The sequence below is a fragment of the Bacillus sp. XB1 genome (assembly GCF_053557995.1).
This window is the reverse complement of record NZ_JBNRIL010000006.1, coordinates 17774-133116: the sequence shown is the minus strand read 5'-3', so window position 1 is coordinate 133116 and position 115343 is coordinate 17774. Positions and strand designations below refer to the sequence as shown.

General features: G+C 34.9%; 96 protein-coding genes and 4 pseudogenes (1 of these 100 cut by a window edge). 28 read left to right on the top strand and 72 right to left on the bottom strand.

The features are described 5' to 3' along the window. Together ACK1U5_RS25805 and ACK1U5_RS25800 are read right to left on the bottom strand one after the other, a co-directional pair. On the bottom strand, positions 1-1370 hold the 5' portion of the coding sequence (locus tag ACK1U5_RS25805) for a SulP family inorganic anion transporter (protein ID WP_000487871.1). The gene continues 82 nt to the left of window position 1, outside the view; the window shows 1370 of its 1452 coding nt (coding positions 1-1370); its start codon is at positions 1368-1370; the stop codon falls past the left edge of the window. A gap of 155 nt (positions 1371-1525) precedes the next feature. After that, complete coding sequence (locus ACK1U5_RS25800) at positions 1526-2773, bottom strand: hypothetical protein (protein WP_000738867.1); 1248 nt, start codon at positions 2771-2773, stop codon at positions 1526-1528. 175 nt (positions 2774-2948) lie between these two features. On the opposite strand from ACK1U5_RS25800, the gene ACK1U5_RS25795 reads away from it, so the two are divergent. After that, positions 2949-3626 carry a response regulator transcription factor gene (locus ACK1U5_RS25795; RefSeq protein ID WP_000565484.1) on the top strand — a complete coding sequence of 226 codons (678 nt, stop codon included), beginning with the start codon at positions 2949-2951 and terminating at the stop codon, positions 3624-3626. 11 nt (positions 3627-3637) lie between these two features. Continuing rightward, the gene (locus tag ACK1U5_RS25790) at positions 3638-5029 is read left to right on the top strand and encodes a sensor histidine kinase (RefSeq protein WP_044584134.1); all 1392 of its coding nucleotides are present in this window, start codon (positions 3638-3640) and stop codon (positions 5027-5029) included. A gap of 12 nt (positions 5030-5041) precedes the next feature. On the opposite strand, the gene ACK1U5_RS25785 is transcribed toward ACK1U5_RS25790, so the two are convergent. Then, complete coding sequence (locus tag ACK1U5_RS25785; RefSeq protein WP_000085764.1) at positions 5042-5563, bottom strand: dihydrofolate reductase family protein; 522 nt, start codon at positions 5561-5563, stop codon at positions 5042-5044. A 75-nt stretch (positions 5564-5638) separates the two neighbouring features. Between ACK1U5_RS25785 and ACK1U5_RS25780 the strand changes: the two genes are divergently transcribed. Further along, positions 5639-6613, top strand: coding sequence for a helix-turn-helix transcriptional regulator (locus tag ACK1U5_RS25780; protein ID WP_113710808.1), 975 nt, complete (start codon positions 5639-5641; stop codon positions 6611-6613). Positions 6614-6634: 21 nt separating this feature from the next. Here the strand turns inward: ACK1U5_RS25780 and ACK1U5_RS25775 are convergent, their stop codons facing one another. The 9 genes from ACK1U5_RS25775 to ACK1U5_RS25735 all read right to left on the bottom strand — a co-directional run bounded on the left by ACK1U5_RS25775 (position 6635) and on the right by ACK1U5_RS25735 (position 14779). After that, positions 6635-7072, bottom strand: coding sequence for an HIT family protein (locus ACK1U5_RS25775; RefSeq protein ID WP_100619831.1), 438 nt, complete (start codon positions 7070-7072; stop codon positions 6635-6637). A 60-nt stretch (positions 7073-7132) separates the two neighbouring features. Further along, positions 7133-7510, bottom strand: a complete 378-nt coding sequence (locus ACK1U5_RS25770) for an OsmC family protein (RefSeq protein WP_000778818.1) — start codon at positions 7508-7510, stop codon at positions 7133-7135. Beyond that, a complete protein-coding gene (locus ACK1U5_RS25765) occupies positions 7485-8912 on the bottom strand; it encodes an amino acid permease (RefSeq protein ID WP_001187097.1) in 1428 nt (475 codons plus the stop codon). Before ACK1U5_RS25765 ends, ACK1U5_RS25770 begins: the two co-directional genes overlap by 26 nt. Positions 8913-9116: 204 nt before the next feature. Then, a complete protein-coding gene (locus ACK1U5_RS25760; protein ID WP_000345955.1) occupies positions 9117-9761 on the bottom strand; it encodes an amino acid ABC transporter permease in 645 nt (214 codons plus the stop codon). Then, entirely contained in the window at positions 9762-10418 is a 657-nt protein-coding gene (locus ACK1U5_RS25755; protein WP_069605037.1) for an amino acid ABC transporter permease, read from the bottom strand. It lies immediately after the preceding gene. 62 nt (positions 10419-10480) lie between these two features. Further along, on the bottom strand, positions 10481-11311 hold the full coding sequence (glnH, locus tag ACK1U5_RS25750) for a glutamine ABC transporter substrate-binding protein GlnH (protein WP_000916491.1): 831 nt from the start codon (positions 11309-11311) through the stop codon (positions 10481-10483). Positions 11312-11323: 12 nt separating this feature from the next. After that, positions 11324-12055, bottom strand: coding sequence for an amino acid ABC transporter ATP-binding protein (locus tag ACK1U5_RS25745; RefSeq protein ID WP_044584131.1), 732 nt, complete (start codon positions 12053-12055; stop codon positions 11324-11326). 132 nt (positions 12056-12187) lie between these two features. Then, complete coding sequence (locus ACK1U5_RS25740) at positions 12188-13648, bottom strand: alanine/glycine:cation symporter family protein (RefSeq protein WP_000447396.1); 1461 nt, start codon at positions 13646-13648, stop codon at positions 12188-12190. Between the two features lie 159 nt (positions 13649-13807). After that, positions 13808-14779: a phosphotransferase enzyme family protein gene (locus ACK1U5_RS25735; protein WP_000401641.1), complete on the bottom strand. Its 972-nt coding sequence runs from the start codon at positions 14777-14779 to the stop codon at positions 13808-13810. Positions 14780-14967: 188 nt separating this feature from the next. On the opposite strand from ACK1U5_RS25735, the gene gerKA reads away from it, so the two are divergent. Genes gerKA through ACK1U5_RS25720 form a run of 3 tightly spaced genes read left to right on the top strand, consistent with a single transcriptional unit; the run spans position 14968 to position 18662 of the window. Beyond that, positions 14968-16470 carry a spore germination protein GerKA gene (gene gerKA, locus ACK1U5_RS25730; protein WP_000139248.1) on the top strand — a complete coding sequence of 501 codons (1503 nt, stop codon included), beginning with the start codon at positions 14968-14970 and terminating at the stop codon, positions 16468-16470. Next, a complete protein-coding gene (locus ACK1U5_RS25725) occupies positions 16451-17557 on the top strand; it encodes a GerAB/ArcD/ProY family transporter (RefSeq protein ID WP_000185796.1) in 1107 nt (368 codons plus the stop codon). Before gerKA ends, ACK1U5_RS25725 begins: the two co-directional genes overlap by 20 nt. After that, complete coding sequence (locus ACK1U5_RS25720) at positions 17538-18662, top strand: Ger(x)C family spore germination protein (RefSeq protein WP_000484124.1); 1125 nt, start codon at positions 17538-17540, stop codon at positions 18660-18662. The genes ACK1U5_RS25725 and ACK1U5_RS25720 overlap by 20 nt, the downstream gene beginning before the upstream one ends. Positions 18663-18695: 33 nt before the next feature. On the opposite strand, the gene treC is transcribed toward ACK1U5_RS25720, so the two are convergent. The 3 genes from treC to treR all read right to left on the bottom strand — a co-directional run bounded on the left by treC (position 18696) and on the right by treR (position 22650). Then, complete coding sequence (treC, locus tag ACK1U5_RS25715; RefSeq protein WP_069605036.1) at positions 18696-20357, bottom strand: alpha,alpha-phosphotrehalase; 1662 nt, start codon at positions 20355-20357, stop codon at positions 18696-18698. Between the two features lie 13 nt (positions 20358-20370). Next, positions 20371-21798, bottom strand: a complete 1428-nt coding sequence (gene treP, locus ACK1U5_RS25710; protein ID WP_044584129.1) for a PTS system trehalose-specific EIIBC component — start codon at positions 21796-21798, stop codon at positions 20371-20373. A 141-nt stretch (positions 21799-21939) separates the two neighbouring features. Next, positions 21940-22650 (bottom strand): trehalose operon repressor, encoded by a 711-nt coding sequence (treR, locus tag ACK1U5_RS25705; protein ID WP_000987244.1) that lies wholly within the window; start codon positions 22648-22650, stop codon positions 21940-21942. Positions 22651-23105: 455 nt separating this feature from the next. On the opposite strand from treR, the gene ACK1U5_RS25700 reads away from it, so the two are divergent. Continuing rightward, on the top strand, positions 23106-24503 hold the full coding sequence (locus tag ACK1U5_RS25700) for an amino acid permease (protein WP_000448444.1): 1398 nt from the start codon (positions 23106-23108) through the stop codon (positions 24501-24503). 31 nt (positions 24504-24534) lie between these two features. On the opposite strand, the gene ACK1U5_RS25695 is transcribed toward ACK1U5_RS25700, so the two are convergent. Then, positions 24535-26238 carry a putative bifunctional diguanylate cyclase/phosphodiesterase gene (locus ACK1U5_RS25695; protein WP_000893350.1) on the bottom strand — a complete coding sequence of 568 codons (1704 nt, stop codon included), beginning with the start codon at positions 26236-26238 and terminating at the stop codon, positions 24535-24537. A 480-nt stretch (positions 26239-26718) separates the two neighbouring features. Then, the gene (locus ACK1U5_RS25690; RefSeq protein WP_001106403.1) at positions 26719-27057 is read right to left on the bottom strand and encodes a hypothetical protein; all 339 of its coding nucleotides are present in this window, start codon (positions 27055-27057) and stop codon (positions 26719-26721) included. 214 nt (positions 27058-27271) lie between these two features. Between ACK1U5_RS25690 and ACK1U5_RS25685 the strand changes: the two genes are divergently transcribed. The 3 genes from ACK1U5_RS25685 (at position 27272) to ACK1U5_RS25675 (ending at position 31709) form a co-directional block, all read left to right on the top strand. Next, positions 27272-28801 carry a cardiolipin synthase gene (locus ACK1U5_RS25685; RefSeq protein ID WP_000743031.1) on the top strand — a complete coding sequence of 510 codons (1530 nt, stop codon included), beginning with the start codon at positions 27272-27274 and terminating at the stop codon, positions 28799-28801. Positions 28802-28928: 127 nt separating this feature from the next. Continuing rightward, complete coding sequence (locus ACK1U5_RS25680; RefSeq protein WP_000892973.1) at positions 28929-29822, top strand: ATP-binding protein; 894 nt, start codon at positions 28929-28931, stop codon at positions 29820-29822. Between the two features lie 3 nt (positions 29823-29825). After that, positions 29826-31709 carry a vWA domain-containing protein gene (locus ACK1U5_RS25675; protein WP_001248851.1) on the top strand — a complete coding sequence of 628 codons (1884 nt, stop codon included), beginning with the start codon at positions 29826-29828 and terminating at the stop codon, positions 31707-31709. 37 nt (positions 31710-31746) lie between these two features. On the opposite strand, the gene ACK1U5_RS25670 is transcribed toward ACK1U5_RS25675, so the two are convergent. From ACK1U5_RS25670 to ACK1U5_RS25660, 3 genes are read right to left on the bottom strand one after another with little or no spacing between them, the layout of a single operon-like run. After that, a complete protein-coding gene (locus ACK1U5_RS25670) occupies positions 31747-32169 on the bottom strand; it encodes an NUDIX hydrolase (RefSeq protein WP_001189940.1) in 423 nt (140 codons plus the stop codon). A gap of 59 nt (positions 32170-32228) precedes the next feature. Further along, positions 32229-33194, bottom strand: coding sequence for an L-threonine 3-dehydrogenase (locus ACK1U5_RS25665; protein WP_000723129.1), 966 nt, complete (start codon positions 33192-33194; stop codon positions 32229-32231). 44 nt (positions 33195-33238) lie between these two features. After that, positions 33239-34429: a glycine C-acetyltransferase gene (locus tag ACK1U5_RS25660; RefSeq protein ID WP_000095905.1), complete on the bottom strand. Its 1191-nt coding sequence runs from the start codon at positions 34427-34429 to the stop codon at positions 33239-33241. A 213-nt stretch (positions 34430-34642) separates the two neighbouring features. Between ACK1U5_RS25660 and ACK1U5_RS25655 the strand changes: the two genes are divergently transcribed. Beyond that, positions 34643-35374 carry a class I SAM-dependent DNA methyltransferase gene (locus tag ACK1U5_RS25655; protein WP_113710809.1) on the top strand — a complete coding sequence of 244 codons (732 nt, stop codon included), beginning with the start codon at positions 34643-34645 and terminating at the stop codon, positions 35372-35374. 27 nt (positions 35375-35401) lie between these two features. On the opposite strand, the gene ACK1U5_RS25650 is transcribed toward ACK1U5_RS25655, so the two are convergent. From ACK1U5_RS25650 to ACK1U5_RS25640, 3 genes are read right to left on the bottom strand one after another with little or no spacing between them, the layout of a single operon-like run. Continuing rightward, positions 35402-36223: an ABC transporter ATP-binding protein gene (locus ACK1U5_RS25650; protein WP_069605034.1), complete on the bottom strand. Its 822-nt coding sequence runs from the start codon at positions 36221-36223 to the stop codon at positions 35402-35404. A gap of 12 nt (positions 36224-36235) precedes the next feature. Beyond that, positions 36236-37294: a FecCD family ABC transporter permease gene (locus ACK1U5_RS25645; RefSeq protein WP_000760054.1), complete on the bottom strand. Its 1059-nt coding sequence runs from the start codon at positions 37292-37294 to the stop codon at positions 36236-36238. Further along, complete coding sequence (locus ACK1U5_RS25640) at positions 37291-38295, bottom strand: FecCD family ABC transporter permease (protein ID WP_000925232.1); 1005 nt, start codon at positions 38293-38295, stop codon at positions 37291-37293. The genes ACK1U5_RS25645 and ACK1U5_RS25640 overlap by 4 nt, the downstream gene beginning before the upstream one ends. A gap of 172 nt (positions 38296-38467) precedes the next feature. Between ACK1U5_RS25640 and ACK1U5_RS25635 the strand changes: the two genes are divergently transcribed. Together ACK1U5_RS25635 and ACK1U5_RS25630 are read left to right on the top strand one after the other, a co-directional pair. Further along, the gene (locus ACK1U5_RS25635; RefSeq protein ID WP_069605033.1) at positions 38468-39436 is read left to right on the top strand and encodes an ABC transporter substrate-binding protein; all 969 of its coding nucleotides are present in this window, start codon (positions 38468-38470) and stop codon (positions 39434-39436) included. Between the two features lie 380 nt (positions 39437-39816). Beyond that, complete coding sequence (locus ACK1U5_RS25630) at positions 39817-41166, top strand: peptide MFS transporter (protein ID WP_044584126.1); 1350 nt, start codon at positions 39817-39819, stop codon at positions 41164-41166. A gap of 37 nt (positions 41167-41203) precedes the next feature. Here ACK1U5_RS25630 and ACK1U5_RS25625 read toward each other — a convergent pair whose 3' ends face one another. Next, a complete protein-coding gene (locus tag ACK1U5_RS25625; RefSeq protein WP_000382679.1) occupies positions 41204-41383 on the bottom strand; it encodes an acid-soluble spore protein H in 180 nt (59 codons plus the stop codon). Between the two features lie 191 nt (positions 41384-41574). Continuing rightward, positions 41575-41862 (bottom strand): ArsR/SmtB family transcription factor, encoded by a 288-nt coding sequence (locus ACK1U5_RS25620; RefSeq protein WP_000081428.1) that lies wholly within the window; start codon positions 41860-41862, stop codon positions 41575-41577. Between the two features lie 817 nt (positions 41863-42679). On the opposite strand from ACK1U5_RS25620, the gene ACK1U5_RS25615 reads away from it, so the two are divergent. Then, positions 42680-44299 (top strand): L-lactate permease, encoded by a 1620-nt coding sequence (locus ACK1U5_RS25615; protein ID WP_030023043.1) that lies wholly within the window; start codon positions 42680-42682, stop codon positions 44297-44299. Between the two features lie 39 nt (positions 44300-44338). Here the strand turns inward: ACK1U5_RS25615 and aspA are convergent, their stop codons facing one another. The 3 genes from aspA to gloA2 all read right to left on the bottom strand — a co-directional run bounded on the left by aspA (position 44339) and on the right by gloA2 (position 47739). Continuing rightward, positions 44339-45772, bottom strand: coding sequence for an aspartate ammonia-lyase (gene aspA, locus ACK1U5_RS25610; RefSeq protein WP_069605032.1), 1434 nt, complete (start codon positions 45770-45772; stop codon positions 44339-44341). Positions 45773-45945: 173 nt separating this feature from the next. Continuing rightward, the gene (locus ACK1U5_RS25605; protein WP_000353322.1) at positions 45946-47244 is read right to left on the bottom strand and encodes a hemolysin family protein; all 1299 of its coding nucleotides are present in this window, start codon (positions 47242-47244) and stop codon (positions 45946-45948) included. Positions 47245-47352: 108 nt separating this feature from the next. Further along, positions 47353-47739: an SMU1112c/YaeR family gloxylase I-like metalloprotein gene (gene gloA2 / locus ACK1U5_RS25600; protein ID WP_001017685.1), complete on the bottom strand. Its 387-nt coding sequence runs from the start codon at positions 47737-47739 to the stop codon at positions 47353-47355. Positions 47740-47830: 91 nt separating this feature from the next. Here gloA2 and ACK1U5_RS25595 point away from each other — a divergent pair, with 91 nt between their 5' ends. The 3 genes from ACK1U5_RS25595 to ACK1U5_RS25585 all read left to right on the top strand — a co-directional run bounded on the left by ACK1U5_RS25595 (position 47831) and on the right by ACK1U5_RS25585 (position 51857). Then, on the top strand, positions 47831-49009 hold the full coding sequence (locus tag ACK1U5_RS25595; RefSeq protein ID WP_000668870.1) for a NupC/NupG family nucleoside CNT transporter: 1179 nt from the start codon (positions 47831-47833) through the stop codon (positions 49007-49009). A gap of 334 nt (positions 49010-49343) precedes the next feature. Next, positions 49344-50360 (top strand): LCP family protein, encoded by a 1017-nt coding sequence (locus tag ACK1U5_RS25590; RefSeq protein ID WP_001986019.1) that lies wholly within the window; start codon positions 49344-49346, stop codon positions 50358-50360. A 234-nt stretch (positions 50361-50594) separates the two neighbouring features. Further along, positions 50595-51857 carry a VanW family protein gene (locus ACK1U5_RS25585; protein ID WP_000777362.1) on the top strand — a complete coding sequence of 421 codons (1263 nt, stop codon included), beginning with the start codon at positions 50595-50597 and terminating at the stop codon, positions 51855-51857. Between the two features lie 42 nt (positions 51858-51899). Here ACK1U5_RS25585 and ACK1U5_RS25580 read toward each other — a convergent pair whose 3' ends face one another. Both ACK1U5_RS25580 and ACK1U5_RS25575 read right to left on the bottom strand, forming a co-directional pair. Next, positions 51900-52172, bottom strand: coding sequence for a hypothetical protein (locus tag ACK1U5_RS25580; RefSeq protein WP_069605031.1), 273 nt, complete (start codon positions 52170-52172; stop codon positions 51900-51902). 16 nt (positions 52173-52188) lie between these two features. Beyond that, positions 52189-52707: an RNase A-like domain-containing lipoprotein gene (locus ACK1U5_RS25575; protein WP_000822699.1), complete on the bottom strand. Its 519-nt coding sequence runs from the start codon at positions 52705-52707 to the stop codon at positions 52189-52191. A gap of 398 nt (positions 52708-53105) precedes the next feature. Between ACK1U5_RS25575 and ACK1U5_RS25570 the strand changes: the two genes are divergently transcribed. After that, the gene (locus tag ACK1U5_RS25570; RefSeq protein ID WP_000852232.1) at positions 53106-53654 is read left to right on the top strand and encodes a TVP38/TMEM64 family protein; all 549 of its coding nucleotides are present in this window, start codon (positions 53106-53108) and stop codon (positions 53652-53654) included. A gap of 63 nt (positions 53655-53717) precedes the next feature. On the opposite strand, the gene ACK1U5_RS25565 is transcribed toward ACK1U5_RS25570, so the two are convergent. From ACK1U5_RS25565 to ACK1U5_RS25555, 3 genes are all read right to left on the bottom strand, one after another. Continuing rightward, positions 53718-55418 carry a M4 family metallopeptidase gene (locus ACK1U5_RS25565; protein WP_000730369.1) on the bottom strand — a complete coding sequence of 567 codons (1701 nt, stop codon included), beginning with the start codon at positions 55416-55418 and terminating at the stop codon, positions 53718-53720. A 166-nt stretch (positions 55419-55584) separates the two neighbouring features. Further along, positions 55585-55716, bottom strand: a complete 132-nt coding sequence (gene nprX / locus ACK1U5_RS25560) for a quorum-signaling peptide NprX (protein ID WP_080481882.1) — start codon at positions 55714-55716, stop codon at positions 55585-55587. A gap of 2 nt (positions 55717-55718) precedes the next feature. Then, on the bottom strand, positions 55719-56990 hold the full coding sequence (locus ACK1U5_RS25555) for a helix-turn-helix transcriptional regulator (RefSeq protein ID WP_001187938.1): 1272 nt from the start codon (positions 56988-56990) through the stop codon (positions 55719-55721). Between the two features lie 199 nt (positions 56991-57189). On the opposite strand from ACK1U5_RS25555, the gene ACK1U5_RS25550 reads away from it, so the two are divergent. After that, positions 57190-58653 carry a nicotinate phosphoribosyltransferase gene (locus ACK1U5_RS25550; protein ID WP_000150184.1) on the top strand — a complete coding sequence of 488 codons (1464 nt, stop codon included), beginning with the start codon at positions 57190-57192 and terminating at the stop codon, positions 58651-58653. Between the two features lie 203 nt (positions 58654-58856). On the opposite strand, the gene ACK1U5_RS25545 is transcribed toward ACK1U5_RS25550, so the two are convergent. The 8 genes from ACK1U5_RS25545 to fdhF all read right to left on the bottom strand — a co-directional run bounded on the left by ACK1U5_RS25545 (position 58857) and on the right by fdhF (position 70995). Continuing rightward, positions 58857-61223 carry a heavy metal translocating P-type ATPase gene (locus ACK1U5_RS25545; RefSeq protein ID WP_000796558.1) on the bottom strand — a complete coding sequence of 789 codons (2367 nt, stop codon included), beginning with the start codon at positions 61221-61223 and terminating at the stop codon, positions 58857-58859. 22 nt (positions 61224-61245) lie between these two features. Further along, a complete protein-coding gene (locus ACK1U5_RS25540) occupies positions 61246-61623 on the bottom strand; it encodes an ArsR/SmtB family transcription factor (RefSeq protein ID WP_000918378.1) in 378 nt (125 codons plus the stop codon). Positions 61624-61830: 207 nt separating this feature from the next. Continuing rightward, positions 61831-62385 carry a class I SAM-dependent methyltransferase gene (locus tag ACK1U5_RS25535; RefSeq protein WP_061140049.1) on the bottom strand — a complete coding sequence of 185 codons (555 nt, stop codon included), beginning with the start codon at positions 62383-62385 and terminating at the stop codon, positions 61831-61833. Positions 62386-62515: 130 nt separating this feature from the next. Next, positions 62516-63931 carry an amino acid permease gene (locus ACK1U5_RS25530; RefSeq protein WP_001284887.1) on the bottom strand — a complete coding sequence of 472 codons (1416 nt, stop codon included), beginning with the start codon at positions 63929-63931 and terminating at the stop codon, positions 62516-62518. A 103-nt stretch (positions 63932-64034) separates the two neighbouring features. After that, complete coding sequence (gene ald, locus ACK1U5_RS25525; protein WP_001219744.1) at positions 64035-65168, bottom strand: alanine dehydrogenase; 1134 nt, start codon at positions 65166-65168, stop codon at positions 64035-64037. Positions 65169-65536: 368 nt separating this feature from the next. After that, positions 65537-67408 (bottom strand): glycerophosphodiester phosphodiesterase, encoded by a 1872-nt coding sequence (locus tag ACK1U5_RS25520; protein ID WP_001164705.1) that lies wholly within the window; start codon positions 67406-67408, stop codon positions 65537-65539. 155 nt (positions 67409-67563) lie between these two features. Continuing rightward, the gene (locus ACK1U5_RS25515; RefSeq protein ID WP_001040540.1) at positions 67564-68046 is read right to left on the bottom strand and encodes a DUF1641 domain-containing protein; all 483 of its coding nucleotides are present in this window, start codon (positions 68044-68046) and stop codon (positions 67564-67566) included. Between the two features lie 12 nt (positions 68047-68058). Then, entirely contained in the window at positions 68059-70995 is a 2937-nt protein-coding gene (gene fdhF, locus ACK1U5_RS25510; protein WP_000840682.1) for a formate dehydrogenase subunit alpha, read from the bottom strand. 300 nt (positions 70996-71295) lie between these two features. Between fdhF and fdhD the strand changes: the two genes are divergently transcribed. Beyond that, positions 71296-72102: a formate dehydrogenase accessory sulfurtransferase FdhD gene (gene fdhD / locus ACK1U5_RS25505; protein ID WP_069605030.1), complete on the top strand. Its 807-nt coding sequence runs from the start codon at positions 71296-71298 to the stop codon at positions 72100-72102. A gap of 227 nt (positions 72103-72329) precedes the next feature. After that, on the top strand, positions 72330-72836 hold the full coding sequence (locus ACK1U5_RS25500; protein WP_000405884.1) for a GNAT family N-acetyltransferase: 507 nt from the start codon (positions 72330-72332) through the stop codon (positions 72834-72836). A 504-nt stretch (positions 72837-73340) separates the two neighbouring features. Here the strand turns inward: ACK1U5_RS25500 and ACK1U5_RS25495 are convergent. Then, positions 73341-73463 carry a hypothetical protein gene (locus ACK1U5_RS25495; protein ID WP_001085006.1) on the bottom strand — a complete coding sequence of 41 codons (123 nt, stop codon included), beginning with the start codon at positions 73461-73463 and terminating at the stop codon, positions 73341-73343. Positions 73464-73792: 329 nt separating this feature from the next. On the opposite strand from ACK1U5_RS25495, the gene ACK1U5_RS25490 reads away from it, so the two are divergent. From ACK1U5_RS25490 to ACK1U5_RS25480, 3 genes are all read left to right on the top strand, one after another. Then, positions 73793-74464 carry a response regulator transcription factor gene (locus tag ACK1U5_RS25490; protein WP_000238959.1) on the top strand — a complete coding sequence of 224 codons (672 nt, stop codon included), beginning with the start codon at positions 73793-73795 and terminating at the stop codon, positions 74462-74464. 65 nt (positions 74465-74529) lie between these two features. After that, complete coding sequence (locus ACK1U5_RS25485; protein WP_000041027.1) at positions 74530-75984, top strand: HAMP domain-containing sensor histidine kinase; 1455 nt, start codon at positions 74530-74532, stop codon at positions 75982-75984. 145 nt (positions 75985-76129) lie between these two features. Continuing rightward, complete coding sequence (locus tag ACK1U5_RS25480) at positions 76130-76642, top strand: GNAT family N-acetyltransferase (protein WP_000351212.1); 513 nt, start codon at positions 76130-76132, stop codon at positions 76640-76642. A gap of 32 nt (positions 76643-76674) precedes the next feature. Here the strand turns inward: ACK1U5_RS25480 and pdxR are convergent, their stop codons facing one another. Then, positions 76675-78075, bottom strand: a complete 1401-nt coding sequence (gene pdxR / locus ACK1U5_RS25475; protein WP_000891927.1) for a MocR-like pyridoxine biosynthesis transcription factor PdxR — start codon at positions 78073-78075, stop codon at positions 76675-76677. A 120-nt stretch (positions 78076-78195) separates the two neighbouring features. Here pdxR and ACK1U5_RS25470 point away from each other — a divergent pair, with 120 nt between their 5' ends. Further along, positions 78196-79122, top strand: coding sequence for a DMT family transporter (locus tag ACK1U5_RS25470; RefSeq protein ID WP_001059051.1), 927 nt, complete (start codon positions 78196-78198; stop codon positions 79120-79122). Positions 79123-79309: 187 nt separating this feature from the next. Then, positions 79310-79831, top strand: a complete 522-nt coding sequence (locus ACK1U5_RS25465) for a DUF4871 domain-containing protein (RefSeq protein ID WP_000719682.1) — start codon at positions 79310-79312, stop codon at positions 79829-79831. 291 nt (positions 79832-80122) lie between these two features. Here the strand turns inward: ACK1U5_RS25465 and ACK1U5_RS25460 are convergent, their stop codons facing one another. The 20 genes and pseudogenes from ACK1U5_RS25460 to ACK1U5_RS25365 form a co-directional block, all read right to left on the bottom strand. After that, positions 80123-81322: an NAD(P)-dependent malic enzyme gene (locus ACK1U5_RS25460; protein WP_000880782.1), complete on the bottom strand. Its 1200-nt coding sequence runs from the start codon at positions 81320-81322 to the stop codon at positions 80123-80125. Positions 81323-81381: 59 nt separating this feature from the next. Beyond that, positions 81382-82728, bottom strand: a complete 1347-nt coding sequence (locus tag ACK1U5_RS25455) for a 2-hydroxycarboxylate transporter family protein (protein ID WP_000512722.1) — start codon at positions 82726-82728, stop codon at positions 81382-81384. A gap of 122 nt (positions 82729-82850) precedes the next feature. After that, complete coding sequence (locus ACK1U5_RS25450; RefSeq protein ID WP_000598689.1) at positions 82851-83558, bottom strand: response regulator; 708 nt, start codon at positions 83556-83558, stop codon at positions 82851-82853. Beyond that, positions 83555-85159 (bottom strand): sensor histidine kinase, encoded by a 1605-nt coding sequence (locus ACK1U5_RS25445; RefSeq protein WP_069605048.1) that lies wholly within the window; start codon positions 85157-85159, stop codon positions 83555-83557. The genes ACK1U5_RS25450 and ACK1U5_RS25445 overlap by 4 nt, the downstream gene beginning before the upstream one ends. Positions 85160-85237: 78 nt before the next feature. After that, complete coding sequence (locus ACK1U5_RS25440) at positions 85238-86056, bottom strand: methyl-accepting chemotaxis protein (protein WP_432804035.1); 819 nt, start codon at positions 86054-86056, stop codon at positions 85238-85240. A 120-nt stretch (positions 86057-86176) separates the two neighbouring features. Beyond that, positions 86177-87079 (bottom strand): annotated as a pseudogene (locus tag ACK1U5_RS25435) (HAMP domain-containing protein); the annotation flags it as partial. 394 nt (positions 87080-87473) lie between these two features. Beyond that, positions 87474-88223, bottom strand: a complete 750-nt coding sequence (locus tag ACK1U5_RS25430; RefSeq protein ID WP_002004381.1) for a C39 family peptidase — start codon at positions 88221-88223, stop codon at positions 87474-87476. Between the two features lie 13 nt (positions 88224-88236). Then, positions 88237-89058, bottom strand: a complete 822-nt coding sequence (locus tag ACK1U5_RS25425) for a hypothetical protein (protein ID WP_061140046.1) — start codon at positions 89056-89058, stop codon at positions 88237-88239. A gap of 233 nt (positions 89059-89291) precedes the next feature. Beyond that, positions 89292-90542 carry a sensor histidine kinase gene (locus tag ACK1U5_RS25420; protein WP_000715829.1) on the bottom strand — a complete coding sequence of 417 codons (1251 nt, stop codon included), beginning with the start codon at positions 90540-90542 and terminating at the stop codon, positions 89292-89294. Beyond that, on the bottom strand, positions 90539-91210 hold the full coding sequence (locus tag ACK1U5_RS25415) for a response regulator transcription factor (protein WP_001238623.1): 672 nt from the start codon (positions 91208-91210) through the stop codon (positions 90539-90541). The genes ACK1U5_RS25420 and ACK1U5_RS25415 overlap by 4 nt, the downstream gene beginning before the upstream one ends. A 192-nt stretch (positions 91211-91402) precedes the next feature. Next, positions 91403-92107: a metallophosphoesterase family protein gene (locus ACK1U5_RS25410; protein WP_113710811.1), complete on the bottom strand. Its 705-nt coding sequence runs from the start codon at positions 92105-92107 to the stop codon at positions 91403-91405. Between the two features lie 453 nt (positions 92108-92560). Continuing rightward, on the bottom strand, positions 92561-93937 hold the full coding sequence (locus tag ACK1U5_RS25405; RefSeq protein WP_000060602.1) for an ABC transporter substrate-binding protein: 1377 nt from the start codon (positions 93935-93937) through the stop codon (positions 92561-92563). A gap of 21 nt (positions 93938-93958) precedes the next feature. Further along, positions 93959-94780, bottom strand: coding sequence for a carbohydrate ABC transporter permease (locus tag ACK1U5_RS25400; RefSeq protein WP_000635946.1), 822 nt, complete (start codon positions 94778-94780; stop codon positions 93959-93961). Then, on the bottom strand, positions 94777-95709 hold the full coding sequence (locus tag ACK1U5_RS25395; RefSeq protein WP_030022966.1) for a carbohydrate ABC transporter permease: 933 nt from the start codon (positions 95707-95709) through the stop codon (positions 94777-94779). The genes ACK1U5_RS25400 and ACK1U5_RS25395 overlap by 4 nt, the downstream gene beginning before the upstream one ends. Further along, positions 95709-96806: an ABC transporter ATP-binding protein gene (locus tag ACK1U5_RS25390; protein WP_000571387.1), complete on the bottom strand. Its 1098-nt coding sequence runs from the start codon at positions 96804-96806 to the stop codon at positions 95709-95711. Before ACK1U5_RS25390 ends, ACK1U5_RS25395 begins: the two co-directional genes overlap by 1 nt. Then, positions 96803-97369 (bottom strand): glycerol-3-phosphate responsive antiterminator, encoded by a 567-nt coding sequence (locus ACK1U5_RS25385; protein ID WP_000472003.1) that lies wholly within the window; start codon positions 97367-97369, stop codon positions 96803-96805. Before ACK1U5_RS25385 ends, ACK1U5_RS25390 begins: the two co-directional genes overlap by 4 nt. 307 nt (positions 97370-97676) lie before the next feature. Then, a pseudogene (locus ACK1U5_RS25380) lies at positions 97677-97952 on the bottom strand (GNAT family N-acetyltransferase); the annotation flags it as partial. Between the two features lie 142 nt (positions 97953-98094). Next, positions 98095-98964 carry an ankyrin repeat domain-containing protein gene (locus ACK1U5_RS25375; RefSeq protein ID WP_000287337.1) on the bottom strand — a complete coding sequence of 290 codons (870 nt, stop codon included), beginning with the start codon at positions 98962-98964 and terminating at the stop codon, positions 98095-98097. A gap of 441 nt (positions 98965-99405) precedes the next feature. After that, positions 99406-99909 (bottom strand): nitrous oxide reductase accessory protein NosL, encoded by a 504-nt coding sequence (locus tag ACK1U5_RS25370; protein WP_000865667.1) that lies wholly within the window; start codon positions 99907-99909, stop codon positions 99406-99408. Positions 99910-100044: 135 nt separating this feature from the next. After that, positions 100045-100299 carry a hypothetical protein gene (locus ACK1U5_RS25365; protein ID WP_000857376.1) on the bottom strand — a complete coding sequence of 85 codons (255 nt, stop codon included), beginning with the start codon at positions 100297-100299 and terminating at the stop codon, positions 100045-100047. Positions 100300-100553: 254 nt separating this feature from the next. Here ACK1U5_RS25365 and ACK1U5_RS25360 point away from each other — a divergent pair, with 254 nt between their 5' ends. Further along, positions 100554-101858 (top strand): CitMHS family transporter, encoded by a 1305-nt coding sequence (locus tag ACK1U5_RS25360; RefSeq protein WP_000880474.1) that lies wholly within the window; start codon positions 100554-100556, stop codon positions 101856-101858. A gap of 44 nt (positions 101859-101902) precedes the next feature. Here the strand turns inward: ACK1U5_RS25360 and ACK1U5_RS25355 are convergent, their stop codons facing one another. From ACK1U5_RS25355 to colA, 7 genes and pseudogenes are all read right to left on the bottom strand, one after another. After that, positions 101903-102595, bottom strand: a complete 693-nt coding sequence (locus ACK1U5_RS25355; RefSeq protein ID WP_000503463.1) for a response regulator — start codon at positions 102593-102595, stop codon at positions 101903-101905. A 2-nt stretch (positions 102596-102597) separates the two neighbouring features. Further along, the gene (locus ACK1U5_RS25350) at positions 102598-104205 is read right to left on the bottom strand and encodes an ATP-binding protein (RefSeq protein WP_080481826.1); all 1608 of its coding nucleotides are present in this window, start codon (positions 104203-104205) and stop codon (positions 102598-102600) included. A gap of 151 nt (positions 104206-104356) precedes the next feature. Further along, positions 104357-105217, bottom strand: a complete 861-nt coding sequence (locus ACK1U5_RS25345) for a methyl-accepting chemotaxis protein (RefSeq protein ID WP_374221872.1) — start codon at positions 105215-105217, stop codon at positions 104357-104359. A gap of 81 nt (positions 105218-105298) precedes the next feature. Next, a pseudogene (locus ACK1U5_RS25340) lies at positions 105299-106333 on the bottom strand (HAMP domain-containing protein); the annotation flags it as partial. Positions 106334-106581: 248 nt separating this feature from the next. After that, positions 106582-108150, bottom strand: a complete 1569-nt coding sequence (locus ACK1U5_RS25335; RefSeq protein ID WP_000155016.1) for a flotillin family protein — start codon at positions 108148-108150, stop codon at positions 106582-106584. Between the two features lie 12 nt (positions 108151-108162). Further along, positions 108163-108711: an NfeD family protein gene (locus ACK1U5_RS25330; protein WP_000242438.1), complete on the bottom strand. Its 549-nt coding sequence runs from the start codon at positions 108709-108711 to the stop codon at positions 108163-108165. Positions 108712-108957: 246 nt separating this feature from the next. Then, positions 108958-111855 (bottom strand): collagenase ColA, encoded by a 2898-nt coding sequence (gene colA / locus ACK1U5_RS25325; RefSeq protein WP_069604962.1) that lies wholly within the window; start codon positions 111853-111855, stop codon positions 108958-108960. A 246-nt stretch (positions 111856-112101) separates the two neighbouring features. Between colA and opuD the strand changes: the two genes are divergently transcribed. After that, positions 112102-113652: a glycine betaine transporter OpuD gene (opuD, locus tag ACK1U5_RS25320; protein WP_000591575.1), complete on the top strand. Its 1551-nt coding sequence runs from the start codon at positions 112102-112104 to the stop codon at positions 113650-113652. Between the two features lie 61 nt (positions 113653-113713). Here opuD and ACK1U5_RS25315 read toward each other — a convergent pair. Further along, a pseudogene (locus ACK1U5_RS25315) lies at positions 113714-114583 on the bottom strand (GNAT family N-acetyltransferase). A 161-nt stretch (positions 114584-114744) separates the two neighbouring features. Beyond that, on the bottom strand, positions 114745-115343 hold a 599-nt coding region (locus tag ACK1U5_RS25310), incomplete at its 5' end, for an LPXTG cell wall anchor domain-containing protein (protein ID WP_448814844.1).

The following is a 115343-nucleotide window of genomic DNA, read 5'->3' as shown; positions in this document are numbered from 1 at the left end:
TTCACACCACTTTGTTCATACTTCATGATAACTTTATCAATTGATGCCACTGCCGAATCATCCCATACGTGCGCATGAGTAAAGTTCATTTCGATTTCTTTTACATCTTCATTAAATGAAAAATTATTTATAAAGTCGGCTGTAGATGCAAAAAAAAGTTGACCGTGAATTTCGTATATTTTCTTATTTTCAATATATAAATGTTTCACGTGAATCTTTGCCATATTGAATGCAAATAAAACCGCACTAATTACTGTTCCGATAATTACACCTAATGCTAAATTATGTGTAATTAGGACAATCACAACTGTTACGATCATAACAAATGCGTTTCCTTTTGGTACTTTATGAATTGTTGTTACAGAGTTCCAATCAAACGTTCCGATTGAAACCATAATCATAACTGCAACTAAAGCTGCCATCGGAATATGAACGACATAATCTCCTAAAACAAATAGTAATACGATTAAAAATCCGCCCGCTACAAATGTTGATAGGCGACCTCGTCCACCTGATTTAATATTAATAACAGATTGACCGATCATTGCACAACCTGCCATTCCTCCGAAGAAACCAGCAACAATGTTTGCGATCCCTTGACCGCGTGCCTCTTTATGCTTATTACTTTCCGTATGCGTCATATCATCTAAAACTGAAGCTGTTAATAATGATTCTAGTAAACCGATAATTGCAAGCATAACTGCATACGGTAAAATAATCCCTAATGTCTCAACTGTAAAAGGCACGTCAGGAATGCTAAAGAATGGTAATTCTTTCGGCAAGCTTCCCATATCCCCTACTGTTTTCAACTGTAATCCGCTCATAAGTGCAATACTCGTCACAATAATAATGGAAATCAGTGTAGACGGGACAGCCGTCGTAACACGTGGAAATACATATATAATTACAAGACCTAATGCGACAAGTGCATACATTTTCCAATTTGCATTTTTAAAATGCGGTAATTGCGCTGTAAAAACTAAAATTCCAAGGGCATTTAAAAAACCACTCATAACTGACTTAGGGACAAACTTCATAAATGAACTCAGTTTGAACACGCCAAAAATAATTTGGACAATACCTGTTAATATTGTTGTAGCAAATAAATATTGCAAACCATGATCTTTAACGAGCGTCACCATTAATAATGCCATTGCACCTGTTGCAGCTGAAATCATCCCAGTTCTTCCGCCAACAAATGAAATGGTAACTGCAATACAAAAGGCTGCGTATAGTCCAACGGTCGGATCCACACCAGCGATAACAGAGAAGGCTATCGCTTCAGGAATTAATGCTAAAGCAACGACAATTCCTGATAACACGTCCCCTCTCAAATTAGAAAACCAATCATTTTTTATCGTTTGAAACAAAATACCACTCCTCTACTCCTTTATCATTTGATTTTCTCCATAAGAAAATCAGCCGACTGCACGAAAGCTATTATATAACGAGTAGAAGATTTTTTACTATGTAAAAGTTTCCTAAAGAAAAAGACGCTATATCAGTAGCGTCTTTGCTCATTTCATTAATGTCCACCGTGTCCTTGACCACTTTCCTGAACAATTTCTAACCTCTCATCTAGTATTCCTTGTGTTTCAAATGAAATATCACTCGTACTTCCTAATAAGAAGCCATGATTATATGGTCCAAGTGTTGGATCATCTTTAAACTTCGGCTGAATGCTTGCAAGGAAGTCATACACTGGTTGTGAAGCTTTCCCTTCTTCTAACAAGACAACAGGTGCGTGTTTACCCATATGTGAAAAAGGTGCCCCAGCAACTGCTAAATCTGGTGTTTTGCTTGAAACAAATGATAAACCGTGACCAGGTTTTGTGAATCCCCAGCCAAATTTTGTTTTTTCATCTTTAAATTTCGCAAACGCAACCGAATTTTCTGTTGGAGTCTCTCCACTAATACGCGTTACTTTCCCGTATTTGCTCAGCTCTTTTTCCACTTCTTTTGAAACAATTTTTTCTGGCCCTAATACATATATATTTGCTTTGTCTTTTCTCATTTTTAATGCCTCTATTGTCGCTTCTGGCACTTTATTCTTTTCTGTATAGAGTAGTGGTTCCGGCATATGAGAAATCCAATTTACAGCGGGTGTTGTATATAAACGGCCTTCTTCTGCAGACGAACCAATAATAACACTATTTGGGTAGCTTCCTGTTATATCGGCATACTCCTTATCAACATCCTTCGCAAATATAGCTGGGTCCGTTTCTTTTATTTGTTTTACTTTATAACCTTTTAATTGTTCAAGCGCGCTAGTACCTACATCTCCCATCACCATAATTTGTGTTCCGTCTTTCGTTCCGATTGGATTTAATCGTTTTATTTCTTTTAACGTCATTTCCGGTATCTTTTCTTTTTCTATAAATAAAATCGGCCCGTTATTCGGATGATGAATAAGGTCTGCACTCGCAATACCTAATTGCCACTCGCTTGCTGGTACTAAAATAACAGCACCTGGCTGGTTCTCCTTATGAGTTGCTGGCCATATCGTTTGCGAAGTTAATACTGCCATTTTTAGGGGGTCATTTGTATTTAACCTCGTCACATTTTTTAGACTTGTCGTTAATAAATCATTAGATGCACCTTCGTTCATTTCTTTTGGCGCCGTTACCTCCTGATTCATTTTCATTTCCTTTTGCTCTGTTTTCTTCTCTTTTGTAGATTCATGGTTTTTATGGTCTGTATTCGTTTGTCCGCATGCAGCAAGACCAACTGCTGTAATTATTGTTATCCCAAAAATTCGGGTCATTTTTTTCACTATACCGCCTCCGTATTAATCATTTTTGAGCCAATATGATTACCTAAAATGTAATTTCAACTCCACAATAACAAGCAATTCTGAAGAAATTATGCAGACGCATCATAATCTGCACCATTTCTTCATGATTTTGCATTACACTTTAAGTAACGATTATAAATATGGAGGGCTCTCTATGATTGATATACTGCTCGTAGACGATGAACCGAGAATGCTTGAATTATTAACGCTTTATCTTACCCCAATTGGATATAACTGCGTATGTGCGACTTCAGGAGAAGAAGCTATTTTACATATAGAAAATCGAAACTTTAAATTTGTTTTACTCGATATTATGATGCCAAAGATGGACGGATGGGAAACGTGCAAAAAAATCCGATCTTTTAGTAACATTCCTATTATTATGGTTACAGCTCGTGATCAAACAGTAGATGTCGTTCAAGGATTAAAACTTGGAGCCGATGATTACGTAACGAAACCTTTCCATGAAGAAGAACTTTTCGCAAGAATTGAAGCCGTTTTAAGACGTACAAATGAACATAAACAAATCCAATATCACGGTATTGTATGGGATGAAACAAAACACTTCGTTTCTGTCCATAGTGAAGAACTCCTTCTCACACCAATTGAATTTTCTTTACTCGGATTATTTTTACGCCATGTGAACTACGTACTAAACCGTGATCAGCTCATCGAACGAATTTGGGGATTAAACACAAATACAGAAGATCGCACAGTCGATTCGCATATTCGTAATTTACGTGATAAATTGCGAAAAGCAAATTTCCCTATTGATCATCATTTAAAAACCGTGTATGGAGTAGGTTATCGATGGGTTGATACTGAACAGTAAGGGGCAAAACGATGAAACGAATTTCAATTCAATTCGGATTTTATTTTTTAATTGTTACACTTTTAATTGAAAGTGTTCTCTTTATTTTGCTCTATTATAGTCTCGTAAACACTAGAGTAAATGAAGAAATGACAGCTTTATTAAAGCGAGGAAATAGTCATCGAGATGTACTTGAAAAATATTACGATGAGCAAACCATCTCTCACGTAGCATTAATGGAATCTGAAGCTGAAACAACTGTCGTTATTACAAATACAAATAAAGAAGTGCTAGCTAAATCTAACGAAATAAACACGACTATAAAAAATCACATTAGTAGCATGCAGACTCGAACAGACCATAACGGAGCGATTATAGAAAATCATTGGAAAACATCTAATTATATATGTACAGTTAGTCCTATCATAGTAGCTGGAAAACATGAAGGGTATGTGTATATGTTTCTTGGAACAAAATCCATTGAAAAGTTGGTAAATGGATTAACGAAACAATTCATTATTGCTGGCGCCATCACGTTTCTACTCACAGTCATCACAATTTTCCTATTATCACGTTTATTAACAAAACCATTGTTACACATGAAACATGCAACTGAAAAAATGAGTAAAGGCGATTTGTCCGTTTCATTAACGACTACTCGAAATGATGAAATTGGTGAACTAGCATCATCTATTCAAACGCTCGCAAATGATTTACATTATATGAGAACAGAGCGAAGTGAATTTCTAGCAAGTGTTGCTCACGAATTACGAACACCATTAACATACGTAAGAGGTTACGCTGACATTGCTTTAAAAGAGACCACATCTCCTGAGCAACGTTTGCGATATTTATCTATTATAAAAGATGAGTCTGATTACATTACAAACTTAGTTCAAGATTTATTTTCACTTGCACAAATGGAACAACATAACTTTTCTATTCAAGTAAAGGAAGTACATTTACACACCTTCCTTACTCGCATAGCCGAAAAAGTTAACGCTATGTATAAAGAAAGGTACATTAAAGTTTCTTTCTCTTGTCCTCCTACACTGGTAGTAAACTTAGATGAACAGCGATTTGAACAAGTTATAATAAACATTTTAAATAACGCTTATAGGCATTCAAAAGAACATTCTCATATAAACATTTCTGTTACAGAAGAACATAGACGTATTTTCATTACAATTGAAGATGAAGGCGAAGGTATTCCGCCTGAAGACCTCCCTCACATTTTCGATCGTTTTTATCGAGTTGATAAAGCGAGAACACGAGCTACAGGCGGAACTGGTTTAGGACTATCTATCGTAAAAGAAATTGTAGAACTACACGGCGGAAATATTACTGTAACGAGCGAAGTCGATTATGGGTCTTGCTTTATAATTTCATTACCATCCATAAAGAAACACGACTATCATCAATAGTCGTGTTTTTTATCACTTTACTTTATAATATAAATTTACAAATTGCCCAAAACGTTTCGTATCCGTTAAAGTTAAATTAATTTCCGGGTTCTTGTCTTGAAATAACGGAACTCCAGAACCTAATATGTGAGGTGTAATCGTAACAACATATTCATCAATTAGATTATTCTTAAAGAACTCTCTTAAGAGACTCCCTCCACCGACCATCCATATTTTAGATCCTTCTTGTGCTTTTAACCTTTTTGTAAACTCCACTACATCTTCATTTACAAACTCCACGTGTTCGTTTGAACCTTTTTCTGAGTTAGAAAAAACATAACATTTTTTATCTAAATACGGGAATGGTTCTATATGCTCTACTACATAATCATACGTTCTTTTTCCCATAATTATTGTATCAATAGTTTCGTACATTTCTGTATAACCGTTATCTCCCTCTCCTTCGGTTTCCATTAACCACTGTAAATCATCATCTTCTTTCGCAATATATCCATCTAAGCTCGCCGCAATAAATAAAACTATTTCACGTGACATATTTTTTCCTCCTTATACCTCATCTTGATAACATTATGATGTAAACAATATACTAACAATAAAACACGACAATTTATGTCATGTTTAAAAAGAAAAAAGGTGATACATTTGTCAAAAGCTAAACGCTTATTAGATATTCTTATATTTGCTTCTGCGAAAAAAGCATTTACAGCTCAAGAAATAGCCGATGAATTTAATATTTCTGTTCGTACTGTCCATAGATACATTTTAGATTTAAGTGATATGGGATTACCCATTTACGCTGAACAAGGTCGCAACGGAGGATATAAAGTATTAACGAATAGAGTAATTCCACCTATTTTATTTACCGAAGAAGAAGCAGTCTCTATCTTTTTTGCCTTTCAATCTTTAAGCTACTACAGAGACTTGCCTTTTAACACAGAAATAAATTCCGTTACACATAAACTATATAGCTCCCTACAACATGATGCGAAAGCTAAAGTTGACAAAATACGTTCTTATATCGCCTTTTGGAATCCGAAAAGAACAATTGAGACACCACTTTTAAACGAAGTGTTAACAGCGGCTATTGAAAATAAAAATTTACACTTTCAATACGAATCTAAATCAAGGATCAAAACAAAACACGTTCATCCTATCGGTGTATATGCGCATGATGGTTTATGGTATTTACCTGCTTATGATTTTAATGTAGAAAAAACATTACTGTATCGCGTCGATCGTATTCTTTCTATATTATCAACGGAAGAAAATGAAGATACATTCATGAATTTAGAAGAGTGGTTTGCCTCTAACTCTCACGTAGTACATAATCCTACTCAGTTACATGTTTTACTGTCAACAGAAGGCGTACGCCAATGTAAAAGCGTGCCTTACCTTGAAGAATTCGTTGTAACAAACGAAAACGGGACAGGATATATACATTCAACAATTGATAAAGGAGAAATCAATTTTATTACCCCTTTATTTTATAGACTCGGAAAAGATGCAAAAGTTTTAGAACCGATAGAATTGATAGATGGTTTACGTATGCGTGCGAAAGAAGTTTTACATATGTATGAAGACTAAAAAGGCGTAAGAGAAATTCTCTTACGCCTTTTTAGTGTGCAGTATTTTCTCTATCTCTTCTTTTAACAACGTCTTTATTTCTTCCAAATTATGATTCTTCTTTTGTCCCGGTTGTACCATATAAAACTCAGCAAACGAACGCTCTTTATATCTTGGTACGACATGCATATGATAATGTGTTAACTCGTTAAATACTCCACCATTTTGACAAACTGTAACTCCGTCAGGTTTATATACTATCTTAATCGCTTTTGCAATAAGCTTAGAAGCATCCATAACGGATTTTGCTACAACATCATTTAATTCATCTACTTCTACAACATGTTGCTTTGGCACAATTAAAGTATGTCCTGGGTAGAAAGGCGCATGATCTAAAAAGCAAGTTACATAGTCATCTTTATATATTTTATATATTTTTTCCTCTTCGTTTGCTAATTTACAACCTAAACATTCCATCATACTTTCTTCCTTTATTAAAAACATAAAAACGTGAGAGCCGTATTCTCACGTTTTTATGTTTCATTTTATTAGTTCAATTGTTTCCGTAACCTTTATACTATCTTTTACAGATTGAACAATCGTACAATTTTTCACTGCAAGTTGCAGCGCCTTGTCCAGCTGCTCTTCTGTAATATTTTGCGCTTTAATTTTATAGTGCAAATGAACACTTTCAACTGGCTTCGATAACGCTTCACTTCTACCAATTTCAGTTTCGATTGTAAACGTATCGTATGGAATACGTTTCTTTTCTAAAATCGTTCGAAAGACAATTGCACTACACCCTGCGATAGAAGAAACGAGTAATTGTAACGGTGAATAACCGTTTTCTTTTCCAATCGCTAATTGACCATACAATAAATCTGCTTCTATATCATCGTGTTTGATTGTTAGTTTCATTTGTTTTTTCCATCTCCACTTTCATCGGTTTCTGCCGTTTCTTACTAATATAATAATATATATAGCAGAAAATGATAAATGGAATACCACAGTATAACGCCATTCTTTGTTCAGGAATAAACGCTAAACTAATAACAACGATGCTATTTGTAATTAAAGCTAAAATTGGAACAATCGGGTATAGTGGTGTTCTATACTTTAAGTCCTCTAACTTTCCCCCGCCTTTTATATACTGACTTCTAAAGCGAAGTTGCGATAGAGCAATAATGATCCAACTTGAAACAGCCGATAAACCAGCTATCGATAATAAATACATGTATACTGTATCTTCTGCAAGGAAACTTGTGAATAGAGATAATCCAGCTACCGCAATCGTTACGACTAGCGCTGTAATTGGAATACCACGCTTATTTACTTTCTGGAAGGAAGTTGGTGCCATTCCCTCATTTGCAAGTGACCATAGTATACGCGTCGCTGCATATAATCCAGAGTTCGCTACAGATAATAACGCAGTAATAATAACGAAGTTCATAATATCAGCTGCGTATGGAATACCAATTTTATCAAATACGACTACGAATGGACTTTCAATTACACCTGCTTCTTTCCAAGAAATTAATCCTACTAAAATTGTCATTGTTAAAATGAAGAATAACATAATGCGCCATACTGTATTACGGATCGCACGTGGAATTGTTTTTTCTGGATTTTCACTTTCTCCCGCTGCAATTCCGATTAACTCTGTTCCTTGAAATGAGAAGTTAACTGTAATCATTGTAAGTAGTACGGCAGCTAGTCCATTCGGGAAAAGTCCACCATCGCTTACAAAGTTAGAGAAAAGAGGTGCTGCTTCTTTTCCGTCATATGATATAAATCCTAATAATGCACTACCACCAAGAACAACAAATGCAAGGATTGTAATTACTTTAATACTAGAAAACCAAAATTCTAATTCAGCATAACTTTTTGCCGAAATTGCGTTTGAAGCATATAAAATAACACCGAATACAAGGCACCATACCCAAACATCAACATTTGGAAACCATCTTTTCATCATTAAACCGATTGACGTTAATTCTAGCCCCACTGTTACTGCCCAGCCAAGCCAGTATAACCAGCCAATCATAAAGCCCGTTCCTGGTCCAATAAACTTCGTTGCATACTTTTGGAAAGATCCTGAAACCGGCATAGCTACCGTTAACTCTCCAAGACAAAGCATTGTTAAATACATAATAAATCCGCCTACTAAATATGAAAGGATGGCTCCCCCTGGTCCAGCCTGATTAATAGTGTAACCTGAACCTAAGAAAAAACCAGTTCCGATTACACCACCAAGTGCGATCATAAATAAATGTCTACTCTTCATCGTGCGATGTAATTTCTCATTCGTTGGTTGCTGCATCTAAATCCTCCCCCTACCAATACCCCTATATCTTGTTAAAATTTTCTGATAATAAAAATATACACGAAAGCGATTACATTTTCTATATAAAATTAAAACTTTTCTGATAAAATAATATAAAAATCGAATTATTGCAAGATTTAGATTCTATTTAGAGGAAAATAAGGAGAAACAAGGAAAAAACTCTTACATATATTGTAAGAGTCAACGAAGTTCTAATCTTCTCGATAAAATTGATAAACTATAATTTACGATAAAGTACATACAAGCTACTAATATAAATGTTGGAATCATGTAATTCACATTTTGCCCGCTAATAATTTGAGCATTATGCATAAGCTCAGGGAGTGATATAACAACCGCTAGCGACGTATCCTTCAGCAATGAAATAAATTGACTGACAAGCGGCGGAACCATTCTCCTTAATGCTTGTGGCAAAATAATATGCCAAAGCGCTTGCACATAAGTTAATCCCGAAGATCTTGCGGCTTCAACCTGCCCTTTTTCAATAGACAATAAACCACTTCTAACAATTTCAGATATCATTGCTGCCTCAAATATTGTTAAAGCAACAATTGCAGCTGTTATAATTTCTAATTTCAAGCCTGCTTCTGGAAGTGCAAAATACGTGAAAAATATAATTAACAGTAGTGGTAAGTTTCGAATCACTTCAACTATAACTCCTAATATTTGTGAGACGACAGGTATTTTCGTGTAGCGCAATATACCGATTACACTTCCAATAATAAAACTAAGTACAATTGCTATGAGCGCTACCTCTAATGTTATAAGTAATCCTTTTAATAAAAATAGAATATGATCTCCTGTAATTGCTCCCTTGAAATCCATTTACACCGCCTCCTTTGCCAAGCGTTTTTCTAAATAACGCACTAGCATACTGAGCGGAATTGTTAATATTAAATAAAACATCCCGACAAATATATAAACATCAAACGTAACAAACGTCTTCGTTGAAATTAAATCTCCTTGATACATTAAATCAGCACCAGCAATGATTCCAAGTATTGAGGAGTTTTTAACTAAATTGAGAAACTGGTTTCCTAAAGGGGGAATTACAATTTTCACAGCTTGTGGTAAGACAACATAATACATCGCCTGCACATACGTTAGCCCTGAAGAGCGAGCAGCTTCCATTTGCCCTTTCGCAACTGATAAAATACCAGCGCGAATTACTTCTGCAATAAAAGCTGCCGTATATACCGTAAGCGTAACTGTTCCTGCTACAAAACCATTTAAAGTAATTCCTATTACAGGTAAAGCAAAATAGAATATAAATGCAATTAATACGAGTGGAATATTTCTTACAAACTCCACAAAAGCTGATCCTATCCAATTTAAAATACGAATAGGTGCAATACGCATTACTGCCAAAATTACTCCTAAAATAAAACTACCTATCAATGCAATTACACTAGATATAACTGTATATTTAAATCCTTCTAAATACATATCAATGTTATTCGTTAATATAGAAAAATCAGGCACATATTCTCCCCTCTTTCTTTACAAGAAGAGGATGAGTACTCTCATCCTCTCACTTTTACTATCTACTTTTCTGGTTTTTGTCCAATCCATTTCTCATATAATTTGTCATACTCTCCGCTTGCTTTCATGTCTTTAATTAAAGTATTAATCTCTTTCGTTAAATCATCTGCCCCTTTTTGCACTGCAATTCCATACGGTTCATCTGTGAAAATTTTTCCTACTACTTCATAATTAGAATCTTGTTTTGCCATTCCGTAAAGGATCGCATTATCTGTCGTTAACACATCACCTTTACCTGCCTTTAACGCTGTAAATGCCTCACTATAATTTTCAAACTCTAATACAGTCGCTTCTGGTGACTTTTGACGAATGTTATTTGTAGATGTTGATCCTTTTACAGCTAATACTTTAACGCCTTGTTTTATATCATCGACACTCTTAATATTGCTTCCTTTTTTCACAAGTAACGATTGTCCTGCTTTAAAATATACATCTGAAAAATCCACTTCTTTTTTGCGTTCTTCCGTAATTGTCATTGTTGCAATAATTGCATCAATATCACCATTTTTCAGCATTGGAATACGTGTTTTAGACGTTACTTCTTTCAGCTCTAGCTTCTTTTCATCTCCAAGAATCTTTTTCGCAAGTGCCTTCGCGACATCAACATCGAATCCTTCTACCTGCCCTGTTGAAGGATTTTTTAATCCAAATAAATTCGTATCATTCTTCACCCCAACTACTAATTTCCCTCGTTTCTTAATTTGCTCAACAGCCCCGCCTTGCTTCGTATTTGTTTCCTTTGCCTCATCTTTCTTACTTCCGCAACCAGCAACAACAAGCACGAATAAACATGAAAATACGATTAAAGTAAATAATTTTTTCATTTTAAGCATGGAATTCCTCCTCTAATGATTTAGCACCCGACTTAAAAATAAACGAGCTCTTTCTTGTTCAGGGTTTGCAAAAAAGTGCGCCGGTGTTGTATCTTCAATAATTTGACCATCATCCATAAATAAGATCCTATCTGCTACCTCTCTAGCAAATCCCATTTCATGTGTAACGACAACCATTGTCATCCCTTCTTTAGCCAGGGCCTTCATAACATCAAGTACCTCTCCAATCATCTCTGGATCAAGAGCAGACGTAGGCTCATCAAACAGCATAATTTCCGGCTGCATCGCAAGTCCTCTAGCAATTGCTACCCTTTGTTGTTGTCCTCCGGATAATTGATGCGGATATACATTAGCCTTCTCTGGGATTCCTACTTTCTCTAAATAAAGCATTGCTGTTTTCTCTGCTTCTTCTTTGGAAACTTTATTTACTTTAATCGGTGCTAATGTAATATTTTGCAGAACTGTTTTATGTGGGTATAAATAAAAATGTTGAAAGACCATCCCAATATTTCGCCGCAATTCATTCATGTCCGTTTTTTTATTGTGTACCTCTGTATTTTGTACAATTAATTCTCCATCTGTAATTGCCTCTAATTGATTTATACATCGAAGCAATGTACTTTTTCCTGATCCTGAAGGCCCGACAACTACCACCACTTCACCTTTTTTCACTTGCACATTAATATTTTTCAAAACTTGAAAGTTACCATAATATTTATTTACATTACGAAATTCTATCAACATACTCCCCCTTCCCCTAACAATGCATGTACATTCTTTTTATATTCAAAAATAGTCCCAAAAATAACTTTTAGCTTCAATTTGTCCATAAAAAAAAGCAAAGAGTTTCCCCTTTGCTTCTTCATTTCTATTCTGTTAAGATACTTCTTCTTTCTTATCTTTCCCGTATTCATGCTCCCAAAAATCAGCATTTTTAATTCCTAATGGCCCTGGATCGAATACTGGATCTTTTCCTTCTTTTTTCTGTTTTTCATAATCCTTTAATGCGACTAATGCAGGTTTTTGTAATAGTAAAATCGCAATGATATTTACCCATGCCATAATTCCTACCCCAATGTCGCCTAAAGCCCAAGCCGTTGCTGCTGTTTTTATACATCCATAGAATACAGCTCCTAAAAATACAAACTTTAGTACCATAGACATCCAAGGACGGTCTTTATCACGATTTAAGTACGCAATATTCGTTTCTGCAATGTAGTAATACGCCATAATTGTTGTAAACGCGAAGAATAATAACGAGATTGCAACGAAACCGTTTCCAAATCCAGGGAAAACAGATTCTACCGCCGCCTGTGTATATCCTGGTCCTGGCTGAGCACCATTTAGTTTATTAACGATAAAGTTTTTTCCGCTTGCATCAAATACGTTATACATGCCTGTAATAATCATCATAAATGCTGTTGCTGAACAAACAAATAATGTATCAATGTAAACGGAAAATGCTTGCACTAAACCTTGCTTAGCTGGATGTGATACTTCGGCTGCTGCTGCTGCGTGTGGTCCAGTCCCTTGTCCTGCTTCATTGGAATAAATACCACGTTTTACCCCCCAAGAGATTGCTAAACCGATAATACCACCGAAAGCAGCTTCTAATGCAAATGCACTTCTTATAATTAACATAAATGCTTCTGGCAATTTTTCAATATTCATAGCAACAATGACGCAAGCTACTAAAATATAGCCTATTGCCATAAAAGGTACGACAACTTGCGCTACGTTAACAATTCGCTTTACTCCACCGAAAATGATAAGAGCTAATACAACAACTAATATAGCCCCTGATGCGGTAGTATTAATACCAAAAGCCGTTTCTAAACTTACAGCAATACTATTTGCTTGTACGCCTGGTAGTAAAAGTCCTGTTGCAAGAATTGTCGCTGCAACGAATACTAAAGCATACCATTTAACTCCTAGACCTTTTTCGATGTAATAAGCAGGTCCACCACGAAACTGCCCTTGATGTTTCGTCTTATATATTTGCGCGAGTGTTGATTCTACATAAGCTGATCCTGCCCCTAAAAAGGCTACTGCCCACATCCAAAATACAGCTCCTGGTCCACCGAATGCAACCGCTGTTGCTACCCCAGCGATATTCCCTGTCCCAACACGTCCTGATAACGAAAGTGCTAACGCTTGGAATGAAGAAACACCAGCCTCTGATTTTTCTCCTTGAAATGTCAGCTTCACCATTTCTCCTACGTGCCTTACTTGTAAAAACTTCGTTCGAATAGAAAAATATAAACCTACTCCTAAACATAAATAAACAAGTGCTGGACTCCAAACAATATTATTTAACCAATTTACGAAAGTTTCCAACATTCCCCCTCCTTCTTTATAAAGAATATTCAGAATATATATAAAATTATAAGTGCATACCGAATCTAGGACAATATTATTTTAATAAAGTAAACATATTTTTGTATAAAAAAACAAAGTATATATTTGTTTTATATACTTTGTTTTGAACTAAATGTATTATATATTCACAATTGCTTCTCTTTTAATAATTCTTTCGTATAGCTCTTCTGATAATTTCAAGAAGTTATCAGGCATATCTTTCCCTTTAAACTTCTTCTGAAGCGTTCCATATAAACCTATATCACGTAAACGTAAAAATAGTGGCAACGATTCATACCAACTATCCGCCAGCCTGTGCTCATACTCATATCCTTTTCGTAACACTTGTAACTGTTTACGAGCAAAATCTGTCTTCTCTTCTGCTGTCCACGGTGTAAATAGAACAGAGTAATAAAGAACCATCGCTAAATCATGTATAAAGTAATTATAAGCTGCATCATCAAAATCAAAGATTGTTAACTCTTTACCATCATAATGAAAATTACCTGGATGAATATCCCCGTGCATAAGGCCGAACGTTTCTCTTTCAATTGAAAGAGCCTTTATCTCATCCATTAATACCGCAGCGATTTTTTTCACTTGATCATCTTCTAGTTCATTAACAATCCCACTCTCGTCTTCTTCCCACGTATCACGATAGTCTGTTTTAGGATATTCCATTGTAAGGCGATGCAGTTGCCCAATCGCTTTTCCCCATGCTTCAAAGAGAGGCTCGCCCCAATAAGGCGATTCCTCTCCTTTTACTTGCTCACCTTTTGCATATGTAAATAAGGAAGCGAAAAAGAAAGTTTCATCCTCTGCTACGATTTCTTCTACGAGATTTCGAGACGTTGAATAAAGAGGTCCTGCTACCTTTGCCCCATTCTCCGCAACATATCGTAAAAAATCTAGTTCGGCCTCTACCTCTTGTTTAGAACGATGAGAAGAATGTGTTAAACGTAATACGTAATCTTCATCATTATCACCCTTCGCCTTAAAAATATAATTCTCAAAATCTCCAAGTGGCTTTTCTTCCACTGTTACATGAAACAAATTCGCTGCTCTTTTTAAAATCTCTTTTGTAAAAACACGTTCTACAGCTATTTCCATATATATCCCTCCTATATATCTTCTTAATTCGACACAAATGTTAGAAGTACTGCTATGAAATTGAATAATGCACAAAAGACAATGTAACGTAACCTTCAATCCTCTTTTTTTAAAATAATTCAAGCATAAATTTCTCACAAACGACAAAAATTAACAGAAACAATTGCACTTTAAGAGAGGTGGAAATTATGACAGAGCAAAAAGAACAACAAGAGAGTAAAAACCAAAAGCATATGTTTCCATCACTTCCGGAGAACATTAATTACATTGAAAATAAACTTTCTCATTCTGATGATATAAAAAAATTAGATCTCCCTTTTCAAAACGGAAAAGGAGCAATCTTATATATCGAATCTTTAGCAGATCCAAATCTAATTCATCAGTTAGTCCTTGAGCCATTATTAACGCGATCAGATTTATCTTTAGATAAAGCTTTTTCTACGTTAAATATGAAAAAAGAAACGAATTTAAATTATGGGATACAACTTTTATTACAAGGTAAATCCTTATATTTTCATGAACACGTCGACAGTTTTTGTATTTTCGAAACAACCTTATCTTTAAAGAGAGATATAGCAGAGCCTGATAATGAAGGAGTTGTGCGCGGTCCACATACTGGTTTTGTAGAGGATCTAGCAACTAATTTAACCTCTATTCGTAAACTCATTAAGAGTCCAAATTTAGTTGTTAAGTATTTTACACTCGGTGAAGAAATGCACACGAAAGTGGCAATTACTTATATGCAAAATATAGCGAATGACGATTTAGTTATAGAAGTGAAAAGAAGATTGGAAACCATTAAAACGGATGCACTTATGCCACCAGGATACATACAAGAATTTATAGAGGATACGTCTTTCTCCCCATTTCCGCAGCAATTAAATACAGAGCGTCCAGATAGAACTGTTGCTAATTTAATGGAAGGGCGTGTTGCTATTTTATCTGATGGAGATCCAACAGCACTCATCGTTCCTGTTACGTTATTTGCTTTCTATCAATCACCAGATGATTATAATAACCGTTGGATTGTCGGTTCTTTCGTCCGAATGATTCGCTTAGTAAGTTTTTTAATTGCCTTTCTCTTACCAGCTTTATATATTGCAACTGTTGCTTTTCATCCTGATGTGTTACCGCTCGAACTTGTGTATACGATTAAAGCTTCATTAGAGAAAGTACCGCTTCCTCCTATTTTTGAAGCTCTCTTAATGGAGTTAATTTTCGAGTTATTACGAGAAGCTGGTATTCGCTTGCCGAGCCGCGTTGGACAAACAATCGGTATTGTAGGTGGTTTAGTAATTGGGGATGCAATTGTAAAAGCTGGACTCGTTTCTTACACAATGATCATCGTTGTAGCTTTAACTGCAATCTCATCTTTTCTCGTTCCATCAAACGATATGAGTTCAGCAGTTCGGATTCTTCGTTTTCCATTAATGCTCCTTGCTGCCATATTCGGATATGTAGGAATATCATTCGGTCTCATTATAACTTTCGTTCACTTATGTCAGCTTCATTCATTTCATACACCATATCTTTCTCCTGTTGCCCCGATGCGGATTAAAGATATGAAAGATTCTTTCATAAGACTACCAATTTGGTCATTTTGGGAAAGACCACATGATCCAAAACCGAAAAAAATGCAGCGCCAACATGTAACGAGAGAGGATGAGGACGGTGACAAACACGCAAAGTAAAATTTCACTTGTTCAATTTACCTTTTTCGTTATTCAATGCCAAATTGGGGTCGGTATACTATCTCTACCTAACCGGCTTCATCCGATAGCAAAAGGTGGTGGTTGGATTTCTGCGCTCATTGCGGGGCTTGCCATTCAACTTATTATTTTACTTATGTGGCTTTTCTTAAAACGATTTCCTGATGCAGATATGTATAAAAGTGTTTGTATGCTATTTGGTAATAAGTTAGGAAAACTATTGGGCTTTTCTTATGTTTTTTATTTTACCCTTATCGGTATGACGGTTATGTTGAATGCTTGTAACGTCATTAAAGTATGGGTTTTACACGCAACTCCGTGGTCTGCAATTCTCATATTATGTACAGTAGCTTGTTGTTATGTAGCTTATAACACATTTAAAGTCATCGTACGATTTTATGTCATGGCCTCTATTCTCATTATTCCAATGGCCCTTTTAATTGCCCTAGGGCTTTCACGAGCTGATTTCTCTTATATTTTTCCTATTACAGAAGCCGGATGGTGGAATATAATTCAAGCATCCAAGGAAACAATTACAGCCATGTATGGTTTTGAAATTATTCTTATCGCTTTTCCAAAAGTAAATGGGAGTTCTATTGCAAAACTGAAGGCCATTTCTATCGCCAATGGATTTGTAACTCTTTTTTATACTTTTACCGTTTGGATTTGCTTTATCGTATTTAGTCCAAAGCAAATTGAGCTTATTCCAGAGCCAGTTGCTTACTTATTACGCTCCTTGCATATTGGAATTATAGATCGAACGGACCTAATCTTCATCCCAATTTGGATGATAACAGTTGTCGCTTCTATTGCTAGTTATTACTGCGCTGCTTCAATCGGAATTGGACATATATTCAACCTTGCTAATCATAAAAAGGCTGTTCCAATCGTTGGTATTATTGCTTTTAGTGTAGCCTTATTTATAGATACACCTGAAGAATTAAAAGTAATTTCAACTTTCACTGATAAGTTCACCTATATTTTCATCGTTGTTCTCCCTCTTTTATTTCTACTTTATTCAATAATAAGAAAGAAGAAAGGAGAACAGTATGTTCCCAAAAAGAGTTAAATTACTTTTAATATTATGTGCTAGTTCCCTCCTTTCTGGCTGTTGGGATCAAGAACCATTAAGGGAGGCAAGTTTAGCTTATAGCGTTGGAGCTGATATTACGGAAGAGAATAAACTCCAGCAAACAATCGAGCTCGTAAAAAGTTCAAGCGGAGAGCAATCTTCATTTGAGAATGAAATATATTCAGCAACCGGGCATAACATAATGGATACAGGCGATGCCCTAAAAAAAAATGTGACTGGGAATATTCGCTATTTTAAATATGGTGTTCAATTACTCGGAACCAAAATTCTAAAAAAGGGTATACTCCCCTATTTAGATGTCAGCTTTCGAGATCCAACAAACCCAACTGCTTTAGTAAAACTTATTGCAGTAGATGGTGAATCATCGGAGATACTCGAAAAAAAGAAAATAGGAAATTTACTAATTGGAGATTTTCTAAAGAAAAAAGTGAAAAGCTTAGAAGATATGAGTGTATTTCCAAAAGAAACTTTAGAAACAGCTGCTACAAAAATGTTAGATCCCGGTAAAGACTTTACCCTTCCTTCTATAAAAATAAAAGGAAAAGAAGTAGTTACAAACGGGTTAGCTTTATTTAACAATGATAAATTAACTGGGCATTTACCTTTGCAACAATCTGTTTTATTCGTATTATTAACCGGAAAAATGGGAACAAGTGCCCGTATAACCCAAAAACTGACTAGTGATGAATCTGAGAAGACATCTGATTATTTAACAATGGAAATTAGTAATCGAAAATTAAAACGCGACTTAAAAATAACAACAGATAAAAAAGGAAATGTTTATGCTCACATTAAGCTCCAATTAAAAGTTATAGCACTTGAATCTCCGAGAGATAATATGTATACAATGGACGATAGAGAAAAACTAAATAAAGAACTTTCTAAACAACTCACGAAAGAAGCGAAAAAAATAACACGAAAACTACAAAAAGCAAATTGTGATGCTTTCGGTATTGGAAGACATCTTATCGCTTATCATCCTAACTTATGGAAGAAAAAAAATTGGAATAAAGATTATGCAAAAGTAAAATTCAAACCTGAAGTAGAAGTAAGCATTTTGTATAGTGGTGTCTTAAAATAAAAAGGTTGTATGCCGCTCGGGCATACAACCTTTTTATTTCGTATATCGATACACAATTGATTCATATGGTCTTAAGTTAAGTTTTGCAATATCCTTGCTGGCATCTTTATAATTCGACAGTAGTACTTCTTGTTTCATTCCATCTAACTGAACGTGCGCTGGTACTGAATACGTTATTTCTTCTCCATAGAAGTTATTTATAACAAGTAGTACTTCACTTTCTGTAGTACGAGTATATGCCCAAATTTTAGGATCATTTTTATCCAAAATAGCATATTCTCCTTCTGTAATTACATCATACGTTTTTCTAAGCTCTATTAACTTTTTATAATGATAAAATACGGACTCTTTATCTTCTAATGCCTTCTCTACGTTTATTTCTTTAAAATTTTCAGCCGCTGAAATCCAAGGTGTACTTGTTGTAAAACCACTGTTCATCTCTTCATTCCACTGCATCGGAGTGCGAGAGTTGTCACGAGATTTTTGCTTTAAAATCCCTATAATCTCTTCTTTTGATAGCCCTTCTTTTAGCTTTATATCGTATATATTTAACGATTCTACATCACGATATTGCTCGATGGACTCAAATTTAGGATTCGTCATACCGATTTCTTCCCCTTGATAAATATAAGGCGTTCCTTGCAGCATGTGCATGGCTGTCGCTAACATTTTTGCAGATTTGTTTCGGTACTTTCCATCATCACCAAAGCGTGACACGATGCGAGGCTGGTCATGATTACACCAAAATAACGCATTCCATCCTCCGCCCTTTTGCATTTCAATTTGCCAGTTAGACATAATCTCTTTTAATTTAATAAAATCAAACTCTGCTTTCGTCCACTTATCACCATTCGGATAATCTACTTTTAAATGATGGAAACTAAACGTCATGCTTAATTCATTACGCTCAGGATTAGAATATTTAATACAATTATCAATTGTCGTAGATGACATTTCTCCAACTGTAATGACATCTTTTCCTGCAAAAACATTTCGGTTCATCTCTTGTAAATATTCATGAACACGCGGGCCATCTGTATAATACTTGCGTCCATCACTTGTCGCAGTACTACCTTCATCGTTTAAAAAGCATTGGTCTTTTGAAATTAAGTTAATGACATCTAATCGGAATCCCGTTACCCCTTTATCCAGCCAAAAGCGCATCATATCATATACTTCTTCACGCAGTTTTTCATTTTCCCAATTTAAATCAGCTTGTGTTTCATCAAATAGATGTAAATAATATTGCTCCGTCTTCTCATCATATTTCCAAGCAGATCCACCAAACTTAGACTGCCAATTATTTTTTTCATCACGCCAAATATAGTAATTACGATATGGACTATTTTTATCTTCCTTCGCTTCTTTAAACCACTTATGTTCAGTCGAACTATGATTTACAACAATATCAAGCATAATTTCAATGTTACGTACTTTCGCTTCTGCTAAAAGTTCTTCAAACTCTTCCATCGTTCCGTAAGATGGATCAATGCTGTAATAATCACTTACATCATATCCATTATCATTTTGTGGTGATTGGTATATCGGTGTTAACCAAATATAATCCACTCCGAGTTCTTTTAAATAATCTAGTTTCTCTGTAACCCCTTTTATATCACCGGTTTCTCTATTGTAATAACTATTAAAGCTCTTCGGATAAATTTGATATACTACACTTTTATGCCAATCCTTCATGTTTAACTTCCTCCTACTTCTGTTTCACTCTTTTTGCAAATAACCATGTTAAAGTAAATGGGATTACAACTGCAATAATCATTCCGACAATAAACATCGGAATCGATTTCGGAATGATAGAAATAAATGCTGGCAATCCCCCAATTCCGATAGCAGGTGCTAATACACCATTTAATGTAATGAATATCGCTGCCACAGCAGACCCTATAATCGCTGCATAAAACGGGAACTTATTTCGTAAATTCACACCAAACATCGCTGGTTCTGTAATACCGAAGTATGCTGAAATGGCTGATGTTGATGCCATACTTCTATCATTTTGATTTTTAGAAATCCAGAACATCGCAAGTGCCGCACTACCTTGCGCAATGTTAGAAAGAGCAATCATCGGCCAAATAAATGTACCGCCATGTTGTGCAATCAATTGTAAATCAATTGCAATAAACATATGATGCATACCTGTAATTACAAGTGGTGCATATAACGCTCCAAATAATACTGCTCCAACTACTGGTACTGTTTCATATACACCTACTAATCCTACTGTTAATAAATCTCCAATATGACGTGTAACCGGACCAATAATTCCTAATGCTAACACACCTGTCACAACGATTGTTGTAATTGGTACAACTAATAATTGAATTGCATTTGGTACATGTTTCTTTAAGAAAATTTCTACTTTACTTAACACAAATGCAGCTACTAAAACCGGCAAGATTTGACCTTGATACCCTACCTTTTCAATTTGGAACAGTCCTAAAATATCGAAGTACTCAATCTTTTGTCCGTCTAAACCAGTCGCTGCTTTTCCATAGTCCCAAGCGTTTAATAAGGCCGGGTGCACAAGCATTAATCCCATAACAATCCCTAGTATTGGACTACCACCAAAACGCTTCGTTGCTGACCACCCGACAAGTGCTGGTAAGAATACGAATGCTGTATTGGCCATCATATTAATTAAATCCCAAAGCCCGCCTAAGTTCGGATAAACATCTAATAAATTTTTCCCATCAAAAAATAAGTCCTTTGCGCCTAATAGATTGTTAATACCCATTAGTAAACCAGCCGTTACGATCGCTGGTAATATCGGCATAAATACATCTGAAAATATTTTTACAAACTTTTGAGCTGGATTTAACTTCTGATTTCCAGAGTCTTTTACGTCAGCTACAGTCGATTCTTTCATACCCGCAAGCGTTATCAATTCAGCGTAAACACGATCTACATCTCCTGGACCAATTACAACTTGAAATATACCAGCGTTATGAAACGCTCCTTTCACTAATGAAACAGACTGTAATTTATCATTATCTATTTTACTTTCATCTTTTAAAGCGATACGGAGCCTCGTCACACAATGTGCAGCTTGTTCAATATTGTCTTTCCCACCAATATACTGCAACACTTCCTCTGCTGTTTTACGATAGTCTTTCCCCATATTCCCGTCCCTCTTTTCTTTTTTTGATACCGTTTACAATTACATATTAACTCGTATATACAAGTTAGTCAACACTCGTATATACGAGTTTGTGTTTTTTTTATAAAAAAAAGAGATGAAACAATATTTTGTTCCACCTCTTTACTTCCTGCGTGCCACATCCGAAAAGTGAAAAATATCTAAACGGTGGCGTGATTCTGTATATTCAAACTGACTTCCATCATACAAATGTGTAAAGTTTTTCACAACGACAACATAGTCTGTTCCATTTAAATCTAAATACTTTCTGTCATCCTCTGTACATGGCTGTACTTCAATTACCCTCTGCGAATAACTAATATGTAGCCCAAGCTCTTTCTCGATGTATTTATAAATCGATGCAGTTGCAATTTCTTTCGTTAATCCTGGAACAAACTCAGATACAAAATGATTTATATCTAAAATTACTTTTTCTCCATCAATATTTCGTACACGTTTAATATGGTCAATCTCTGTTTTTTCTTTTACATTTAATAATTTTGCAATTTCTTTTGTGGCTTTTTCTTTGTCCATTTCCACAACTTCTGTAATACAATGACGTCCTAAACGTTCATTTTCTTCTTGAAAACTTACAATACCGCCAAAATTAAATTCAATATTTTTTCGCTTTAAAACAAAAACACCTTTTCCATGAATTTTTTGCACATATCCACGCTCTTGCAGTAAATCTACAGCTTTTCTCACCGTGCCTCGGCTTGCCTCATACTGCTTCATTAATTCTGTTTCTGATGGGATTTTGCATCCCTCTTTTAATTGTTTATTATCAATAGATTTACTGATTTCTGTATAAATTTGTTCATACTTACTCATCATCTACAATAGCCCCTTGTCACCTTCTAATTCTATATGTATTATAACATGCTTCACTCTTCTGCCAATCTCTCACTTATTTTCCAGTACAAGAAAAATATAGGTAAATATTTAATCTTTAAAACGTATTTTTATAAAAATTTTTATATTTTTCTTTTCATTCAAAAAAACATGTAGTATACTAACTTCAAAATCAGAGGAGAAAGGGAGCAAAGAACTATGCTTACTTATACAACAACTGTAGTTACATTTGCACAAAAACATCATCATCATCATACGTAACCCTTGAAACCTAGCGGAAAAATTACGCGTAGGTACAAGGGTTATTCCCGTTGTACCTACGCTTTGGCAAAAGAGCCATGTAGGTATTTTTTTATCTACATGGCTCTTTTTTTATTGTCAAAAAGCTAGTAAAAAATGATGTTTAAGCAAAACTTACTACAAAGGAGTTAACAAAAATGGAAACGAAAAAATGGGGATTATGGGTTTTAACAGCATTTGTTATCGGGAATATGGTTGGCGGTGGCGTATTTATGCTTCCAGCAAATTTAGCACAAGTATCAGGTCCAATGGGTTCTACACTCGCATGGAGTATTACAGGCCTTGGCGTATTTATGATTGCACTTGTATTTGGAAATTTAGCGATTCGTAAACCAGAATTAAAAGCTGGACCACAAAGCTATGCTCAAGCGATGTTTCCTTCAAAAAAAGCTGGTAAAGTTGCAGGATATAGTATGGCATGGGGATATTGGGCTGCTAACTGGGCTGCAACAGCATCTGTTATTATTTCCTTTGCTGGATATTTATCAACATTCTTTCCAGTTTTACAAAGTAAGCAAATTCTTTTTTCAATAAACGGATTTTCACTAGAACTCGGAAAAGGGTTAACTTTCCTTGTATGTAGCCTTATGCTATGGGGAATTCAATATATTCTTTCTCAAAATATTGATCGAGCTGGAAATATGAATCTACTTGCTACTATTGCAAAAATTATCGGATTTACAATGTTTATTGTAATTACATTATTCATTTTCAATGCTTCTAATTTCGGAGACGGTCAAACCTTTATGAATGAAGCAGGACAATCTATCTCGTTAGGTGGCCAAATCAATTCAGCTGCTATTGCAACACTCTGGGCATTTATCGGTATTGAATCAGCAGTTATGCTTTCTAATCGTGCAAAATCACAGCGCGATGTAAAAAAAGCTACGATTTTCGGATTAATTATCGCTCTTCTTATTTACATGTCAATTACTTTACTTACAATGGGAGCTCTTCCGCAAGATGCTTTAAAAGAGTCTCAAAAACCATTAGTAGACGCATTAAATTTAGCAATTGGAAATAAAGGTGCATATATAATGGCTTTACTCGCTCTTATATCTTTATTTGGATCTACAGTTGGCTGGATTGTTGTTAGTTCAGAAGTACCTTACCAGGCAGCAAAAAATGGACTTTTCCCTAAGTTTTTCGGGAAAACAAATAAAAAAGGTAGTCCTTCAAAATCACTATTGATTACAAATATAATGACGCAAATTTTCTTATTTTCAACGATTTCTGGTACTGTTTCAGAAGCGTATAGTTTCGCTATCGTCGTAGCAACATTAGCCTATTTAATTCCATACCTTGTTTCTACCTTGTACCAATTAAAATTAGTTATTACAGGAGAAACGTATGATATACTGCCCGGATCTCGAGTAAAAGATGGAATCATTACGACATTAGCGTTGGTATACTCTATTTGGGTTATCAAAACGGGAACTGCTGATTTAAAAACATTCTTCTTAGGAATTGGATTGTTCGTATTAGGTCTTATTCTTTATCCAGTACTAATGAAAGACTCACAAAAAACGGATTAAATAAAGAGAAGCTGCTGGCTTCTCTTTTTTATTAAAAATCTGTAATTAACTTTTCTTTTAGCTCTCCTACAGATAAAGGTTTCGCATAATAAAATCCCTGTACATAATCACAGCTCATTGATTGTAACAAACTCTCTTGCTCTACTGTTTCTACTCCTTCAGCAACTACTGCTAAATTTAAACTATGAGCAATTTCAATAACGGATTTTACAATCGTTCGTTCTGGTTGTGCGTGATCATAATGAAATTCACGAATAAAATTACGATCAATTTTTACAATATCCAGTGGTAGTTGTTTTAAATAATATAAGGAAGAATAGCCAGTTCCGAAATCATCCAAAGCAATTAAAACACCCATATTTCTTAATTCTTGTAATGTAGCAATAATATAATCAAAATGGCGGACTGCTATGCTTTCCGTTATTTCTAATATTAAACGGTTCGGAGGAAAACCAGTTCTCTTTAAAATGCTACGTACAGAGAAAATAAAACGTTTCTGCATTAATTGTTGTATAGATAAATTCACTGATAACTTTAGTCCTTCTTGATAATTGGGCAATGTTTTAAACAATCGGCACGATTTTTCTAATACCCAGTCTCCTAGCTTTATAATAAGTCCAGACTCTTCAGCTACCGGGATAAATTCGTTTGGTGAAATAGGTCCGTCTTCTGTCATACAGCGTACTAGAGCTTCTATACCAGAATATCTCTTCGTTTTCAAATCAATAATAGGCTGCAATACTACATCTAACTCTTCATCACGAATTGCCTTTTGCAAAGCAAACTCAACTTTCATTCTACGATTTATTTTCGCGCGTAGCTCATCTGTAAAGAAACATGCAGCATTTCTCCCCTGTTCTTTTGCACTATACATAGCTAAGTCGGAGTTTTTCAATAATGTTTCCACGTCTTGTCCGTCTTGTGGATAAGAACAAAGTCCTAGACTAGCTGAAATATATACTTCATGGCCTTCAAGAATAAATGGTGCCTGGAAACATGACAACACAGATGTCGCTAACTGCCTCATATCATCTTGTCTATGATTTTTTGTTAACAGCACAAATTCGTCGCCACCTAGCCTAGCCAGAACATCTTTCTCTCCTAGTACATAATGCAACCTTGAAGCGACTTCGCTTAAAAGTAAGTCCCCTATCATATGACCTAACGTATCATTTACTAATTTAAAACGGTCCAAATCAAAGTAAATCATACCAAATTCTTTTTTATCTGCAATCAATTTATTAACGGTCGTTATTAATTGCAAACGGTTCGGCAAACTCGTTAAAGCATCATGATAGGCAAGTTCCCTATAACGACTTTCACTTAGCCGCAACCTCTGTTCCGCTTCTTTTCTACTACTAATATCATTTCGTATTGCGATAAACTGGTAAGGCTCTCCTTTTTCATTTAAAAATGGAACAATTGTTGTTTTGACCCAATAATATGTACCATCTTTTGCTCGATTCCGAATCTCACCTGTCCATACTTTCCCATTCAAAATACGTTTCCATAAGTTTTGAAAAAAGGTTTTCGGATGATGACCTGAATTTAAAATACGGTGATCTTTTCCAATTAATTCTTCTCTTTTGTATTTAGAGATTTCACAAAATTTATCATTTACATATGTAATAAGACCTTTTCGATCTGTAATTGCAACAATTGAAGACTCATCTAATGCTAACTTTAAATCTCGCAACGAAGAGTCATATAATGCATGACCTCTCTGTTCTAGCATGCGCATCTCTCCTTGCTTCTATCTGACTAAAACACAACCTGTTTCTCTTCATAGAAATAGAGATATTTCATTTTCTAATACTAGCCCTTTACATAAATTATCTTTTTAAATAAACCGATTAAAATAACATAATATTATTTGTAATAAAAAGCAATATTATACCGTTTCAATTATAACTGGTAGCTTCCCATATCTCTAATTACTTCGCGCCTTATTATACCGCAATCCTTTTAAGTAGCTCTATGCAAGCCTTGTTTCCAACTAATACCACTCATATCTGATCTCTTTGTTTTTAATAACGAAATAGAAATTAGATCATACTACATAACTATTCACAAATAATAATATGAAAATCTACATTAATGTGCATGTTTTTGAATTACAATAACAAAATATTAACATATTTCCACCTTAACTTTGGAATTATTTTATAAATAAATACTGTATTAAACTAAAAAAGAGGATAGCCTCTTTTTTAGTTTAATACGAATATGGTATTTGCTGATAACCTGGGTATGGCATTGGATACGTTACAGGGTATGGTGATGGATAAGCTACTGGATATGGAGCCGGATAATATCCTCCACTTGTTGCACCTGTTAATGCACCAGCTGTCAGTCCGCCTAACACTCCTCCTGCAAAGCTTCCAGGGAAAAATCCGCCTCCCCATGAACTACCACCACCCCAGCCCCATCCGCCTCCGTGATGATGATGGTGATCATAGTGATTGTGTCCTCCATGGTGATGATGTCCACCATGATTGTGTCCTCCATGATGATGATTTCGATAGTACAATCCATTATTTTCTATATAATTCATGTTTCTCCGCTCCTTTTCGATTTTTTCATTTTCATATGCGTTAAGAGTGGGATAAAAAATGGGATAGTACACTGTATGTAGGACAAATGCGGAAAGTATAGGTGATATGTCTATATTTTGTAAAAAAAGCAAAACACCTTATAATAAAGATGTCATATTACATCTTCTATTTAAGAAGTCTATATTGAAAAAAGATTAGGGGAATTATATAGAAATGAAGAAGCCTATCGTTCAATTACTATTAATATTTACAATTGTATCTATCGTTCTGTTCCTATTAAATACATCGTATATTTCGTTATATACATTTGTCGGTGCTCTATGGTCCATCACAATTGTCGGAATTTCATTCGTTATTTTTATAGAAAATAGATCTCCACAAAGTACGTTAGCATGGTTTTTAGTATTAGCACTTCTTCCTATTATAGGTGTGCTTTTATACGCTATTTTCGGACGCAGCCGCTGGAGAAGAAAAAAACATCTCCATCGTTCAGAAGAACAAAGAAAATTATTCCGTGAAATATTAGAAGGAAGAAGACTAGAGTTATTACTCACAGTCCCACTAAATGAACGTTCCATACATTTAACAGAAGTCATACAAAAATTTGGAGGTGGTCCTGCCGCAGATAAAACAACTACAAAACTTTTAACAAACGGAGATCAAACATTTTCAGAAATTTTGCGAGCTATAGAGCAGGCAAAGCATCATATACATATTCAATACTACATTTATAAATCTGATGAAATTGGTACAAAAGTTCGAGATGCTTTAATACAAAAAGCAAAAGATGGTGTTATTGTACGCTTCCTTTATGATGGCCTTGGAAGTAATACGTTACGACGACGATTTTTGCAACCTATGAAAGAAGCTGGGATTGAAATTGTAGAATTTGACCCTATTTTTTCAGCTTGGTTACTTGAAACTGTCAATTATCGTAACCATCGAAAAATTGTTATTGTAGATGGAAAAATTGGTTTTACCGGAGGACTCAATGTCGGTGATGAATATCTTGGCCGTTCCAAGAAATTTCCTGTTTGGCGTGATAGTCATTTAAAAATAGAAGGAAAAGCATTATATAAATTACAAGCAATCTTTCTAGAAGACTGGCTCTATGCCTCTAGTGGTTTAAATACTTATTCCTGGGATCAATTCATGAATAGACAATACTTCCCAGGTAAAGAGATTTCAAATGCAGAAGGTGCTGTTCAAATCGTAGCAAGCGGACCAAGCTCCGATGATAAAAGTATTCGTAATACATTATTAGCTGTTATGGGCTCTGCAAAAAAATCCATTTGGATCGCTACACCCTACTTTATTCCAGATCAAGAAACTTTAACATTATTACGCTTAAGTGCAATTGCCGGAATAGATGTACGGATTTTATATCCAGGTAAAAGTGATAGCATCATTAGTGATCAAGCATCTCAATCCTATTTCACTCCGCTTTTAAAAGCTGGTGCTTCTATTTACAGTTATAAAGATGGTTTTATGCATGCAAAAATTGTACTCGTTGATGATACAATTGCAACTATTGGAACAGCGAACATGGATGTACGTAGCTTTGAATTGAATTACGAAATTATTAGCGTGCTTTATGAATCAAAAACAGTTCACGACATTAAACGTGATTTTGAAGAAGATTTTAAACATTCAACTGAAATTAAATGGAACTCTTTCCAAAAAAGAAGTATAAAAAAACGCATATTGGAGTCTTTCATGAGGCTCATTTCTCCTTTACTGTAGGCAATCAACTTCATCTTGATTGCTTTTTCTTTTCCCTTTATCCTCCTTCCTTTTCTTTGCATACCATATTAAAACAAGTTATCATAAGATGTATTACTTTATGAAAATAATGTTAGGTGGGAAATACATGTTAGAACAATTTCATATACATGCTGATTTAAAACAACAGCTTTCTACGATTCATGAAAAGAATAAACAAGAAGCTGGTGAAAATGCACATTTAATCGGAACGAAAATATATAAAGCGTCTGATAATAGCATTATTGAAGATGCGATTACAGCACTTCTTCTTGGCAAGAATATTCTATTAAAAGGACCGACTGGTAGTGGTAAAACAGTACTAGCGGAAACTCTTTCTTCTTTATTCCAAAAACCAATGCATAGCATTAACTGCTCTGTCGACTTAGATGTAGAGGGTATTTTAGGATACAACACACTACAAACGAAAGATGGTGCATCTGAAGTTTCATTCGTTAACGGTCCTCTTATGAAAGCAATGAAGAACGGTCACTTCCTATATATTGACGAAATCAATATGGCAAAACCTGAAACGTTACCACTTCTTCACGGCGCATTAGATTACCGTAAAATGATTACAAACCCATTTACACAAGAAGTTGTATACGGTGATGACGAATACCGTGTAATTGCTGCGATTAACGAAGGTTACGTTGGAACAAGTGAACTAAATGAAGCGTTAAAAAACCGTTTCGTTATTATTGAAGTTCCTTACATTCAAGGTGATACATTAAAAGAACTATTATTAGCAGAATCAAAATTAAATGATGTTGCAACAATTGAAAAGTTTGTTGCATTTGCAAGCGACCTTATGCCTTTAGCTCGCGATGGACGTGTAAGTGAAGAAGCAGCAAGTATTCGTGGTATTATCGACGCATGTGATTTAGGTGTATATATTCCTGTTATGCGAGCGATTGAACGAAGCATAATTGCAAAACTTAATGATGAAACAGAACAAATGACTGTCCGTGAATTAGCAGAAAGTTATTTCTTTGAGGGATAATTTATGAGACAAATTTTTAGTGACAAAAAAATTGATGCGTCGCTGTTTCTACAAATGGAAAACTTAATGTATGCCCTTCTAAAAGAAGACGATGCCTATCTTGAATATGGCTATAAAGCATACTACGACGAAATTGAAAAGAAAGTTGTCATTAGTCACTTTTGGGATGATCGAAAAGAAGAAGATACAGTAATCGGATTAAAAAGCGAAGTGTTCTTAAAAGCACTTGGTAATAAACATTACTCGGACATGACTTTAATTCGTTCTTATGCGATTGAATTGCAAGAATCGCCCCTAAAAAAGTTTTTAACACAATTATTTGTTCTATTAGAAGATTTACGCGTTGAGGAAATCGTAAAGAACTTACGTCCTGGCACGAAGCATGTTTTTAAACGTCGAAAAGAAATGTACCGCAATTATTTCGGCTCTCAAAATGAAATAAACCGTGTTCGTAATTATCACGGTGATCGTCTATTTTGCCTATGCTATCTTTCATTAACTAGCGATAAATACGAAATGTTTAATAATGAATATTTTGAGCAAATTGAAGCGATTTTACATGAAACATTCCAAGCACGTAATACAGAAGATATTATGTATATCGTTGAGAAAATTCGCTATCGCTTAGAGGCGCTTCTTGAAAGCGATATGCTTAACAACTATTTCGGACATGCTCCACTTTACTTATCTGTCCTTGCAGACGAAAAGAACTGTCGCGTCGAAGATTTAGCAAATGATGATACGCAGCTTATAGATGACGATGAAAATAAAAACAAAATGGATGAAAGTTTCTCCACATGGCATCGTGAAAATAAAAATAACGAAAACGAGAACTTTTTACGCTTTGAATTAGAAAGCGGAACAAAAACTAATATGATGGGTGATACTGCCCGTGAATCAGAAGATGGCGACCAAGCACTTGGTTCTGTACAAGGTACCTCACAAAAAAGTACACAATCCAACTTTGATGGCGCTGATACAGAAGAAGCAAGGGCTTCACACGCTTCTAGCCAGCACGACGGTGCATACGGTAAGTATAATGTAGGTGCTTCTCATACATTTAAAGAAGCTCGCAAACCAAACTCAGATGAGAAAAAAGATTACCAAGCTATCAAATCAGTCGTCAATAAAGATGTAAAAGAATTAAAGAAAATTATCGAAAAAACAATTGAAAATAAAACGAATGCGAATAGTGATAAATATTACGGAAGACTTCGTAAGAAATTCCTTCGTATTTATACCGAAAAACAACCGCGTATGTTTTATAAAAAAGGACAAGAGTCACAAGAACTCGATGTTGCATTCCAACTATTAGTTGACTGTTCTGGTTCTATGTATAACAAAATGGAAGAAACGAAGAAGAGTGTTGTACTATTCCATGAAGCTTTAAAGTCTTTAAAAATCCCGCACGCTATTAGCGGATTTTGGGAAGATGCCTCTAGCGCTAAACCTGAAGATAAGCCGAACGTTATCCATGAAGTTGTAAATTATAAAAACTCAACGTTGCCAAACGTTGGTCCAGAAATTATGCAACTTCGTGAAGAAGAAGATAACCGCGACGGATATATTATTCGTATCGTTTCTGAAAAACTTGCCAAAAGACCTGAGAAACATAAATTCTTACTAGTCTTCACAGACGGTGAGCCTTCTGCGCTAGACTATCAACAAGACGGAATTTTAGATACGCATGAAGCTGTTAAACTCGCGCGTAAAAGTGGTATGGAAGTAATCGGTATCTTCATCGAAGAAGGCGAAGCGAAAGAAGCAACTTATCAATTGATGAAAAACATTTATAACCATCACTTCTTAGTTGCAAATCATGCTGAAGATTTACGATTGAAGATTAAACCATTGCTGAAAAAACTATTACTGAAGACGATTGAATAGAAAATAGGAGCCTTGTGGCTCCTGTTTTTTCGTTCAATTACTTTGTTTCTGGTTGAAACTTGTATGGAATGGCTACTTCTAATAAAGATTCAAATCCTCCGTCATAGTATGGGAAACGCTCATTCGCAATTGTTCGATCTACCCACTCTATTGCAGAAATTTCACCTTCATCTTCCGCAATAAGTTCCCCTTTTACTACATTCGCTCGGAATGTAAAAAATAGTGCATGATTCCCTGATTCTTCAAAGAATTTTTCATTGATCGCAACAAGCCCCCCAGCCAAGGCGGTTAAACCTGTCTCTTCTTTCACTTCTCTTATTAGTGCTTCCTCTAATATTTCACCTTTTTCCACAGCCCCACCTGGCAATGACCAAACGTTTTGTTCTACATTATGTACCATTAATATTTTATCTGTTTCTTCGTCATGTATTAGTGCGTATACGACATCAACTCTTTGCATAAGACTTCTCTCCTCCCAAAAATAATGAAGAGCCGATTCCTAAGAATCGACTCTTCCTATTAATTCATCACTAACTCAGCTGTGAGCTTTTTTTTTAACTTAGCCAGCATGTCAGTTGTCATTTTGTCTAAATCGTATTCTGCTTTAAAGCCCCACTCTTTCATTGCTGCAGTTGCGTCAATAGAGTTTGGCCAGCTATCAGCGATTGTTTGACGAGCTGAATCTACTGCATAATCCATTGTAAACGTCGGAATGTGTTTACGAATTGACGCTGCAATTTGCTCTGGCTCGAAGCTCATTGCTGTAATGTTAAATGCATTTCTATGCACTAGCTTACTTGGATCAGCTTCCATTAATGAAATGATCGCTTGTAAAGCATCAGGCATATACATCATGTCCATGTACGTTCCTTCAGCAATGTATGAGGTGTATGCACCTTTTTTAATCGCCTCATAATAAATTTCAACTGCATAATCAGTCGTTCCGCCTCCTGGAGGAGCTACGTAAGAAATTAAACCTGGGAAACGGACACCGCGCGTATCTACGCCAAATTTTTGATGATAATAATCACATAGTAATTCTCCTGCCACTTTGTTTACCCCATACATCGTAGTAGGACGCTGAATTGTATCTTGCGGTGTATTATCTTTTGGCGTCGATGGACCGAATGCACCGATAGAACTTGGCGTGAAGAACTTACAGTTTAATTCACGAGCTGCTTCTAATGCATTTACAAGTCCGCCCATATTTAAGTTCCATGCGAATAACGGATTTTTTTCTGCTGTTGCTGAAAGTAAAGCTGCTAAATGAATAATTGTATCTACTTCATTACGCTTTGCGATATCATGTAGTTTTTGTCCATCTGTTACATCTAACGTTTCAAATGGACCAGACGTTACTACTTCACTATCTGTTTCACGAATATCTGTTGCAATAACATTTGATGCGCCGTATACATCACGAAGTTTCATTACTAGTTCAGAACCAATTTGCCCTAAAGAACCGGTTACTAGAATTTTTTTCATTTTCCCCACTCCTCATTTGCAAGCTATTCAAAAGATGTCGTTACTTAAATGATGCCCATTTCTTTTCCTACTTTTTCATACTTAAGAATTGCTTCATCTAACATTTCTTTCGTATGAGCTGCTGTAGGCATATTACGAACGCGCCCTGTTCCTTTTGCTACAGTTGGGAACACGATAGATTTTGCGTATACACCTTCTTCATTTAGACGTTTACTAAATTCTTGTGTTAATACTTCGTCCCCAATGATACAAGGTGTAATTGGCGTTTCACTTTCCCCAATGTTAAAGCCAAGTTCTTTTAATCCTTGTTTTAAGTAGCGACCATTTTCCCATAAGCGATCGTGTAACTCTGTGCTTTCCATTAAGATTTCAATTGATCTCATGCAAGCTGCTGCATCAGCTGGTGTTAATGCTGTAGAGAATAAGAATGGACGTGAACGAACTTTTAACCAGTCAATTAAATTTTGTTTCCCTGCTACATATCCACCAATTACCCCAATTGCTTTTGATAATGTACCAATTTGGAAATCAACTTTATCAGAAAGACCGAAGTGCTTTACAGTTCCTGCACCTTTTCCAAGTACACCTGAACCGTGTGCATCATCTACGTATGTCATTAAATCTAACTCTTCTGCAATCTCAACAATTTCTGGTAGTTTTGCAACATCTCCATCCATTGAAAAGACACCGTCTGTAATTACCATTAATTTATTGTAAAGACCTGATTCTTTCGCCGCAATTGCTTTTTGGCGTAAATCTTCCATATCCGAATGTTTATAAACAATAATTTTTGCTTTTGATAGACGACTACCATCAATAATAGAAGCATGGTTTAATTCGTCTGAAAGAATTGCATCATTTTTATCCATAACGGCTGAAATCGCTGCCATATTACAGTTAAATCCTGATTGATAAGCAATTGCTGCTTCTGTATGTTTAAACTTTGCAATTGTTTCTTCTAACTTAATATGCAAATCTAAAGTACCGTTAATTGTACGAACAGCCCCTGCTCCAACACCGTACTTATGAATAGCACCAATTGCTGCTTCTTGCAAACGACTATCTGTTGCTAATCCAAGATAGTTGTTTGAAGATAAGTTAATATATTCTTTTCCGCCAATTGTAATGATCGGTCCATTTGAACTCTCAAGCGGATCAATTACGTTATAAAGCCCCTTTGATTTTAAATCCTCTAAATTTTCTTCTAAAAATTTCGCAAGTGTTTTACTAGACATCGTGAAGCCTCCCATCGTTCATGTAAGCGGATTATTGTCTTAATAGTTCTAATAATCCCTCTACTAGCTTAACACGTTTTCAGAATTTATTATAGAAAAATAGTTTAAAGTAACCGCTTACAATTTTAGATTATATATGATTCATTACAATAAATCTATTATTTACTTTTCATATTTGATAGAATTAAAAAAATATTTCGGGAGGTTTCAAACATGGCATTTACAGAATCTGATGTATACAATAACACAGCATTTTTCGAACAATATATGAAACGAAGATACCGAGAAAATAGCCCAAATGAATCCATTGAAAAACCAATATTCTTTCAGCTCATTGGTCATGTACGAGGAAAACAAATTCTCGATTTAGGCTGTGGTGATGCTAAGTTTGGCGCGGAATTATTAGAAAAGGGATGCTACTCTTACACCGGCATTGAAGGCTCCGAACTTATGTATGAAAAAGCTAAAAAACAAATAGAAAATAAAAATGGAACTGTTCATTTTTTAAACCTCAAAGATTATACCTACCCCTCTTCCACTTTTGATTTAGTAACATCTAGACTCGCCTTACATTATATTGAACATCTTGATACCATTTTTCAAAATGTGTTTCAAACTTTAAAAACAAATGGCACCTTTACCTTTAGCGTTCAACATCCCGTTATTACTTCTTCGTTTGAAAGCTTACAAACAAGTGGTAAAAGAACGAGTTGGCTCGTCGATGATTACTTTAAACTAGGCAAACGGGTTGAACCATGGATTGACCAAGAAGTTATTAAATATCATCGTACAACGGAAGATTATTTTACATTATTACAGCAAGCCGGATTTACCATTACATCATTAAAAGAAGCTACACCAAATCCAACCTATTTTCAAGATGAAGAAGAGTATAAACGTCGCTTACGTATTCCTCTCTTCCTCTTATTTTCTTGTACCAAATAAAAAAACGATGAATCACTCATCGTTTTTTTATCTCATTGCCTGAGCAACTTCTTTAACTACACGTCTTCCTCTTCCGTGAGGTATACAAAGCGGTGTTCCAAATAACGGATCCGTACTAATTTGACACTCCATTCGGAATACATCACGTACTAGTTTCTCATCTACCACTTCTTCAGGTTTACCTTGTGCATATATTTTTTTATCTTGAATGGCTACAATGTTATCTGCATAGCGACATGCTAAATTTAAATCGTGTAATACCATAACAATTGTTCTTTGTTCTGTTTCATTTAATTCGAATAATAAATCTAGCACTTCAATTTGGTGAGTCATATCTAAATATGTAGTAGGCTCATCCAGTAAAATAATATCTGTATCTTGTGCAAGCGTCATTGCAATCCAAGCACGTTGTCGTTGTCCACCTGAAAGAGCATGCACATCACGCTCAGCAAATTCTGTCATACCTGTTGCTGCAAGTGCCTTCTGTACCATTTCCTCATCTTTTTCTGACCACTGTTTCAGCCATGTTTGATATGGATAGCGTCCTTGTTTTACAAGTTGCAATACTGTAAGCCCTTCAGGTGCTTGCGGTCCTTGCGGTAAAATTGCCATTTGACGAGCAATTTGCTTCGTTTGCATACTTTGAATAGCTTGATTATCTAACAAAATGTCACCAGTTGTTGGCTTTAATAATCTAGCTAGTGAACGTAATAAAGTTGATTTCCCGCAACCGTTGGAACCGATAAAGATTGTAATTTCACCTTTTGGAATTTCTAAATTCAACTCATCGATAATAATTGTTTCACCATAAGACAGCGTCAAACGTTTCGTCTCCAATGCTTTTTGCATATTCATCTCCCTTTATGAATTCCGACTTTTATAAAGTAAATAAATAAAATAAGGTGCACCAATTGCTGATGTAAATACCCCTGCTGGAATTTCAAGTGGTGTGAAAACTGTACGCCCAATTAAATCTGCAGCAAGTACTAGAATTGCACCAACAATAGCTGCAACTGGGAGTAATGCACCGTATAAAGAACCAACTAGCCTTCGTGAAATATGAGGTGCCATTAAACCGACAAATCCAATTCCTCCGGCGAAGGCAACTGCTCCCCCAATTAAAGCCGTACTAAGTAATAACATGAATACGCGTGACTTCGTTAAAGGAACACCAAGTCCTACCGCAATATCATCCCCTAGCTCTTGCGCATTTAAATGTCTAGCAGCTATAAATGATATTACCGTTAAAATGAGAACCCACGGTGCAAGCACCATAACGTTTTGCCATGAAGAACCATAAACAGTACCTGTAATCCATACATTCGCTTGACTCGCTTGATAAATTGGTGCTAACAACATAAACAAAGTCGTTGCCGCTTTCGTTAATGCCCAAAACCCCACACCAATTAAAACAAGACTAATCGGCGATAACCCGTCATTTCTCCATGCAAATAAATATACAAAAAGCGCCACAATCGTTGCCCCAACAAAGGCTGCTAACGGCATATAATGAATACTTACAGTTAGCGCATTATTTTTATCACTAAATATAGCTAAAAACAATACAACTGCAACACTTGCCCCGCCCGTAATCCCGATGATATCCGGAGAAGCAAGTGGATTTCGAACGAGACCTTGTAAAATACATCCTGCTACAGCAAGCGCAATTCCTACGAGGATGGCAATTAAAATACGTGGCATACGAAACTTATTCACAACCATATTTGACATCGCATCGCCATTTCCAGTAATTGCTTGCCATACGTCATAAGGAGCAATTTTCATGTCTCCCATACCTGCACTCGCAAAGAATAATCCTATTAAAACAACTAGTAAACTTAACAAGACGAGACAAGCTCGTTTATACATTAAAAACGAGAGCTCACCTTTTCCTATACGAAACGGAATATACTTCTTCATTTGCTAAGCCCTCTCTTACGTGCAATATAAATAAAGAATGGAGCTCCAATAAATGCTGTCATAACTCCTACTGGTACTTCTTGTGGCATAATGACATATCTTGCTGCTATATCAGCCAATATTAGTAGTATTGCACCTAACAATCCGCTATAAGGCACTCTCCATCTGTGGTCAACTCCAACAAGAAATCTAGCAAAATGCGGAGTAATAATTCCAATAAATCCAATTGGGCCAGCAACCGCAACCGAACCACCAGACAACAGTACAATAATAAGTAACACGAATGATTTCATTAAAATTGTTCGTTGTCCAAGTCCTTTCGCGACGTCTTCTCCCATCATCAATGTATTTACTTTCCCTGCCATCATAAGAGATGCAATCCATCCTATTAATAAATATGGGAATACAGATTGTAAAATTTCTAACTTTCTCCCTTGCACAGATCCAGCAAGCCAAAATAATACCTCTTCAAGTGCTTTTTCATTTAACACAAGTAATCCTTGTGTTAATGATGAAAATAACGCACTAATTGCGACCCCTGCTAACGTTAACTTAAGAGGAGTAGTTCCTTCTTTTCCTAAAGAACTAGAAGCAAATACAAGTACAGCTGCAACCGCCGCTCCTAAAAAGGCAATCCATGTGAAAGCTGATAATGATGTTACTGAAAAGATTACAATTGCTACAACTATGAAGAACGCAGCACCTGAATTTAATCCAATAAAATCTGGAGAAGCAAGTGGATTCTTAGTTAACGTTTGCATAAGACAACCAGCAATGGCTAAACTAGCACCAACACTAGCTGCAATTAACGCCCTAGGCAGACGTACATTTTGAATAATAATATGTTCATTGGAACCGTTAAAATGGAAAAAAGCATCCAATGCTAGTTTCCAACTCGTATTTGTATACCCGAAAATAATACTTCCCCAAATACAAATAACGACTGCAATGATTCCAACAAATAATCCAATCCATTTTGCTCGATTTGTTTTTAATAACATGCAGCGTTTCCCCTTCAATGTATAATGATACGTTGTTAGTGTATTTCAACTTAATTCTCATTGTCAACGGAAATGAGAATTATTTTCACCCATATGTATTGACAATCAAAAGATAAAGGCTTAATATCATGCTTGCTATTGAAAAATATTCTCAACATGTAGGGGGTACATAATGAATTTCATGCGGAAGAAATCGTTTACAGTATTTGTATTTTTACTAGCATTTTCAATACTTTTAAGCGCTTGTGGAAAATCAAATAACAAAGAAGAATCTACAAAAGAAGATAATAAAAAAGAAGTGGTTACTGTAGAACATGCAATGGGTAAAACAGAAGTTCCTGCTAATCCAAAACGTGTAGTTATCTTAACAAATGAAGGAACTGAAGCTTTACTTGAATTAGGTGTGAAACCAGTTGGTGCTGTAAAGTCTTGGACTGGTGACCCATGGTATCCACATATTAAGGATAAAATGAAAGATGTAAAAGTTGTTGGTGATGAAGGACAAGTTAACGTTGAAACAATTGCTTCTTTAAAACCAGACTTAATTATCGGTAATAAAATGCGCCACGAAAAAGTGTACGAACAACTAAAAGCAATTGCACCTACTGTGTTCTCAGAAACATTACGTGGTGAATGGAAAGATAACTTCAAATTTTATGCAAAAGCATTAAATAAAGAAAAAGAAGGTCAAAAAGTTGTAGCTGATTACGAATCACGTATAAAAGATTTAAAAGGCAAACTTGGCGATAAAGTAAACCAAGAAATCTCTATGGTTCGTTTCATGCCTGGTGATGTTCGTATTTATCATGGCGATACATTCTCTGGTGTTATTTTAAAAGAACTTGGATTTAAACGTCCTGGAGATCAAAATAAAGATGATTTTGCAGAGCGTAACGTATCTAAAGAGCGTATTTCTGCTATGGATGGTGACGTATTATTCTACTTCACATTCGATAAAGGAAATGAGAAAAAAGGATCTGAACTAGAAAAAGAGTATATAAACGATCCTCTATTTAAAAATTTAAATGCAGTAAAAAATGGTAAAGCATACAAAGTTGATGACGTTATTTGGAATACAGCTGGTGGCGTAATGGCCGCTAACCTACTATTAGATGACATCGAAAAACGCTTTGTTAAATAATATTTCCTTAACCAGCTCCCTTCTGTGGAGCTGGTTATTTTTCAATTCACTTAAATGTCACATTATTTCGTTTTGTATTTTTATTCCCAATATGTTATATTGAGAAAGTAAATAGAATATATTTTCTTTATATCAGAATAAATGTTTTAATCTAAATTTTCTGATTAATCACTATTTTATTTTCTTTTAGAATTCAATTATTACATTTGAAAACGCTTATCATCTCGTTTTCAGGGCAAAATACAGTAACGGTCGAAGAAAAATAGAACTTTTTTAGAAATTTTCTTTCTATTTCCATATAATTCTATTGACTTCTAAATATTTTGTAAATTAAAATGATTACATAAATATCCGTTATACAGGATTAGGGGGAAACAAAAATGGATGCAGCTTTAAAATTAGACAAAGCTGGAGAGCAACAATCACCAAAAAAACATCCACCAGGGTTATACTTGTTGTTCTTTACAGAAGCATGGGAAAGATTTAGTTATTACGGAATGCGTGGCTTATTAGTTCTTTATTTAACAACGAGCTTAGTAAGCGGCGGTTTAGGATTTGATAAAGCAGTTGCAGTTCAAATTTACGGTATTTTCACAATGTTAGTATACTTCACACCTATTATTGGTGGTTGGTTAACTGACCATTTCATTACGAAGCGACATGCCATTACTATTGGTGGTATCATCATGGCAATTGGTAACTTTGTATTATTCTCAATGAACACAAAAACTGGACTTTTCTTAGGATTAGGATTATTAGTTATTGGTAACGGATTCTTCAAACCAAACATTTCGACTTTATTAGGTCAATTATATAGCGACAACGATTCTCGTCGTGATAGTGCCTTCACTATCTTCTACATGGGGATTAACTTAGGAGCTCTTATCGCTCCATTCATTTGCGGTTACTTCGCAGATTATAGATACGGTTTCTTAACAGCTTGTATCGGTATGATTATTGGGCAGCTTGCCTTTAATTTCTTAGCACCTCGTTACTTAGGGTCTATCGGAACAACTGTTGTAGGTAAACAATCTAAAGAAAAAAATGCAAAAGCAATTGAGAAAAAACCTTTAACAACACAAGAGAAAAAACGTACTGCTGCAATTTTAATTTTAACTTGTTTCGTAGTATTCTTCTGGGCAGGATTTGAGCAAGCTGGTAGTTCTTTAACACTTTACACAGATAAGTTCGTAGATCGTACAATTGGTGGATTTACAATTCCAACACCTTGGTTCCAATCTGTAAACCCACTATTCATTATCTTACTAGCATTACCTGTTTCTGCGTTATGGATTAAGCTTTCAAAAACAAAAAATGGCGATTTGAAAATCCCAACAAAAATGGCATTAGGCATGATTTTACTAGGGATTGGATATTTAGTTCTAACTTTAGCTGTTTTAAAAACTGGTAGCGATGAAGGTAACATTACAATGAAAGCAAACTTACTATTCATTGTATTCACTTACATGTTCCACACAATCGGTGAGTTATTCTTATCACCAATCGGATTATCTATGGTAAGTGCAATTGCTCCTGTTAAATTAGCATCATTATTAATGGGTGTATGGTTAGCTGGTACTGGCTTCGCAAACTTATTAGCAGGACAATTAGCCGCTTTCACTCAATCTTTAGGATATTTAGAAGTATTCGCAAGCATCGGTATTATCGTAATTGTACTGGGATTAGTACTTCTTATGTTCTCTAAGAAAATTGCACATATGATGGAATAACAAAAAGACGCTTCTAAAATTAGAAGCGTCTTTTTTATTACTTCTCCTCTAAAGCTGTCACGTCCACATGAACGCTCTCACCAGGATTAGATACATCATACACTTGAGCACTCCCCTTCTGCTCATCACAGCTCTCAATCCATACTGGTACGCCCTCATATGTAACGTCAATTCTACTTGAAGAAGATAAGATTTGTTTCACACGTTTCACATCCATACTACTATCCCTCCTTTTGCTTACTACACTCCTTTTTATTTTTTCTTTTCCTTTTAGAATATATTCCGTCAGGCAGCATGTTGATTGATAGTCATTTCTTCCTAACATGCTAATATTTACTCTCTCGCTACCTTTCTGACAAATAAAAAAAGACGTATATTCTACACGTCTTTTTCCATAATATTCAAATTTTAAGAAAATAATGTTTTTACTACCGCACTTACTTTATCATTATGGATTTGATAATACACTTCTAATCCTCGTCTTTCAAAGCGTACTACTTTATTTTGCTTTAACTTCGTTAAATGTTGTGAAACAGTTGATTGTGGAATTTCTAATACTTCCTGTAGCTGTGTTACATTACATGTTCCTCTTTGCATAAGTTCCATTACTAGACGTAGACGAAGTGGGTGAGCTAACGCTCTTAACATTTGTACATCTTCTTCTGAAATACGACATTCGAATTGATTTTGGCTCATAAAGTTCCCCTCATTTTCGTTTTTATTTGCGTTTTTATGTTCTTTTTATTTATTTATATATCTGTTCTTATATTTCCTGTTACGACATAACTTTATCAACCTATAAAGCCGAAAATTTTTTCCATCTTTATCAGCAAAAATTCAGGAAAAAATCCTTGCTGATTTTGAATATTATACTATATGATATAACGAAAAAGCAAAATAATGGCCTACGAATACTTTGCTTGCAAACGTTGTTTTATCAGGCTTTTTGTTATATTTTCACCTCATTGAAATGCACAGTAACGGTATTGTAAAATACCGTCTATAATTGATAACCTATCGTAATGTAGTTGAACTATAATTAACCTCTTTGTTACGCTAAAAGGAATTTTCAGTAAAAAGAGATGATGTGATATTAAAAATTTGTTTCTTATTTTTTATTCGTATTGCAAGCGGTTGGATTGTTGTGCAAAACTTCCTATTAAATCCACTCACCGTTCCCCCCACTAGATCAAACAGGACAGATAATTGCATATATCAAACTTTATACTTAATATAAAAGACTTCATCTAATATACACCTATAAAGAACATGCCATCTGAATAAGCAAAATAATATGCACATAGTTTATACAGCGCACTTAAATTCATTTGAGTGTGTTTTTTGTCTACTTTATGAACAAAGCTTTTCTTTTAACACTATTATGGAATAATTATACTTTTTTACGTTGACAATAGTGTTGAAGGAGAATATACTAAGCATGTAAGTTGATTGTGAATTGTTTCACAAATAATGTGAATTTCTTCACATATAATAGATAGGAGTTGTCATTATTATGAGTACTTGGACACAAATTTATGACCCGTTAAACAATATTTGGTTATCTGCACTAATCGCAGCACTTCCAATCTTTTGTTTCATCATTTGTTTAATGGGATTCAAAATGAAAAGTTACATGGCTGGTCTTTATAGTGTGATTGTCGCTATTATCCTTGCAATATTTGTTTATAAAATGCCAGCAACAGTAGCTGTAGCATCTGCCGGATTCGGTGTTTTATCTGGATTTTATCCAATTTGTACTATCGTTATCGCCGCAATTTTCCTTTACAAATTAACTGTTAAAACAGAGCAATTCAATATTATTCGCGATAGTATTTCAAGCATTACAAATGATCAACGTTTACAAGTATTATTAATCGCTTATTCTTTCGGTGCTTTCTTAGAAGGCGCAGCTGGTCTAGGGGTTCCAGTTGCTATTACAGCTGCACTACTTGTAGGTATGGGCTTTAATCCATTAAAAGCAGCAGGTATTTGTTTAGTAGCTAATATTGCTGGTGGTGCTATGGGTGCTATGGGTATTCCAGTTACAGTACCAGCACAATTAACTCAACTTGACGCATTAACTATTGGTCGTCAAACTGTTCTTATTTTACCTTTCATTAGTGTTATCTTACCTTTCTTACTTGTTTCAATGGTCGATGGAATTAAAGGTATTAAAGAAACTTGGCAAGGTATTCTTGTAAGTGGTGTTTCTTTCGCTATTACTCAATTCGCTGTAACTTACTTCTTAGGCGCAGAACTTACTAATATTTTTGCAGCCGTTGTAAGTATGATTGCTCTTGCATTATTCTTACGTGTTTGGCAACCAAAATCTTCTACTAAAGAAGAAAAACAAGAAACTAAAGTATCACATACATTCAATCAAATTTTATATGCTTGGTCTCCATTCGTATTCTTAACTGCATTTGTAACAATCTTTAACTTAAAACCGATTAAAGCTTTATTTGCTCCAGATGGTGCGTTAGCAAACTTAGTATTTAACATTCAGTTCCCTGGTCTTCATAATGCTGTTATGAAAACTACACCAATTACAAAAGCTGATACACCTTTCGCAGCTGTTTTCAAATTTGATGTATTCTCTTCTACAACTACTGCGATTGTACTAGCAATTATCGTTTCACTTATCGTTTACCGCGTAAAAGGTAAAATGGTTAAAGAATTAATGATTGAAACAATGAAAGAATTAAAAGCCCCAGTATATACAATTTGTAGCGTTATCGCATTAGCTTACGTAGAGAACTACTCTGGTATGTCATCTACACTTGGACTTGCATTCTCTTCTACTGGTAATGCATTCCCAATTCTTTCTCCAATCTTAGGATGGATTGGCGTATTCATTACAGGTTCAGTAGTTTCAAGTGGTTCTTTATTCGCACCACTTCAAGCAGTAACAGCAGACCAGTTAAACATCGTCCCTTCTACACTCGTTGCCTTAAACGTAGTAGGTGGTACAATGGCAAAAATGGTTTCACCACAATCTGTAGCAGTTGCTTGTGCCGCAGTTGGACTAGTTGGTAAAGAATCTGCTCTATTTAAAACAGCAATGAAATACAGTTTAATCTTCTTAGCTGTTATTAGCTTACTTCAATTAAACGCTGTATTTAATATCTTTTAAAAATAAAACACCGATCCAAATGGATCGGTGTTTTTCACATTACATTTTTTTATTTTTTAATAAAGAAGCTCCAGCAATTTCAGGGTGAGTCATTTCGAATGGATCTAAAATAATATCCAATTCCTCTTCTGTCAGTACACCATGCTCTAAACATAACTCCCTAACAGATTTTCCTGTTTCAATCGCTTCACGTGCAATACGAGATGCTGCTTCATAACCAATATGAGGATTAACTGCTGTAATAATTCCAACACTTTTCTCAACATATTGCTTCAGCAATTCTTCATTTGCTGTAATTCCTTCAATACAATATTCACGGAATACACGGAATCCATTATTCATAATACTTATAGATTGAATTAAATTAAATACAAGCACAGGCTCCATTACGTTTAACTCTAATTGTCCTGCTTCTGATGCTAAGCAAATTGTATGATCGTTTCCGATTACTTGGAATGCGACTTGGTTAATCACTTCTGCCATAACTGGATTTACTTTACCTGGCATAATCGATGAACCCGGCTGACGTGCTGGCAATTGAATTTCAGCCAACCCAACACGTGGCCCAGACGCCATAATACGAAGATCGTTTGCAATTTTAGACATGTTCATCATACATACTTTAAGTGCTGCAGATACTTCTGTGTATGCATCTGTATTTTGCGTTGCATCAACTAAATGCTCTGCACCAACAAGTGGGAACCCACTAAACGTTCTTAAATGTTTTACCACCTGTTCAATATACGTAGGATTTGCATTTAATCCTGTACCAACAGCTGTCGCCCCCATATTCACTTCATATAAATGTTGACGAGACTGTTTAATTCTTTTTATATCACGCGCAAGCACTCGGCTATACGCTTCAAATTCTTGTCCAAGGCGAATTGGAACTGCATCTTGTAAATGTGTGCGTCCCATTTTAATAACGTGATCAAACTCTTTTGCTTTTTTACGAAAAGCAGAATGAAGTTCTTCCATTGTAATAAGAAGCTTTTCTAACATCATAAGAGTTGCAATATGAATTCCTGTCGGAAACGCATCGTTCGTTGATTGGGCCATGTTCACATGAGTGTTTGGGCTAATTTTCGCATACGCCCCTTTTTCATATCCCATACGTTCTAACGCTCTATTCGCAATTACTTCATTTGTATTCATATTAATAGAAGTTCCGGCTCCGCCTTGAATAGGGTCTACGATAAATTGATCCTGAAACTTTCCATCAACAATTTCTTGCGCTGCTTCTGCAATTTCATGTCCAATGTCTTTAGCTAAGTAACCAGTATCTATATTCGCAAGCGCCGCCGCTTTTTTCACAATTGCCATTGCTGTAATGAGTGATGGATGAATGCGATATCCTGTAATTGGGAAGTTTTCTACGGCACGTAATGTTTGTACACCATAATAAGCTGCACTTGGTACTTCTTTTTCACCTAAAAAATCTTTTTCTATACGTATATCCTTCGTTGCTATCATTTTTATCACCTATACTTTTTCATTCTAAATCCTTATCCAAAAAATCCGCCCTCGAAAAACACGAGTATCATTCAGAAGAATTTTTCAGTATCCACCTTCACTATATAGTACCTTTTTTGAAAGCGCAAACATTTATTTTTCTGTATATCCTTTTTATTAAAGTTTATAGAAAATCATTCTCCTACTTTCCTTATTTCCACTCGTTTAATTTGATGCATATCCTTTTCAAGGACTTTAAAATAAAAACCGTGTTTCTCAATAATATCTCCTTCAGCAACGATTTGTTTTTGTACCATAATCCAGCCACCAATTGTATCTACATCATCAGCAATTAAATGTATGCCAAGCAAATCATTTACTTCACTAATAAGCACTTTTCCCTCTACGATTTTATAGCCTTCACTTACATGCTCTATAGGTGGATTCTCATCTTCATCGTATTCATCTCGAATTTCTCCAACAATTTCTTCTAAAATATCTTCTAGTGTAACAATCCCTGCTGTACCACCATATTCATCATACAATACAGCTAATGGAATGTGTTTTCTTTGCATTTGTAATAGTAAATCATGAATTGGAATATTTTCTAGCACTTCAATAACTGGCCTTGTATATGGCATAATCGAGCACTCCTCGTCCCGACTACCATCCATATAACGAATAAATAAATCTTTTACATTAACCATCCCAATAATTTCATCTTTATCTTCACCAAATACAGGATATCTCGTGTACTTTTCTTGCGCGATTACTTTAATATGTGTTTCAAATGGTTCGTCCTCATATAAGCCTACAACTTCCGTACGAGGTACCATAATTTCTTTTGCTACTCTATTATCAAATTCAAAAATATTATTTACATATTTAAATTCCCTTTGGTTAATCTCTCCGCTCTCATAGCTCTCAGATAAGATTAACCTTAATTCTTCTTCTGAATGAGCTACTTCATGTTCAGAAGCTGGATTTAATCCAAATAAACCAGTTACAACCCTCGCTGAACCATTCAAAGCCCAAATAAACGGATACATAACTCGGTAAAAATAAATAAGTGGCTTCGATAACAATAAGCTAACTTGTTCTGCTTTTTGTATAGCAAAGGTCTTTGGAGCAAGTTCCCCAATGACAACATGTAAAAATGTAATTACTGCAAAGGCAATAATAAATGAAACTGTACTGGAAATTGCAGGTGAGAATTGCAATTTTAAAAACAACGGCTCGAGTAAATGTTTAATGGTTGGTTCCCCTAACCACCCGAGCCCTAAAGCAGTAATTGTAATACCTAGCTGACAGGCCGATAAATATTCATCTAAATTTGTAGTTACCTTTTTAGCGGCCAGTGCACCTCGTCTTTTTTCGCTAACGAGTTGATCAATACGACTGCTACGTACCTTAATAATTGCAAATTCAACAGCCACAAAAAATGCTGTTAACCCAATAAGAATGACTACCATCAATAATTTTAAAATATCCACATATGCTCTTTAGCTTTCTTAGCTAAAGTTACACCTCCTTTTAAAAAGAAGTTTCACTTTAGTTTCTTCAATTATTGGAAAGCAACTCTATATAAAATCCACCAATTTTCAAACCTCATACAATTCTAAAGGTAAACCATCAGGGTCTTGGAAAAAGACGAATTTCTTCCCCGTTATTTCATCAATACGGATCGGTTCGGTCTCAACACCACATTGATTTAAATGCTTCACTGCTTCTTCTATATTTGTAACAGCAAATGCTAAATGTCTAAGACCGGCTGCTTCTGGAAAACTTTTGCGCTCAGGTGGATTTGGAAATGAAAATAATTCGATTTGATACTCTTCTCCTACACATAAATCTAATTTATAAGAATCTCGTTCCTTTCTATATACTTCATTCATTTCTTTAAACCCTAATATTCTAGTATAAAAATACTTTGACGTCTCATAATTCGAACAAATAATTGCAACGTGATGCACTCTACATATATTCATACTCTCTCTATTCCTTTCTTTACCAAAGATGCATATTCTCCCTTGAAATGAAAAACATATATAGCAGAATATCTCTTTTAGGGGGCTTACCATGAAATTCATTACTTTTTTCGTCGGATTAATTGTTGTTTTCTTGCTCGCTTATATTGCTAGCAATAATAAGAAGCATATTAAATTTAAACCAATTTTTATCATGCTTATTATACAGTTAATTTTAACCTATTTACTATTAAATACAGAAATCGGCCTCATACTTATTAGAATCATTTCCAGTTTGTTTACAAAGCTACTCGAGTATGCTGCTAATGGAATAAATTTCGTATTTGGTGGTCTTGCAAATAAAGGTGAAATGCCATTTTTCCTTACTGTATTATTACCAATCGTCTTTATTTCTGTTTTAATTGGTATATTACAACATTTCAAAATACTACCATTTTTCATTCGTTGGATCGGGTACTTTCTTAGTAAAATAAATGGTCTTGGGAAATTAGAATCTTACAACGCTATCGCTTCTGCCATTGTCGGCCAATCAGAAGTTTTTATTACAGTGAAAAAGCAATTAGCTCAAATTCCAAAACACCGTCTTTATACACTTTGTGCCTCCGCTATGTCAACCGTATCTATGTCTATCGTAGGTGCCTATATGACAATGATTGAACCTAAGTATGTAGTAACTGCACTCGTTCTCAATTTATTTAGCGGTTTTATTATCGTACTCATCATTAACCCTTACGACGTTAAAGATGACGAAGATATTTTAGAAATCAAAGGTGAAAAACAAAGCTTTTTTGAAATGCTTGGAGAATATATTCTTGATGGTTTTCGTGTAGCCATTGTTGTCGGCGCTATGCTCATCGGATTTGTCGCATTAATTAGTTGTATTAATGACTTGTTCCTCATTATATTCGGTATTACGTTCCAACAATTAATTGGCTACGTATTTGCACCTATCGCATTCCTTATCGGTGTACCAAGCTCTGAAATTGTAGCAGCTGGTAGCATTATGGCAACGAAGCTTGTAACGAATGAATTTGTCGCAATGATGGACCTTAGTAAAATTTCTAATAGCCTTTCTCCCCGTACAGTTGGTATTATTTCTGTTTTCCTTGTATCTTTTGCCAATTTTTCTTCCATTGGTATTATTTCAGGTGCGGTAAAAGGACTAAACGAAGAACAAGGAAACGTTGTTGCGAGGTTTGGCCTTAAATTACTATATGGAGCTACTCTCGTTAGTATTTTATCTGCAATTATCGTAAGCATTATGTTGTAATTAGGTAAAATTTTATCATTTTCTTATCCCTATCTTTTGTATACAATAACGAATAGGTGTCTTATAAAGTGAAACTTTAATCAGAGTGGGGCTATCCCCACTCTGATTATTAGCCTTCATCAATCGGGTATTTACGGGCAGTTATCTCCCACCTAACTTCATTGTATTCACTGGACTTTGAGGTGGGCGTTTTACTGCTCGTTAATACCGGATAAATAATCAAGACATCTATTTTTTATACATGTACAATCGCTTTTATTTAGCGTAAAATATTTTTTATGTGTTTGAATACACTTCTAAATGTATACACTTTGATAGTTTTAAAGGAGAAAAAATGATGAAATCCGACACGAACAACGATACGCGAGCCAAAAAAGGACGCTCAAAGAAAAAACGCCTACTTTGGTTCCTTCTTATTCCATTACTAATTGTAGCACTTGGAGCAGGAGGCTACTCCTTCCATATATACAGTAAAGCAAAGTCCGTCTTAAATAATGCTTATGCTGAACTAGGTCGAGGAGAAAAGTCCAGTAAACGTGAAAAAGCTGTTAAACCTATGACCGACAACATTTCCGTACTAATTATGGGTGTTGATGAAAGTGATATTAGGGAAAAAGATTATGGAAAAGCAACTCGAACAGATGCGTTATTACTTGCAACAATTAATAAAAACGATAAATCCGTTAAACTTGTAAGCATTCCACGTGACTCACGCGTCTACATTAAATCACGTGATAAATACGATAAAATCACACATGCGCACGTATTCGGTGGTGTAGACAGCACAATTGATACGGTAGAGAACTTTTTAGATGTTCCAGTTGATTATTATGTAAAATTCAATTTTAAATCCTTTATTAAAATTGTTGATTCTCTTGGTGGCATTACTGTGGACGTTCCAGTTGAATTCACAGAGCAAAATAGTAAAGATGAAGCAGATGCAATTCATCTAAAAAAAGGACGTCAACATTTAAATGGAGAAGAGGCACTGGCACTAGCTAGAACTCGTCACATCGATAGTGATTATATGCGTGGCCAACGACAACAGCTTGTATTAGAGGCCATTGCTGAAAAGGCACTATCTCTTAATTCCATTAATAAAATCGGTGGCCTACTAGACGCTGTCGATAAAGACTTAAAAACCAATTTAACTTTTGATGATATGATGACAATTACAAAAAATTCAATGGATTCAAATTTAAAGATGGAAAAAATGCAAGTAGAAGGTACAGATAAATATATAGGTGGTATTTATTATTACGTGCCAAATGAAAAAAGCGTCGATACTATTTCAACTACCCTTCAAAAACATCTCGGTGTTACGAATAAAAATGAACATAAAAAATTATAATAAAAAGGCTGCTAGATCATTCTAGACAGCCTTTTTATTATATTTTTCAACATATTTTTCATACACATTGTGACAAGAAGTGACAATTATTACAGCGATGTAACATTTTTTATGAAAACATTACACACACAGTGAAAATAATAGTATACTAGTACGTACATAATGTTATTTTCATCATTTTTATACAAAAAATGTAATACATATATTTATACATAAATTTCTGGGGGGAAATAAATGAAGCTAAGTAAAATACTGATTGGTTCTGCAATTGCTGGGGGCATATTACTTTGTGTAGGCGGTGTTGGGGGATATCAATATGTATCCAAATTAAATAATCAATTAGATACTACTGCATTACCAAATACTACATTTGAAGGTATTTCTCTCGATGGAAAAAATAAGAAAGATATTCAAGCAATTATTAATCAAAGGGTAACTGAATTAGATCAAAAATCCCTTACCTACATATTCCAAAACGATAAACAAACTTACACATGGAAAGATTTAGGGGTAAATTATAAAGAGAAAGATATTATTGACAAAATCTTCAAAGAACAAGAAGGAAACGTAATGAATCGTTACAAAATGCGCAAGCAAGCTGAAAACGGTGAATTAAAACGTGACTATAAATTAACACCACAATTAAATGCAACAGCTTATGAAACCTTTATAAAAGATAAATATAATGAAACATTAAAAAATCCTGTTAATGCAGAATTAAGCATTGAAGGCTCAACAGTAAATGTTAGTCAAAGCCAAAACGGAGAAAAAATTGATAAAGGAAAACTAAACAGTTTAACAAACGAAGCTATTACTACTGGTAAATCAGATGTTACATTACCAGTTACATTCATAAAACCAGAACGTTCTACAGAAGATATACAGAAAATGGGTATTAAAGAAGTCATTGCTGAATATTCTACTCCAATGGCTGGCCGTAACGGAAATCAATCATTTAACGTAAATAAGTCAGCTAATACTTTAAGTGGGGTTATTGTCGCACCTGATGAAACATTTAGTTTTAACGGCCGCGTTGGCGTAACTGATGCTGCACATGGTTACAAATCTGCAGCAGTATATTCACAAGGTAAAGTAATACAAAGTGCAGGCGGAGGAGTTTGCCAAGTCAGTAGTACTTTATACAGCGCAGCTTTAAGGGCTGATTTAGGAATTGTTTCTCGAAGCAATCATTCTATGCCAGTAAATTATTTACCACTTGGGCAAGATGCAGCAGTAGCAGATTATGGTCCAGATTTAAAATTTAAAAATAATACAGGCAATCATATTTATATTCAAGCATTTTCAAATGGAGGTAGTATTACTACACGCATTTTCGGTACAAATACTGGTAAAAATGTTGAAGTTTCTTCTCAAGTAATTAGTAGGACTAGTGATAAAATCACAGCGGTTACGTATAAAAAAGTAACACAAAACGGGGAAGTAATATCAAATGGACAAATTTCAAAAAGCGTATATAAAAGCGCTCCAAAAGAATAGATAATATCAACCAAATAGCATAAAGAAAAAGGCGTGAGTAAATCACACCTTTTTCTTTTGCAGTAATAGTAAAAAAGTTTCAAGATGATCTTTCGTTTCTTCTAAAGACCACATACGGTTTCCTTGCTTCGCAGCTAATACACACGCCTCTTCCCACGCGTTCTTTTTCTTCATATTTATTAATTCATCACGTAATTTCAAAACAATTTCTTCGTCTTCTTGTTCAATAAACTCTTCCATCACGCTTACTATTTCATCCTCATGAATACTTAACGTACAGTACGATTTAAGAAAGTATTGTAATGTCGTATACATAATGTACTCCCCCTTCTTATTTATCAGATGGATAAGAAGTAATAATCTTAAACCCTAATTCCCCTGACTTATCTCTTGCTAAAACAGTAACAGTTTTTACCAATTTGTCTTTTACACTCATATTTTTCTTTATTACCGTTTTTCCAACAGGGAATGAATGAGTTGTATTTATTACGAGACGAGCCTCTTTAGAATTTTTTAACCAATCTTGAATTTCCTTGTCATGTTGCTTCAAGCTATCTTTTACAGCTTTCGTCGCTGTTTCTTTATCATAGTATGTACTTGCGGCTGACACTTTATCTGTCTTCAAGCGATTCTTCAAATCCTCTTCTGACTTGCCTACATGTCTTTCAATCGTATGACCATTTTTAGGTGGTCCTTCCATTTCATCTAAAATATTATCACTAATTTTTTCTACCGATGTAGCTTGATTACCTGTCTGTTTCTCTGTTTTTTGTTCTTTTCCTGCACATCCACTTAAGATTAGCACTAATGCCAATAAACTACTGAAGAAAAGACTGCTTATTCGTTTCATCATATCACCTCTTCCATGATTATTATCGCAACTTCACTAAAAGTCAATTTCACAACGAAAAAATCTATCAGTTTTCATTTTTTTCATCTATTTTTCCATATTTACCCGCGCAATTTCATCAACCCTCTATTTTTCGTCTTTCATAATATATACCCCCTATATTTTATAATTATTTCCCGAATAAAATCACCAATAATATAATTATAAAACTCTTTTACACAAAGGTTTTTATACTGTTTTTCAAAACGATTTAAAATACCCCTGTTTTTATATACCTAATACCCATATAAGGTATCAATACCCCTTCTTATCAACGTTTTTCTACATTATGTAAATTTTCCCTTGCCTATACAATCGAAATATGGTGTAATGCAAAAAAAGATAAAGGATTTTAAACAATGGCTGAAACGATTCAAAATTTCTTAACAGAATACTATTCAATCGCAATTCCACTTAGTATCTTAATTAACATCATCATTAGTCTTTTAGGTGTTATTCCTAGCATCTTTTTAACCGCCATTAATATACAGCTCTTCGGTGTAACAAATGGCACAATCATTTCGATCGCAGGTGAGGCCTTAGGGGCTATTATCTCGTTTTATATTTACCGCCTGGGCCTTCAAAAGTTCACTCACGATAAAGTAAATAAGTACCCAAAGGTAGAGCGTCTTCTTTATGTAGAAGGTAGAGAGGCCTTTCTACTCGTTCTATCGTTTCGATTGATACCTTTCATCCCATCAAGTATCGTGACTTTATTTGCAGCTCTAGGGAAAATGTCATTACTCTCCTTCAGTATTGCCAGTACAATAGGTAAAATACCGGCCTTATTGATTGAAGTATATTCGGCATACCAAGTCATGAACGGAACAAATGAAGCGAAGTGGGTTGTAACAATCGCAGGCGTTATTGGATTGTTTTATTTGTGGAAAAAATGGAGAAAAAAATAAAGAAGGAGCCTATGCTCCTTCTTTATTTTTGAGGTATTTTATTACTAGCTCTTCCTTAAAGCCTTAGTTTACACCAACAGCACTAAATGATTGCTTAACTGCTGCTACTTCAGCAGAATTTGCACCATATAAGTCTGCAGCAGCTTGTACTGCACCAGCACGAGCTTGACTAAATGTAGTAGATTGCGTGAAATACTGTGTATTTGCACGGTAGTAAATCGCACCTAATTTATCTTTACCGATACCAGTTACAGTTACACCATAATGCGTACCACCATTTGCTAATAAATAAGCTTGTTTATTAATAATGCCGCTGTTTGTATGAACACCACCGTTATCACTTGAACCAGTGTAACGCTTAGAATAATGGTCTGGATCACCATACTTCGTAGGATCACTCATAGAGCGAAGTGCGTCTCCTGCTTTACCAGGTGTGTAAATATCTTCACCAATCTCCCAATCCGGGTTACGGTTATCATAGAATTCTACTAAAGTACCAAAGATATCAGAAATCGCTTCATTTAAAGCCCCAGATTCATTTTGATAAATTAGATTTGAACTATTTTCCGTAACAGCATGCGTTAACTCGTGACCAATTACATCAATTCCACCAGATAATGAAGTAAACGTTACACCATCACCATCTCCGTATACCATCTGTGATCCGTTCCAGAATGCATTGTTATAATTACTTCCGTAATGAACTGTCGATTTTAACGGTGCTCCTGCATCATTAATAGAATTTCTATTAAACGTAGCTTTATAGTAATCATATGTTTTACCTGCATAGTAATGAGCATCTACTGCTGCTGCATCATACGCTGCATTGAAAACATTATCTGCATCTGCCCATAATGTTCCTGGTAATGTTGAACGGTTTTTCGCATCATATGTGAAAATCGTTGCCCCGCGTGTATTATCTTGTAAGTAGTAAGATGATCCAGATAACGTTGTATTAAGCGACTTCGTATCTCCTAATACACCTTTACCAGTTCCTACTTTATTCGTTCCTGTTACAGGCTTTACAACAGCTTTCGCATCCTGTTTAGGAGCCTCTTGCTTAACTGGTGACTTATCATCATTCGTCACATGATCAATTGTATTAAACTTATTTAATACTTTACCGCTGTCTGCCTCAATGAAATAGTAGTAGTTTCCTGGGCTTGGATCTAAGAAGTTTAGATTTACAACATATGCATATGTTGTTTCCTCACCGTTTTGATATACATATAAGTCCGCTTTTGGTTCTACTTCATATTTCGGTGTTACCCCTAAATCTTGCTGCGCGATTTCAATTGCTTTTGCGCCTTCAATCTTATTTTTATTTTTCAACTTTTCCTTTTTATCTAAATCAGGTGCAACTGTTCCAGACAATACTTTTAAAGAACCGTCTTTACTTACGTGAGCTACTTGAGTAGAACCCCATACAGGCACTCCTTCGTAAACTTGTTGCATACGTACTACTGTTGAATCAGTTACAGCATCTTTCTTCACTTGTTTCACTTTGAAAGAATCTTGTGCACTCTTTTCCCCTAGCTTGTAATCACCTTTTGCTGCGTTTAAGTAATCAAACACAACAGATTCTGCTTTCTTGCCAGTTGCTTCAGTTAGATCACCAGAAATAAACTCAGGTGACTGCACCGTCTCATTGTACTTCTTCGTAGAGAGCACATTTTTAGAATCCGCAAATGCAGAGCCTGTCCCTCCAAACGTTGTAACTGCCATTCCTGTCGCTAACACTAACGCTAAACTTTTCTTTTTCATGAACCTTCCCCCTAATAAAAATTTTTTTGAAAAAGAGTAGTTTCATATTAGCATTATGTTTCCACTATTAATATACTAAAAATTCAAATAATTTTTTTCTCAAGTTTTGTAGAATTTTGAGGAACAAATATTGAAAAACCCTTTCCGATTGGAAAGGGGGGGGAGATTATAAATTAACTTGTTCAACAGTTTTAGCTTGTTGACCAACAATATCAGGTTTACTGCTATATTGTTGTATTCCTCCAGCAACTGTAAGAGTCACTATAAACGCCAATACTCCAAATACCATCTTTTTCATTTTTATTCCTCCTTATTATCATTCATTAAATCAATAACTAACCTATAGTATCGATTACTTTCTTCAAATCTAGATAAACTCGAAAAATGTTCTGCTAGTTCAACGTATACTTTCTTTAATTCTATTTTATTTCCTGCAGATTTATACAACGGGATAGCCTCATTTTCCAAAAATGCTTTATAATCTTTTGCTTCTTCAAAATATTTATATCTAAGCATTAAAAGCAAATATAATTTTGCATTAAATCTCTCTTCCTGTTTTGCTGCATCAATTCCCTTATCAATTAATGTCCTTGCCTCTTCCAACTCTTCTAATTTAATGCATACTAATGCCATTTCGTATATTGTATCTAAATAGTTTAAATCTATTTGTTTTTGAAGTTGTAGACTATCTAAATAATATTTTTTCGCTTGCTGATATTTGCCTTTTTTATAATAGATACTTCCCATATTACTTAAAGTAATAGCTAATAGTACATCCTTATCAGCAAAAGATGTGGCCTCTCTCAATATACTCTCATACATTTTTAAAGCTTCTTCATACTGACCTTTTTCTGTATAACTTACCGCAATAAGGATTTGGCAATTAATTATGTTTCTAAACTTATATTCACTACGAAATCCTTCTAATGCCATATTTACAAAATGAATTGCAAGATGATGAATATCTAAATGAGTATATGCAAGCGCTATATTATAATACAAGCCTGTTTCATGATACCCTTGTTCTTTGGCCATTACTTCTGTTTTTAATAAGTAATCTAGCCCATCCTTCCATCTATACTGTAAACAGCACAATAATCCTCTACTATACATGTATAACAACTTCTGAAATGGAGAATATTTTTTATATACCTTCTTCAACTTATCTAATTCTTCTTCGAGTGCAGAAATATCCCTTTTCATAATTAAATAACGTGTATACAGCAGTTTATAATAATTTATAATTTCAAAATCCAACACATGCTTCATTTCACCTTGCAACTCTTCATATATACGTTCTACTTGTTGCTTGTCTAAATGAACTAGTGCATTCAACCATTCATCCAGCTTCCCCTTCACATCTTCTTCTACATCCCTCAAATCCGTCACGGCAATTTCTAATCTTGCGCAGAGCAATTGTAGAATTTCTTCTGATGCTTCAATCTTTCCATTTTCAATCTTACTTAAGTATGAGACAGAACAAATGCCCTGACATAATTCTTCTTGTGTCATTTTTTGCTGTAGCCGTTTATAAAAGACTTGTTTGCCTATTTTTTCTAATGTTTGTTGCATTGTCCTCCTCCATTCTCATTACCCCCATTACTCTAATAATACATAAAATCTGGAGAAATATAAATTGATAAATATAAATTTTCTAAAAAATATGCATAATTTCATTTTTTTCTCTCTTGACTTCACATCAATATCTCTTCTTTGCTACGAATGGTGAAAAATTGGTATACTATAACCAAATTATGGAGGTGTTCTCGCGATGACTCATTATAAAGACGATAGTTATGCCTTACATACAGACCTATATCAAATCAACATGGCTTATACATATTGGAAAGATGGTATTCATAATCGCCGTTCTGTTTTTGATTTATATTTTCGAAAGCTTCCATTTGAGAACGGCTACGCTGTTTTTGCTGGCCTTGAGAAAATTGTAGAGTACATAGAAAATTTCAGTTTTACTGAAAGCGATATCGCTTATTTAGCAGAATTACAATTTGAAGAAGAATTCCTTCATTATTTACAAAATATGAAATTCACTGGGACGATTCGCAGTATGCAAGAGGGCGAAGTTGTATTTAATAACGAACCTTTATTACGTGTTGATGCACCACTTGGTGAAGCACAAATTATTGAGACTGCCCTCTTAAATATTGTGAATTACCAAACATTAATTGCCACAAAAGCAGCACGTATGAAACATGCTGCAAGTAATGATGAGCTTTTAGAGTTCGGCACAAGACGTGCCCATGAGTTCGATGCTGCCCTTTGGGGGACGCGTGCTGCCTTTATTGGTGGTTTCTCCTCTACAAGCAACGTTCGTGCTGGGAAACGCTTTGGGATTCCTGTAGCTGGCACACACGCTCACTCTTTCGTTCAAGCATATCGCGATGAATACGTCGCGTTTAAAAAATACGCTGAAACTCATAAAAAGTGCGTCTTTCTCGTTGATACATATGACACATTGAAATCTGGTGTTCCAAATGCGATTCGTGTTGCAAAAGAATTTGGGGATCGTATTGATTTCTATGGCATACGTCTTGATAGTGGTGATATGGCTTATTTATCGAAAAAGGCACGAAAACTATTAGATGAAGCAGGGTTTACAAATACAAAAATTATCGCTTCTAGCGATTTAGATGAATACACAATTATGCACCTTAAATCTCAAGGAGCAAAAATTGACGTATGGGGCGTTGGGACAAAATTAATTACGTCCTTTGAGCAACCTGCATTGGGGGCTGTTTACAAACTAGTTGCGATTGAAGATACTGACGGAAAATTAAATGATACGATTAAAATTTCATCTAACCCTGAAAAAATTACCACTCCAGGACTGAAACGAATTTATCGTATTATCAATCGGGTAAACGATCATGCAGAAGGCGATTATATTGCATTAGATTCTGAAGAACCTGGAAAAGAAGAGCGCTTAAAAATGTTCCATCCAGTTCACACATATATAAGTAAATTCGTAACAAACTTTGAAGCCCGTGAACTGCATAAAGATATTTTCGTTAACGGTGAAAGAACATATGAACTACCAAGTATATTAGATATTCAAAAATATAATGAACAGAGTCTCTCTCTATTTTGGGAAGAATATATGCGAACTTTAAATCCTGAAGAATACCCTGTCGATTTAAGCCAAGAGTGCTGGGATCATAAAATGAATTACATTCAAACAGTTCGAGAACAAGTCGAAAAAAACATACAAAAGTAAACAGAGAAGTTTCCCCTTCTCTGTTTTTTCAATACTATATGGATATTTGTAAAAAATATATTAAAAGAATAAGACGAATGTATTTTATTTTTAAATTTTAATATAACGCTATTTAAAAGCAAAATAATATTTGGTATTATTTTATTGAGTCAATTTCAACAAAATCACCAATAAAAAAGAGGACGCGGGTCGCGTCCTCTTTTTTATAAATCTTTCACTCTTAATACACGCATTGCATTTAACACTGCAAGTAGTGTCACACCAACATCTGAGAAAACAGCTTCCCACATTGTTGCAATACCAAAAGCACCAAGTAATAAAACGATCCCTTTTACACCTAGAGCAAAGATGATATTTTGCCACACTATACTTCTTGTACGTTTTGCAATTTTTACAGCTGTCGCAATTTTTGAAGGCTCATCAGTCATAATAACGATGTCTGCCGCTTCAATTGCTGCATCTGATCCTAAACCACCCATCGCAATACCAACGTCTGCACGGGCTAATACTGGTGTATCGTTAATACCGTCACCAACGAAGGCAATTTTTTCTTTTCCATGCTTCGCTGCATCAATTTTTTCAATCTCTTCTACTTTTTGTTGTGGTAGTAATTCCGCATGAACTTCATCTAAGCCTAATTCTTTACCGACAGCTTCACCAACTGGTTTTGCATCACCAGTTAACATTACTGTCTTTTTAATACCTAGTTCTTTTAACTTTTGAATCGCTTGTTTCGAATCCTCTTTTACCTCATCAGAGATAACAATATAACCTGCATATCTTCCATCTACAGCAACGTGAACTAATGTACCTACTGTTTCTGGTTGCTTAAATTCAATATTTTCTTTTCTCATTAATTTTGCATTACCTGCAAAAATTTCTTTTCCTTGTACTTTTACGACTGTACCGTGACCAGAAATTTCGTTATAATCATCGATTATTTTTTCATCAATTGATTTTCCATATGCCTTTCGAATAGATTGGGCAATTGGATGGTTAGAATATACTTCAGCAAATGCCGCATACTCTAATAACTCTTCACTTGTAGTACCTTCGCTCGGTTCCATTTTTGTAACTTTGAAAACACCTTTTGTTAATGTTCCTGTTTTGTCAAAAACAATATATTTTACATCATTTAAAGCTTCTAAATAGTTACTACCTTTTACTAACACACCACTTTTAGATGCACCACCGATACCTCCAAAGAATCCAAGAGGAATGGATACAACTAACGCACATGGACAAGAGATTACTAAGAACACTAAAGCTCTATAAATCCACTCAGAGAATGTAGCTCCTTCTAAAATAAGTGGTGGAATAAACGCCATGATCGCCGCTGTAATAACTACAACTGGAGTGTAGTAACGTGCAAACTTCGTAATAAAGTTTTCCGTTGGTGCTTTTTTACTGCTTGCATTTTGAACTAAATCTAAAATTTTTGATACAGTGGATTCACCGAATTCTTTTGTAACTTCAATTGTTAACACACCATTTTGGTTCACAAAGCCACTTAATACATCATTTCCAACTTCTACTTCACGTGGTACAGATTCACCTGTTAATGCTGAAGTATCTACCATTGATGTTCCTTCAATTACTTTTCCGTCTAACGGCACTTTCTCACCTGGCTTAACGATAATATAATCGCCAATTTTTACATCTTCTGGTGATACTTGCTTCGTTTCATTTCCAATCTTTACATTCGCATAATCAGGACGAATATCCATTAATGAAGTAATTGATTTTCGGGAGCGGTTTACCGCAATACTTTGGAATAGTTCTCCTACTTGATAAAATAGCATTACTGCTACAGCTTCAGAATATTGTTGAATTGCAAAAGCTCCTACAGTTGCAATTGCCATTAAGAAGTTTTCATCAAATACTTGGCCACGAGTTATGTTTCTTATCGCTCTCCAAACGATATCTCCACCTATTAATAAATAAGCAAGGACGAATAACGGAATTGTTACCATTTGTGGTAAGCCCGCTAATGCAGCAATTGCTGTCAAAATTCCGCCGACCACTAATCTCCCTACCATCTTTTTCACATTTGCTTCACCATGATCGTGACTATGTCCGTGGTCATGACCGTTCTTCTCTTCACGAACAACTTTCACATCTGGTTCTAACTTTTGAACGACATTTGTTATATTTGCTACAGTCGCTTCTAGTTCTCTTTTATTCGCAACTTCTACTCGTAATTTCTTCGATACGAAATCAACAGTTGCTTCTGAGACAGCTGGCATTTCCTTCACTTTATTTTCAATTTTCATTGCACAGTTCGCGCAATCTAAACCTTCTAATATAAATACTTCTTTAGCAATTTTATTTTTTTGTTCTTCTTGAACTTTAATATGCGGTTCTAATTTTGTAACGAGTTGTTTTGCTTCCGTAACAACTTCGTTTTCTTTATTTTGTGCTGTTTCTAAGATCATTGTCTTTGTTGCGAAGTTTACAGAACAAGAATTTACTCCTTCTATATTCCCAACACCTTTTTCAATTTTCATTGCACAGTTCGCACAATCTAAACCTTCTAACATCAGTTTCTTTTTCACCAATGCTTCAGCCATCGTTCTCCCTCCTCGCGTTCTTTTATTCTTCTTCGTTTACGTGTTCAAACGCTTGCTCGAAGATATGAATTACGTGCTGGTCAGCTAACGAATAATAAACAACCTTTCCTTCTTTACGATTCTTCACAAGTTTCGCTTGCTTTAACACACGAAGCTGATGCGAAATAGATGATTGTGTCATTCCTAATAAATAAGCTAAATCACAAACGCACATTTCAGCTTCAAATAGCGCATGTAATATTCTCGTACGTGTACGGTCACCTAATACTTTAAATAGTTCTGCTACTTTACTTAAACTTTCATCAGTTGGAATTGTTTGTTTTACTTGCTCTACAACTTCTTCATGAATTATCGTTTGAGAACATGTCTCTTGTGGTGTTTCTACTTTATTTCCAGCCATTATAGCTCACCTCTTTAATTGAACATATGAACAATCATTCATATATCTTATACTCTTATTATATGAGCGCCCACTCATATGTGTCAATGAAATCTGAATTTTTTTTATGAACATTCCGTTCACATTTTAATAAGTCGTATACATATTTTCCGCACTCTCTATATTCTCATACAAAAAAGGATGCACAATTCGCACACCCCTTTTTACTTACTTTTCATTTTTCACCGCATCCACAATTAAAGAAACAAACCCTAAATGATTATCCCGATTTCTATGGTCAAAACGTTTCGAACGATAAATAAATCCATCTTTCTCATTCCAATCATTATAGTGAAACTTACCATTCTCATCACAGTATTCTAAGAGCCTTACTTGAAAACCTGCTGATTCAAACATGGACGTGATTGTTTTATAGCTATGAACAATTTTATGACTTGCTGCAGGATGATCTAATGGACCAGGTCCACCTACTTGTACCCCTTGCTGATATTCTTCATCTGGAAAAAATGCATCTGGTACTGCACAACGAATATATCCATTCTCCATTAAAAACTCATAACAAATTTTTGCAGCTTCAATTCCTTCTTCATATGATAAATGCTCCCATACATGTTCTGCCAAAATTGCTGATAAAGAATTAGGTTGAAATTTATAAAGCCAAGTTTCTCTCCTTAATAAATTTAATTCTTCTTCATTCGTATGTAACCAACCAGGGTTATTATTATAACCCTCTGCTCCAACAACAACTTTTGTTTCTTCCATTTCGCTCCCACCCTTTTTTCATATTCCGACAGAAAAATTCGACAAAATAATATACATTCCCTTTATTTCAACAAAAGAAAAAGCCTTGTGCGCTCCCTAGACGCACAAGGCTTACTGTGTTTATATCCCTTTAATTAGCTTGTTCTAAATTATCCTGCGAACTTCCATCGTCTTTTAAATGACTATGTTTTTTCGAATAAACAAAGTATACAACTACTCCGATTGCTAACCAAGCACCGAAGTACATCCATGTTTTTAATGGTAGGTTTACCATTAAGAATAGACAACATGCAATTGAAATAATCGGCAAGATCGGTACAAGTGGTACCATAAATCCACGTTGTAATTTTGGATGTGTTTTACGAAGAATAATAACTGACACACCAACCATCGCAAATGTTAACAACGCTCCAATATTCGCTAAATTCGACAATTCTTTCAAATCGATAAATCCAGCAATTAAAGCACTACCAATTCCTGTTAACCAAACTGTAAATGTTGGTGCTTCTGTCTTTTTATTAATTTTCGCGAAAGATTCTGGCAATAAACCGTCACGGCTCATAGCGAAGAATACACGTGTCGTTGCATAAATGTAAGCAAAAATTACTGCCATAATACCAATTACAGCTCCAATTGCGATTATACCAGCTACTTTATCTTGTCCTACAACTTCTAACACATACGCCATCGCTTCCGGTACATCTAGCTCTTTATATGAAACCATACCCGTCATAACGAGACAAACTACAACATAAATGATTGTACAAATGACTAACGAAGCGATAATACCAATCGGTAGATCACGTTGCGGATTTTTTACTTCTTCAGCAGAAGTTGCTAATGCATCAAATCCTAAGAAAGCAAAGAATACTGCTGCTCCCCCCGCGAAAACTCCACTTAAACCATACGGTGCAAATGGTATCCAGTTTTCTGGTTTCACGTAGAATACACCAACTGCAATGAATAAAACAACGATACCAATTTTAATTAATACCATTATGTTATTCACTCGTTTACTTTCTTTCGTACCTCTTGATAATAACCAAGTTATAACTAATGTAACGATAACTGCTGGTAAATTCACTATACCACCTTGAGACGGAATCGTTAGCAGTGCTTTTGGAATTTCAAGCCCTAATCCACTCACTAAGTTATGGAAGTAACCAGTCCATCCGCCAGCTACTGCGGCAGTCGTTACAACATATACGGATAGTAATGTCCATCCCATTAAATGAGCTACAAACTCGCCAATTGTTGCATATGAGTATGTGTACACACTACCTGAAACAGGAAGTGTAGAAGCAACCTCTGCGTAACATAATGCTGCAAATCCACAAACGATGGCTGCAATCATGAATGAAAAAATAACTGCTGGACCAGCATCTCTTGCTGCTACTAATCCAGTTAATACTAGAACTCCTGTACCAATTATCGCACCAATCCCTAGCATTGTTAGGTCAAATGCCCCTAGCGTTTTCGTCAAAGTTTTACTTTTACTTTCCCCTAACAATTGCGTAACGGATTTCTTTTTAAATAGGTTGGCCACGATGTATGCCCCCTTTTGCCAAGAAGAGCTAAGAGATCTTCACTCTTAGCTCTTATCATGTTGTTTTATATATTGTTCGATTTTGTTTTGTATAATGCTTCTATTAGCAAGATACTGTTTCTGCTTCTAATAATTCTTTAGCACCTTTGTACTCTACACCGTGAGCTTCTGCAACTGCTTCAAATGTTACATAGCCATCTAATGTGTTAATACCTTTTAGTAATGCAGTGTTGCCTAGGCAAGCTTCTTTGTAGCCTTTGTTAGCAATTTGTACTGCATATGGTACTGTTACGTTTGTTAATGCAAGAGTTGATGTACGTGGAACCGCACCTGGCATGTTTGCAACTGCATAATGAACAACGCCGTGTTTTTCATAAGTTGGGTTATCATGAGTTGTAATACGATCAGTTGTTTCGAAAATACCACCTTGGTCAATCGCGATATCTACAACAACAGAACCTGGTTCCATTGATTTAATCATTTCTTCTGTTACAAGTTTTGGAGCTTTTGCACCTGGGATTAATACTGCACCGATTACAAGATCAGACTCTTTAACAGCTTCTGCAATATTGTAAGGATTAGACATTAAAGTTTTTACTTGGTTTCCGAAAATGTCATCTAATTGACGAAGACGTTCTGCGCTTAAGTCGATGATTGTTACATCCGCACCTAGTCCAACTGCAATTTTAGCAGCATTTGTACCAGCTTGTCCACCACCGATGATTGTTACTTTACCACGTTTAACCCCTGGAACACCTGCAAGTAAGATACCTTTACCGCCTTTGTTCTTCTCAAGGAATTGTGCACCAATTTGTGCAGCCATACGACCAGCTACTTCACTCATAGGTGCAAGTAATGGTAATGAACGATTTTCTAATTGTACTGTTTCATATGCAATAGAAACAACTTTTTTCTCGATTAAAGCTTTTGTTAATTCTGGCTCTGGAGCTAAGTGTAAGTATGTGAATAAGATTAAGCCTTCACTGAAGTGTTTGTATTCGCTTTCAATTGGTTCTTTAACTTTCATAACCATTTCCATGTTCCAAGCTTCTTCAGCTGTATCAACAATTTTTGCTCCCGCTTCCACATACTGAGCGTCTGTGAAACCAGATCCTAAACCTGCACCCTTTTGAATGAATACTTCGTGATTGTTACGAATTAAATGTACAACACCTGCTGGTGTCATTGCCACACGGTTTTCGTTGTTTTTAATTTCTGCTGGTACCCCAATACGCATAATGAAATGCCCCCTTATAATTAACAGAAAAAAGAGATTCTTTTTTCTTTTTGTAATAATTAATAACTTATGTCCTTATTCTAGCATAACTTAAAAGTTATGAAAACGCTAACATACCATTTTTATAAAGTTTATATATTTAGAATAGTGTAAATATATAAAACATTGATTCTATTGGGGGTTTCGTGACATTTCATTATCTATCACTCTATTTTTATTATACCTCTTCAAAATAAACAGTAACCTTTTATTATTTGACAATAATTTAACATTGTAAGAAACCTAAGCGATAACGTATACATATACAGTTATTATTTTACTCAATACTTTAGAGATATATTCTTTTCAAAAAAAATAGCTGCTAGCATTTAGCTAGCAGCTGGGTAACTTATAAATAACTTAGAAAATAAATCATCTGTCGTTTCAGTAATTTTATCAAACAGATCACTTTCTTCCGCTTCTTGCTCTTTTAACATCTTAATTGTTTCACGTGCATCTTCAGGGTAATCGGTTATGATACCATCTACGTTCAACTTATAATATGCCTTTAAATTTTCCATATCATTTACTGTCCATACGTAAATTGGTTTGTTTAACTTCCTTGCTTCTTTTACTAATTTCTTATTTAACATATATTCTTCTGCTACGTAAAAGTCAGCCTTCACATTCTTTAAGTTAGCTCTACTTGCATACAATATATACCCTACTTTTATATCTGGATTTGCACGCTTAAACTCTTTAATAAGTGGATAGTGTAACGTTTGAATTACACATTGCTTCTCAAATTCATTATCTTTAATCGTTTTTAAGACTTTGTTTACAAAATCTTTTTCGCCCCCATGAAGCTTCACTTCTATATTAAGTTTGATTTTGCCATTTGCTAGCTTAATGATTTCATCAAGTGTACTTATTTGTCCTGAAAGTCCATCTTGACTAAGGGTAAGCTGCCTTAACTCAGCCATCGTTAAATCTGACACATGCACATTGGCATTTGCGAGACGTTTCAGCTTCAAATCATGTATAACCGCTAGTTCACCGTCTTTCGTTTGTAATACATCTATTTCAGCGTAGTCTGCTTTTGCATCAATAGCACCTTGCACAGCTTCTTTCGTATTTTCTACACCTTTTGATATATACCCGCGGTGCGCCATAATAATCGGTTCTTTATATGAATTTGAAATAAACGTTACAATGAAAGCAACGACCATTCCGGCAGTAATAATTCCTACAATGTATACGCCAATGAATTTCCAACGATGTTTTTGGAAGAAACATTTATCTGCTTTCGTTTTCGAATAATCTAATCCTTCTTCTAATAAAACATCCTCAACCGGTACCTTTTGTAAGTATAATCGCGTAATCGCCATAATATAAAATGGCGTCACGATAAAGCTGAATAAATACAATGTGCTCGTTAAAAATACAGAAATCGTTGATTCAGCTAATAATGCAAATGTTCCTTTCGGGTTTGTAAATTCATAAACACCCCATAGGCACAATAAATATATTCCCAAAAACACGACATATACAATTCCAATTGAAATAAAAAATCCTACTAAAAAGAATAGTACTTTAAAAAAGCTTTCCTTTACTAAAGTTGCACTTTTACGTGCTGCCACGCGAAATGGTTTTTGCTCTAAAACAACAATGGGTAGAACGAAAATCCATCGAAGATTCAAATACGCGACTACAGCAAAGAACGTGTAATAACCAACTTGTCCCATCGTTGTCTTAAACAGTTCTCCTGTAATAAAGTTAGGAATTTGAATTTGCGGGATTAATGCCGTTTCATATCCCATATTTAAAAGAGGCAACAATACGACAGCATATAAAATAAATCCTGGTAAGCAATATGTGAAAAGAGTAGGTAAATACGTTACCGTTTTATATAAAATCGGACGTAATTTCACCTTCTGTCTTTTATGAGCGAAATACGAAATAATAATAAGCACTGCAAATTCTGTAAAGATAAGAAACAGTGCTAACAATGATAAAATTACGATTGCTAAGATGCCATAAGGCGTCTTTAAAAACGCTAATAATTCATCATTTGTCGCATTTGCATAACCAGCAAAATACAATAACTTATTAAAAATGATTCCAAATAGTGGAACAAACACAATCGCTGCTAATAATTTATAAGCAAGTTGAAAAGTTAATACATTCCAAAAAGCAAATTTAACTGTTTGAAAGGAATGTCTCATTACTCCTGGTATAGATAGTTTTTTACGGTGTTGCATATATTCCTCCAAATTCTAAAACGGTATTTGAGATGGATTCCATATTTCAAGTTCTAATCCATCTTTTTAATAATAATATATTCCGCTTAACATGAACACTCTTATACATATAATGAAAAAAGTGATGGCTACTTCCCATCACTTTTTCATTTATTCTATTTTTTCTCTAGGCCTTGTCCAAATGCTTTCAAAAAGCTAAAACCGAATGTAATAGCTCTATTGATATCTGGATCTTTTAATACTTTAAAGAAATCCATTACTTTTGTTTTTTTACCACTATTTAATTCATCTGTTGCAAATTGCAATCCTGTAACTAAACTTGACGTAATTTGCTTCGTTATTTCTGGATCAACTGAAGATAACGCTTCTCCTGCCCCCATCATATTGTTGAGTGCATTTTTAACTGGTTCACGATTTAATTGCTCCACAGCGATTTTTGAAACATCTTCCTTCGCAGCAAGTAAACTAATTGCTGCATCTAATATACCAGCCTTCTGCAACTGTGCTAAAAGCTGCATCGTTTCTTCTACTGCTTCACGATTATTAGATAACTCATTTAGAAGTTCATCTGCTACTTGCTGTTTCTGTTCTTCCTCTGTTACAACTTTCTTTTTAATTACAGTAATTTCTTTCGCCACTATCTCCGCCCCCTAGTCCACAAGTGATACGTATTGTTTTCTTTGCCATTTTTGCTGGATTTCAACACCATTTTGCGGATTACGCTTTTTATCTCTCGGGTTTGAAGATGGTAACGGACGATTCCCTTTTTCACGTAGTACACGCATCTTTACCATCGTTTGTTTATACGCTGGTGTACACGTATAAAGATCTGTCGCCGTTCCAGTTAAAATATTGATTGCCTCTTCATTTACCGTTGCATGCATCGGTAAATATAGCTCTTTCCCCGTTACACGATCTGTAACAAGTGCCTGTACTTTAATTTTCCCAAATGGTGATGCTAATTCTACAAGACCACCATCTTTCACATTGCGCTCTAGGGCAAGTTCAGGCGAGATTTCAACGAACACTTCAGATACTTTAGATAAAATACCAGCCGATTTATTCGTCATATTTCCTTCATGGAAATGTTCTAACATACGACCATTATTTAAAAGTAAATCATACTCATCTGGTGCTACAACTGGTGGTACCCATTCATCTAATGATAAACGAGCGAGTTTATCTGGGAAGTTAAATCCGTCTACATATAATAGCGGTGTATCGCTACCATCATGACTACCCCAACATAAACTATTCCATCCTTCTAGACGGTCGTACGTTGCTTGAGAGTATAACGGTGCAAGTGACGCGATTTCGTCCATAATTTCACTTGGACTTTCATAATTCCAATCCCCACCTAGTGCACGAGCAACTTTTTGTAAAATCCACCAGTCTGGTTTTGAATCACCAAGCGGCTTCAATACTTCATATAATCTTTGAATGCGGCGCTCTGTATTTGTAAACGTTCCTTCTTTTTCTAAGCTTGGTGCCGCTGGTAAAATAACATCAGCAAAACGAGCTGTTTTCGATAAGAACATATCTTGAACAACAAGGAAATCTAAATTCGCTAAAATATGTTGTACATGGTTGGCATTCGAATCTACTAAAGCCATTTCTTCACCCATAACATACATACCACGCAGTTTTCCTTCATCTGCCGCAAGTAACATTGCAATATTATTTAAGCCTGGTGCTTTCGGAATTGTAGTACCGTATGCTTTTTCAAATTTCGCACGGAGCGCATCATCTGAAACCGCTTGGTAACCTGGAAGCCAGTTTGGTAATGTTGCCATATCACAAGCGCCTTGTACGTTATTATGTCCGCGTAATGGGTATGCTCCTGCACCAGGACGACGATAGTTACCCGTAACAAGCAATAGATTTGAAATTGCTGCTGAAGTTGTACTTCCTCCAGTATTTTGAGTTACACCCATTCCCCAAAGTACACAAGTACCATCTGCTTCATATACCATACGAGCCATTTCTTTCAGATTTTCTTTCGAAATCCCCGTGATTTCTTCTGTATAATCAAGCGTATACTTTTCTACCATTTTGCTATATTCATCAAAATTCTTCACATTTTCAGCTATGAACTTTTTATCGTGCCAATCTTGATCAATAATATATTTCGTAATACCAGCGAGCCATACGTAATCAGTTCCTTGGCGCGGATGAATGAATAAATCCGCACGCTCTGCCATTTCATGTTTACGAAGGTCTGCCACAATTAATTTTTGGTCATGTAATTTATGTGCACGTTTTACACGCGTTGCAAGTACAGGATGTCCTTCTGTTGGATTTGCTCCAACGATAATGACAAGGCCTGCTTCCGCAATATCTTTCACTGTTCCAGCGTCCCCGCCCATACCGACAGTTTTAAATAAACCGTCTGTTGCTGGAGATTGACAATAACGGGAACAGTTGTCTACATTATTCGTTCCATATATTTGACGGGCTAGTTTTTGCATAAGATAATTTTCTTCATTCGTTACTTTCGAAGAAGAAATAAATCCAAATGCATCACTTCCATATTCTGATTTAATATGCTGCATATTGGATGCAACAACTTCAAGAGCCTCTTCCCATGAAGCTTCAACAAACATATCTCCTTGGCGAATTAATGGCTTTGTAATACGATCTTCACTGTTTACAAAATCCCATCCAAATTTGCCTTTTACACATGTGGAAATACCGTTAACCGGCGCATCTGAAACAGGCTGTACTTTCAAAATGTGGCGGTCTTTCGTCCATACTTCAAATGAACAACCTACACCACAAAATGTACAAACTGTTTTTGTTTTATTCACTTTCGTCTTACGCATCGCAGCCTCTACTTCTGAAACTGCTAAAATACTACTATATCCAGGTTCTACATCCTTTACAAAATCAATCATCGGATCTAACACATCCGGTTTCAATCCTGTCATGAATCCAGCTTCACCCAGCATTGTTTTTTCCATTAACGCATTACATGGACATACTGTTACACACTGCCCACAACTTACACAAGATGAGTCATTTATACTTACACCATTGTCCCATATAACACGTGGACGGTCTAAGCTCCAATCAATCGATATAGTTTCATTCACTTGTAAGTTTTGACATACTTCTACACACTGCCCACAAGCAATACATTGATTTGGATCATACCGATAAAACGGATGTGACATATCCACTTCACACGCACTTACTTTTGGCTCATACGGATATTTCTGTTCCTCAATTCCCATCATATGTACTGTATTGTGGACTTTACAGTTACCATTATTGTTATCACAAACGGTACAATACAGTAGATGATTCTCTAATATTCGATCCATTGCCTCAGTCTGTGCCTCTTTTGCACGCTGGGACTGTCTTTCGATATGCATACCGTTCTCTAATTTCGTTGAACAAGCACGCATTAACTTCCCATTTACTTCTACAATACACGTATCACAAGTTTGAATTGGATCTACTTCTGGTACATGACAAATTTGAGGATGTTCCAAATTACTCTCGTTAAATAATTGTAGTATCGTCTTTTCACCTGATGCAGAAAATTCTTTACCATCGACGGTTACACGGACTGTCTGTTCTGCCATAGTTTCCCCTCTCCTTACAACCAACTGTACAACACAATTATGAATCCGTTTTCAAAATCGCATTACTGTACATATTTTTGAAACGCTCTACCCAAATACTTTCTTATGAAGTCGATTCTAGATGTTATAAGGTATAACTACGAAAGCTTGAAATTATCACTATTCTACAGTTCTATTATATCGTACATATACAATAATAACCAAAATAATCTGTGATCTTCTTGTTAATAGGTGTTTTTATTTTTCCCATTGTTTTATGATAAATGTGGGAGAGAAATACATATAAAAGGGGAATTTAATATGGGGCCTACGCAAGAGACTTATACAATTGTACGCTATCAATCTGGTACATTTTCAAAACAGCTTGATGAGATTGTTACAGAATCTCCTATTACTATTAAGTTGAATGGTGAAGAATATGTAACAGTCGTATGCACATCAAATTATATTGAAGATATGGTAATTGGTTTTTTAATTTCTGAGGGGATTATTTCTTCCTATAAAGATGTTGAAGAACTATGGGTTCAAAAAGATAACGGAATTGTCCATGTAAAATCATCAAAAGTGAATCCGCTCTATCAAACTTTATATAATAAACGATACATCACTTCTTGCTGTGGAAAAGGTAGACAAGGTTTTATTTTCGTAAACGACGCAGCAAAAGCAAAAGACTTACATGATATACATGTAAAAATTACTCCTGAAGAATGCTTTCACTTAATGAATACCTTGCAACAATCTTCTACTACATTTCGCCAAACTGGCGGTGTTCACAATACCGCGCTATGTGATCGAAACAATATCCTCCTATCAAGAATGGATATTGGAAGACATAATGCATTAGATAAAATATATGGTCATTGTTTGCGTAACGATATATCCATTAAAGGAAAAATTATCGCATTTAGCGGACGTATTTCATCCGAAATTTTACTCAAAGTTTCAAAAATCGGATGTGAAATTGTTCTATCTAAATCCGCTCCAACAAAACTGGCATTGCAACTTGCCCATGATTTAGGCATTACAGTCGTAGGGTTTATTAGAAATGAATCTTGTAATATTTACACACATCCAAAACGAATTGATGGCTATCAATCCAATGTTTAAAAAATAACTCCTCAATCGAGGAGTTATTTTAGTTATAAAAATGTAACATATTAAACACTTGAATAGTTAACAAAGTTAATATATAATTTCATTACATAATTAAAACAAAACATTGTAGCATATATCTTTTCATTCTTTTACAAATTAAAAGAGAATACTAACAAAACATATACTCAATCTTATAAAAGTAATGGATTTATTTGAAATCCACCAGGGAGGTTACAACTATGGAAATTCGCTTATTAACAACAGAGGACGCAGAAATATATTTAAAAGTTTGTATGGAAGGTTTAACGAAGAATCCGGAAGCTTTTAGCTCTTCTTATGAAGATGTTCTTAAACATGAAAATCCTGTGGCTGCTATGGCTAAACGATTAAGCAATCCGGATAAGTATACTCTAGGTGTCTTCAAAGATAATGATTTAATTGGTATCGCTACTTTAGAAACAAAACCATTTATTAAACAAGAACATAAAGCAAAAATTGGCTCCGTTTTTGTTTCCCCAAAAGCACGTGGTCTCGGAGCAGGACGAGCTCTAATTAAAGCAATTATTGAAAATGCCGATAAATTACATGTAGAACAACTCATGCTTGATGTTGTAGTTGGTAACGTTGGTGCAAAAAAATTATATGAGTCATTAGGTTTCCAAACTTACGGCGTACAAGAGCGTTCATTAAAACACAATGGTCAATATTGGGACGAGGAACATATGGTTCTGTTCTTAAATGATTAATACTTCAATATAAAGTGAAACTTTACTCAGTGTTTTTTCCATCCCCTACTGAGTATTAGTTGAACCAATCGGGCTTTTACGGGCAGTTATCGCCCACCTAACTCCCTCGCATTCGCTGAATTTTAAGGTGGGAGTTACTGCCCACAAATAGCGGGGTAGTTTTCCAAAAACATCTTTCTTAATAAGAAAGATGTTTTTTTACATTACAACAATGTAATCTTCATGTCACCTTTATCGATCGTACCAATCCTTACCATTCATTATACTAAAAATATAAAGTGAAACTTTACTCAGTGGGGAACTACATCCCACGCCGATCGCATGTACTTGATATGTAGAGGAGAATGTGATATGAAACAAAACAAACGAGCTATGCTTTTAATATTTACTACAGCAATTGTAACTTCTGGGTTAGCAATTTTACCTTGGTTTATCATATAGGAATACTCCCCTAACAATGAAAAAAGCTGATTGCTTCTTAAGAAGCAATCAGCTTTTTTTATATTATAAAATCCCCAAAATTTTATTTACGCAACTTATAATAATAACCATAGATACGGCAACGCACATGACAACCGTATTACGATCTTGCTTTTCTTTTTTTGAAATTTCTTCTTTTGAATTCATGTGTATGATCTCCTTTTAAAAAAAGTGTGAGATAGGAAATTTTTCTTATCCGATGCGAGGTGAATACGAAAACCCTCTCTATCTCACATACACAATAGAATGGAATTGTCATTTTATAAATAAAATGACATGACGTTATGTCGCAACATAGGGTATTTTGTGTCGCTACGTTTTCTATTATAAAAAATAGTTGTGCAAAACTAGTGCATTTTTTATGTCAATTACTCTGAGCGAAAAATAACTCTTCCACTCAATCACATAAAAAGAGTTTTTTATTATTTTCATGTAAACTATACAAGTAGAATGAACAGTTTGGGGTGCACAAGATTATGGTAAAAATTTTATTAGTAGACGATGAAGAACGTATGTTACGATTATTAGATCTGTTCTTAAGCCCTCGCGGCTATTTTTGCATGAAAGCTACCTCTGGCCTTGAAGCACTAAATTTAATCGAACAAAAAGAATTCGATATTATTTTATTAGATGTTATGATGCCAAATATGGATGGATGGGATACTTGCTATCAAATTCGTCAAATTTCCAATGTTCCTATCATTATGTTAACAGCTCGTAATCAAAACTACGATATGGTGAAAGGCCTCACGATGGGCGCAGATGATTATATTACAAAACCATTTGATGAGCATGTATTAGTCGCACGAATCGAGGCTATATTACGCCGTACAAAAAAAGATGGCTTTGTTAGTTTCAATGGTATTGAGTGGGATAAAACGAAACATACTGTCACAGTTTATGATGAAAAAATCTCATTAACTCCTATCGAATTTTCGTTACTCGGACTATTTTTGCAAAATACAAACCGTGCTTATAGCCGAGATGATTTAATCGAAAAAATTTGGGGCTATGAAACAGATATCGAATATAGAACAATTGATTCACACATTCGTAATATCCGTGATAAACTACGCAAAAAAGGATTTCCAATTGAAGATTACCTAGAAACGGTCTATAAAGTCGGATATAAATGGAAAAGTGAATAATTACTTCGGTCAGTGGGAAATCGTATACCACTGACTCTTTATTATGAATAAGGTATGGTGAAAAAATGAGTAAACTTTCCCTTAAAATTGGGACATACTTTTTAATATTAGCTTTATGTATTGAAACAATTGCTTTCGTATCTTTTTATAAAAGCCTTTCAAAAATGCGTATTGTAGAGGAAACAGATGCTCTTTTAGAGAAAGGTAATCGCTATAGTAAAAAAATTAAAAGCCGCGAGAGACGGGATGAATATTATAAAGAAATGAAACACGCTGAACATAATAAAAGTCCTAAACGCCCTGTGTATCCTGAATTCGATATTACGAATGAGGCTGCACACTTAGTTGAATCGGAATCAATTTCTAACTCCGATATAGCTATCATTATTACTGACCATAACGGCAAAATTATTTCCACCTCAGAACCCGTAACAAAAGATATGCAAAAACAACTTACTTGTAAAACAGAAACTGTCCCAGACGGCGGATTGGTCGTTGAAAGGAACTGGAAAAAATCAAAGTTCATCACAACAGTAAGCCCACTTAACACAACAAAGTTTCAAGGAAAGCTATATATGCTATTAAAAACATCTTTCCTAGAAAATATGTTACTTAAACTCATGAACCAATTTCTTATCATTAGCGTTTTAACAATTATTTTAACAACAATTTCTGTCTTTGTTTTTTCACGCGTTATTACAGAACCACTTGTAAAAATGAAGAGAGCGACAGAAAAAATGTCAAAATTAAATAAGCCAATTCAATTAGGTATTAAACGGAATGATGAACTCGGAAGTTTAGCAAAAACAATTGAAGATTTATCGAGTGAACTTACGTATATGAAAAAAGAGCGCAATGAATTTCTCGCTAGTGTCGCTCATGAACTATTAACTCCATTGACCTATATGAAAGGTTATGCAAAGGTAGCAAAGAGAGACTCTTTAACAAAAGAGGAGCGAGAAGAATACTTACAAATCATTGAGGATGAAACGGATAGTGTAACCGATCTCGTCCAAGATTTATTTATGCTTGTACAATTAGAACAACACCAATTTGTTATAAAAAAACAAAAAGTGCTTCTTCAGCCATTTTTAGAACGAATGGTTGAAAAAACAAAAACAACATTAACGAATAAGCAAATGCAACTTCACGTATATTGCAAAGATGATTTAGAAGTTTGTATAGACGAAAGACGTATGGAACAAGTTATGTTAAATTTATTACACAACGCTTATCAACATTCGCCAGAAAACACATCCATTACGATACGTGTACTCATGGAAACAGATTCTTTTACAATAAGTGTACAAGATGAAGGTGAAGGTATTCCTGAAGAAGATATCCCGCATATTTTTGACCGTTTTTATCGTGTTGATAAATCTAGAACACGAGCTACAGGCGGAAAAGGCATCGGGCTAGCTGTTGCAAAGGAAATTGTAGAATTGCATAACGGTTCTATTCTAGTAACAAGCCAATTAGGAGCGGGAACAAACTTTATAATCAAGCTACCTTTTGAATAATATGCGTGTGAAAACACCAGTAGTAGTAAACACTACTGGTGTTATTTTGTTCATAAAAACAGCTCATATAAGCTAAGCTTTTGAAATTATTCTTATTTCAATATAAAATAAAGGTACATTTGCAAAGATTTGGAGGGTGATATAATTGGATATCCATGTATTAACAAAAGACGAAGCAGAAATTTACTTAGAACTTCGCGTAGAAGGATTAAAGCAAAACCCTGAAGCATTCAGCTCTTCTTATGAAGATATTATTAATAAAGAGTGTGCGATTGAATATAAAGCACAAAAATTAGCACAAGATGAAAACTATACGCTAGGTGCATTTAAAGATGGAAAATTAATCGGGGTTGCAACACTGGAAACGAAACCATATGTAAAACAAGAACATAAAGCTAAAATCGGTTCTGTATATGTATCTCCAAAAGCACGCGGACTTGGAGCAGGAAAAGCACTTATTAAAGAATGTCTTGAGCTTGCTAAATCTTTAGAAGTAGAACAAGTTATGCTTGATGTTGTTGTTGGCAACGATGGAGCGAAAAAACTTTATGAATCATTAGGTTTTAAAACATTCGGTGTACAAGAACGTTCATTAAAATATAACGGACAATATTGGGACGAAGAGCATATGGTCTTATTCTTAGATGAAAATAAATAATAAAAAACATCCTCATGTTTGGAGGATGTTTTTTACTTTCTTGTAAACCATGCCGTGTGTAATAATTGAATCGCTTTCGCAATCTCTTCCTCTGATAATATCGCAAACCCAAGTAAAACTACACTCTCAGGCGCCGTACCGTCTTTATAGTACGTAGACACAGGATATATTTTAATACTATATTTCGCAGCTTCTTGAATTAATTCTTCTTCCTGCATTCCATTATGCACTTTTAATAAAATGTGTAATCCGGAATCTTCTCCTATCACTTCAACACGATTAGAGAAATACTTCTCTATTTCAAAAACAAGTCTATCTCTCTTCTTTCGGTAGACAACACGCATTTTATGAATATGTTTTTCCCAATATCCTTCATTTAAAAATCTTCTAATCACTTCTTGATCTATTCTTGAAACACTTTGTGTATAAAATAAATATTGCTGTTGATACTTTTTAATTAATTTCTTCGGCAACACCATATAGCTCATCCGTAGCGATGGCAATAATGCTTTAGATAGCGTCCCCATATAAATAACTTTCCCCTCTGTATCTAACCCTTGCAGCGCCGGTATAGGTTTTCCAGAATAACGAAATTCACTATCATAATCATCTTCAATAATATACCTGCTCTCTTCTTTCTTTGCCCACTGTAAAAGCTGCATCCTTCTCGTAATAGGCATAATCATTCCATATGGAAACTGATGGGAAGGTGTAACAAATACAACATTCGCATTGCTATTTTCTAAATCTGCAATACAAATTCCATCTCTATCTAAAGATAACATTTGGACTCTTGCTTCTCCCTGTTCAAAAACAACCATCTTTCTATGATACCCTGGGTTTTCAACTGCATAATTGCTTCCCTTTAACAATTGAAACAATAGTTTCACTAATATTTGTGTTCCCGCTCCTAATACAATTTGACTAGCTGAACAACGCACACCTCTAGATTCATACAAATAATTCGTAATCTCTTCTCTTAAGCTTGCTTCCCCTTGAGGGTGTCCTAGAAAGAGAAGTTCGTTATTATGCGGTTGCCATACTTCATTTACAATTTTCCGATACATATTAAATGGAAAAGCATTTGTATCAATTCCTGTTTGTGTAAAGTCAAATTTATAACGCTTCTCCTGAAACGGGACTTCTTCTATCCTCTCTTCGCTATCCTCTACATGAACCATTTGCTCAATCTTGCATACAAAATAACCTTTTCTCGATATCGATTCAATATAACCTTCTGCAAGTAATTGTTCGTAGGCTGCCTCTACTGTATTTTTACTTACTTGTAAATGTATCGCTAACTTTCGCTTAGCCGGTAATTTCGTAAAAGGGACAATCGATCCATCTTTAATCTCTTTTTTTATATACTCATACAATTGCACATATAATGCCTTTTTACTATTCACATTTAAATTAGGCGTTAATTCTAACATAATATCTGACCCCTTAATAAAACTAAAATCTGATACTTTTTACAGTACCAGATTTTATATATAATTCCTTTTATCATGTCACACATCAAAAATCAAATACCGGAGAGGAGAAACATGATAATGAACAATGGTAGACGTATCGGACTCATTATGATTATTACAGGGGCTACATTATGGGGATTATCTGGTCCAATGATTCAGTGGCTATTTCAGCATACTAATGTATCCTCAATTGATTTTTTAACAATTCGATTGTTACTTGCAGGAATATTTATTTTGTCTTTCTTACTTATAAAGAAACAAAACATATTTCAAATTTGGAAACACCCTAGATATTCTATACAACTTATTATTTTCTCTATTCTCGGCATGCTTGGTGCGCAATACGCCTTTATCGAAACGGTTCATATTAGTAACGCGGTCACAGCAACGCTATTTCAATTTCTAGGTCCTGTTCTTATTACCATGTATGTTGCATTTGAACAAAGAAAATTCCCTGCTTCCATGCAACTATTCGCAATTATAGCCGCGCTAATAGGAACATACTTTATTATTACAAATGGCTCAATTGAAAATATTGTTTTATCTAAAGAAGCTATTATTTTTGGACTATTAACAGCAATTGGATTTGCATTTTATACCCTTCATCCAGCTTCGCTTATTAAAGCATGCGGAACAACTATAGTAATTGGTTGGGGGATGTTAATCGGAGGAATTGCACTACTTATTTATAATCATTCATTCGGGTGGAATCAATTTTCACAAACCTTTACACTAAAAACTTTTTCTATGCTTATTCTTATCATTATTAGTGGTACCCTTTCTTTCCTTCTGTATATCGGTAGTCTTAAATATTTAGCAGCAACAGAAACAAGCATTTTATCTAGCATTGAACCCCTTGTAGCTGCCATCGTTTCAATCACTTGGCTAAGTGAATCTTTTGGAGCATATCAATTATTAGGCGGCATATGTATCGTTCTATCCGTTATTTTTTTGACGATGCCCCAAAAAGAAACCGAACCAACCTATACAACGGAACAAATATAAAATGAAACTTTAATTAGTGGGGCTATCTCCCACTGATTATTAACCTACACCAATCGGGCTTTTACGGGATACAAAATGTCAAAAGAGGTCGTACAAAACTTACGACCTCTTTTGACATTTTAAAGGAATTGTCCCGCCTTCTAGCAAATACAATTACACTAACAATAAAAACTAGGAGTGTGGCACCATGAAAAAAATCGGAACTATGCTACTTCTCTCCTTTCTCATCACTGGATGCACACAAGCACAACCTGATTCAAAAGCATCTAAAACTGAAGCTGTCGCAACGTCCAATCAAGTGAACGCACCTTCCTTCTTTCATCTTAGTGTTTTAAAAGATGTAAATTGGGAAGAAGCACCCTCATTCATAGACGGAAAAATACCTTTAAAAGGCATCGAAGGAAAAATCGCAATGGCTGATAGTCCTATTATCGCAAATGAACAAAATGAAATAATGTGGTACTTTCTAGATTCTGAAATACCAACTGGAAAATTGTCTATTATTGCGCTAAAACAAGGATCTGTAACGCCAACACCAGTACTCTTTCAAAAAGAAATTTCCAAACAAACTTGGACTACTTCAAATACAATCAATTCTACTACAAGCGAACTCCCTCTCGCTATGTCACTACCTTCATCTGGATTATGGTTATTAAATATATATGTGAATGAAAAATATTATGATCAGTTTGTAATCACCGCTGAGTAAAGTGACAAAAATAAACCACTTTCTTACAACAATGTAATTTCTACGTCATGTACTTCGATAGTTGAATTATCTCTCTTCTCTTATACTTAAAGTAAGAAATGAATGAGGAGAGATGAGAGATGAAAAAAATGATAGAAGTAATCGTAGCAATAACTGAGGTTTTAGTGAATGGTAAACAAGTTGCAATGGAATTAAATAAATAGTGAAGAAACATAAATAATTCTACACTTCTTCATTATTTTGATTTCTTATCTCAAAAAAGCAGTGCCTTTTAGGCACTGCTTTTAGCTATTAATAACGTGGTATTTTCGTAATTTGTGCCACGCCTGAATCAATAGCTGCTTTCGCTACTGCTTCCGCAACACTTGGAACAACTCTTTTATCTAATGGATTCGGGATTACATAATTCGCATTACGTTCTTCATCAGTAATGATGTTAGCGATCCCATATGCTGCCGCTAATTTCATCTCTTCTGTAATATCAGTTGCGCGCACATCTAACGCACCGCGGAATATTCCGGGAAACGCCAATACATTATTTACTTGATTCGCATAATCCGAGCGCCCAGTTCCTACTACAGCTGCCCCAGCCTCTAATGCATCCTCAGGGAAGATTTCTGGAATTGGATTCGCCATTGCAAACACAATTGCTTTCTCATTCATCGTCTGTACAAGTTCTTTCGTTAATACGTTAGGAGCAGATACGCCAATAAAAATATCAGCTTGGTTAATCGCTTCTTTTAACGTTCCACGCACATGTTCACGATTTGTCTTTTTTGAAACTTCAATTTGTGCTTCGTTCATCCATGTTTCACCTTCACAAACAATACCTTCTAGGCTAACTAGCGTAATGTGCTTTGCACCAGCCTTTAATAATAATTTTCCAATTGCAATTCCTGCCGAACCCGCACCGTTAATAACGATTTTCACATTATCCATTTGTTTGCTAACAACTTTTAATGCATTAATAACAGCTGCTAAAACGACAATAGCTGTTCCATGTTGATCATCATGGAATACAGGAATATTCGTTTCTTCTTTTAATCGTTTTTCAATTTCAAAACAACGCGGTGCTGCAATATCTTCTAAATTAATCCCTGCAAATGTAGGCTCTAAATTTTTTACAAGGGTAACGATTTCATCTACATCCGTTGTGCCTAAACATAATGGGAAAGCATCTACATTCGCAAACTTCTTAAACAAAATACTTTTTCCTTCCATAACAGGCATAGCCGCTTTCGGTCCAATGTTTCCTAAACCGAGTACCGCTGTTCCATCTGAGACAACTGCCACCATATTACCACGTGCTGTATAGTCATACACCGTTTCTTCATCTGCCGCAATTGCTTTGCAAGACTCCGCTACACCTGGTGTATACGTCAGGCTTAAATCATCCGCTGAATTTACTTCTACTTTACTTGTAATTTCAATTTTCCCTACTAATTCTTTATGCAATAACAATGATCTTTCATTAATTTGATTTGCTAACATACTTATAATCTCCCCTTAATTTGACAAGCTAGCTATATGAATATAGCTAGCTTGTTTGATCATGAAAACATCTTTAATAATATTGTCGCCGTTACAACCATTGCCGCCCCGCCTAAACGAGTCGAAATTTGCGCGAACGGCATTAATTCCATACGATTTGAAGCCGATAAAATAGCAACATCTCCAGTTCCACCTAAACCGCTATGACATCCAGTTACAATCGCCGATTCAACTGGATACATCTTCATCACTTTCCCTACAAGAAAACCTGATGCTACCATTGTAAGAACAACCGATGCGCACACAACAACATATCCTACTGAAAGAACTGCTGCTACGTCTTTTAACGGAATATATAGCAATCCTAATCCAACCATTAAAGGCCAAGTTAAATTCTTCGAAATAAATTTATATAAATGGAATGCTCCTTGCTCCATTTTTGCTGGCATTAATTTAAAGTATTTCACAAGCGCTGCTGAGAAAATCATAATGATTGCCCCAGGAATACCGATGAACTTAGAAGCAAATCCTCCGAAGATGAAGAACGTACACGCAATTAATAAACCTGCTCCCATTAATGAGAAGTCAATTGGCTTCTCTGTATTTTGTTCTTTTAATAATTCTGCTTGATTGTCTGTTTTCACTAATACACCGTTACCACTAAGCTCCGGTTTCTTCTCACCTAAACGCTTCATATACCCTGCACTTACAATTGCGAACATATTTCCAATAATAGCTGCTGGAATAAGCTGTGATACAAACGTTGCTGATGATTCATTTAAAATATCACTATAAGCTAGCGACAATGGTAAAATCCCTTCCCCGATACCACCACTCACAATTGGTACGATGATAAAGAAGAATGTGTGCTTCATTTCAAATCCAAATAATGAACCGACCAATAATCCTACTGCTACAGAAGCTAACGTCCCTACTACTAAAGGAATAAACATGCGAACGAAACCTTGTACTAACACTTTACGGTTCATTCCTAAAATACTTCCGACTACTAAACAAGAAATATATAAATATAAAAAGTTCGATTTTTTCATTAACATAGTCGCAGCTTCCATTGAAGCTGGATTCATCCAGTTAAAAAATACAAGTAATGATGGAATAAATAACGAAAGTATTGCTGGACCGCCGATATTTTTTAAAATTGGAATTCTCATCCCAATATCACCTAAGAAAATCCCCATGATCATAATAACTGCAAATCCACCAATCATATCTGCTGGCAATTTATTATATACAGATGCCCCATAAATAATAGCAGCCAATACTACATATAACGGTAAAGGTATAACACCGATTTTTACATTCATAATTTTAGAAGCGAAAGATTCTCTTTGTACTTCATTTCCTTCAGAAAATGATACCGCTTCCACATTCTTTTGAATTCCCATATGGCACCCCCTCGTTTTCTTAATAACAATATTAAAACGCTTTCAATAGTAAAAATAGTTTTTGTAAGTTTTGTAATTGATTTTGTAATTAAAAAAAGTATAAGCGACTTATATTAAGTCGCTTATACGTAAAACTCTATTTTCTTTTGATCAACACATCTTAATTTACTTACAGGTCTTCCCACATGTTGGTACATCATTTCGTTTTCTAACACCCCAATGTCAGTCAGAAACATTACATATTTTCGAATAGAAACTCTTGAAATTCCAACTAATTGTGCCATTTCATCTGTTGTAAATACTCTTCCATTCAGAGACTCGATCTTCTGCCAAATTAATTGCAACGTTTGCTTCGTTAAACCTTTCGGAAGCTCTTTAGTGACAGTAGGCTCTCTTTTTTCTTTTTGTAAAATTAACGAATCTAATTCCGATTGACTAATTTTTTGTTGTTCTTTCATGAAAGTAAATTTTTCTCGATATATAGTTAATGCCTCTTTAAATCGTTCAAATGTAAATGGTTTAATTAAATAATCTACAACTCCATATTGTAATGCTTTTTTAATACTCCCCATATCATGTACAGCTGAAATCATCATTATATCGATTTCTTTTTCTTGGTTCCGGATATACATTAAAAGCTCAAACCCAGTCTCTTCAGGCATAAAAATATCAAGTAATACTAAATCTACTCGTGATTTCTCTAATACTTCTATCGCTGACTTTACTGAGTTAACTGCTTGAACAAGTTCAAACCCTCCTACTTGTTCTAAATAATGCGTATTTAACATTGCTACCATCGGGTCATCTTCTACAATTAAAACTTTAATCATATTTGCCTCTCATCCCTACCTTTAGGTATTTCAATTGTTATCGTTGTTCCCTTTCCTACTAATGAATGCATATGAATTTCCCCATTTATTCGCTGTATACTTTCTTTTACAAGATACAAACCATAACCGCGGTTATCTCCCTTTGTGGAATAACCTTTCGTAAATAATTCCTCTATTTCTTTTTCTTGTATACCTTTTCCCGTATCTTGTACTGTAATAGTTAGTATATCCCCATGTTGTATCTCAACTTCAACTTGCTTCTTTTCACAATTCGTCACTGCTTCTAATGCATTATCAATTAAATTTCCGACAATCGTAATAAGTTCATGAGTAATACTTTCATCAGCTATTTCCGGCATATAAGAATCTTCACTTATAATTAATTTTATATTTTTCTCTCTAGCATAGCTGAGCTTACCTAGTAAAAAACCAGCAAATACTGGACTTTTTATTCTTTTCATAACTCCACCAATTTCATATTGATGCTCTGATACCATGCCGCTTATATACTTCTGTAATTCTTCATACTGTTTCATATGTGTAAGCCCTAATACGACATGCATCTTATTCATAAACTCATGAGATTGTGCCCGTAATGCTTCTGCATATAGTCTAATACCAGTTAGTTCCTCTGCTAGTTTTCTAATCTCTGTTTTATCACGAAATGTTGCAATTGCACCAACTATTTCTCCTTTTACATATAAAGGAACTCGATTCGTCACAATCGTAATTCCATAAATATTTTGTTCTTCGTTTAATTGTACTTCTCCCGTTTGCAATACTTCTTTTATACGTGAATTTGGCATATACAACTCAACATCTTTACCGATAAAATCTTCTTCAAGTCCGCTTTTTTTAAATAGACGTTTCGCTTCATTATTAATTAACGTTACTCTAGCCTCTTTATCTACAGCAATAATACCTTCCTTTACAGATTGTAGCATCGTATTTCTTTCTTCAAGAATTTTTGCTATCCTGTGCGGCTCAAGACCGAATAAACTTTTCTTTATATGTCTAGCTAGCAATATTGCTCCTATAATTCCGACTAATACACCCACTCCGACACCAATATAAATGATATGTCTACTTTCCTTAACTCTCTCTTTTACATTATCTGCTGAAATACCAACAGCCACTGCTCCAAGTTGTTCACCTGTTTCAGAAAATATTGGTACAAACACTCGCATGGAAATACCTAAAGTTCCTTCTGCTAACGATACATGTTCTTTTCCTTTCAATGCAGGCCCTTCATCTCCCCCAATAAAATGATGCCCTATTTTTTGAGGATTTGGATGTGACTTTCTTATTCCATTCATGTCCATAACTACAATAAATTGAACACCTGTGTTTTGTAATATTCTATTTGTATACGTTTGGATTGCAGAGGTATCTGCTTTCCCAACCAAACCATCGATTACAATCGAATCATTCGCCACAATGTGTGCAATTGTTTTTGCTTTCTCTGCTTGGCTATCCTCCGTCGTCCGTTCTACATTATGACTAATTAATATATCTGTCACAAGTAAAGAAAAAATTACAACTGTACAAACTAACAATGTAATCGTTTTCCATAAATTCCATAGTCTTTTTCTTTTTTTCATCCTGTTAATGACTCCCCTAATTGCTGAATAGAAAAATAAGTAAGGTGATATTATTTTCACCTTACTTATCTGCTGTTATTATACTTTAAATTTACTAGTCATCGCTTGTAGTTCTTCTGCCATCTCAGCTAAGTTTTGCGAAGCTGAACTAATTTCCTCCATGGAATTAACCTGTTCTTCTGTTGAAGCTGCAACACTTTGCATACTAGCTGTATTTTCTTCTGCAGCAGCTGCAATTTCATCAATAGCATTTGTCACTTCATTTGCATCTCCAGCAATTCTCTTCGTTGTTTCTACCATTTGATTAACTTGAGAAACAATATGTGTAGTAGAACTTAAAATTTCCGTAAAACTTACTTTCGTTTTTGTTACAACATCAAGGCCTTGTTGAACTTCTCCATTCACATTATCCATCGCCTTAACAGTATGTTCAATATCCGCCTTAATTTCTGCAATTAAATTTGCAATCTCTCCAGATGACTCTCCTGATTGCTCTGCTAATTTTCTAACCTCATCTGCTACAATAGCAAATCCTCGTCCCTGTTCACCTGCTCTTGCTGCTTCAATAGCCGCATTTAAAGCTAATAAGTTTGTTTGAGTTGCAATGTTTTGAATTGCTTCAGAAATAGCTCCTACTTGCTTTGATTTCTCATCAAGAAGTTTAATAATAGCATCTGACTCGGATACCGACCTAGAAATAGACTGCATTTGTTTTGCGGTTTGTTCAACTAAATCTTCTCCCTCTTCAGCTCTTTCACGGGCATGTAATGAGGAAATAGAAATTGACTCTGCGCTTCCGGTTACATCTTGAATTGCTGTATTTACTTGTTGTAATGTAGCAGCACCTTCTTCAACACCTTGACTTTGTGACTCAGCCCCACCTGATACTTGTTCCATCGCAATTGTAATTTGATCTGTCGCATCATTTGCTTGCTGTACGCTCGCTGTTAACTCTTCAGCCGATGCTGCAACATGTTCTGCTGAAAAGCTAATTTGGGTAATAACATCTTGTAAAGACGTAGACATTTCATTAAATGAATTCCCTAATTTCCCTATGTCATCCTTGGAATGGATTGTAATTTTCTCTGTTAAATCTCCCTTACTAATTTTATATGCCGATTCAGCTATTTTTCGTAATGGCCCTGTAATAGACTTTGTAATGAAATAAATTAATATACTACCAAATGCAATAGCAATAGCAATAACAATCAAAGTCTTATAAAATACTGGATTCGCAGCTTGGGTAATTTCTTCATCAAACATAACTCCAACTACTTTCCAGCCCGTTTTCTCATTTGTTGCAAAGATTAAATTCTTTTTATCATCTTGTTCTGTATAAGAGACATTTCCTTGTTTTTCTTCATAAATCGGTTTAATCCAAGGATCAGTAACTTTTGCACCTGGTTTTCTAGATGGATGACTAACAATTTGCTTATTTTGATCTAAAATAACTGCATAACCTTTTTCACCAATGTTAATCATTTTGGAAATTTTCAAGATGTTATCTAAATTTAAGTTAATTCCTATAACACCTTTACCATCTTTTACTTCTTTTGCAATTGTTACTACCATATTTTTTGTAGATGCTGATTGATATGGTGCAGTAACAATTACTTTCCCTTTATTTTCATGTGCTTCTTTATACCAAGATCTATCTGTTGGATTATACCCATCATCCATTTTGATAAATGGTTCTCTTATAAACTTTCCCGTCTCTGTTCCAATATAAATACCTTCTACTTCTGGATGAAGTTTTATATATTGCGCTAGCTTCGTTCTTACTATTTCTTCCTGTCCATTTGGATAGGTATCCTCTGTTAAGATGTCTGCAAAGTACGTCGCATCAACAAATTTCTCTTCTATATTTTGAGAAATAACAGTATTTAAAATCGAAATATTCTCCTTTGCTTTAGCTGTCATTTGATGTTCAAAATTTGTTTTGGCAGTTTGATATGAAACACCACCGATAATAATTCCTGGTATAGTTAAAATAATAAAAAATGAAATGATTAATTTTTTATTGATACTCATACATTTAACCCCGTTAAATATTTTTTGCATAATAAGCCTCCTTTATGTAATGTGGATACTTGTGTCATTTTATACAATTAACATATATAAAACAATATATAATGATAACATGTAAATTTTTCGTCAATTATGCATTTTTACATATTCACTCCTTCTAAAGATGTAATCATAAAAAAATAAGAGAACTTCAGCTTATATAATAAGTTCAAGTTCTCTTATTTCGTAACAAAAAACCCCCACAAAAACTCCTCTTACAATTCCTTACATCTCTTTCCTTACTCATTCATTTAGAGCTTTTCACATAACTAATCGCCTGACTCCCCATTTGCATCCATGCCTTTTCAAAACTTTCTCTCGGTATTTTTACATCTAAACTTTCATTAAGAGGATCTCGAATATATACAAATTCCTTATCATATCCAATAAGCACTACACAATGTTCATTATACGTAATTGAAACATCTCCACTATTTGTTTCCCATGTAGTAAATTCATCTGCATCTAATGGTGCAAATGTTGCATTTGTGATCATGACTACCGGTTGTCCTGCTTTTACACTCTTATAAATTTCTTCTATATTCTTCCCTGTTAAGTCTACAGCTTTATTAGGTAAATATTTTTCCGCTAACTGAAAAAGTGGCCCATGATATACACCGTATCCTGATTCAGAAAATGTATAAATATTACCTACAAATCCTTCATTTGGATTCCCGCGCACACCATCATCTATAAAATCAACTTTTTTTATTTCATTTGCTAATGTCATCTTATCCACTGAAACACCAGCGTATTGTAACATCATCGCTAAGCTTGTCACTTCACAGCCTCGATCTAGCTCTGGTAGTTGCTGAATTAATGGTACACTTGATAAAATGACCTTTTCATCATTATTACTAAATTCCGGTTCTTTTCCGTTTTGTATATTGAAGAATGTCAACTTCTCCACATACTTTGTAACTCCATTTGTATATACACTCCATACCGCTATAGCTAGTAATGCTATACATATATACCACTTAAACCTCCGTATCACTCTCACGCCCTTTTTAGTTCGTTAAATAAGAATAAAATGCGTCAGCATCCGTTCGAATCACTGGTACAAAATTTAGTTCTTTTTCTCTCTCAGGTTGATCTTTTTTTATTTTTGCTGTTAGCTCTTGAATATTCATGTTCGCTTTGTCCATATTAAGCTCATCTGCCAATTGTAGCACCTTTTGTTCATTAATTTCTCTTAATACTTGATATATATCTTTCCCATACAAATCAATATGATATTTTTTTGCTTCTTCCTGCACTTTTTGTTCGTACACCTCTTGTGCTAATTCTTCAATTTCTTTTCCCTTTTGAGAAATGTCTAACTTCCCTGCTTCTTCTCTTACTTTCTTTCCATAGATTTCTTCTGCAATGTCCTCTATTTCTTTTCCATTTGTCGAAATACCTAATTTATCTGCTTCATCATTAATTTTAATCATATTAATTTGATTAATTAAATTTACAATTGATGTATTTTCTATAGATATGCCTAGTTTTAACGCTTCTTGCTTCACTTTTGTTTCATAGATTTCTTCTGACAACGTCCCAACATCTTTTCCTTCAATCGATATGCCTAACTGCTCTGCTTCCCTTCCTACTTCTGTTTCATGAATTTCTTTTTCTAGTGTAATTTGTTCTTTTCCTTCCGTTTCAATACCTAGTTTCTCTGCTTTTTCTTCTGTATGCACTGCATGTATCTTACCATTATTTAATTGTTCTTTACTGCGCTGCGTGTAATCAGTCTTTCCTTTTTGTGTTTCAGAAGGAGAGGCACCCCCTAATATACTTAAGCTCATTACTCCAATAGTGAATACCGTCATCATTTTCTTTTTCAAAATTAATTCCTCCCTCTTATACTTTCTTTCCCATCATTCCCCTAGTTTTTTTAATACTATACATACATCTCATCGCTGCTTGAGATAACATTATGATTGATAAACCCCACTCACATACACCTAGTCTCTTCTTCATGTAACGAACTTTCTTTATGCCATACATAATATAAATAGTTTCTTAACTTTACCTTAAAAAAAGACGACCTTGTGTAAAAACAAGGTCGTCTTTTTACTTATATTTTTTGGTTTTTAGGGAAAATCACTTCAAAACAAGTGCCATCTCCCCATTTGCTCTCTACTGATATTTTTCCGTAATGCTTTTCTACAATCCAATTTGCGATTGAAAGACCTAATCCAGCTCCTTCTGACGTACTTCTTGCTTTATCCCCTTGATAAAAACGATCAAATAATTTTGGAATATCTTCTTCTTTCACTCCTATCCCGTCATCTTTCACCTGTATACGAATTGAACTACTCGTTTGCGTGCAATCAATTTGAATATGCCCACCTTCATTTGTATACTTCATCGCATTATCCAACAGTATGACCATCATTTGATGAATCCGCTCTCTATCCCCCATAAAAGATACACCACGTTCTACTTTTAGCATCATTTCTTTTTCTTGATAAGAAGCAATCTCCTTATATGGAGCTACTATTTCTTCTAACAATTTATCAAGTTCAAATATTTTCTTATCCATCTCAATTTGATTAGAATCAGAACGTGCTAGCAATAATAAATTACTAACGAGTTTCGATAACCGCCTACATTCTTTTGAAATTGTAGAAATATCCATCGCTTTTTCTTCTATCGTAGCGGATGGTGACTGAAATAAAACATCCGTTTTTGATTGAATAACTGCAAGTGGTGTCCTGAGTTCATGTGATGCATCAGAAACGAATTGCTGCTGTTTCTCCCATGAATTTTGAATAGGTACGAGTGCTCTGCCAGCTAGGAAAAAGCCGATACCTATCGCACAGAGGCTTCCTATGCTACAACCTATAACGAGGATTAAAAATAAAGTATTTAACATTCCTTCTTCCGCTGTTATATCTCGCACGATTTGAACTATTTCTCCATCTTTTTGAAGCGAAAATGCTCTAAAATATCGTCCTTGTACTTTGATATCTTGTAACTCCCCTATTTTTTCCGGAGAAAACTTTTCCAAATTCTCTTCAAAAATAGAACGGAATTTACGGTTATCGCCCTCTATTTTCACTATTTTCCCATTCCAAGTTATTCTAGTTACTCGCGGATCTCCAATTTGGATATTCTCCATACGTTTTCTTGGTGGTATTTTAACATCTAATTTTTCTCTATACTGAGCCATCATTTTTATAGATTGATCCACTTCATTATAAATACGCTTATATGTGTATGAATAAATAATACTACCTAATATACCTATTAATAGGATAAATACTAATGAATTCACTATAGTCAAACGAATGCGTGTCTTTTGAAACATACTTCCCTTTTTCATTGTTCTTTTAATATATATCCAATACCTCGAACGGTTTGAATATCTTTCTGATAACCGAATGGTTCTAATTTTTTACGCAAATGATGCACATACACTTCCACAATGGCTACTGTCGTATCTGAATCAAATCCCCAAACACGATCAAAAATTTGTTCACGCATTAAAATCTTCCCGCTATTTTGAATGAGATACTCTAGCAGCTCATATTGTTTCAATGTCAACTTAATACTTTGTCCATCTACTTGAACGTCTTTATCTTTTCCGAACAATTCAATCCCTTTATAACGAATCGTTTGCTGCGTTGTTAAACTACCACTTCTGCGTAGTAAAGCGCGAATTCTCGCTTTTAATTCAGGGGCCTGGAATGGCTTAACGATATAGTCATCTCCACCAAAATCCAATCCCTTCACCCGATCTTCTAAAGAATCTCTCGCTGTCAAAAACAGGACTGGTGTTTCAATCTTTTCATCACGTATTTTTTGAATTACTTCAAATCCGTCCATCCCTGGCATCATCACATCCAGTAAAATTGCATCATATATATTTTGAAGAGCTAAAAACAATCCATCTTCTCCATTTATTGCCGTATCTACTTCAAATTCATCACGCAAAATTTGTACGATAGACTCTAATAACGAGGCATTATCTTCTACTACAAGTAAGCGCATGCTCTCACCTTCCATCAAATAGTTCAATTCTATTTATTATTACATTTCTTCTCTTCATAACAAAAGAATGTAGTTACATTACGTTTCATTTTTAACTATTTCCTTCTAAAATTTTGAAGTTTTATTATAAAAACTTTGTCTTAAATTTAGCTTAATAAAAAATTGAAAGAAATAAGATTCCTCTTATCTCTTTCAATTTTTTATTACATATACCTTTTTACTCGGCAATTCCAAACAATTTAGCTGACCACCGTACACAGCCCCGCCATCAATTCCAATAATACGATTACTACCAAAATACACTCCGCAATCCTCACTACCATGAAGCGTTTTTGTTTCCGTATGCCCAAATACAACAACCTTTTCACCGCTATATCCATTATGAAATTCATTACGGATCCACATTAACGTATATGGTTCAGATTCAGAAACTCGTTTCATCGGTTCAACCCCAGCATGTACAAATATATCCTCTTCTGTTTCAATGTAATGATCTAATTCTTGAATAAACTTTATATGTTCCTCTAATACACGAGAGTGTAAAATCGGTTTTTGGAAGTCTTTGTCATTAACCGCAATATCCTCTTCTACAAATCCATAGCTATATAATGTCTTATCTCCACCATTTCTTTTTACCCAATGGTTCCATGAACGTTCCTCATTTGTCGTTAACGCCTTAATCATCATATCTTCATGATTTCCCTTTAAAATGAGTGCTCCCTCTTCTTTCAATTCTCTTACCTTTTCAATTACAGCACGCGCATTTGGACCACGATCTACATAATCTCCCAGTAAGATTAATTGATCCTGTTTCGCATCATATTGTGCTTCTTCCAATAACTGTTCGAACTTTTCTATCTCTCCATGAATATCACTAATAACAAGAATTCTTTTCATATTATCCCCCCTCTTTCTAATTATAGTTCAAAACAACAGAAACTTCCGAATCTTAATCTTAAATCAAATTTATCCCGCATTAACGGGCAGTAAGCCCCCCACTGATTACAGTTTCACTTTATTACAAACTAAACTATTATCCTTACAACAATGTAAGTCTCTTGTCATCCAATTCGATAGTTGTAATTACTGTATTTCCTTATACTGAGAGTAAGAAATGAAACAAAAAATAAGGAGAGATGAGCGATGAAAAAAGTAATGGAAGTTGTAGTAGCGGTAGTAGAGGTTTTCGTAAATGGTAAACAAGTGGCAATGGAGTTAAATAAATAATGAAAAGGACAACATTCACTCTAGACCCTTTACTCATATAAAAGAGATAAGACTTCATCATTTCTTTGATCCCTTATCTCCCTATAAAGAAAGCCGTATCCCTTTTAAGGATACGGCTTTCTCTTATTTTTGACTCGTACGAGCTGAAATGCTAATTGCTCTATCTGTTGCTTTGGCAGCTTCATCTAACGCTTCTTTACTATTCTTCCCGTCATACATCGCTTCTAATGCTTTTACAACTGCATCTCTTGATTCTGGAAATACACTAATTAAAGCACCTTGTGTTGCTGGAGATTGCTTCGTTGCTTGCAGTTGATCTACTGTTACTTTCAACTGTGGGTATTTTTCATATTGCTCTTTTACTAATGGCTCATTATATGCATCTGGATTAATTGAGAAATAGCCTGTTGCAGTATGCCATTTTGCTTGTACGTCTGGCTTCGTTAAATATTTCATAAAGTCCCAAGCACCTTGTTGCGTTTCTTCTGAAACCATATTCGTCATCCATAATGATGCTCCACCAATAACAACACCATTTTGTTTCGAATCCTCTGGATACGGAATATATGAAACACCTACATTAAACTTAGATGCATCAATTAAATCACGAACACCTGCTGAAGAATCTAAATACATAGCAACTTGTCCAGACTGGAACGCGGCACGAATATCATCCCAACTTGCTCCATACTTTCCAAGTGCGCCAGCTTTATTTAAATCATCTAACATTCCAAATACTTTCTGTCCTTCTTTACCGTTAAATACCGCCTTCTTTGCAGCATCCTTACGGCCGTTTTCGTTATCTACATATAAAGCACCTTGTGTCGCTAACAATTCTTCAAAGAACCAACCATAGTTAAGCATGGAGAATCCATATTGTTTTACATTTCCGCCTTCTTTAATCGTTAACTTTTTCGCTGCTTCTTGTAATTCCGCATATGTTTTCGGAGCTTTCTCTGGATCTAAGCCCGCCTTTGCGAAAGCATCTTTATTATAAATTAATACTGGTGTAGATGAATTAAATGGCATAGAATACATTTTTCCATCAACTGAATAATAATTTGTAATTGCTTTTTCTAATTTTGACGTATCGTACTTATCTTTTTTTATCCAGCTATCAATTGGTGTGATTTTTTTACTATCAATCATATATTTCGTTGTAATTTCACTCGATTGAACAAGAGCTGGCGCTTCTTTCGTTGCAGACATCGTTCTAAATTTCGTTAAAGACTCTTCATATGTTCCTTGGAACTCTGCCTTTATCTCATATTTATTTTGCGACTTATTATAGTCTGCAACAAGACCATCTAGTACTCCTTGTGTTTTTCCACCCATCGCATGCCAGAAGCGAATTACAGTTTTATCACCATTTTTTTCAACTGGTGCTACTTTTGCCTGTGCTTCAGGTTTTCCTTCTGTTTTACTATTTGAACAAGCGGCACTAGATAATGCCATTGTTGCTACCATTAATAGCGCAGCACCTTTTTTAACTAGACTCATTTAAATCTCACCTTCTCTTAGTTATTTAATTGCACCTTTTGTTAATCCTTGTTGTAATTGCTTTTGCCCTAAAAATAGTAAAATCAATGTTGGAATAACGATAACCGTAACACCGGCCATTACGCTTCCCCAATCAGTTGCAACTTCTTGAGACTGAAGCTGCTTCACACCGATTTGCACTGTTCTTACTTTTTCATCAGTGGTCACTAAAAGTGGCCATAAATACATATTCCATGTTGTTAAAAAGCTATATACTCCAAGCGTAATAAAACTCGTTTTACAATACGGAATTACAACGCTGAATAAAAATCTTATATTTCCAATCCCTTCAATAAACGCAGCTTCTTTCAGTTCATTCGGAAGTGTCATAAAATGTTGACGTAACAAGAAAATACCGAAAGCTGTTGCAAAAAACGGCACTGTCATCCCAGCAAAACTATTGATCCAACCAAAGTTTTGAATCGTTAAAAAGTTAGGCACCATCGTTGCTTCCCACGGAATCAGCATCGTTGAAATAAACAGGAAGAAAATTAAGTTTCTCCCTTTAAACTGAAGAAAAACAAAAGCATAAGCTGCTAAACTTGATACGATAAGTTGTCCAATCATAACGACTGTCGATACAATTAAACTGTTATATAAGTATGTAAAAAGCGGTACCTTTTGAAAAATATTAATAAAATTATCAAAAGTAAATTGAGTCGGAAATAACCTTCTCATTTGAATATCGTCTGGTGTCATAAAGCTTATTAAAAATGCATACAGTACAGGAAAAAATACCATTACTGCACTAATAATGAGCAGCATGTATAATAGGAAATTTTGTTTCCACTGTTTAACAATCATTTATAATGCACCTTTCTCTCAGCAAACTTAAATTGAAGTAATGTAGCAATGAAAATGAAAACAAATAATACCATTGCTTGTGCACTTGCTGTTCCAAATTGATGATTCACAAACGCCTCTTTGTAAATCGAGTACACAATCAAATTCGTTGCATCATTTGGTCCACCGTGCGTTAAAATATCAATTTGCCCAAAGCTTTGGAACGCACTAATTAATGTTACTGTTACAATAAAGAATAAAGTTGGTGATAGCATCGGTAATGTAACACGGCGAAGTTTATATAAATAACTAGCACCATCTATAGATGCACTCTCATATAACGACGTATCGATATTTTGTAAACCACCTAATATAACTAAAAATGCAAAACCTGTATTCACCCAAACTGTTGTAACTGATACAGAGAATAGTGCCCAGTCCGGACTCGTTAACCATGCGATTGCAGGAAGGTTCATAGAGGCTAATATATTATTAAATAATCCTACACTTGGATGAAATAAAAATAGCCAAATCACTGCACTAGCGGCTACTGATATTCCCATCGTCGAAGAAAACAGAACTCGGAATAACCCAATACCTCTTACTTTTCCATTTGCAATCAATGCAAGAAACAAAGCAAATATAATACTCGTAGGCACTGTATATAAAACAAATAATAAAGTTGATTTTATACTTTTGTAGAAGGCTGGATCAGAGAATAAGTATTGATAATTTTCTAAGCCAACGAAAAGATTAGCTTCCCCATGTATATCGGTTAAATAAAAGCTATAGTAAATCGTCCTAAACAATGGATAGAACAAAAAAATCGAAAATAACAAAATAGATGGCGCCAAAAACAATAATCCTATTCTTAAATCTTTCGTTCTCCCCCATATTTTTTTCTTTTTTGACACCTTTGTTTGAACTGGTAACTTACTTACTCCAATCATTATTTCGCCACCACTTTCAACTCTTCTTCAGCTACCACTTTTAAGCGTTCATTCGTGTTTTCATTAAAGAAGCATAACTTTTCTTGCGAGAATAATAATTTTACTTTGTCACCTTTGTTCAAGAGTAACTGTCCGATGACTTTCGCACTCCAAGTTGTTCCATTTACCGCAAAGTTCAATATAGATTCATTCCCTAATACTTCTACAGATTGCAACGTCACTTCTTGTCCCTCCTCAGACAGTGCAATATGCTCAGGGCGCATGCCTATGCGAATTGTTCCTTCTGGTAATTGCTTTAACTGTCTAATAGATAATGGAATTTGCAATTGCCCTATATGTAATACACCTTTTTCTTTATTTACTTCCCCATCATTTATATTCATAGAAGGAGAACCTATAAAGCTTGCAACAAATTCGTTTGCAGGTTCGTTATATATGTCAAGTGGTGTTCCAACTTGCTGTATACTTCCTTTATTTAAAACCATGATACGATCTCCCATAGTCATCGCTTCTATTTGATCGTGGGTAACGTAAATCATCGTAATTCCTAATCGCTGCTGAATTTCTCTAATTTCAATTCTCATTTGCGCACGTAATTTCGCATCCAAATTCGAAAGTGGTTCATCCATTAAACAGATTGGTGCTTGACTCACAATTGCCCTGGCAAGTGCAACACGCTGTCTTTGTCCGCCTGATAATTGGCCTGGTTTCATTTTCACATACTCTTTCAGTCCTACCATTTCAATAGCTTCCATTAATCGCTTTTGTCGCTCTTCTTTTTGTACTTTTCTTACCTTAAGTCCAAATAAAATATTTTCTTCTACAGATAAGTGTGGATATAATGCATAATTTTGAAATACCATTGATAGATTACGGTCTTTCGGCTCTAGATCATTTGCAACACGTTCATTAATAATTAAATCTCCTGAAGAAATCTCTTCTAAGCCAGCGATCATTCGTAATAATGTGCTTTTCCCGCATCCCGAAGGTCCAACTAAAACAAAAAATTCACCCTTCTTAATATGAACCGATACGCCTTTAACCGCTGTCTCTTCTGCATTTTTATATACCTTTGAAACATTTTTCAATTCAATCACAAGGTTGCACTCCTTTTTTCTTCTTGTATCCATACTTCATAATGACTTGTTGAAATTGCACTTGCTCCTGCACGAATTGCAATTTCCGCATCTTCTCGCGTTTGAATCAACCCTCCTGCAATAATAGGAAACTCTATTTCCTCTACTAGCTGTTTAATAATAGAAGGCATAATCCCCGGCATAATCTCTACTGCATTTGGTTTAGTCGTTTTACAATTTTCAATTGATTTAGTAAGAGATAAAGTATCTACAATAAAAATACGTTGAATTGTTTTCAATCCAATTTTATTAGCATTTCGAATTGTTGAACCCTTTGTTGAAATAATACCTTGTGCCCCGATAACATCTTGAATATACAAAAGCGCTTCCTCTGTATTCGTATTTAAGCCTTGTATAAAATCACAATGAAGAAATACATCATGTCCATGTTTCTGCAATTCATATACACGCTCTGGTAATTCCAGCATTGAACCAGTCATAAGAAAAACTGTTTTCGGCAATTTTTTGTATGCTTTGTATCCTTTCCAATCCTTTATCATCGCAATATAAGGTTCTTTAAACATTTTTTCCACCTAACTGTTCTATTTTTATCCAAACTAAAAACACCTACTTACATAGAACGCCTTTCTCCTTATTTGAACTCTAGGGAATAGAGCACACCTAAGAAAGTGGCACATTATATGTAAGTGGGTGTTCTCAAATGTTCTCTACCCTATTTATTTTGTTACCTTTACTATATTACGCATTTATTAAGTCAGTTTTGATAGATTGTTAATTAGGTGTTAATCGAATGTTAATATTCACCATATTTTCTTAATATTAATCTAGATATACAAATAAATCCCAACGGCAAACAACTATCTTTAAAATTTAAGTGATATGCAAATTCATTCCATAGTTAATTAGTTTTAGTTTTCTCGCAACGGCTTGTGAAGCATAATTATTCCAAGAAGTACTATAAAGTGGAATGCTTTTTTCTTCTTGTATTGATATCGCCCAGGCTGTAACACCATCAGTACCATATCCGTTCCCTTGAAACTCCGCTAAAGTTTCCACACTTGCCTCAGCAGCTACGGGCGTACTTCTGGCACTGCAACAAACAGAAACTACCTTTTCATTTTTTACAATTGCCAAATAAGGTTGCCTCCTTATTTACTCCATTTACCATCCATTCATAATCTATTTTTCATGTTCAAAATAAAAATCCCATTCAAATACACATTACTGAATCCATCATACTAACTGATTTCTTCATTCTGTCTATCTAAATGGGATTATTTTTCGTTTTTTACTCTACTGGCTGTTGTGGCTGTACTACTTCATTCGCTCCAGCTACCCTCAACATATTTACAATATCTTTAAAACCTCTTTTTTCAGCGTATTGCAGTGGCGTCAGCTGTTCCTTGTTAGCCATATTTACATCTGCACCGTGATCAATAAGCAATTGAATTACTTTCTTATGATTTTCACTACCATTTCCTAATACAATTGCTTCTAATAGCGCTGTTCCACCACGTTCATTTTTATAATTCACATCAATATCTGTATGCTCTAATAATTCTTTAACAACCTCTACATGGCCACGCTCAGATGCAGAAATAAGTGCTGTCCCACCTGACCTAGTCGTTTCTTTCGTATTAACTCCTGCATTAATTAATACTTTTACAATATCCGTATATCCTTCTCTACTTGCATAAAGAAGTGGATTACTTTTTTTCTCATCTTTAATTTCAATATTAGCACCTGCACCAATTAATGCTTTAACTGTCTCTACATGATTTTGGTACGTCGCTGCAAGGACAGGCGTTTCTCCGTTGTCACCTTCTACGTTTATATTCGCTCCATCCTGAATCAACTTCATAGCTGTCTCTGTGTCTCCAAGGGTAGCTGAAAGTAACAACTGTTTGTCCATTAAATTTATACTTTTCTCTTCTTTAGATTCTTCCTGTTCTTTATGCTTCTCTTTTTTCTTTTCATTTTTCACATGAACCGGTTTCGATTCTGGTTCTTCTTGCTTATCGCAAGCCACTACCGTCATTAAAAGTCCTAATAAAATACATAATAAAATTTTTTGTTTTCTCACAACTACAGCTCCTATGAAAGATAATGTTTTCTTAACCATTCCTCCATCACATACAATAACTCTTCTTGAGTACATTTATCCATAAGCCCTTTAGATTCCTTCTTTAATCGGATTATCTTAAGCTTATACTATGTTTCTCAACCTATTGAAATGATACGCCTGATGGCCCCATCATTAACATTATGAAGCAATTAGTTTAGCACGTTTTTACCGCATTTGTATACATTTCTAAAAAGTACATAAAGTGAAACTTTAATTGGTGGGGGTTTTGTTCATCCACCACTAATTATTAGCCCACACCAATCGGGCTTTTACGGGCAGCCCGACTCCACCTAACTTCTTTGCTTTCACTAAATTTTGAGGTGGGGATCTTACTGCCCGTTAATGCGGGATAAATGATTGCTTTAGGTTACTATATTCCATTGTAACCGTTCTTCTAAAAATTTTACACCTTTTCTATATTTGCACCTGAGTAATAATAGAAAAAGACAACTATATAGTTGTCTTTTTCTATTATTAATGATGTCCACCATGATTTCCTGCTTTCGGTTTCCCCATCATCTCTTTATTCATTTCCCATTTATGCTCTGCTAGCTCTTTATACGAAAGAACTTTACCCTTATAGTTAGATACAAAGCTCTCTGCATCTTTTTTATTTTTAAATGAAATGACATTATAAGCCATCGGTGTCGTTATTGTTTTATCATATACGTAAGTAGCCTCTTCTAACGAAATCCAATCTTTCGAATCATAATCTCGGACAAATTTCTCTTTCGTCTTTTCACCTGAATTGATCTCCATCCATTTATACATACAACCGATATCATCAAACTTTAACGCTTTTCCATTTTCTAAAATAATTTCTGTTGCAAATTGATTATCTGTTACCCCAATTTGGCAAATATCACATTTATCATGTTTCTCATCAATGGCAACAGCTGCTGTTTCCTTTTTCCCACACCCGACTACCGTAAATACGAAACATAAACATATAGCAAGTACGACATATTTTACTTTCATCAATATTCCTCCCTAGAAACCGTATACTCCACGAAAAGAATACCAAAAGGTTGTGTGAGATTTGTGAAAAAACAATGTGCTTTTTGTAATATAGGAAACAAACAAAGATGTGTAGTTATTTCTACACATCTCTCATCACTCGCAACCTGTAATTAATAAATCATCTTCTAACTTAACTAATAATGTATCCGCACTAATTTCCTGTCCAACTTCTACATTTACCAATCTTATATTTCCACTAATACCGACTGCGATTTTTTTAAGCTCACCGTCATTTTTTCGAATCATCAATAATTTTTCCCATTCATATACGTAAGAAGATTCATTAATAAAAATCTCCTCTACTTTTCCTTCATAAGAGCTATAAATCTCTTCAATTCTCGTTTTCATATAACATCTACTCCCTATTTCACACTTCACTATTTTCATCTTATTCTACCATTCTTACGAGGAGCAGCTTACTTTTTAAAAATTCAAATTAACTACCGTGAACAAAATGAACAAAATAAAAATTATGCTTCTAATGATGTTATTTTTTAAATTATTTACCATTTGAATAGATGCTTTTATTATAAATAAAAAACCTTTTTCTGAATTTTTATTCTATTTTGAAAGCGCAATCATTCTTTTGAGGGGGAAATTACATGTTAGCACTACTTGGATTTGCGATGGTATTTGTCTTTATGTTTTTAATTATGACGAAACGTATGTCAGCGCTAGTAGCATTAATATTAATTCCGAGTGTTTTTGCATTAATTGGCGGATTCTATGCCAATATGGGGCCTATGATGTTAGAGGGGATTCAAAAGTTAGCACCTACTGGTATTATGCTTATGTTCGCTATTTTATATTTTGGGATTATGATTGATAGCGGTTTATTCGATCCTGTCATTAGTAAGATTTTAAAATTTGTAAAAGGAGATCCTTTAAAAATCGTTGTCGGAACGGCTATATTGACTATTATCGTCTCTCTAGATGGTGACGGTACAACAACATACATGATTACAGTTTCCGCAATGTATCCACTATATAAGCGCCTTGGAATGAACCCCCTCATATTAGCTGGAGTTGTTATGTTAGGGGCGGGGGTAACAAATCTTACACCTTGGGGTGGACCCACAGCTCGTGTTATGAGCGCACTTGGACTTGAGGCTTCTGAATTATTTACACCTCTTATTCCAGGAATGATTGCTGGTGCAATTTGGGTTGTTTTCGTTGCTTACTATCTTGGAAAAAAAGAAAGAAAACGTTTAGGAATTATGGATGTACAGTATTTAAAACAAATGCAAACAATGGATGAGCAAGCTGCAACTGTCGAAGCCGCAGTGCATAAACGTCCTAAACTTCTATGGATTAACTTTTTATTAACCGCTACATTACTTGTCTGTCTCATACTAGAAGTTATGCCGTTACCTGTTTTATTTACAGTCGCTTTTGCTATTGCTGTTATGATTAACTATCCAAACTTAGAACAACAGAAAGAACGTATTGCTTCTCATGCAGGGAATGTATTAGCAGTTGTTTCTCTCGTATTTGCTGCCGGTATTTTCACTGGTATTTTATCTGGAACAAAAATGGTAGATGCCATGGCTAACAGTGTAGTAACTCTTATACCAGATGCACTTGGACCACAATTGCCAATTATTACAGCTCTTCTTAGTATGCCATTCACATTTTTCATGTCCAATGATGCATTTTACTTTGGGGTATTACCTATTTTAACTAAGGCTGCTGCTACTTACGGAATTAGTGCAGCTGAAATGGGACGTGCTTCCTTACTTGGGCAACCCGTTCACTTATTAAGTCCTCTTGTTGCATCCACTTATTTATTAGTTGGGATGGCAAAAGTTGATTTTGGTGAACATCAACGTTTTACTTTATTGTGGGCAGTTGGAACGACAATGGTGATGTTGATTACTGGCATTGTAATTGGGATTATTCCAATATAAGACGCAAAAAACAGTAGAAGAAATAAATCCTCTACTGTTTTTTATTATGAAGAAACAAGAAAATACCGTCTCTCCGGTCTCCCCACACTCCCATATATTAGCTCTGCGTGGACTTTCTTCCCAGATATTAAATACTCTAAATAGCGCCTTGCAGTTGATCGACTTACGCCTACCATTGAACTTAGTACCTCTGCTGTAATGCCTTCTTCATTAACTGTTAACATATGTTTTTTTATTTTTGCTAAAGTTAAGGGGTCTATCCCTTTCGGGGCATATTCCATTTCATTTCCCTTTACGCCTCTTTGAGACCATAAATGTTCTATTTGTTCTGTAGATAATTGATTATTTTTCTTCAGCTGCACAATCTTTTTTTGATAACTTTCCAAACTCGCCTTAAATCGATCAAACATTAGTGGCTTTACAATATAATCTGTTACTCCGCCCCGCAGGGCATGCCTCACTACATCTGTTTCCGATGCCGCTGTAATCATAATAATATCTGTATCGTGCAAATGATGCCTAATATATGTGACAAGTTCCGTTCCTTGCATATCAGGTAAGTACACATCTAATAACACAAGCTGTGGCTTCACAAGCTCTAGCCATTCTTTCGCTTGTTCTCCAGTCGTTGCCGTTCCAATTACTTTAAATCCCTCAATTTTTTCAGTAAAACGACGATGAATGTCAGCAATCCGAATATCATCTTCTACAATTAATACTTCAATCTCCTCACCCATTACTATTCGCCTCTCTCTTTCGGTAGTGCAATAATAAATAACGCACCACCTAAATCCCCTTTTTCAATTGCAATACTTCCATTTAAATCTTCTACTAACTCTTTCACTTTTGCTAATCCATATCCTCGCTCTCCTCCTTCTTTCGTCGAAAAGCCTTTATAGAATATGCTAGTAATTATTTCCTCATGAATCCCTTGCCCTGAATCTTCCACTTCAATTACTATTTCTTCTCCAATATCAGTTACAAACATCCTTACTGTCTTATCATTCTCTTCATTTTTTTCAATTGCTTCAAATGCATTCGTAATTAAATTTCCTAAAATAGAAACGACATAATTACTCTCAATATGTGGACTTAATTTTTCTAAACCACTTTCTCTATCTAGCATAAAATCAATCTTCAACTCTCGTGCTCTATTATAAAATCCAATTAAAATTCCACCTAGCCATGGATTTTGAATCCGCTTCATAATAAATTGAACAAAATCTTGATATACCGCTGTTTCCTTATGAATAAGCTCTAAAGCATCTTCGTATGATTCTAATTGGATAAGACCTGAAAGCGTATACAATAAATTGTTATATTCGTGCGCTTGCGCTCGTAATGCCTCTGTATATTGCTTCGTCTGAGATAATTCTGCTGTTAACTGATCCATTTCAGATTTCAAACGTAAGCTCGATACAACGCCAGTTACTTTATTCTTTACTTTAATAGGTAGACGGTTCGCAATAACAGCCTGTCCTTTTATATTTAATTGGCGATCAAACTGTTCTTCACCAGTTTGAAGTACATCTAGTATCGTTGAATTAGGAATTACATTTAAAATAAATTCCCCAATAATATTTTGTTGTTTATCTAGCGAAAGAATATCATAAGCTGCTTGATTGACTAAACTAATCATGCCATTTTTATCGATTACAATAATCCCTTCACGTACAGATTGAATCACTGTACTATGCTCTTCATATAAAGAGGAAATTTCTTCTGGTTCCATACCGAACATCATTCTTTTTATACTTGCCGCTAAATATATAGAGCCGATTACTCCAATTAATAGCCCTATTATTGTAATCCAAAATACACGCTTTCCATACACTTCTACCGCTCCATGAATATCGTCCATTGAAAATCCAACAGACACCACACCAATGATTTCATTTTCCTGATTACGGATTGGAACTTTTCCACGTAATGAAGGGCCTAATGATCCAGTTGCTTTCGAAACATATGATTTTCCTTCTAATAAAACACCTTTGTTATCTCCACCAATCATCGCTTCTCCTATTTTATCTCGCTCAGGATGTGCATATCGAATCCCCTCTTTATTTCCAACTACAATGAAGTCAGCCTCTGTATCCATTCGAATTCTTTCTGCAATCGGCTGAATGATAGAAGCTGGGTTTTCTTTTTGAAAAGCTTCCTTTATTTCAGGTATAGCAGCAACTGTTTTCGCAACATGCAAAGCTCGTTTCCCAATTTGCTCTTCTACCGTTTCAGATAATATGTAATAAAATAAATAACTCGTTAGCATAAGTACAACTAAAATAAGTGTACTTATAGTTAATGTAATTCTCGGTTGGAGTTTTAATTTTTTAAATTTCAAAACCATCCCCCTAACATGATTAAAGATAGAATTTAAAGAATATACAGTCTCTTTAATTATACTTAATCATAACACGGTTACTCTATATTTCTTTCTTTTTCTCTTCATAAAAAAAGAAACGAAGTAAAATTATTACCTCGTTTCTTAATATTTGTTATTACACTTTAAACTTACTAATCATCTCTTGTAATTCTTCTGCCATTTGTGATAAATGAACTGCTGCTGCATTTATTTCATCTACTGAAGCTAATTGTTCCTCAGAGGAACCAGCAATATTTTGAACACTTGCTGCATTTTCTTCAATCGTAGCTGCAATTTCATTAATAGATGCACTTACTTGTTTTGCATCTACCGTCATTTGTTTTGCTACATCTACCATGCTATCAATTTGTACAACTGTATCATTTGTAGACTTCAATATTTCGGCAAAGCTTTGCTTCGTTTCATTTGCAACTACAAGTCCTGATTGTACTTCTACTCCAACTTGATTCATAGAGCTTACTGTTTCTTTTATATCAAATTGAATCTCTTTCACTAGTTTCCCAATTTCCGTAGAAGACTGTCCTGATTGTTCTGCTAGCTTTCGCACTTCATCTGCTACAATTGCAAATCCTCTTCCTTGCTCTCCAGCTCTCGCAGCCTCAATTGCCGCATTTAACGCTAATAAATTTGTCTGTTCAGCAATATGTTGAATCACTTCAAGGATTGCTCCAATTTGTTTCGACTTATCGTCTAACAAACCAATGATTTTGTCTGACTGCGAAACAGACTCATGAATTAATTGCATTTGATTCACAGTTTGTTCAACTAACTTCCCACCATTTTCGGCTTTTTTCTTCGTATACATAGAGGCTGTAGATACTAATGAAGAACTATCTGCAACACGCTGAATTCCTTCTGTAACTTCTTCTAACAATGTTGCTCCTTCTTCAACTTCTTTCGTTTGTATTTCTGCACCACTTGATACTTGCTCTATAGCCTGTGTAATTTGTTCCGTTGCTTCGCTTGTCTGCTTCATACTAGCTGTTAATTCTTCTGAAGATGCCGCTACATGACTTGCTGAAGTGTTTATATTAGAAATGACACTTTGTAACGATGCAGCCATCTCGTTAAAACTTTCTCCTAGCTGTCCAATTTCATCTTTAGAATGAACTGTAATTGATTCTGTTAAATCACCTTCACTAATCTTCTTCGATGATATGACAAGTTGTTTTAACGGTTTAATAATAGACGCAATTATGAAGTAAATTACAATCCCACCGATTATTAGTGAAATTCCAAGAACAGTTATTGTTTTATAGAAAATAGGTTCAGCCGCTTCGATAATTTCTTTGGAAGGCATAATTCCTGCTATTTTCCATCCAGTTTTCTTATTCGTTTTAAAAGTGATATTGCGATCTTCACCATCTAATGAATAATGAAAATCCCCAGCTTCCTGTTTATACAATTCTTTACTAAGTTTCTCTTCTAATTTCTCTCCTGGCTTCATTTTCGGGTGCGCTACTACATTTTTATCTTGATCAAATATCGCTACATATCCTTCCTTACCGATATTAACCATCTTAGAAGTAGTAACGATATCATTAATGATTAAGTCAATCCCAAGAACTCCACTTTTATCCTCGTTTTGTTTTGCTAGTGTAATAACAATATTTCCTGTCGTTTTTGACTTATATGGAGCAGTTACAATTACTTCTCCGCTTTTCTTCACTGCCTCTTTATACCAATCTCTTTCTGTAGGATTATATCCATCTGGCATCTGAATAGCTGGTGATTGAATGAACTGTCCATTACTAGATCCTGTATAGATTGCTTCCATTTCTGGATGCAGTTTATTGTATTCTTCTAGTTTATTTTGTATGTTTTGAATTTGATCTGCTTGGTAACTTGATTGTGTAAATAATTTCGTAAAATAAGTTGCATCTATTTTTTTACTATCCAATTCCTTATTAATTACATTATCCAAAATTTTTATATTATCTTTCGCCGAGTTTAAAATTGTTTCATTAAAATTCGTCTTCGCCTGTTGATAAGACGTCCAACCAATTACAATACTTGGAAGAATTAAAATAATAATAAATGATACAAGTAACTTTGTTTTTAAACTACTACTCCTTAATTTCCCTTGAAACATACTTCTACCCCTCCATACCGTTTTAAATGTAATTAATTAACATTTAATCTTTCTATAAAAATAATACGATTTAAATGTATCAATGAGACTCTCTATCTTTTTATACATCTAAAGAATTGATATATATCTTTTTCATTCTATATAAATTAAATAATTAAAACAATGTATAAAAATGTATATTATTCGAAATATTATAATTCATAGGAGAACCTCTAGTATTTCACTTACTAGAGGTTCTTTTCACCTTACTATTCTTTATCTACTTCTTTTTTCTCATCTTCTACTACAGATACAACAGGTTTATCGCTTGATAATTGTTGTACCGCTCCTTTTCCTGCAAATCCTTCTAATAGCTCTTTTAAGTCAATGCCAGAAGAAGCTTTTAACGTTTCTTGCATCGTTGCCATTAAATCAGTTGCATAACCCGCAACTTTTCCGGCGCCGCTATTTTTACCACCGCCGCCTGTATCAACAACTGTAATTTTATCAATGTTACTAAGCGGACTTGCAACTTCCTTCGCATAACTTGGAAGCATTTTAAGAACCATATCCATAATTGCCGCTTGGCCATATAACTCAAATGCCTCTGCAATTTTTTGCTTCGCTTCTGCTTCTGCTAAACCTTTTAATCTAATAACATCTGCTTCCGCCGTACCTTGTGCTTTTTGTACTTCCGCTTTCGCTTGACCTTGCGCTTTTTCGATTTCCGCCTTCGCTAAACCTTCTACACGTACTTCTTCCGCCCGAGCTCTCGCTTCAGCTTCAATCTTATATTGATCCGCATCTGCCTTTTTAATTTGTTTTACTTTTTCTGCTTCCGCTGATTGCTCAACAGCATAGCGATCTGCATCTGCTTTTTTCTTAACTTCTGCATCATATTGCTTTTCACGACGCGCAATCTCTTTTTCTTCTAACTCGATTTGCTTTTCACGCTCAATGATTTTAACGCGCATTTGCTCTTCTGTAACACCTTGTTGTGCTTTCGCTTGTTGTAATTCGTAAGAAAGATCCGCGTCTGCTCGAGCTTGTTCTTGCTCTCTCTTATAAGATTGTACTTTTAATTCTTTATGTTTTTCAGCTTCAGCGATTTGAGCATCACGTTGATATTCAGCTTCTTTTGCTTCTTTCTCAGCACGAGCTTTTTCAATACGAGCTTCTTTTTCACGCTCTGCATTCGCAATTGTTGCATCACGCTTCACTGTCGCAATTTGCGGCTGACCAAGTGCATCTAAGTAACCATTCTTATCCATAATTTCTTTAATTGTAAAGGAAACGATGCGAAGACCCATTTTCTTTAAATCCGTAGAAGCTACTTCATGTACTTTTTGAGCAAATTGCTCTCTATTACTATACGCATCTTCTACTGTCATAGAAGATAAAATCGCACGTAAATGACCTTCTAAAACTTCTTTTGCTTCTACTTTTAACTCTTCTGTTTCTTTTCCTAAATATTGCTCAGCTGCTGTAGATACTTCTTCAATCGTAGAACCTACTTTAATAATAGAAACACCATTTACTGTAACTGGAACACCTTGCTTCGTATACGTATCACGTGTACCCACTTCTAACTTATAGTTTAATAGACTTAAAGGCTCTGCTCGTTGCATAATTGGAACTACGAATGTACCGCCACCGCGAATAATCTTAATCTTCTTTCCATCATCAGTGGTAACTACATTTTTTCCGCCACCAAGCCAGTTCCCTGTAACAATTAACGCTTCATCTGGTCCAACTGTTCGATACTTCGTAATGAATACTAAAATGAGTAAAATTAAAATTGCGAGTAACACTCCACCAATAATTAATGGAATCGTCATGTGAATTCCCCCTTATAATTTTGGTTTTTTTAAAGAATAAGCGATGTTTTGTACAAGTAAAACACCATCTTGGACTCCCTCGATAATAACTTCAGTTCCTTGTGAAATATCTTTTTTCCCAATTGTTTTAGCTGGAATTGCATTACTTCCAAATTGAGAGGAGATTAGTACTTCTCCAAATCCTTCTGTAGGAATTGTTGTAATGACTTCCCCCTTGCAACCTATGAACTCATCCATACGTTGCACAGTATTTTGTTCTGCTTCTGCAATCGGCTTTAAAATTAGTATTTTCATTATGAATACACCAATAAAGGATATAGCACATGCAGCCCCGAAAATAAGAATGCTATTAAAGGAAAATAAATATTCTCCTATATAACTAAGCCCACATAACATGGCGAAAAAACTAAGTAATAAAGTAACAACGGATACCGATCCGCCTCCAAAACTAAATATGGATTCAAATATATCTCCAAAAAAGATATAAATCACAGTGAGTATAGTAGCAATAATAAATCCGTATAAATAAATTGTTTCAAGTGGATAACCAAACAAAACCATTTCTTATCCCCCTCTCTTAAACAATCCCTTTTTTGTTATGTGTATGCCCCACCTCTTTCAAAGATTATAGTTCTTAATTTTCAGTTATTTATCTTTTAAAGAAAAACCTGTAAGACAGGCCTCTAAAAAAGAACAGGAGAAACCTATTGTGACAGGCTCCTCCTAGAAAATAACCGATATATTATATATCTATATAATATACTATTTTCCACAAAAAGTAAAGTTAAACATACATTGGAAAAGCACTTATTTTATTGATAATTTGTACGTTCCATCGCCATTATCATATTTATATACATACAAGTAATACTTGCCTGGTTTTGCATTAAATTTCGCTTCTATATGATTCCCATTAACTTGACCGTAAGCTGCATAATTTTGCATATCTGATTCATGGTGCAGCACCCATGTCATCCCGATTCCATACTCATTTAAAACGGAAATATCGATATCTTTCGCTGATGCTACATTAAATGTATAAACATCAGTGTGGTCCCCGCCAATAAGACTACCTTTTATCGTACTATTTAGCCCGATACGATTTGCTTCCTCTGGACGATTATTTGGTTCTGATTCTGTTAAACTTCCATCTTTAATCGTAACAGTTGTTTCACTTCTGCTCTCTTTGCCTTTATCATCTTTTACTCTTAACGATACTTTATAAGAACCTTCTCTTTCATATACATGTGCTGGATTCACTTCTGCACTTGTGCTTCCATCTCCAAATTCCCATAAATAAGAAACAATTTTTCCATCTTCATCGTTTAAGCCATCACTTTTAAATTGAATTCCCTCTTTTACAAGACCGCTATAAGGGCCATTTATATTAACCGTTGGAGCTTTATTTTCTCCGTCATCTTTTGCGATACCGTGGAAAACTACATCATATTCAAATTGATTTGAGCTATTCACACGATAATTGACGAAGTATGCTGTAACAGTTTTGTAGCCACTCCATTCTTTTTGCACCAATTGTTCTAAAGATTCATTTACTCTTTTACTCATTGCTTTCCAATCTTCTGATTCACCTTTTGTGACACTACCTGTATACGTACCTTCTAATGTAAATGTATTAAAGAATTGAGAATTATGTTTTGTCATTTTTGTATCTTTCATAGGCAACGTATCACTAATTTCTTTCTTCACCGCTGCTAACGACTTCGTTGCATGTTCAGCTAAATAATCATCTGCTACTTCCGGTACATTATATTTATCTTGATTATCGATTAGCTGCTGCATATACTCTTGATACTCTTTATTTAGTTTTAAGTCTTTACTTAAATTCTCACGATAAGCATCATAATTTTTCACGTCATTCGCTCGAATTAAATCTTGAATTTTATCAAACATTTCAAATTGATGTGTATATAAATAAGATTGCAATGCGAACGAGTAATTATAGAAATCCCAAGAACCGTATTTAGCAAATAGTGTACGCTCTGCTGTATAACGGCTTGCAGGATCAGATGATAATCCGCTAATTATACTCTTTCTTGGTACAACGTTATTCGTACGAGTAGATCCTGCGAAAAACTCTGCATTTCCTTCTTGGAACCAAGTTAGCCTTTCATTTTGATACATATCTCCTCTTCCAAATAAACCAGGAACTTCATATCTCCCTTGCAGATAATGAGTAAATTCATGACGGAATAACTCTTCTAAACTATAAATACTTTGCTCTGGTGTACGCTCATATGTAAAGAATGTACCTGTCTCTTCAATATAAATTCCACCGTTGTTTGTTTCATATCCATACAATTGTCTATTTAACTGATATTCATCTGGACTATTATAAATTACGATCGTTAATACATCATCCGCATTTCCTGGCTCTAACGCTTTGTCATTTCCAATTACCCGGTGATACTGTGCCTTTACTTCCTTCGCAGCCCAATATAGTCTCTTAATTTTTTCTTCTGATACTTTATCTCCTGTTTTGAACACAATTGATCCATCGTCGAATGTATACGTTTTTGGTAAGTATTGCTCTTTTCCTTCTTTACGTATTTTCTCTAAATCTACTGTATTCCCGCTATAATCTTTACCATTATAATTTGTTGTAATTTGTTCTACCGCAACAAAATACGGTTCACTTAAGCGCGGGTACATATGCATTGCTTGTGTAACAACCTCTAATCCTTTATTTGGATTACTATGAAACTTCCCTAAACGGCTAGCAAAATAAATGCCATTATTAACGAGCCATTTATTTTCTGGCGTTACTTCATTTAGAAGAGCAATACGATTTATTTCATTAATAAACCCATCTACTTTTCCATACCACATCGTTTCATTCGCTTCTTTACGAGCCACAGTTAAGTACGACTGTATATCATAGTCAATACCTTGCATAATATCGTATATTGCTTGTCCCTTCATTCGATCATTTACATAAGTAGTATAATTATCATTGTATTGCTTTAAAATATTCGATGCGTATTGAACCGTTTCAACATCACTTGAAGCATTACTAATTAATTTACCGTATGCAGATACGACTGTATCTTGTTCAACTGTACCAAGCTTAAAATTCGGATTTTTTGCGATTGCTTTTAAAGCAGGTAAACATTTGTCCTGGAAGCTTCTTTCATTTAAGTCGCTTAATTCACTATTATAAAATGCAAGATAAAAAGCTGAACGCAGCACTTCAGTAAACGTTTGAATTCCTTTTGAATCATCTTTCGTAAATGTACTACCTCTATGAGCTAATTCATCTATAATGACTTGCATTTTTCCTTTATCTTTATAAAAAGCCTTTGCATCTTCGTTAAACTGGAATAAGTCTGTAATTTGGTGCCACTTAATACTGCCTAACGTTTCAACTAATTCTTGATCATTCATTTTGTTTAAATCAGCCATTGAATAGCTTTCTTTAACTTGCTTTACTGCAGTTTTCTTCGTAATAGATGCTGGTCGCTGTGAAAAATCTCCTACTTTTAAACGTTCTTGAAATGATAAAGTTTCATCAACTTTTGAAATATGTCCAACTTCATCTACCGACTTTTCAATTCCAACCGGTTTCGTTTTCAACACGTTATACGGTACTTTTTCTTCCGCTGCTGCATGAGTTTGAAGTGCGCCTAACGATAAAGCCATTGTACTAATGCTAAGCATCACTTTATTGATCTTTGATTTCTTGTTCATATCCTTGCCCCCTATTTTAATATTCCATTCAAGAATTTAACATAAAATCTGGATGTAACAATATAAAATGCAATATTTCATATTATTTCTTCCTATAATTTGTACATATCGTGAACACATTGCTCTTTACCTCCCTAAAACAAATTGCATCCTTTCACATTATAAAAAGGGAATTTTTTGACAATTAAAAACTTAATTGTTATGATTATTATAATTGTTAACTTTATTAAATAAGGGTGGGATTCTATGATAAAAAAAGAAAACAGTGTATTTTATATCTCCTTCTTGCTAACAACATTATTCATTATATGGGGAATTACCCCAGCAAGTTGGATACAAGGCTACGATTTACAAAGTGTTACATCTTCTTTAAACTCATTTATCCTCAATAAATTTGGGTGGTTTTACTCTCTACTTATGACTACAATGATTATTTTGGCTGCTTATTTAGCATTTTCTAAGTACGGTTCTATTCGTCTTGGTAAAGATGGAGAAAAGCCAAAATATAATTATCCATCTTGGCTATCCATGTTGTTTGGAGCAGGAATGGGGATTGGACTCCTCTTTTATGGAATCGCTGAACCGATTTCACATTTTACAGATCCATTAACAGGAAAAGCGGGGACAGAGGAAAGTGCCAAACTCGCTATGCAATATTCATTTTTCCACTGGGGTCTCTTTCCGTGGTCACTATACGCAATGGTTGCTTTAACAATTGCATATTTCACATTCCGCAAACAAAAAGGGAGCACTATCGGGGCTACAGTTACTCCATTATTTAATCGATCGAAAAATTCTCGTATCGGAAAAACAGTCGATATTTTAGCTGTTTTAGCCACAGTATTTGGCATTGTACCATCTGTTGGGATTGGTGCTCAACAAATTGCTGGAGGATTAAGCTATTTATTCCCTTCTATTCATAACACTTTACTTACACAGCTCGTACTTATCGCCATCTTCGCCGTTTTATATTTAACGAGTGCACAAACTGGCTTAGATCGTGGGATTAAATATTTGAGTAACTTAAATTTCTCTCTTGCAGGTATTTTACTCGTCTCCTTTTTATTTTTAGGGCCAACCGTATTTATTATGAAATATTTCACATCTACACTCGGTTCTTATATTGGAGCTTTGCCTAGTATGGGATTAAATTTAGGAGCATTTAATGAAAAATCTTCTTCTTGGATTGAAAACTGGACTATTTTCTATTGGGGATGGTGGATTTCTTGGTCTCCATTCGTCGGTACATTCATCGCTCGTATTTCTAAAGGGCGCACAATAAAAGAATTTATTTTTGGAGTTGTATTAGTCCCGACTCTTATCTGTACATTTTGGTTTGCAGTATTTGGTGGTACCGCAATCCATATGGAAATGTTCCAATCGCTTGGAATAGCTGATGAAATTGCAAAAAATGGTACAGAGATTGGATTATTTGCTGTTATTTCACATCTACCATTCTCTACATTTTTAACGATTATCGGGTTAATTTTAGTAGCCACATTTTTCGTTACTTCTGCCGATTCAGCAACATTTGTTGTTTCCATGCAAACGAGTAACGGAAGTTTATCACCGAAAAATAGTTTAAAACTTATATGGGGATTAACAATCGCGATAATTGCCGCTATTTTATTACAAGCTGGAGGATTAAATGCACTACAAATCGCAGCTATAATTGCTGCGCTACCATTTTCTATTGTAGTCGTTCTTATGGTTACTTCACTCTTTAAAGAGCTACGAAAAGAAGATGTTAATTTGCAAACGAAAGAAGTGCCGAAAAAAATAAAAAAGGTTATGTAACGATTGGCGCCTCAAATCACTTCTAAATCCGTAATAAAACCCATTCATATGAATGGGTTTTTCACTCTATTATATAGTGCTGTAAACATGCTTTTTCCTCAAAACCTACTTTCTTGTACAATTTCATCGCACGATCATTATTCGTATTCAAACATAGTACTATCTCTCTCATCCCTTGGAAAGAGAAAATATACTGAATTGCCCCTTGCAATATCCGCTCTCCGACACCTTTTCTTCTACTATTTTCAGCGGTTGCAATAAATTCAATATTCGCTTCATGAAACTCCGGATTTACTTCAACATATACATAACCTTCTAACTTACCATTCTTCATACTTACAAATAATTTATTCGTATCACTTAAACGTTCAATGATTTCATTTCCTTCATAATATGTATTAGGAAAAATATTATTATGTAAAACAATAAACTGCTCAAATACTTGTTGAGATGCTTCCTCTACTTGATTTATTGTACATTGCTCCACATTAGTTTTCTTTAAAATTAAAACGCTATGTTTCTCTTGTTTTTTAGCTTGTAAATATTTCATAAAGTCGATACCATTACTATTTTTCACGTGATAAAATCCATGAAACTTTTGAATATGAAGTGGAATTTTCTCGATAAGTTTCTTCCACATACTTAAAGCAATCTCTCCCCAATTCGAAGCTATAATAAAAGGCCCCCAAATCTCCGCACTTTCGCTTATCTCATCTATATCAAATCCTAATACACCTACAATTTCATTATTATCATTATAAGAAACGACAAAAGACTTCTCCCACCCTATATCAGAAAAACCATGAAGAATAGCGTCCAATATTTCTTCATGATTTTCCCCGCACTAACCAACATGCTGCGTAATATCTTTATTCATCATCGAAATAAATTCTGCAGCTTCTTCGATCTTTGAAATAGAATTAATATGCATAACTTCCCCTCCTTTTCTAATACACTTAGACAATCACTAGTAATATCCTTCTCTAGTAAAAAAAGACATCATCATATGCATGTTTCTAATAAAACCGCCATGATAATGTCTTCTCAAAAAAGCAAAAATTAATTATATATAATAATAAGATTAAACGTTATTTATTTCTTAAATAATCTCTTTCTAAATACGAACATACTTAGTGCGGAAAGAACAAGTGTTATGCCAGAAAGTAAAGTCGAAGTGCTAGCTTCACCGCCTGTTGATGGTAAAAATTTCTTACCTTCCTCTGGCTTATTAGTATGTTGTTTATTTAAAGTGTCTGCTTTTCTTCCCTCGTTTTCAACAACTTGATTATTCCCTTTTGGCTCTTGATCCAATCCTGTTGCTGATTCTTTTACTTCTTTCTTTGGTTCTTTCGCTTCTTCAGCTTCTTTTGTTGGCTCTTTTTCTTCTTCTTTTGTTCCTTCAACTTCTTTTACCGGCTCTTTCACTTCTTCTTTTGTTTCTTCAACTTCTTTTACCGGCTCTTTTTCTTCTTCTTTTGATTCTTCAACTTCTTTTACTGGTTCTTTCACTTCTTCTTTTGTTTCTTCAACTTCTTTTACCGGTTCTTTCACTTCTTCTTTTGTTCCTTCAACTTCTTTTACCGGTTCTTTCACTTCTTCTTTTGTTCCTTCAACTTCTTTTACCGGTTCTTTCACTTCTTCTTTCGATCCTTCAACTTCTTTTACCGGTTCCTTCACTTCTTCTTTTATTT

Excerpts from the sequence above, each read along its gene's own strand:
- ACK1U5_RS25795 (WP_000565484.1), top strand. The coding sequence starts at position 2,949 with ATGATTGATATACTGCTCGTAGACGATGAACCGAGAATGCTTGAATTA.
- ACK1U5_RS25790 (WP_044584134.1), top strand. The coding sequence starts at position 3,638 with ATGAAACGAATTTCAATTCAATTCGGATTTTATTTTTTAATTGTTACA.
- ACK1U5_RS25785 (WP_000085764.1), bottom strand. The coding sequence starts at position 5,563 with ATGTCACGTGAAATAGTTTTATTTATTGCGGCGAGCTTAGATGGATAT.
- ACK1U5_RS25780 (WP_113710808.1), top strand. The coding sequence starts at position 5,639 with ATGTCATGTTTAAAAAGAAAAAAGGTGATACATTTGTCAAAAGCTAAA.
- ACK1U5_RS25775 (WP_100619831.1), bottom strand. The coding sequence starts at position 7,072 with ATGATGGAATGTTTAGGTTGTAAATTAGCAAACGAAGAGGAAAAAATA.
- ACK1U5_RS25770 (WP_000778818.1), bottom strand. The coding sequence starts at position 7,510 with ATGAAACTAACAATCAAACACGATGATATAGAAGCAGATTTATTGTAT.
- ACK1U5_RS25765 (WP_001187097.1), bottom strand. The coding sequence starts at position 8,912 with ATGCAGCAACCAACGAATGAGAAATTACATCGCACGATGAAGAGTAGA.
- ACK1U5_RS25760 (WP_000345955.1), bottom strand. The coding sequence starts at position 9,761 with ATGGATTTCAAGGGAGCAATTACAGGAGATCATATTCTATTTTTATTA.
- glnH (WP_000916491.1), bottom strand. The coding sequence starts at position 11,311 with ATGCTTAAAATGAAAAAATTATTTACTTTAATCGTATTTTCATGTTTA.
- ACK1U5_RS25745 (WP_044584131.1), bottom strand. The coding sequence starts at position 12,055 with ATGTTGATAGAATTTCGTAATGTAAATAAATATTATGGTAACTTTCAA.
- ACK1U5_RS25735 (WP_000401641.1), bottom strand. The coding sequence starts at position 14,779 with ATGGAAATAGCTGTAGAACGTGTTTTTACAAAAGAGATTTTAAAAAGA.
- gerKA (WP_000139248.1), top strand. The coding sequence starts at position 14,968 with ATGACAGAGCAAAAAGAACAACAAGAGAGTAAAAACCAAAAGCATATG.
- ACK1U5_RS25720 (WP_000484124.1), top strand. The coding sequence starts at position 17,538 with ATGTTCCCAAAAAGAGTTAAATTACTTTTAATATTATGTGCTAGTTCC.
- treC (WP_069605036.1), bottom strand. The coding sequence starts at position 20,357 with ATGAAGGATTGGCATAAAAGTGTAGTATATCAAATTTATCCGAAGAGC.
- treP (WP_044584129.1), bottom strand. The coding sequence starts at position 21,798 with ATGGGGAAAGACTATCGTAAAACAGCAGAGGAAGTGTTGCAGTATATT.
- treR (WP_000987244.1), bottom strand. The coding sequence starts at position 22,650 with ATGATGAGTAAGTATGAACAAATTTATACAGAAATCAGTAAATCTATT.
- ACK1U5_RS25700 (WP_000448444.1), top strand. The coding sequence starts at position 23,106 with ATGGAAACGAAAAAATGGGGATTATGGGTTTTAACAGCATTTGTTATC.
- ACK1U5_RS25695 (WP_000893350.1), bottom strand. The coding sequence starts at position 26,238 with ATGCTAGAACAGAGAGGTCATGCATTATATGACTCTTCGTTGCGAGAT.
- ACK1U5_RS25690 (WP_001106403.1), bottom strand. The coding sequence starts at position 27,057 with ATGAATTATATAGAAAATAATGGATTGTACTATCGAAATCATCATCAT.
- ACK1U5_RS25685 (WP_000743031.1), top strand. The coding sequence starts at position 27,272 with ATGAAGAAGCCTATCGTTCAATTACTATTAATATTTACAATTGTATCT.
- ACK1U5_RS25680 (WP_000892973.1), top strand. The coding sequence starts at position 28,929 with ATGTTAGAACAATTTCATATACATGCTGATTTAAAACAACAGCTTTCT.
- ACK1U5_RS25675 (WP_001248851.1), top strand. The coding sequence starts at position 29,826 with ATGAGACAAATTTTTAGTGACAAAAAAATTGATGCGTCGCTGTTTCTA.
- ACK1U5_RS25670 (WP_001189940.1), bottom strand. The coding sequence starts at position 32,169 with ATGCAAAGAGTTGATGTCGTATACGCACTAATACATGACGAAGAAACA.
- ACK1U5_RS25665 (WP_000723129.1), bottom strand. The coding sequence starts at position 33,194 with ATGAAAAAAATTCTAGTAACCGGTTCTTTAGGGCAAATTGGTTCTGAA.
- ACK1U5_RS25660 (WP_000095905.1), bottom strand. The coding sequence starts at position 34,429 with ATGTCTAGTAAAACACTTGCGAAATTTTTAGAAGAAAATTTAGAGGAT.
- ACK1U5_RS25655 (WP_113710809.1), top strand. The coding sequence starts at position 34,643 with ATGGCATTTACAGAATCTGATGTATACAATAACACAGCATTTTTCGAA.
- ACK1U5_RS25650 (WP_069605034.1), bottom strand. The coding sequence starts at position 36,223 with ATGCAAAAAGCATTGGAGACGAAACGTTTGACGCTGTCTTATGGTGAA.
- ACK1U5_RS25645 (WP_000760054.1), bottom strand. The coding sequence starts at position 37,294 with ATGAAGAAGTATATTCCGTTTCGTATAGGAAAAGGTGAGCTCTCGTTT.
- ACK1U5_RS25640 (WP_000925232.1), bottom strand. The coding sequence starts at position 38,295 with ATGTTATTAAAAACAAATCGAGCAAAATGGATTGGATTATTTGTTGGA.
- ACK1U5_RS25635 (WP_069605033.1), top strand. The coding sequence starts at position 38,468 with ATGAATTTCATGCGGAAGAAATCGTTTACAGTATTTGTATTTTTACTA.
- ACK1U5_RS25630 (WP_044584126.1), top strand. The coding sequence starts at position 39,817 with ATGGATGCAGCTTTAAAATTAGACAAAGCTGGAGAGCAACAATCACCA.
- ACK1U5_RS25625 (WP_000382679.1), bottom strand. The coding sequence starts at position 41,383 with ATGGATGTGAAACGTGTGAAACAAATCTTATCTTCTTCAAGTAGAATT.
- ACK1U5_RS25620 (WP_000081428.1), bottom strand. The coding sequence starts at position 41,862 with ATGAGCCAAAATCAATTCGAATGTCGTATTTCAGAAGAAGATGTACAA.
- ACK1U5_RS25615 (WP_030023043.1), top strand. The coding sequence starts at position 42,680 with ATGAGTACTTGGACACAAATTTATGACCCGTTAAACAATATTTGGTTA.
- aspA (WP_069605032.1), bottom strand. The coding sequence starts at position 45,772 with ATGATAGCAACGAAGGATATACGTATAGAAAAAGATTTTTTAGGTGAA.
- gloA2 (WP_001017685.1), bottom strand. The coding sequence starts at position 47,739 with ATGAATATATGTAGAGTGCATCACGTTGCAATTATTTGTTCGAATTAT.
- ACK1U5_RS25595 (WP_000668870.1), top strand. The coding sequence starts at position 47,831 with ATGAAATTCATTACTTTTTTCGTCGGATTAATTGTTGTTTTCTTGCTC.
- ACK1U5_RS25590 (WP_001986019.1), top strand. The coding sequence starts at position 49,344 with ATGATGAAATCCGACACGAACAACGATACGCGAGCCAAAAAAGGACGC.
- ACK1U5_RS25585 (WP_000777362.1), top strand. The coding sequence starts at position 50,595 with ATGAAGCTAAGTAAAATACTGATTGGTTCTGCAATTGCTGGGGGCATA.
- ACK1U5_RS25580 (WP_069605031.1), bottom strand. The coding sequence starts at position 52,172 with ATGTATACGACATTACAATACTTTCTTAAATCGTACTGTACGTTAAGT.
- ACK1U5_RS25575 (WP_000822699.1), bottom strand. The coding sequence starts at position 52,707 with ATGAAACGAATAAGCAGTCTTTTCTTCAGTAGTTTATTGGCATTAGTG.
- ACK1U5_RS25570 (WP_000852232.1), top strand. The coding sequence starts at position 53,106 with ATGGCTGAAACGATTCAAAATTTCTTAACAGAATACTATTCAATCGCA.
- ACK1U5_RS25565 (WP_000730369.1), bottom strand. The coding sequence starts at position 55,418 with ATGAAAAAGAAAAGTTTAGCGTTAGTGTTAGCGACAGGAATGGCAGTT.
- nprX (WP_080481882.1), bottom strand. The coding sequence starts at position 55,716 with ATGAAAAAGATGGTATTTGGAGTATTGGCGTTTATAGTGACTCTTACA.
- ACK1U5_RS25555 (WP_001187938.1), bottom strand. The coding sequence starts at position 56,990 with ATGCAACAAACATTAGAAAAAATAGGCAAACAAGTCTTTTATAAACGG.
- ACK1U5_RS25550 (WP_000150184.1), top strand. The coding sequence starts at position 57,190 with ATGACTCATTATAAAGACGATAGTTATGCCTTACATACAGACCTATAT.
- ACK1U5_RS25545 (WP_000796558.1), bottom strand. The coding sequence starts at position 61,223 with ATGGCTGAAGCATTGGTGAAAAAGAAACTGATGTTAGAAGGTTTAGAT.
- ACK1U5_RS25540 (WP_000918378.1), bottom strand. The coding sequence starts at position 61,623 with ATGGCTGGAAATAAAGTAGAAACACCACAAGAGACATGTTCTCAAACG.
- ACK1U5_RS25535 (WP_061140049.1), bottom strand. The coding sequence starts at position 62,385 with ATGGAAGAAACAAAAGTTGTTGTTGGAGCAGAGGGTTATAATAATAAC.
- ald (WP_001219744.1), bottom strand. The coding sequence starts at position 65,168 with ATGCGTATTGGGGTACCAGCAGAAATTAAAAACAACGAAAACCGTGTG.
- ACK1U5_RS25520 (WP_001164705.1), bottom strand. The coding sequence starts at position 67,408 with ATGCAACACCGTAAAAAACTATCTATACCAGGAGTAATGAGACATTCC.
- fdhF (WP_000840682.1), bottom strand. The coding sequence starts at position 70,995 with ATGGCAGAACAGACAGTCCGTGTAACCGTCGATGGTAAAGAATTTTCT.
- fdhD (WP_069605030.1), top strand. The coding sequence starts at position 71,296 with ATGGGGCCTACGCAAGAGACTTATACAATTGTACGCTATCAATCTGGT.
- ACK1U5_RS25500 (WP_000405884.1), top strand. The coding sequence starts at position 72,330 with ATGGAAATTCGCTTATTAACAACAGAGGACGCAGAAATATATTTAAAA.
- ACK1U5_RS25495 (WP_001085006.1), bottom strand. The coding sequence starts at position 73,463 with ATGAATTCAAAAGAAGAAATTTCAAAAAAAGAAAAGCAAGATCGTAAT.
- ACK1U5_RS25490 (WP_000238959.1), top strand. The coding sequence starts at position 73,793 with ATGGTAAAAATTTTATTAGTAGACGATGAAGAACGTATGTTACGATTA.
- ACK1U5_RS25485 (WP_000041027.1), top strand. The coding sequence starts at position 74,530 with ATGAGTAAACTTTCCCTTAAAATTGGGACATACTTTTTAATATTAGCT.
- pdxR (WP_000891927.1), bottom strand. The coding sequence starts at position 78,075 with ATGTTAGAATTAACGCCTAATTTAAATGTGAATAGTAAAAAGGCATTA.
- ACK1U5_RS25470 (WP_001059051.1), top strand. The coding sequence starts at position 78,196 with ATGAACAATGGTAGACGTATCGGACTCATTATGATTATTACAGGGGCT.
- ACK1U5_RS25465 (WP_000719682.1), top strand. The coding sequence starts at position 79,310 with ATGAAAAAAATCGGAACTATGCTACTTCTCTCCTTTCTCATCACTGGA.
- ACK1U5_RS25460 (WP_000880782.1), bottom strand. The coding sequence starts at position 81,322 with ATGTTAGCAAATCAAATTAATGAAAGATCATTGTTATTGCATAAAGAA.
- ACK1U5_RS25455 (WP_000512722.1), bottom strand. The coding sequence starts at position 82,728 with ATGGGAATTCAAAAGAATGTGGAAGCGGTATCATTTTCTGAAGGAAAT.
- ACK1U5_RS25450 (WP_000598689.1), bottom strand. The coding sequence starts at position 83,558 with ATGATTAAAGTTTTAATTGTAGAAGATGACCCGATGGTAGCAATGTTA.
- ACK1U5_RS25445 (WP_069605048.1), bottom strand. The coding sequence starts at position 85,159 with ATGAAAAAAAGAAAAAGACTATGGAATTTATGGAAAACGATTACATTG.
- ACK1U5_RS25440 (WP_432804035.1), bottom strand. The coding sequence starts at position 86,056 with ATGGAACAAGTATCAGGTGGGGCTGAGTCACAAAGTCAAGGTGTTGAA.
- ACK1U5_RS25420 (WP_000715829.1), bottom strand. The coding sequence starts at position 90,542 with ATGAAAAAGGGAAGTATGTTTCAAAAGACACGCATTCGTTTGACTATA.
- ACK1U5_RS25415 (WP_001238623.1), bottom strand. The coding sequence starts at position 91,210 with ATGCGCTTACTTGTAGTAGAAGATAATGCCTCGTTATTAGAGTCTATC.
- ACK1U5_RS25410 (WP_113710811.1), bottom strand. The coding sequence starts at position 92,107 with ATGAAAAGAATTCTTGTTATTAGTGATATTCATGGAGAGATAGAAAAG.
- ACK1U5_RS25405 (WP_000060602.1), bottom strand. The coding sequence starts at position 93,937 with ATGAGTCTAGTTAAAAAAGGTGCTGCGCTATTAATGGTAGCAACAATG.
- ACK1U5_RS25400 (WP_000635946.1), bottom strand. The coding sequence starts at position 94,780 with ATGATTGTTAAACAGTGGAAACAAAATTTCCTATTATACATGCTGCTC.
- ACK1U5_RS25395 (WP_030022966.1), bottom strand. The coding sequence starts at position 95,709 with ATGATTGGAGTAAGTAAGTTACCAGTTCAAACAAAGGTGTCAAAAAAG.
- ACK1U5_RS25385 (WP_000472003.1), bottom strand. The coding sequence starts at position 97,369 with ATGTTTAAAGAACCTTATATTGCGATGATAAAGGATTGGAAAGGATAC.
- ACK1U5_RS25375 (WP_000287337.1), bottom strand. The coding sequence starts at position 98,964 with ATGTACTCAAGAAGAGTTATTGTATGTGATGGAGGAATGGTTAAGAAA.
- ACK1U5_RS25370 (WP_000865667.1), bottom strand. The coding sequence starts at position 99,909 with ATGAAAGTAAAATATGTCGTACTTGCTATATGTTTATGTTTCGTATTT.
- ACK1U5_RS25365 (WP_000857376.1), bottom strand. The coding sequence starts at position 100,299 with ATGAAAACGAGAATTGAAGAGATTTATAGCTCTTATGAAGGAAAAGTA.
- ACK1U5_RS25360 (WP_000880474.1), top strand. The coding sequence starts at position 100,554 with ATGTTAGCACTACTTGGATTTGCGATGGTATTTGTCTTTATGTTTTTA.
- ACK1U5_RS25355 (WP_000503463.1), bottom strand. The coding sequence starts at position 102,595 with ATGGGTGAGGAGATTGAAGTATTAATTGTAGAAGATGATATTCGGATT.
- ACK1U5_RS25350 (WP_080481826.1), bottom strand. The coding sequence starts at position 104,205 with ATGGTTTTGAAATTTAAAAAATTAAAACTCCAACCGAGAATTACATTA.
- ACK1U5_RS25345 (WP_374221872.1), bottom strand. The coding sequence starts at position 105,217 with ATGAAGCAGACAAGCGAAGCAACGGAACAAATTACACAGGCTATAGAG.
- ACK1U5_RS25335 (WP_000155016.1), bottom strand. The coding sequence starts at position 108,150 with ATGACGATTCCATTAATTATTGGTGGAGTGTTACTCGCAATTTTAATT.
- ACK1U5_RS25330 (WP_000242438.1), bottom strand. The coding sequence starts at position 108,711 with ATGGTTTTGTTTGGTTATCCACTTGAAACAATTTATTTATACGGATTT.
- colA (WP_069604962.1), bottom strand. The coding sequence starts at position 111,855 with ATGAACAAGAAATCAAAGATCAATAAAGTGATGCTTAGCATTAGTACA.
- opuD (WP_000591575.1), top strand. The coding sequence starts at position 112,102 with ATGATAAAAAAAGAAAACAGTGTATTTTATATCTCCTTCTTGCTAACA.